The organism is Actinomadura kijaniata (assembly GCF_014138665.1).
In the GTDB taxonomy this organism is placed as follows: Bacteria; Actinomycetota; Actinomycetes; order Streptosporangiales; family Streptosporangiaceae; genus Spirillospora; species Spirillospora kijaniata.
The window spans coordinates 1,066,705-1,179,386 of the sequence record NZ_JACJIA010000001.1; the positions used below are offsets into that span (position 1 = coordinate 1,066,705).

At 73.0% G+C, this 112,682-nt stretch carries 105 protein-coding genes and 2 pseudogenes (1 of these 107 running past the window's edge); 50 read left to right on the top strand and 57 right to left on the bottom strand.

What is annotated here, in order from left to right; genetic code table 11:
- Window positions 1-96 precede the first annotated feature (96 nt).
- On the top strand, window positions 97-1,374 hold the full coding sequence (locus HNR61_RS05140; RefSeq protein ID WP_182841861.1) for an erythromycin esterase family protein: 1,278 nt from the start codon (window positions 97-99) through the stop codon (window positions 1,372-1,374).
- A 66-nt stretch (window positions 1,375-1,440) separates the two neighbouring features.
- On the opposite strand, the gene HNR61_RS05145 is transcribed toward HNR61_RS05140, so the two are convergent.
- Entirely contained in the window at window positions 1,441-2,550 is a 1,110-nt protein-coding gene (locus HNR61_RS05145) for a carboxylate-amine ligase (protein ID WP_312897773.1), read from the bottom strand.
- Window positions 2,551-2,665: 115 nt separating this feature from the next.
- Between HNR61_RS05145 and HNR61_RS05150 the strand changes: the two genes are divergently transcribed.
- Entirely contained in the window at window positions 2,666-2,902 is a 237-nt protein-coding gene (locus tag HNR61_RS05150; protein WP_220508898.1) for a hypothetical protein, read from the top strand.
- 43 nt (window positions 2,903-2,945) lie between these two features.
- Here the strand turns inward: HNR61_RS05150 and HNR61_RS05155 are convergent, their stop codons facing one another.
- From HNR61_RS05155 to HNR61_RS05165, 3 genes are all read right to left on the bottom strand, one after another.
- Window positions 2,946-3,509 (bottom strand): Uma2 family endonuclease, encoded by a 564-nt coding sequence (locus tag HNR61_RS05155; RefSeq protein ID WP_182842307.1) that lies wholly within the window; start codon window positions 3,507-3,509, stop codon window positions 2,946-2,948.
- Between the two features lie 156 nt (window positions 3,510-3,665).
- Complete coding sequence (locus HNR61_RS05160; RefSeq protein ID WP_312897774.1) at window positions 3,666-4,451, bottom strand: GNAT family N-acetyltransferase; 786 nt, start codon at window positions 4,449-4,451, stop codon at window positions 3,666-3,668.
- On the bottom strand, window positions 4,442-5,356 hold the full coding sequence (locus tag HNR61_RS05165; protein ID WP_182841863.1) for an aminoglycoside phosphotransferase family protein: 915 nt from the start codon (window positions 5,354-5,356) through the stop codon (window positions 4,442-4,444). Before HNR61_RS05165 ends, HNR61_RS05160 begins: the two co-directional genes overlap by 10 nt.
- Window positions 5,357-5,517: 161 nt before the next feature.
- On the opposite strand from HNR61_RS05165, the gene HNR61_RS05170 reads away from it, so the two are divergent.
- Window positions 5,518-6,957 carry an NAD(P)-binding protein gene (locus tag HNR61_RS05170; protein ID WP_182841864.1) on the top strand — a complete coding sequence of 480 codons (1,440 nt, stop codon included), beginning with the start codon at window positions 5,518-5,520 and terminating at the stop codon, window positions 6,955-6,957.
- A 9-nt stretch (window positions 6,958-6,966) separates the two neighbouring features.
- Here the strand turns inward: HNR61_RS05170 and HNR61_RS05175 are convergent, their stop codons facing one another.
- On the bottom strand, window positions 6,967-8,583 hold the full coding sequence (locus HNR61_RS05175; protein ID WP_182841865.1) for a PucR family transcriptional regulator: 1,617 nt from the start codon (window positions 8,581-8,583) through the stop codon (window positions 6,967-6,969).
- Between the two features lie 218 nt (window positions 8,584-8,801).
- Here HNR61_RS05175 and HNR61_RS05180 point away from each other — a divergent pair, with 218 nt between their 5' ends.
- Both HNR61_RS05180 and HNR61_RS05185 read left to right on the top strand, forming a co-directional pair.
- Window positions 8,802-10,109 (top strand): aspartate aminotransferase family protein, encoded by a 1,308-nt coding sequence (locus HNR61_RS05180; protein ID WP_182841866.1) that lies wholly within the window; start codon window positions 8,802-8,804, stop codon window positions 10,107-10,109.
- The gene (locus HNR61_RS05185) at window positions 10,106-11,608 is read left to right on the top strand and encodes a CoA-acylating methylmalonate-semialdehyde dehydrogenase (RefSeq protein WP_182841867.1); all 1,503 of its coding nucleotides are present in this window, start codon (window positions 10,106-10,108) and stop codon (window positions 11,606-11,608) included. The genes HNR61_RS05180 and HNR61_RS05185 overlap by 4 nt, the downstream gene beginning before the upstream one ends.
- On the opposite strand, the gene HNR61_RS05190 is transcribed toward HNR61_RS05185, so the two are convergent.
- Window positions 11,544-13,031 carry a phospholipid carrier-dependent glycosyltransferase gene (locus HNR61_RS05190; protein WP_182841868.1) on the bottom strand — a complete coding sequence of 496 codons (1,488 nt, stop codon included), beginning with the start codon at window positions 13,029-13,031 and terminating at the stop codon, window positions 11,544-11,546. The two genes, HNR61_RS05185 and HNR61_RS05190, sit on opposite strands and share 65 nt — an antisense overlap.
- 487 nt (window positions 13,032-13,518) lie before the next feature.
- On the opposite strand from HNR61_RS05190, the gene HNR61_RS05195 reads away from it, so the two are divergent.
- From HNR61_RS05195 to HNR61_RS05205, 3 genes are all read left to right on the top strand, one after another.
- Window positions 13,519-13,869, top strand: coding sequence for a hypothetical protein (locus tag HNR61_RS05195; protein WP_182841869.1), 351 nt, complete (start codon window positions 13,519-13,521; stop codon window positions 13,867-13,869).
- Between the two features lie 319 nt (window positions 13,870-14,188).
- Entirely contained in the window at window positions 14,189-15,424 is a 1,236-nt protein-coding gene (locus HNR61_RS05200) for an extracellular solute-binding protein (RefSeq protein ID WP_182841870.1), read from the top strand.
- 641 nt (window positions 15,425-16,065) lie between these two features.
- Window positions 16,066-17,472, top strand: a complete 1,407-nt coding sequence (locus HNR61_RS05205) for a sensor histidine kinase (RefSeq protein ID WP_182841871.1) — start codon at window positions 16,066-16,068, stop codon at window positions 17,470-17,472.
- Window positions 17,473-17,556: 84 nt separating this feature from the next.
- On the opposite strand, the gene HNR61_RS05210 is transcribed toward HNR61_RS05205, so the two are convergent.
- From HNR61_RS05210 to HNR61_RS05230, 5 genes and pseudogenes are all read right to left on the bottom strand, one after another.
- On the bottom strand, window positions 17,557-18,756 hold the full coding sequence (locus tag HNR61_RS05210) for a serine hydrolase domain-containing protein (RefSeq protein WP_182841872.1): 1,200 nt from the start codon (window positions 18,754-18,756) through the stop codon (window positions 17,557-17,559).
- 317 nt (window positions 18,757-19,073) lie between these two features.
- Entirely contained in the window at window positions 19,074-20,159 is a 1,086-nt protein-coding gene (locus HNR61_RS05215) for a sensor histidine kinase (RefSeq protein ID WP_246442249.1), read from the bottom strand.
- Window positions 20,160-20,220: 61 nt separating this feature from the next.
- Window positions 20,221-20,304 (bottom strand): annotated as a pseudogene (locus tag HNR61_RS49830) (response regulator transcription factor); the annotation flags it as partial.
- A 105-nt stretch (window positions 20,305-20,409) separates the two neighbouring features.
- The gene (locus HNR61_RS05225) at window positions 20,410-21,321 is read right to left on the bottom strand and encodes a trypsin-like serine peptidase (RefSeq protein ID WP_182841874.1); all 912 of its coding nucleotides are present in this window, start codon (window positions 21,319-21,321) and stop codon (window positions 20,410-20,412) included.
- 53 nt (window positions 21,322-21,374) lie between these two features.
- On the bottom strand, window positions 21,375-22,361 hold the full coding sequence (locus tag HNR61_RS05230) for a trypsin-like serine peptidase (RefSeq protein ID WP_182841875.1): 987 nt from the start codon (window positions 22,359-22,361) through the stop codon (window positions 21,375-21,377).
- A 190-nt stretch (window positions 22,362-22,551) separates the two neighbouring features.
- Between HNR61_RS05230 and dxr the strand changes: the two genes are divergently transcribed.
- From dxr to HNR61_RS05280, 10 genes and pseudogenes are all read left to right on the top strand, one after another.
- The gene (gene dxr, locus HNR61_RS05235; protein ID WP_312897775.1) at window positions 22,552-23,796 is read left to right on the top strand and encodes a 1-deoxy-D-xylulose-5-phosphate reductoisomerase; all 1,245 of its coding nucleotides are present in this window, start codon (window positions 22,552-22,554) and stop codon (window positions 23,794-23,796) included.
- Window positions 23,797-23,833: 37 nt separating this feature from the next.
- The gene (locus HNR61_RS05240; protein ID WP_182841877.1) at window positions 23,834-25,030 is read left to right on the top strand and encodes a M50 family metallopeptidase; all 1,197 of its coding nucleotides are present in this window, start codon (window positions 23,834-23,836) and stop codon (window positions 25,028-25,030) included.
- A 110-nt stretch (window positions 25,031-25,140) separates the two neighbouring features.
- A complete protein-coding gene (gene ispG / locus HNR61_RS05245; protein ID WP_182841878.1) occupies window positions 25,141-26,334 on the top strand; it encodes a flavodoxin-dependent (E)-4-hydroxy-3-methylbut-2-enyl-diphosphate synthase in 1,194 nt (397 codons plus the stop codon).
- A 308-nt stretch (window positions 26,335-26,642) separates the two neighbouring features.
- Window positions 26,643-28,223, top strand: a complete 1,581-nt coding sequence (locus HNR61_RS05250; RefSeq protein ID WP_312897776.1) for an alpha/beta hydrolase — start codon at window positions 26,643-26,645, stop codon at window positions 28,221-28,223.
- A gap of 153 nt (window positions 28,224-28,376) precedes the next feature.
- Complete coding sequence (locus tag HNR61_RS05255; protein ID WP_182841879.1) at window positions 28,377-30,017, top strand: alpha/beta hydrolase; 1,641 nt, start codon at window positions 28,377-28,379, stop codon at window positions 30,015-30,017.
- A 75-nt stretch (window positions 30,018-30,092) separates the two neighbouring features.
- A complete protein-coding gene (locus HNR61_RS05260; protein WP_182842310.1) occupies window positions 30,093-30,938 on the top strand; it encodes a GNAT family N-acetyltransferase in 846 nt (281 codons plus the stop codon).
- Window positions 30,939-31,005: 67 nt separating this feature from the next.
- Window positions 31,006-31,839 carry a helix-turn-helix domain-containing protein gene (locus HNR61_RS05265; RefSeq protein ID WP_182841880.1) on the top strand — a complete coding sequence of 278 codons (834 nt, stop codon included), beginning with the start codon at window positions 31,006-31,008 and terminating at the stop codon, window positions 31,837-31,839.
- 102 nt (window positions 31,840-31,941) lie between these two features.
- Window positions 31,942-33,105 (top strand): S8 family peptidase, encoded by a 1,164-nt coding sequence (locus HNR61_RS05270; RefSeq protein WP_182841881.1) that lies wholly within the window; start codon window positions 31,942-31,944, stop codon window positions 33,103-33,105.
- Window positions 33,106-33,310: 205 nt separating this feature from the next.
- Complete coding sequence (locus tag HNR61_RS05275; RefSeq protein WP_182841882.1) at window positions 33,311-34,186, top strand: hypothetical protein; 876 nt, start codon at window positions 33,311-33,313, stop codon at window positions 34,184-34,186.
- A gap of 75 nt (window positions 34,187-34,261) precedes the next feature.
- Window positions 34,262-34,591: pseudogene (locus HNR61_RS05280) on the top strand (OmpA family protein); the annotation flags it as partial.
- 654 nt (window positions 34,592-35,245) lie between these two features.
- On the opposite strand, the gene HNR61_RS05285 reads toward HNR61_RS05280, so the two are convergent.
- Both HNR61_RS05285 and HNR61_RS05290 read right to left on the bottom strand, forming a co-directional pair.
- Complete coding sequence (locus tag HNR61_RS05285; protein WP_182841883.1) at window positions 35,246-35,653, bottom strand: DUF3037 domain-containing protein; 408 nt, start codon at window positions 35,651-35,653, stop codon at window positions 35,246-35,248.
- Window positions 35,650-36,477 (bottom strand): HipA family kinase, encoded by an 828-nt coding sequence (locus HNR61_RS05290; protein WP_182841884.1) that lies wholly within the window; start codon window positions 36,475-36,477, stop codon window positions 35,650-35,652. Before HNR61_RS05290 ends, HNR61_RS05285 begins: the two co-directional genes overlap by 4 nt.
- A gap of 42 nt (window positions 36,478-36,519) precedes the next feature.
- Here HNR61_RS05290 and HNR61_RS05295 point away from each other — a divergent pair, with 42 nt between their 5' ends.
- Window positions 36,520-37,167: a cyclase family protein gene (locus tag HNR61_RS05295; protein ID WP_182841885.1), complete on the top strand. Its 648-nt coding sequence runs from the start codon at window positions 36,520-36,522 to the stop codon at window positions 37,165-37,167.
- Window positions 37,168-37,182: 15 nt separating this feature from the next.
- On the opposite strand, the gene HNR61_RS05300 is transcribed toward HNR61_RS05295, so the two are convergent.
- From HNR61_RS05300 to HNR61_RS05315, 4 genes are all read right to left on the bottom strand, one after another.
- Window positions 37,183-38,187: an adenosine deaminase gene (locus HNR61_RS05300; protein ID WP_182841886.1), complete on the bottom strand. Its 1,005-nt coding sequence runs from the start codon at window positions 38,185-38,187 to the stop codon at window positions 37,183-37,185.
- Between the two features lie 105 nt (window positions 38,188-38,292).
- Window positions 38,293-39,177: a TIGR03619 family F420-dependent LLM class oxidoreductase gene (locus HNR61_RS05305; protein WP_182841887.1), complete on the bottom strand. Its 885-nt coding sequence runs from the start codon at window positions 39,175-39,177 to the stop codon at window positions 38,293-38,295.
- Window positions 39,178-39,181: 4 nt separating this feature from the next.
- Window positions 39,182-40,432, bottom strand: coding sequence for an LLM class flavin-dependent oxidoreductase (locus HNR61_RS05310; RefSeq protein WP_182841888.1), 1,251 nt, complete (start codon window positions 40,430-40,432; stop codon window positions 39,182-39,184).
- Complete coding sequence (locus HNR61_RS05315; RefSeq protein ID WP_182841889.1) at window positions 40,429-41,259, bottom strand: alpha/beta fold hydrolase; 831 nt, start codon at window positions 41,257-41,259, stop codon at window positions 40,429-40,431. The genes HNR61_RS05310 and HNR61_RS05315 overlap by 4 nt, the downstream gene beginning before the upstream one ends.
- Before the next feature lie 122 nt (window positions 41,260-41,381).
- On the opposite strand from HNR61_RS05315, the gene HNR61_RS05320 reads away from it, so the two are divergent.
- The gene (locus HNR61_RS05320; protein ID WP_182841890.1) at window positions 41,382-42,206 is read left to right on the top strand and encodes an LLM class F420-dependent oxidoreductase; all 825 of its coding nucleotides are present in this window, start codon (window positions 41,382-41,384) and stop codon (window positions 42,204-42,206) included.
- A gap of 3 nt (window positions 42,207-42,209) precedes the next feature.
- Here the strand turns inward: HNR61_RS05320 and HNR61_RS49835 are convergent, their stop codons facing one another.
- Complete coding sequence (locus HNR61_RS49835) at window positions 42,210-42,794, bottom strand: DUF4870 domain-containing protein (protein WP_312897777.1); 585 nt, start codon at window positions 42,792-42,794, stop codon at window positions 42,210-42,212.
- A 177-nt stretch (window positions 42,795-42,971) separates the two neighbouring features.
- Between HNR61_RS49835 and HNR61_RS05330 the strand changes: the two genes are divergently transcribed.
- The gene (locus HNR61_RS05330) at window positions 42,972-44,294 is read left to right on the top strand and encodes a serine/threonine-protein kinase (RefSeq protein ID WP_182841891.1); all 1,323 of its coding nucleotides are present in this window, start codon (window positions 42,972-42,974) and stop codon (window positions 44,292-44,294) included.
- Here the strand turns inward: HNR61_RS05330 and HNR61_RS05335 are convergent.
- On the bottom strand, window positions 44,278-45,375 hold the full coding sequence (locus tag HNR61_RS05335) for a zinc-binding dehydrogenase (RefSeq protein ID WP_182842312.1): 1,098 nt from the start codon (window positions 45,373-45,375) through the stop codon (window positions 44,278-44,280). The two genes, HNR61_RS05330 and HNR61_RS05335, sit on opposite strands and share 17 nt — an antisense overlap.
- Window positions 45,376-45,567: 192 nt before the next feature.
- Here HNR61_RS05335 and HNR61_RS05340 point away from each other — a divergent pair, with 192 nt between their 5' ends.
- From HNR61_RS05340 to HNR61_RS05370, 7 genes are all read left to right on the top strand, one after another.
- A complete protein-coding gene (locus HNR61_RS05340; RefSeq protein WP_182841892.1) occupies window positions 45,568-46,830 on the top strand; it encodes an ABC transporter substrate-binding protein in 1,263 nt (420 codons plus the stop codon).
- Between the two features lie 250 nt (window positions 46,831-47,080).
- A complete protein-coding gene (locus HNR61_RS05345; protein WP_182841893.1) occupies window positions 47,081-49,762 on the top strand; it encodes an ABC transporter permease subunit in 2,682 nt (893 codons plus the stop codon).
- Entirely contained in the window at window positions 49,759-50,499 is a 741-nt protein-coding gene (locus HNR61_RS05350) for an ABC transporter ATP-binding protein (protein ID WP_182841894.1), read from the top strand. Before HNR61_RS05345 ends, HNR61_RS05350 begins: the two co-directional genes overlap by 4 nt.
- A 111-nt stretch (window positions 50,500-50,610) precedes the next feature.
- Window positions 50,611-52,719 carry an ATP-binding protein gene (locus tag HNR61_RS05355; RefSeq protein WP_182841895.1) on the top strand — a complete coding sequence of 703 codons (2,109 nt, stop codon included), beginning with the start codon at window positions 50,611-50,613 and terminating at the stop codon, window positions 52,717-52,719.
- Window positions 52,720-52,767: 48 nt separating this feature from the next.
- Window positions 52,768-53,640, top strand: coding sequence for a DUF6891 domain-containing protein (locus HNR61_RS05360; RefSeq protein ID WP_182841896.1), 873 nt, complete (start codon window positions 52,768-52,770; stop codon window positions 53,638-53,640).
- Window positions 53,641-53,684: 44 nt separating this feature from the next.
- Window positions 53,685-54,347 (top strand): PaaI family thioesterase, encoded by a 663-nt coding sequence (locus tag HNR61_RS05365; protein WP_182841897.1) that lies wholly within the window; start codon window positions 53,685-53,687, stop codon window positions 54,345-54,347.
- Window positions 54,348-54,413: 66 nt separating this feature from the next.
- A complete protein-coding gene (locus tag HNR61_RS05370) occupies window positions 54,414-54,893 on the top strand; it encodes a GtrA family protein (RefSeq protein ID WP_067829640.1) in 480 nt (159 codons plus the stop codon).
- 80 nt (window positions 54,894-54,973) lie between these two features.
- Here the strand turns inward: HNR61_RS05370 and HNR61_RS05375 are convergent, their stop codons facing one another.
- Both HNR61_RS05375 and HNR61_RS05380 read right to left on the bottom strand, forming a co-directional pair.
- Entirely contained in the window at window positions 54,974-56,578 is a 1,605-nt protein-coding gene (locus HNR61_RS05375) for an alkaline phosphatase D family protein (protein WP_182841898.1), read from the bottom strand.
- Between the two features lie 129 nt (window positions 56,579-56,707).
- Entirely contained in the window at window positions 56,708-57,082 is a 375-nt protein-coding gene (locus HNR61_RS05380; RefSeq protein ID WP_182841899.1) for a winged helix-turn-helix transcriptional regulator, read from the bottom strand.
- A 115-nt stretch (window positions 57,083-57,197) separates the two neighbouring features.
- Between HNR61_RS05380 and HNR61_RS05385 the strand changes: the two genes are divergently transcribed.
- The gene (locus HNR61_RS05385; RefSeq protein ID WP_182841900.1) at window positions 57,198-57,665 is read left to right on the top strand and encodes a luciferase domain-containing protein; all 468 of its coding nucleotides are present in this window, start codon (window positions 57,198-57,200) and stop codon (window positions 57,663-57,665) included.
- Here the strand turns inward: HNR61_RS05385 and HNR61_RS05390 are convergent.
- Window positions 57,662-58,450, bottom strand: a complete 789-nt coding sequence (locus tag HNR61_RS05390; protein ID WP_182841901.1) for an SDR family oxidoreductase — start codon at window positions 58,448-58,450, stop codon at window positions 57,662-57,664. The two genes, HNR61_RS05385 and HNR61_RS05390, sit on opposite strands and share 4 nt — an antisense overlap.
- A gap of 50 nt (window positions 58,451-58,500) precedes the next feature.
- On the opposite strand from HNR61_RS05390, the gene HNR61_RS05395 reads away from it, so the two are divergent.
- From HNR61_RS05395 to HNR61_RS05415, 5 genes are all read left to right on the top strand, one after another.
- The gene (locus HNR61_RS05395; protein ID WP_182841902.1) at window positions 58,501-60,627 is read left to right on the top strand and encodes a hydantoinase/oxoprolinase family protein; all 2,127 of its coding nucleotides are present in this window, start codon (window positions 58,501-58,503) and stop codon (window positions 60,625-60,627) included.
- Entirely contained in the window at window positions 60,612-62,159 is a 1,548-nt protein-coding gene (locus HNR61_RS05400) for a hydantoinase B/oxoprolinase family protein (RefSeq protein WP_182841903.1), read from the top strand. Before HNR61_RS05395 ends, HNR61_RS05400 begins: the two co-directional genes overlap by 16 nt.
- On the top strand, window positions 62,156-62,998 hold the full coding sequence (locus HNR61_RS05405; RefSeq protein ID WP_182841904.1) for a TIGR03619 family F420-dependent LLM class oxidoreductase: 843 nt from the start codon (window positions 62,156-62,158) through the stop codon (window positions 62,996-62,998). Before HNR61_RS05400 ends, HNR61_RS05405 begins: the two co-directional genes overlap by 4 nt.
- Before the next feature lie 64 nt (window positions 62,999-63,062).
- Window positions 63,063-63,743, top strand: coding sequence for a response regulator transcription factor (locus HNR61_RS05410; RefSeq protein WP_182841905.1), 681 nt, complete (start codon window positions 63,063-63,065; stop codon window positions 63,741-63,743).
- Window positions 63,740-65,083 carry an ATP-binding protein gene (locus tag HNR61_RS05415; protein ID WP_182841906.1) on the top strand — a complete coding sequence of 448 codons (1,344 nt, stop codon included), beginning with the start codon at window positions 63,740-63,742 and terminating at the stop codon, window positions 65,081-65,083. Before HNR61_RS05410 ends, HNR61_RS05415 begins: the two co-directional genes overlap by 4 nt.
- Window positions 65,084-65,089: 6 nt before the next feature.
- Here HNR61_RS05415 and HNR61_RS05420 read toward each other — a convergent pair whose 3' ends face one another.
- The 3 genes from HNR61_RS05420 to HNR61_RS05430 form a co-directional block, all read right to left on the bottom strand.
- Window positions 65,090-65,596, bottom strand: a complete 507-nt coding sequence (locus HNR61_RS05420; RefSeq protein WP_182841907.1) for a GNAT family N-acetyltransferase — start codon at window positions 65,594-65,596, stop codon at window positions 65,090-65,092.
- A 158-nt stretch (window positions 65,597-65,754) separates the two neighbouring features.
- Window positions 65,755-66,006 (bottom strand): hypothetical protein, encoded by a 252-nt coding sequence (locus HNR61_RS05425; RefSeq protein WP_182841908.1) that lies wholly within the window; start codon window positions 66,004-66,006, stop codon window positions 65,755-65,757.
- Window positions 66,007-66,107: 101 nt separating this feature from the next.
- Window positions 66,108-66,383, bottom strand: a complete 276-nt coding sequence (locus HNR61_RS05430) for a hypothetical protein (protein WP_182841909.1) — start codon at window positions 66,381-66,383, stop codon at window positions 66,108-66,110.
- A 383-nt stretch (window positions 66,384-66,766) separates the two neighbouring features.
- Between HNR61_RS05430 and HNR61_RS05435 the strand changes: the two genes are divergently transcribed.
- On the top strand, window positions 66,767-67,525 hold the full coding sequence (locus HNR61_RS05435) for a hypothetical protein (RefSeq protein WP_182841910.1): 759 nt from the start codon (window positions 66,767-66,769) through the stop codon (window positions 67,523-67,525).
- Window positions 67,526-67,774: 249 nt separating this feature from the next.
- On the opposite strand, the gene HNR61_RS05440 is transcribed toward HNR61_RS05435, so the two are convergent.
- The 8 genes from HNR61_RS05440 to HNR61_RS05475 form a co-directional block, all read right to left on the bottom strand.
- A complete protein-coding gene (locus tag HNR61_RS05440; protein WP_182841911.1) occupies window positions 67,775-68,920 on the bottom strand; it encodes a site-specific integrase in 1,146 nt (381 codons plus the stop codon).
- The gene (locus tag HNR61_RS05445; protein ID WP_182841912.1) at window positions 68,898-69,074 is read right to left on the bottom strand and encodes a CopG family ribbon-helix-helix protein; all 177 of its coding nucleotides are present in this window, start codon (window positions 69,072-69,074) and stop codon (window positions 68,898-68,900) included. Before HNR61_RS05445 ends, HNR61_RS05440 begins: the two co-directional genes overlap by 23 nt.
- A gap of 156 nt (window positions 69,075-69,230) precedes the next feature.
- Complete coding sequence (locus tag HNR61_RS05450; protein WP_182842313.1) at window positions 69,231-69,401, bottom strand: helix-turn-helix domain-containing protein; 171 nt, start codon at window positions 69,399-69,401, stop codon at window positions 69,231-69,233.
- Between the two features lie 151 nt (window positions 69,402-69,552).
- Entirely contained in the window at window positions 69,553-71,295 is a 1,743-nt protein-coding gene (locus tag HNR61_RS05455) for an FtsK/SpoIIIE domain-containing protein (protein WP_246441960.1), read from the bottom strand.
- Between the two features lie 59 nt (window positions 71,296-71,354).
- Window positions 71,355-71,657, bottom strand: a complete 303-nt coding sequence (locus tag HNR61_RS05460) for a hypothetical protein (RefSeq protein ID WP_182841914.1) — start codon at window positions 71,655-71,657, stop codon at window positions 71,355-71,357.
- A 68-nt stretch (window positions 71,658-71,725) separates the two neighbouring features.
- A complete protein-coding gene (locus HNR61_RS05465; RefSeq protein WP_182841915.1) occupies window positions 71,726-71,914 on the bottom strand; it encodes a hypothetical protein in 189 nt (62 codons plus the stop codon).
- A 31-nt stretch (window positions 71,915-71,945) separates the two neighbouring features.
- Window positions 71,946-72,098, bottom strand: coding sequence for a hypothetical protein (locus HNR61_RS05470; RefSeq protein ID WP_182841916.1), 153 nt, complete (start codon window positions 72,096-72,098; stop codon window positions 71,946-71,948).
- Window positions 72,095-72,304 (bottom strand): hypothetical protein, encoded by a 210-nt coding sequence (locus HNR61_RS05475; RefSeq protein ID WP_182841917.1) that lies wholly within the window; start codon window positions 72,302-72,304, stop codon window positions 72,095-72,097. Before HNR61_RS05475 ends, HNR61_RS05470 begins: the two co-directional genes overlap by 4 nt.
- Window positions 72,305-72,486: 182 nt before the next feature.
- Between HNR61_RS05475 and HNR61_RS05480 the strand changes: the two genes are divergently transcribed.
- From HNR61_RS05480 to HNR61_RS05490, 3 genes are all read left to right on the top strand, one after another.
- Window positions 72,487-73,233 (top strand): helix-turn-helix domain-containing protein, encoded by a 747-nt coding sequence (locus tag HNR61_RS05480; RefSeq protein ID WP_182841918.1) that lies wholly within the window; start codon window positions 72,487-72,489, stop codon window positions 73,231-73,233.
- Between the two features lie 4 nt (window positions 73,234-73,237).
- On the top strand, window positions 73,238-73,714 hold the full coding sequence (locus HNR61_RS05485; protein WP_182841919.1) for an NUDIX domain-containing protein: 477 nt from the start codon (window positions 73,238-73,240) through the stop codon (window positions 73,712-73,714).
- Window positions 73,715-73,988: 274 nt separating this feature from the next.
- Complete coding sequence (locus HNR61_RS05490) at window positions 73,989-74,864, top strand: hypothetical protein (protein ID WP_182841920.1); 876 nt, start codon at window positions 73,989-73,991, stop codon at window positions 74,862-74,864.
- Window positions 74,865-74,904: 40 nt separating this feature from the next.
- Here HNR61_RS05490 and HNR61_RS05495 read toward each other — a convergent pair whose 3' ends face one another.
- The 3 genes from HNR61_RS05495 to HNR61_RS05505 form a co-directional block, all read right to left on the bottom strand.
- The gene (locus HNR61_RS05495) at window positions 74,905-75,465 is read right to left on the bottom strand and encodes an HD domain-containing protein (RefSeq protein ID WP_182841921.1); all 561 of its coding nucleotides are present in this window, start codon (window positions 75,463-75,465) and stop codon (window positions 74,905-74,907) included.
- A gap of 53 nt (window positions 75,466-75,518) precedes the next feature.
- Window positions 75,519-75,980, bottom strand: a complete 462-nt coding sequence (locus tag HNR61_RS05500; protein WP_182841922.1) for a GntR family transcriptional regulator — start codon at window positions 75,978-75,980, stop codon at window positions 75,519-75,521.
- Between the two features lie 307 nt (window positions 75,981-76,287).
- Complete coding sequence (locus HNR61_RS05505) at window positions 76,288-76,635, bottom strand: hypothetical protein (RefSeq protein WP_182841923.1); 348 nt, start codon at window positions 76,633-76,635, stop codon at window positions 76,288-76,290.
- 183 nt (window positions 76,636-76,818) lie between these two features.
- Here HNR61_RS05505 and HNR61_RS05510 point away from each other — a divergent pair, with 183 nt between their 5' ends.
- Window positions 76,819-77,556 carry a helix-turn-helix domain-containing protein gene (locus HNR61_RS05510; RefSeq protein ID WP_182841924.1) on the top strand — a complete coding sequence of 246 codons (738 nt, stop codon included), beginning with the start codon at window positions 76,819-76,821 and terminating at the stop codon, window positions 77,554-77,556.
- Between the two features lie 256 nt (window positions 77,557-77,812).
- A complete protein-coding gene (locus HNR61_RS05515) occupies window positions 77,813-79,228 on the top strand; it encodes an ApeA N-terminal domain 1-containing protein (RefSeq protein ID WP_182841925.1) in 1,416 nt (471 codons plus the stop codon).
- Between the two features lie 78 nt (window positions 79,229-79,306).
- Here HNR61_RS05515 and HNR61_RS05520 read toward each other — a convergent pair whose 3' ends face one another.
- Both HNR61_RS05520 and HNR61_RS05525 read right to left on the bottom strand, forming a co-directional pair.
- Entirely contained in the window at window positions 79,307-79,525 is a 219-nt protein-coding gene (locus HNR61_RS05520) for a hypothetical protein (RefSeq protein WP_182841926.1), read from the bottom strand.
- 382 nt (window positions 79,526-79,907) lie between these two features.
- Window positions 79,908-80,483, bottom strand: a complete 576-nt coding sequence (locus tag HNR61_RS05525) for a TetR/AcrR family transcriptional regulator (protein ID WP_312897778.1) — start codon at window positions 80,481-80,483, stop codon at window positions 79,908-79,910.
- Between the two features lie 76 nt (window positions 80,484-80,559).
- Here HNR61_RS05525 and HNR61_RS05530 point away from each other — a divergent pair, with 76 nt between their 5' ends.
- Window positions 80,560-81,942: an amidase gene (locus tag HNR61_RS05530; RefSeq protein WP_182841928.1), complete on the top strand. Its 1,383-nt coding sequence runs from the start codon at window positions 80,560-80,562 to the stop codon at window positions 81,940-81,942.
- A 169-nt stretch (window positions 81,943-82,111) separates the two neighbouring features.
- On the opposite strand, the gene HNR61_RS05535 is transcribed toward HNR61_RS05530, so the two are convergent.
- The 6 genes from HNR61_RS05535 to nfi all read right to left on the bottom strand — a co-directional run bounded on the left by HNR61_RS05535 (window position 82,112) and on the right by nfi (window position 88,221).
- Window positions 82,112-82,873 carry a glucose 1-dehydrogenase gene (locus HNR61_RS05535; RefSeq protein WP_182841929.1) on the bottom strand — a complete coding sequence of 254 codons (762 nt, stop codon included), beginning with the start codon at window positions 82,871-82,873 and terminating at the stop codon, window positions 82,112-82,114.
- Complete coding sequence (locus HNR61_RS05540) at window positions 82,860-84,959, bottom strand: acetate--CoA ligase family protein (protein ID WP_182841930.1); 2,100 nt, start codon at window positions 84,957-84,959, stop codon at window positions 82,860-82,862. Before HNR61_RS05540 ends, HNR61_RS05535 begins: the two co-directional genes overlap by 14 nt.
- Before the next feature lie 8 nt (window positions 84,960-84,967).
- A complete protein-coding gene (locus tag HNR61_RS05545; protein WP_182841931.1) occupies window positions 84,968-86,539 on the bottom strand; it encodes a class I adenylate-forming enzyme family protein in 1,572 nt (523 codons plus the stop codon).
- 49 nt (window positions 86,540-86,588) lie between these two features.
- Entirely contained in the window at window positions 86,589-86,933 is a 345-nt protein-coding gene (locus HNR61_RS05550) for a VOC family protein (RefSeq protein ID WP_182841932.1), read from the bottom strand.
- 127 nt (window positions 86,934-87,060) lie between these two features.
- The gene (locus HNR61_RS05555) at window positions 87,061-87,462 is read right to left on the bottom strand and encodes a Zn-ribbon domain-containing OB-fold protein (RefSeq protein WP_182841933.1); all 402 of its coding nucleotides are present in this window, start codon (window positions 87,460-87,462) and stop codon (window positions 87,061-87,063) included.
- Between the two features lie 66 nt (window positions 87,463-87,528).
- Window positions 87,529-88,221, bottom strand: coding sequence for a deoxyribonuclease V (nfi, locus tag HNR61_RS05560; RefSeq protein ID WP_182841934.1), 693 nt, complete (start codon window positions 88,219-88,221; stop codon window positions 87,529-87,531).
- 106 nt (window positions 88,222-88,327) lie between these two features.
- Here nfi and HNR61_RS05565 point away from each other — a divergent pair, with 106 nt between their 5' ends.
- The 3 genes from HNR61_RS05565 to HNR61_RS05575 are packed head-to-tail and all read left to right on the top strand — an operon-like array spanning window position 88,328 to window position 90,864.
- Entirely contained in the window at window positions 88,328-89,500 is a 1,173-nt protein-coding gene (locus HNR61_RS05565) for an MFS transporter (protein ID WP_182841935.1), read from the top strand.
- A gap of 18 nt (window positions 89,501-89,518) precedes the next feature.
- Complete coding sequence (locus HNR61_RS05570; protein WP_182841936.1) at window positions 89,519-90,142, top strand: isochorismatase family protein; 624 nt, start codon at window positions 89,519-89,521, stop codon at window positions 90,140-90,142.
- The gene (locus HNR61_RS05575) at window positions 90,130-90,864 is read left to right on the top strand and encodes an SDR family NAD(P)-dependent oxidoreductase (protein WP_182841937.1); all 735 of its coding nucleotides are present in this window, start codon (window positions 90,130-90,132) and stop codon (window positions 90,862-90,864) included. The genes HNR61_RS05570 and HNR61_RS05575 overlap by 13 nt, the downstream gene beginning before the upstream one ends.
- Before the next feature lie 2 nt (window positions 90,865-90,866).
- On the opposite strand, the gene HNR61_RS05580 is transcribed toward HNR61_RS05575, so the two are convergent.
- Window positions 90,867-92,054, bottom strand: coding sequence for a serine hydrolase domain-containing protein (locus tag HNR61_RS05580; protein WP_182841938.1), 1,188 nt, complete (start codon window positions 92,052-92,054; stop codon window positions 90,867-90,869).
- Between the two features lie 35 nt (window positions 92,055-92,089).
- Between HNR61_RS05580 and HNR61_RS05585 the strand changes: the two genes are divergently transcribed.
- Window positions 92,090-93,001 (top strand): cyclase family protein, encoded by a 912-nt coding sequence (locus tag HNR61_RS05585; protein ID WP_182841939.1) that lies wholly within the window; start codon window positions 92,090-92,092, stop codon window positions 92,999-93,001.
- Window positions 93,002-93,044: 43 nt separating this feature from the next.
- On the opposite strand, the gene HNR61_RS05590 is transcribed toward HNR61_RS05585, so the two are convergent.
- The 3 genes from HNR61_RS05590 to HNR61_RS05600 all read right to left on the bottom strand — a co-directional run bounded on the left by HNR61_RS05590 (window position 93,045) and on the right by HNR61_RS05600 (window position 97,431).
- Complete coding sequence (locus HNR61_RS05590) at window positions 93,045-94,547, bottom strand: AMP-binding protein (RefSeq protein ID WP_182841940.1); 1,503 nt, start codon at window positions 94,545-94,547, stop codon at window positions 93,045-93,047.
- Between the two features lie 25 nt (window positions 94,548-94,572).
- Window positions 94,573-95,631, bottom strand: a complete 1,059-nt coding sequence (locus HNR61_RS05595; RefSeq protein WP_182842314.1) for an LLM class flavin-dependent oxidoreductase — start codon at window positions 95,629-95,631, stop codon at window positions 94,573-94,575.
- A gap of 162 nt (window positions 95,632-95,793) precedes the next feature.
- Window positions 95,794-97,431, bottom strand: a complete 1,638-nt coding sequence (locus HNR61_RS05600) for an MprF family protein (protein WP_182841941.1) — start codon at window positions 97,429-97,431, stop codon at window positions 95,794-95,796.
- A gap of 110 nt (window positions 97,432-97,541) precedes the next feature.
- Between HNR61_RS05600 and HNR61_RS05605 the strand changes: the two genes are divergently transcribed.
- Together HNR61_RS05605 and HNR61_RS05610 are read left to right on the top strand one after the other, a co-directional pair.
- Window positions 97,542-97,997 carry a flavodoxin family protein gene (locus HNR61_RS05605; RefSeq protein ID WP_182841942.1) on the top strand — a complete coding sequence of 152 codons (456 nt, stop codon included), beginning with the start codon at window positions 97,542-97,544 and terminating at the stop codon, window positions 97,995-97,997.
- 31 nt (window positions 97,998-98,028) lie between these two features.
- A complete protein-coding gene (locus tag HNR61_RS05610; RefSeq protein WP_182841943.1) occupies window positions 98,029-98,328 on the top strand; it encodes a Dabb family protein in 300 nt (99 codons plus the stop codon).
- 7 nt (window positions 98,329-98,335) lie between these two features.
- Here the strand turns inward: HNR61_RS05610 and HNR61_RS05615 are convergent, their stop codons facing one another.
- Together HNR61_RS05615 and HNR61_RS05620 are read right to left on the bottom strand one after the other, a co-directional pair.
- A complete protein-coding gene (locus HNR61_RS05615) occupies window positions 98,336-99,013 on the bottom strand; it encodes an ankyrin repeat domain-containing protein (protein ID WP_182841944.1) in 678 nt (225 codons plus the stop codon).
- Window positions 99,014-99,073: 60 nt separating this feature from the next.
- Window positions 99,074-99,634, bottom strand: a complete 561-nt coding sequence (locus HNR61_RS05620) for a GlcG/HbpS family heme-binding protein (protein WP_220508903.1) — start codon at window positions 99,632-99,634, stop codon at window positions 99,074-99,076.
- 159 nt (window positions 99,635-99,793) lie between these two features.
- On the opposite strand from HNR61_RS05620, the gene HNR61_RS05625 reads away from it, so the two are divergent.
- The 3 genes from HNR61_RS05625 (at window position 99,794) to HNR61_RS05635 (ending at window position 102,885) form a co-directional block, all read left to right on the top strand.
- Complete coding sequence (locus HNR61_RS05625; RefSeq protein ID WP_182841945.1) at window positions 99,794-100,912, top strand: sensor histidine kinase; 1,119 nt, start codon at window positions 99,794-99,796, stop codon at window positions 100,910-100,912.
- Complete coding sequence (locus HNR61_RS05630) at window positions 100,909-101,571, top strand: response regulator (RefSeq protein ID WP_312897779.1); 663 nt, start codon at window positions 100,909-100,911, stop codon at window positions 101,569-101,571. The genes HNR61_RS05625 and HNR61_RS05630 overlap by 4 nt, the downstream gene beginning before the upstream one ends.
- A gap of 225 nt (window positions 101,572-101,796) precedes the next feature.
- Complete coding sequence (locus HNR61_RS05635; protein ID WP_182842317.1) at window positions 101,797-102,885, top strand: thiolase C-terminal domain-containing protein; 1,089 nt, start codon at window positions 101,797-101,799, stop codon at window positions 102,883-102,885.
- Here the strand turns inward: HNR61_RS05635 and HNR61_RS05640 are convergent.
- The 7 genes in view from HNR61_RS05640 to HNR61_RS05670 are tightly spaced (each overlapping or abutting the next) and all read right to left on the bottom strand, a layout consistent with a single transcriptional unit that may run on beyond the window.
- Window positions 102,872-104,773, bottom strand: coding sequence for an arabinofuranosyltransferase (locus HNR61_RS05640; RefSeq protein ID WP_182841946.1), 1,902 nt, complete (start codon window positions 104,771-104,773; stop codon window positions 102,872-102,874). The two genes, HNR61_RS05635 and HNR61_RS05640, sit on opposite strands and share 14 nt — an antisense overlap.
- Window positions 104,770-107,121 (bottom strand): glycosyltransferase, encoded by a 2,352-nt coding sequence (locus tag HNR61_RS05645; RefSeq protein ID WP_182841947.1) that lies wholly within the window; start codon window positions 107,119-107,121, stop codon window positions 104,770-104,772. Before HNR61_RS05645 ends, HNR61_RS05640 begins: the two co-directional genes overlap by 4 nt.
- Window positions 107,118-108,032, bottom strand: a complete 915-nt coding sequence (locus HNR61_RS05650; protein WP_182841948.1) for a glycosyltransferase family 2 protein — start codon at window positions 108,030-108,032, stop codon at window positions 107,118-107,120. Before HNR61_RS05650 ends, HNR61_RS05645 begins: the two co-directional genes overlap by 4 nt.
- The gene (locus HNR61_RS05655; RefSeq protein ID WP_182841949.1) at window positions 108,029-110,359 is read right to left on the bottom strand and encodes a hypothetical protein; all 2,331 of its coding nucleotides are present in this window, start codon (window positions 110,357-110,359) and stop codon (window positions 108,029-108,031) included. The genes HNR61_RS05650 and HNR61_RS05655 overlap by 4 nt, the downstream gene beginning before the upstream one ends.
- Window positions 110,356-111,402 carry a glycosyltransferase family 2 protein gene (locus HNR61_RS05660; RefSeq protein WP_182841950.1) on the bottom strand — a complete coding sequence of 349 codons (1,047 nt, stop codon included), beginning with the start codon at window positions 111,400-111,402 and terminating at the stop codon, window positions 110,356-110,358. The genes HNR61_RS05655 and HNR61_RS05660 overlap by 4 nt, the downstream gene beginning before the upstream one ends.
- Complete coding sequence (locus HNR61_RS05665) at window positions 111,392-112,600, bottom strand: glycosyltransferase (protein WP_182841951.1); 1,209 nt, start codon at window positions 112,598-112,600, stop codon at window positions 111,392-111,394. The genes HNR61_RS05660 and HNR61_RS05665 overlap by 11 nt, the downstream gene beginning before the upstream one ends.
- Window positions 112,597-112,682 carry the end of a glycosyltransferase gene (locus HNR61_RS05670; protein WP_182841952.1) on the bottom strand. The gene runs 1,057 nt beyond the window's last position, so only the last 86 of its 1,143 coding nucleotides appear in the window; its start codon lies beyond the right edge, outside the window — the gene reads right to left on this strand; the stop codon is at window positions 112,597-112,599. Before HNR61_RS05670 ends, HNR61_RS05665 begins: the two co-directional genes overlap by 4 nt.

Genomic DNA, 112,682 nt, shown 5'->3' on the forward strand with positions numbered 1-112,682 from the left:
TTCCATGATGAAAACCCGCTGTTTTCGCGTCTAAGTCTCAACGGATTATCCAAGGATACGGTCGAAGGGACGATCCGATTTCGGGAGAGGTGTGCCATGTCCCTTCGACTGTCGGTCCACGATGCCGCCCTGCCCTTCGGCGACGACCCCGCGCGGCTCGGCGCGGCCGCGGACCGGTTCCTCGCGGCGCTCGACCGGCGGCCCGCCCTGCTGGGCCTCGGCGAGCCGACCCACGGCGTCGAGGCCTTCCCGCGGCTGCGCAACGAGCTGCTGGCCCACCTGGTGGAGCGCCACGGGTTCCGGTCCCTCGCCATCGAGAGCGACTGCCTGGCGGGGGCCGTCGTGAACGACCACGTCACGACCGGGGCGGGGGACCTCGACGAGGTCCTCGCCACCGGTTTCAGCCACGGCTTCGGGGCCTCGCCCGCCAACCGCGCGCTCGTCGTCTGGCTGCGCGAGCACAACGCGGGCCGCGACCCCGGCGAGCAGGTGCGGTTCCACGGGTTCGACGCCCCGATGGAGACGGTCGCCGCGCAGAGCCCGCGCGCCTCCCTGCTGGCCGCGCGGTCGTACCTGGCCGCGCACCTGGGCGAGGACCGCGTCCCCCACGACGCCGGGACGCTGACCGGGCTGCTCGGCGACGACGCGGACTGGAGCGAACCCGAGGCGATCATGAACCCCGCCCGGTCCGTGGGGAACACGCCCCGCGCCCGCGAACTGCGCCTGGCCGCCGACGACCTGGTCGCGCTGTTCGAGGCGCAGGCCCCGGGACTGCGGCACGCCGACTCCGACGCCGGGTTCGAGCGCGCGTACACGTCGGCCCGGACCGCCCGGGGGCTGCTGCGCTACCACGCGGCGATGGCCTCCGCCGCGCCCGACCGCGTCGCGGCCCTGGGGCAGCTACGCGACGCGATGATGGCCGACAACCTGCTGGCCGTCGCCCGCGCCGAGGCCGACCGGGGCCCCTGCCTGGTCTTCGCCCACAACGCCCACCTGCAACGGTGCTCGGCCCGGCTGCGGTTCGGGGAGATCGACGCGCGCTGGTGGAGCGCGGGGGCCATCGTCGCGTCCGCCGTCCGGGACCGGTACGCCTTCATCGCCGCGGACTTCGGCGACCTGGAGGGGGGCGGGCCGTCCCCGCAGGAGGACACCCTCCAGGCGGTGCTGTCGGAGGCCACCGCCGACCGCGCGCTGTTCCCCGGCAAGGAGCTGGCCGCCGCGCTCGAAACGCACCCGGGCCTGCGCGAGCGCGTCACCGACGACCCCCGGTACGTCCCCTTCGACCCGGGCCGGCTCGACGCGGCCGACGCCGTCGCGTTCATCAGGTCGGTGCCCGGCTGGAAGGGCACCATCTTCGCGAACGCGCCGGGATAGCCCCGCATCGCCCAGGGCGGCTCCGATCGGCGTTCGCGCCGGCCGGAACCGCCCTGGACGGAAGGCCTAACGGGGGGCGGAGGCGCGGATGGCGTCGGTGACCACGTCGTGGACGTTCTCGGCGCGTTCGTAGGAGGCGCGCTGGCGGGTGGCCCCGTTGCCGCGCTCCCACAGCGCGTCCAGCAGGCGGAGCACCGTGTCGAGGTCGCCGCTGCGCTCCAGCGCGGGGCGCACGTGCTCCAGCAGCGCCTCGACCACCGTCCGGGCGGGCGCGGCGTGCCTGGTCACCGGGTGGACCAGCTCCTCGCGCATCCCCGACCGGCTGGCCCGCCACATCGCCAGCCGCAGCAGCTCCGTGCGCACCGGGTCGGGCGGCAGCCCCGCCCGCCACTCGTCGGCCGCCGTGTCGACCAGCGCCCGGACCAGCGCCGCCATCAGCGCCGTGTCGTCGGCGTCCAGGCACACGTCGGCGACCCGGATCTCCACCGTCGGGTAGTGCCGCGACAGCCGCGCGTCGAAGTAGATCATGCCCTCGTCCAGCAGCACGCCGGTCTCCAGCAGCGCGTCCACGGTGGCGCGGTAGGTCTTGGCGTCCTCGAACGGCTCGGTCGGCCCGCTGGACGGCCAGCGGTCCCACACCCGCTGCCGCCAGGAGTCGTAACCGGTGTCGCGGCCCTGCCAGAACGGGGAGTTGGCGCTGAGCGCCAGCAGCGGCGGCAGCCACGGCCGGATCCGGTCCAGCACGCCCACGCCCTCGTCGGGGGAGGAGATGTTCACATGGACGTGGCAGCCGCAGGTGAGCTGCTCGTCGGCGGTCACGCCGTAGGCGTCGGCCATCATCCGGTAGCGGCGTTTGGGGGTCAACGACGGCCGCACCTCGACCGGCGAGGTGGCCAGCGCCACGACCGCCGCGTCCACCCCGGCGGCGGCCTGTGCGGCGGCGGCGCGGCCCGCGCGGATCTGCTCGGCCAGTTCGTCCAGGGAGGTACAGGGGCGGGTACCGGTCTCCAGCTGCTCGCGCTGCATCTCGGTCTCGAACGTGTCCTTACCGTTGGGCACGGGAACCTGCTCACCGTGCTCACGGGCATACCGGATCACCGCGCCGGAGACGGCCTGGGGCACACCCGTCTCGGGATCGACGAGCAGCAGCTCCTCTTCCACCCCGAAAGTCCGCACTTGGTTGGTCTCGTAAGGTTTCACACTCCGTACCTGCCCCCGTACGTCGGATGTACTTCTCGTCATCCGGACCCGATCATGCCTACAATGCGCCTGACTGAGCTAGCGCTTGGTCATGGGAGGGGACGCGATGGCGTACCGGGTCGGGCAGTGGGCCACCGGCAATGTCGGCAGGCAGGCGCTGCGCGCGATCATCGAACACCCCGACCTGGAACTGGCCGGGCTGGTGGTCTCCGACCCCGCCAAGGTCGGCCGGGACGCCGGTGAGCTGTCCGGAGTCGGCCGCCGCACCGGCGTCCGCGCCACCCCCGACCCCGCCGCGCTGATCGCCGCCCGCTACCTCCTCCGGTGACCCTCCGGGCCCACGGCCGTCCCCCGCCTCGCCGTTCTCGATGTCAGAACTTGTCGATCTCCTTGAGATCGAGCTCGATGTCGAACGGAACGCTCACCCTGAGCGAGTCACGGTGGACACCCGTGGCGACGTACTGCCCGGTGGACGGGTCGAGTTCGTAGACGTAGACCACCGGGTAGCCGTTCTGCTCCTCCACCCGCCAGAAATGGGGGATCCCGGCCTTGGCGTAGAGCTGGGGCTTGCGCATCCGGTCCCGCTCCTCGGACTCGGGGGAGACGACCTCGACGGCCAGGACCACGTCCTCGGCCCGGTAGCTGGTCTCCCGCCGGTCCTCCGCCGTGCCGGCGCGCAGAACGAGGAGATCCGGCTCCGGACGTTGACGCTTGGCCAACCTCACAGTGATCTCGCGTCGCACGCGCACCGTCTTCGGGGACGCCTGACGCAGTGCGTGCTCCAGGAAGGAGAGCACCAGTGTGTGGAAGATGGCCCGGGGACTCGCGAGAACGAGAGCGCCATCGATGAGCTCTGTGCGAGGGGGCAATTGCGGAAGGCGATCGAGGTCCTCCGCCGTGAACCCCTCGGGCGGCGGGATCAGCCAATCCGGCACGGTGTTCGAGGATTGTCGTGGCGCAGGCTCGGGCTCGGCTTCCGCCGCCAAGAGTCGTCCTCCAGGGATGGCAACCGCCCAGGGCGCTTCGCCCTGAACGACTTCAGGCTATCAACCGGCCACGGTCCGCGACGGGGATCGCCAGGGGGCATCTGGTCACCGGCCGCCACCTGCTCCGGTGATGGCGAACTCGGTGAACGTTCCCGCCGTCCGGAAGCCCAGGCGCCGGTACACCGGCTCGCCCTCGGCCGACGCCTGGAGCACCGCGGTCCGGTGGCCCTCCGCCAGGGCCGTGCGCAGGGTGGCCAGCGTCATCGCGCCCCCGTAGCCCCGGCGGCGGTGCGCGGCCAGCGTGGCGATGTTGTAGATCCCGGCGACCCCGCCGTGGAGGAACACCTCGCCCGTGCACACCGGCTCGCCCCCGACGTACCCGACCAGGTAGCGGGCCGCGCTCCGCAGCGCCGGAGCGGCCGTCAGCCGGTAGAACCGCGGAACGGTCACCGACGGCGGCTCCCACAGCGCGGCCAGCGTCACGGCGTAGTCGGCGAGCTCCGGCTCGGTGGTGACCCGCCGGATCTCCAGCCCGTCCGGCCGCGGGACCGCGGGGAGGTCGTCCAGCTCGGCCCACATGGCGGCCTCGCGCTCGGACGGCTCCAGGCCCGCGTCGGCCAGGCGTTCGCCCAGGTCCCCGGCCTCCGGCCCGACCCACCAGGAGAAGGGCCGCCCGGTCGCGCGGACCGCCGCGACCGTCTCGGCGATCCGCGCCGCGGCCGTCGCGGGCGCGAACCGCGCGGCGGCCACGATGTTGAAGGTGTCGTCGTCCAGCCCGCTGTCGGCGACCAGCACGTCCCCCGGCTCGGCCACCGTCATGCCCGGCGTCCCCCGGTGCAGGTGGCAGGCGTGCTCGGCGAGGTTGCGGTCCATCCGGTCGGTCAGGTCCACAGTGGCTCCAGGCACTCGGCGACGACGCGCTGCGCGTCGTCCATGTGCTCCTCCTCGTCCTCCAGGTCCCACAGGACGTTCTGGAGCACGCGCCCCAGCGTCCATCCCGCCGCGCGCCGCCGGTCCAGCCCCAGTACCTCGGTCATGTGGTCGAACCGCCACCGCAGCGCCCGCGTCACGTCCCCGGCGGCGACCAGGTCGTCCCAGCGGTTGCGGAGCGCGGGCAGCAGGTCGAACCCCGGGTCGCCGGCCAGCGGCTTGGGATCGATCGCCAGCCACGGCTCCCGGTCGGCCGACAGCACGTTCCCGTAGTGCAGGTCCCAGTGCAGCAGCCGGTCCCCGGCCTCGTCGGCCAGCTCCCGGACCGCCCCCACGCAGACGTCGGCCAGCCGCCGGTCCGCGCCGCGCAGCGCCGGCAGCAGCTCGGGAGCGTCCGCCAGCATCGCGCGGGCGACGTCGGCCAGCGTCCGCATCCCCGGCGGCGCGGGCGCCGCCACCAGCCGCGCCAGCAGCCCGGTCAGGACCGCCAGCGCCTCCCGGTCGTCGGGCAGGTCCGCCAGCGAACGCGCGGCGTCCAGGCGTTCCAGCAGCAGCGCGCCCCGCCCGGCGTCCTCCGCCAGCAGCCGGACCGCGCCCCGGCCGTCCCAGGCCCGCAGCGCCGCGGCCTCGCCCGCGTTCTCCTCGTCCACGAGCTGGAGTTTCAGCACCGCCGCGCCGCCGCCGGCCCGCCGCACGGGGACCACCAGCGAGGCCCAGCCGTGCCGGGGCTCCCCGTCGGGGCGCAGCTCCCAGCGTTCCAGCAGGTCGGCCGCCAGCCCCGGCAGCCCGGCGACCCACCGCCGGCCGGCGTCCCCGTTGGTCTCCGCCTGGACCTCCGCCAGCCTCTCCGGCACCTCGATCCGCATGATCAGCACGATAGGCGACCCGCGCCCGCGGGGACCTTCCCTTTTCCGGTGGCCGTTTCCGGCGCGGCCCCGGGTGGAAGATCTTTTGAGGGCGTGCGGTCGGGGGATCGATGTCGGGGGACAACTCGTACCAGCCCGTCCATTCCGACCGGGAGCTCGGGATGGACCGGAAGATCAGCCGTCGGGACCTCCTGGACGGCATGGCCGTGACCGTGGGGGCCGCGGCCACCGGCGGGCTGCTGTCGGGATGCGCCGCCGGGGAGTGGGGCGGCATCCACGACAAGGTCGTGAACCCGCCCGACGGCTGGGACCAGGCGGGCCGGGGCAGCCCCGGCCACCCGCCCGCGATGACCGGGCTGCGCGGTTCGACCAACCCGGCGATGCGCATCCCGCACGAGCTGCGCGACGGCGTCTTCTGGGCGGGGGAGAAACCCGTCCACCGCACCGGCGAGCACTACGACCTGGTCGTGGTCGGCGCGGGCATCAGCAGGCTCAGCGCGGCCTACTTCTACCGGAGGAAGCACCCGAACGCCACGGTCCTCATCCTGGACAACCACGACGACTTCGGCGGCCACGCACGGCGCAACGAGTTCACCGTGAACGGCAGGCTCATCGTCGGCTACGGCGGTTCGCAGTCCATCGAGGCCCCGTCGGTGTGGAGCAAGGAGGCCCGGGGCCTGCTGGACGAGCTGGGCATCGACCACTTCCCCGACGGCAACAACGGCGTCTGCCGCCTGCTGGTCGGCAGGCTGATCCCGGGCACCGGCGCGCCCCGCGCGATGGGCGGGGAGACCTCCGCCCGCATCGACTACTCCCGGCTGGACGTGGCGGGCGACGCCGTCCGGCTGCGCCTCAACACCCCGTGCGTGCGCGTCCACCACACCGGAGGGAACCCCGGCGCCAAGACCGTCGAGGTGGACTTCCACCGGGACGGGAAGGTCCACCGCTGCACGGCGGGCGGCGTGGTCATGGCCTGCTGCAACACCATGATCCCGTACCTGATGCAGGACCTGCCCACCTCCCGGAGGGAGGCCCTGTTCTACGGCACCAAGCTGCCGATCGTGTACGCGATGGTCCTGCTGCGCGACTGGCGGGCGTGGCGCCGGCTCGGGATCTACCACACGCGCTTCACCAGCGGCGACTGGGTGGTGGCCGAGCTGGACTACCCGGTCAGCATGGGCGGCTACCGGTTCTCCCACGACCCCGGCCAGCCGGTGCTGGTCCACATGATCCGGATGGCGACGGCGCCGGCTTACCGCAACCCGCGCGGCGGCATCGGCCCCGGCCGCCGCGAGCTGTTCGGCCGGCCCTACGAGCGGTACGAGCGCAGCATCCGCGACCAGCTCACCCGGCTGCTCAAGGGCGGCGGCTTCGATCCGGCCCGCGACATCCCCGGCATCACCGTCAACCGCTGGGGCCACGGCTACGCGCTGGAGTACGGCCGCCCGTGGGCCGACTTCTGGCCCGACGGCCCGCTGCCGTCGGTGCGGGGGCGCCGCCCGTTCGGCCGGGTCACCATCGCCGACTCCGACTCCCAGAACCGCGCCTACGCCGACGCCGCCATCGACGCGGCCTGGCGCGCCGTCGAGGAGCTGGGGTGAGGGGCCCGGTCAGGGGCGTTCCCAGCGGACCGAGCTGAGGGCCAGCAGGGCGACGTGGAGGGAGACGCACGACTCCACGTCGTCGAGGTCGGCGTTCAGGACGCGTTCGATGCGGCGCAGCCTCTCGTAGAACGCCGGGCGCGACAGGTGCGCCTGCTGGGCGGCGACGGCCTTGTTGCGGCCCGCCTCCAGGTACAGCTCCAGGATGCGGGTCAGGTCGCTGCCGCGCTGGGCGTCGTACTCCAGCAGCGGGCCCAGCTCGCGTTCCACGAACGTCTGGAGCCGGGCGTCGTCGCGCAGCAGGTGCAGCAGACCGCGCAGCCGCAGGTCCGGCAGCCGGTAGAACAGGCGCCCGCCGGCGCTGCGGCACGCCACGTCCGCGACCTGCTCGGCCTCCTGGAACGACCGCCGCACGTCCCGGATCGACTCCACCACCGAGCCGGTCGCCATCACCACCTCGCCGCCGGACTGCTTGCGGACCCGCGTGGCGACCTCGCTCAGCGCGGTCTCCACGTCGGTGCGGGCGGGCAGCGACGCCAGCACGCCGACCCGGGCGTGCGGGCCGCCCTCGTCCAGCACGCCGACCAGCGCGGCCAGCCGGGCGTCCTTGCAGGCCGTCGCGGCGACCTCGGCCAGCTCGGCCAGCTCGGCGGCCGAGCCCGCCGCCGTCGCGGTGCGGGGGCGCAGCACCACGCCCAGCAGGCGGCGGCCCGACAGCGGGACGCCGAGCGCGCGGGCGCGGGCGGCGGCCTCCTGCGGGTCGGAGTAGGAGTGCTCCAGGATGCGGGCGATGATCGTGCCGTGGGCCTGGCGCTCGGCGCTCTCGGCGTGCCGGTCCAGCAGCCGTCCCAGGGCCAGCGTGGTGGCGGCGCGTTCCACCAGCACCGTCTCGCGGGGCGACGGCGGCGCGCCCAGCACCAGGATCAGGCGGCCCCAGTCCTCGCCGCGCGCCCCGACCGTGGTGACCAGCCATCCCGACGCCTCGTCGTAGGCGGTGCGCTGGTCGGGCCGCACGGCGCGGGAGCGGGTCTCCCACGCCGACAGCAGCTCGGCCGGGTCGCCGCCGTCGGCGTCGGCGGCCAGCACCTGGTGCGCCAGGTTCTCCAGCACGACCGGGTGGCCGCCGAGGGCCGCGACCTGGCGGACCACCTCGTCGGTGGAGGCGCCCTCGACCGACAGCCGGGTGAAGATCTCGTGCAGCTGCTCCGAGGCCCGCAGCTCGGCGAACTGGTCCTGCACGATCCGGGCGTGCACGGCCTCGGTGATGTCGACGAACGCCGGCTCGTGCGCCAGCACCACCACCGGCAGCCCGTGGTCCTCGGCGGCGGCGACCAGCGCGGGCGGCAGCGCGCTGGAGTACCGCCGCCCCAGCTCCACCATCAGCCCGCTCACCCCGACCTCGGCCAGCTCGCCGATGTAGACGCGCAGCCGCGCGGGCTCGTCGGGCAGTGCGATCCCGGTGGTCAGCACCAGCTCGCCGCCGTGCAGCAGGTGGGCGATGTCGGTGACCTCGGCGACGTGGACCCAGCGCACGCGGTTGGACAGCCGGTCGCCGCCGGCCACCACGCGCGGCTGGCCGCGGCGGACGGCGTCGAGCTGGAGGACGTCGGCGACGGTGGGAAGCATCGCGCCGATCGTAACCCGACACTCTGTCAAGTCCGGACCCGGGAAATGTTACATTTTGAAAACCCTGGGGTCGGTGTGACCAGTGCGAATTCGGTGGCGGCGGCCGGGTACCAGCACGGATACCGTAGCGCCACACCCTGTCAGAGCGTCAATCGTTCCGCCCCGGTGCTGACACTCTGCCGCTGGCAGGCCGCGCGGCGGACCGCGAGACTGGGCCCATGGCGGAACACGCGACCCTTCTCCAGCGCCACCGGGCGGTCATGCCCGGCTGGCTGGCTCTCAACTACAGCAACCCCATCGAGCTCGTCGCCGGCAAGGGAAGCCGCGTGACCGACGCCGAGGGCAACACCTACCTCGACTTCTTCGTCGGCATCCTCACCAACATGATCGGGTACGACGTGCCCGAGGTGCGCGAGGCCGTCGAACGCCAGCTCGCGACCGGCGTCGTGCACACCTCCACCGCGTACCTGCTGCGCGGCCAGGTCGAGCTGGCCGAGAAGATCGCCCGGCTGTCCGGCATCCCCGACGCCAAGGTGTTCTTCACCAACTCCGGCACCGAGGCCAACGAGACCGCGCTGCTGCTGGCGACCTACGCGCGCAGGACCGACCAGGTCCTGGCGATGCGGCAGAGCTACCACGGCCGCTCGTTCGGCGCGATCGGCGTCACCTCCAACCGCGCCTGGAAGAACAACTCCTACTCGCCGCTGAACGTGCACTTCCTGCACGGCGCGGACCGGCACCTGCCGCAGTTCCGCAACCTGACCGACGCCGAGTACGTCGACGTGTGCGTGGAGGACCTGCGGCACGTGCTGGCGACCGCGACCGGCGGCGACGTCGCCGCGCTGATCGCCGAGCCGATCCAGGGCGTCGGCGGCTTCACCGCCGCCCCCGACGGGCTGTTCGCGGCCTACAAGGAGGTCCTGGACGAGCAGGGCATCCTGTTCATCTCCGACGAGGTGCAGACCGGCTGGGGCCGCACCGGCGAGACGTTCTTCGGCATCCAGGCCCACGGGATCACCCCGGACGCGATGACGTTCGCCAAGGGCCTCGGCAACGGCTTCGCCATCGGCGGCGTCGTGGCGCGCGGCGACCTGATGGACGCGCTGCACGCGGTCGGCCTGGCCACCTTCGGCGGCAACCCGATCTCCACCGCCGCCGCCAACGCCACCCTCGACTACGTTCTGGACCACGACCTCCAGGCCAACGCCGCCAAGCAGGGCGCGACGATCATCAACGGGCTGCGCGACGCCGCGACCCGGCTGCCGATCGTCAGGCAGGTCCGCGGCAAGGGCCTGATGTTCGCCGTCGAGCTGGTCGACCCCGGCACCGGCGAGCCCAGCACCGCGCTGGCCGCCGCCCTGATGGAGGCGACCCGCGAACGCGGCCTGCTGGTCGGCAAGGGCGGCCTGTACGGCAACACCGTGCGGATGGCCCCGCCGCTGACCCTGTCCGACGCCGAGGCCGCCGAGGGCCTGGGCATCCTGATCGACTCCCTTGAGACCGTGAACGAGGCCGCGACCGCATGAGCACCAAGCACCTCACCCACTGGATCGGCGGCAAGCCCCACACCGGCACGGCCGAACGCCAGGGCGACGTCTTCAACCCCGCGACCGGCCGCGTCGCCGGGAAGGTCGACCTCGCCTCCCCGGCCGAGGTGGACGCCGCCGTCGCCGCCGCGAAGGCCGCCTTCCCCGGCTGGCGCGACACCCCTCTCAGCCGCCGCGTGAAGATCCTGTTCCGGTTCCGCGAGCTGCTGGAGGCCCACAAGCTGGAGCTGGCCGAGCTGATCTCGGCCGAGCACGGCAAGGTCGTCTCCGACGCGCTCGGCGAGGTCGCGCGCGGCCTGGAGGTCGTGGAGTTCGCCTGCGGCATCCCGCACCTGCTCAAGGGCGGCTTCTCCGAGAACGTCTCCTCGAAGGTGGACGCCTACTCGATCCTCCAGCCGCTCGGCGTGGTCGCCGGGATCACCCCGTTCAACTTCCCGGCCATGGTGCCGATGTGGATGTTCCCGGTGGCGATCGCGTGCGGCAACACGTTCGTGCTCAAGCCGTCGGAGAAGGACCCGTCGGCGTCGGTGCGGATCGCCGAGCTGTGGGCCGAGGCCGGGCTGCCCGACGGCGTGTTCAACGTCCTGCAGGGCGACAAGGTCGCCGTCGACGGGCTGCTGGAGCACCCCGACGTCAAGGCCGTGTCGTTCGTCGGCTCCACCCCGATCGCGCAGTACATCTACGAGACCGCCGCCCGCACCGGCAAGCGCGTGCAGGCCCTCGGCGGCGCCAAGAACCACATGGTCGTGCTGCCCGACGCCGACCTGGACCTGGCCGCCGACGCGGCGGTGTCGGCGGGCTTCGGCTCGGCCGGCGAGCGCTGCATGGCGATCTCGGTGCTGGTCGCGGTGGAGCCGGTCGCCGACGAGCTGCTGGAGAAGATCAGGGAGCGGGTCGCCCGGCTGAAGGTCGGCCCCGGCGACGACCCCGAGTCCGAGATGGGTCCGCTGGTCACCCGCGAGCACCGCGACAAGGTCGCCTCCTACCTCGACAGCGGCGTCGCCCAGGGCGCGACCCTGGCCATCGACGGCCGCGAGACCGAGATCCTGGGCGGCGGCGAGGACGGCTTCTGGCTCGGCCCGACCGTCCTGGACCACGTCACGCCCGAGATGGACGCCTACCGGGACGAGATCTTCGGCCCCGTCCTGTCGGTGGTGCGGGTCGCCACCTACGACGAGGCGATGAGGCTGATCGGCGACAACCCCTACGGCAACGGCACCGCGATCTTCACCAACGACGGCGGGGCCGCGCGCCGCTTCCAGAACGAGGTCGAGGTCGGCATGGTCGGCATCAACGTGCCGATCCCGGTGCCGATGGCCTACTACTCGTTCGGCGGCTGGAAGGCGTCGCTGTTCGGCGACAGCCACGCCCACGGCATGGAGGGCGTCCACTTCTACACCCGCACCAAGGCCGTCACGGCGCGCTGGCTCGACCCGAGCCACGGCGGGGTGAACCTGGGCTTCCCCACCAACGGCTGAGCCCGCCGGGCCGTGCCCACCGCCCCGCACGGACGGAGTCCCCACCGGTTCCGGAGTCCCCGTCCGTGCGGGGCGTGAGCGCGAGCCCCACCGCCAGGCAGGCGAACGGCATCGCCGGGACCACGTACCGGTAGTCGAAGTCGGCGCTGGCGATGGGGAACACCAGCAGCGTCACCGCCGTGCCCCACATCAGCAGCACCGCGCGCCGCCGCCGGCCCAGCGCGATACCGAGGCCGCCCGCGGCGAAGACCACCCCCAGCAGCGGGCCCGGCAGCGTCACCGCGCGCTCGTAGGCGCGCGTCCGCCCGGCGTACGGCTCGACGACCCGGCTCGGCCGCCACGTCCGCCCGTACCGCATCGCGTCGGTGAGCGCCGTCGACGGCCGCTCCGGGTCGGCGCCCCAGCTCCGCCCGCCGGGGAACACCTGCGGGCGTTCGGGGAAGTGGTACAGCGACTCGGTCGCCGCCGTCGGCACCGGGAACCGGTGCGGGCTGAACGCCTTGCCGATCCCGTCGGCGACCACGCGCAGGTAGTCGCCCGGCTGGGCGAGGATCGCCCGGATCGCGAAGTCGCGCATGGTCGCGTTGGCGAACGGGGAGGTGACGTTCTCGTACAGCACCCGGGGCGGGGCCTCGCTCCGCCAGATCAGGTGGCCGGGATGGTGCCCGGCCGCCCTCAGCTCCGGCCGCAGGCACAGCGGTTCCTGGTGCGACGGCGGCCGGATCTTCGCGCAGTCGGCGAACACCGCCGTCCGCCCCCACAGGTACAGCCCGTCGCTGCTGGTCAGCCCGAAGGCGCCGTTGGTCGAGCGGAACCAGAGCCCGTAGGAGGCCAGCGGCAGGGCCGCCGCCAGCCCGAACGCCGTCGCGGCCCGCCAGCCGCCCCGCCACAGCAGCAGCCCGGCCAGCACCAGCGGCACCAGCGGCGCGCCCGCCGACCGCACCAGCACCGCGAACCCCAGCAGCAGGCCCGCCGCCGTCGCCGCGGGCCAGCCGGGGACGGCCGAGGGCTCGCGCACCCGCCACAGCAGCAGCACCAGCGCGGCGGCGATCAGGAACGTGAACAGCGCCTCCGACATCAGCAGGTGCTCCAGCTGCACCTGCCGGGCGTCGAACAGGACCGGCAGCACCACGACCGTCGCCGGGACCTGCCCGAGGCCGCACCGCCGCAGCAGCGCGTACCCCAGCACGGCGACGGCGAGCCCCATCAGGTGCTGCGCGACCGCGACGGCGGTCAGGTCGTGCAGCGGCTCCATCACCCGCAGCAGCAGCGAGTACCCGATCGACTTGCTGGGGGAGGGCGACGGCCGCAGGGCGCGTCCCAGATAGAAGTAGGAGTCGCCGGTGAACCACAGCACCCCGGGATAACCGCGCACCGCCGTCCACCGGACGAGAACGGCGCCCGCCAGCGCGATCGCGAACACCGCGTGCCGTTGGATCCGGCGAACCGTGCAAAAGGCATGAAAAGTGATGAATGTTCGACCGGGGATGCCGGGCCGGTCCGTCCTGTCCTGGCTCACAAGAAAGGCGACTCTAACCTTCGCGGATGACCCGGAGGTGAACGCAGCGTAGCGTCTCGGGCTTGGCGCGTGACGTCCCCGCCGGTATCCGGTGGCACGCCCCGCGCCCCGGCCCGCACCGGGCTCCACGCCCCCGTCGCCAACGGCGACCGATCGTCACGCCGCGTGAGAACGGGCAGGTGGAAGGTCCTCGATAATTTCTACCGCCCGCACATTTCCGTCGTCAATTTCCGTCTTCTCGGCTGTGACAAATAATAGCTACAAGTATTGACTGGCCCTGTGGCGGGCGACACAATCTGACTGTCTCAATTAATTGAGGCGAAATTGCAAAAGGGTCAGGTTCTCCGGCCGGAAGGCCGCAGAACGGGGTCGGTGCGCAGGGAGCCGCGCTATGACTGCTGACGACCACGCCGCGGAGGTCGAGGCGCTCGCCAGACGCTATCCGGGTTGGACCATCTGGTTCGGTCTGTTCACCGGGCACTGGTGGGCCCTGCCGCCCCGCGACCGCGACGTCGGCCGGTTCATCGAGGCTCCGACACCGCAACGGCTCATCGCACGGATCGAGGTGGTCCTCCACGACGGGTACGGGCAGGAACTGATCGACGGCGACCCTGGCAGGTCGTCTCCCAGCACCCGGACGGACGCGCGGCGTCCCTCGAATCTCCTCCGTATCGAGGGCGTCACACCGCCGCCGTTCCGCCGGGTCCCGGTGGTCGCGTGGCCAGGCAGCACTGCAAGGTGATCCGCTGTTCCCCAACCTCGCCACGTCCACCGGTGCCGCCGCGGTCCCGGGAAGGGCAGTAGCCCGCGCCATATCCCTCTCCAGCAACCTCCGTGTATGGCGCGGACGCCAGCACCCGCTGCCCCCCGGACCGCGGCGGTTTCATTTCCGCCGGTCCCGTCCGGAAAAGGACGCCGCAATACCCGGTTAATAGTCGTTCGGCTTGCAGGTAAACCCGTCTGAAAACCCTTTCGTCCGGCGCGCCCCCTCCGGCCGCCGCCGGGACACCGCCGCCGAGACGCTACGCTGCGCTGACGGATTCGGACGGGAGCGGAGTGAGATGCGGCTGACGGCCGGGCGGCTGGGCGACGGGACGCGGACCCTGGTCCGCGGGGCGGTGCTGGGAACGGTTCTGGTCACGGCGGCGGGAACGCTGGCGGCGTGCAGCGGCCAGGAGGAACGGCCCGCCGGGGCGGTGCGGGCCGCCGCCAGCCTGGGACCCGGCGAGGGCGCGATCGACCTGGTGACGCTGCCGGGCTACGTCGAGAACGGCGGCACCGACTCCCGCGTGAACTGGGTGACCCCGTTCGAGGAGCGCACCGGCTGCAAGGTCGGCTGGCGGAGCGCGCGCACCCCGGAGGAGATGACCTCCCTGCTGAGCGACCCCAACCGCCGCTACGACGGCGCGGTCGCCCCGCCGGAGGTCACCGGCCGGCTGATCGAGGGCGGGCACCTCGCCCCGGTCAACCCCGACCTGGTCGACGGCTACAAGAAGCTCGAACCCCGGCTGCGCGGGCTGCTCAAGCGCGGCGCCGACGTCTACGGCGTCCCCGCGACCTGGGGCTCCAACCTGGTCATGTACGACACGCAGGCGGTGCAGCCCGCCCCGTCGGGCTGGGCGTCGCTGCTGGACCCCGCGCAGGCCCGCCGGTACTCCGGCAAGATCGTGATGCGGGACAGCCCGCTGGCGATCGCCGAGGCCGCGCTGTACCTGCGGTCCCGCGACCGCAAGCTCAAGATCAAGGACCCGTACTCGCTGACCGCGCCGCAGCTGGCGGCGGCGGCCCGGGTCCTGGCCGAGCAGCGGCCGCACGTCCAGCGGTACTGGGAGCAGCCCGCCGACGCGGTCGCGGCGTTCGCGGGCGGCGGCGCGGTGCTCGGGCAGACCTGGCCCTACCAGCCGGACGTGCTGGGCCGGGCGGGCCGCCAGGTGCAGGCCGTCACCCCGGCCGAGGGCGTGACCGGCTGGATGAACGCCTGGGTCATGGGCGCGCGGGCCGCGCACCCCAACTGCGTGTACCAGTGGCTGCGGTGGACCGCCTCGCCCGACGTGCAGCGGCAGATCGCCGAGTGGAACGGCGTCGCCCCCGCCAACCCGCAGGCATGCTCGGGCGACCGGCTGCGCGGCGCGTTCTGCTCGGCCCACCGCGTCGGCGACCGCGCCCACCTGGACAAGGTGATCTTCGCCTACGCGCCGTCGAAGGTGTGCGGCGGCGCGACCGCGACCAACGGCGAACGCGACTGCGCCGACTACGAGGCGTGGGTGCGGGCCTGGCACGACGCGACGAGGAAGTGACGTGACCAGGACGTGAGGCGGGGCGCGGGGCGGGGCGGAGACCTCTCCGGCGCGCCCGACCGCCCCCAGCCGGGCGCGCCTCCTGCGGGGTGGTCCCGGGTCTCCCCCCGAATACCCGGGTCACCCTCCTCCTGGAGAGATCTCCAGGGCGGACGGTCTAGGTGACGACCGCCGCCCGCGCCGACGCCGGTGTCGCCACCGGTCGTGCGACGCCCGTAGCCGGCGGCGCGTGACGAGCGCCGAGAGTCGGCAGGGCCGGTGCGCAGTCGGCGCACGCGAACACCCCGCTCCCGTCGGGGACACGGCCGACCCGGACGCGCGGGCGAGGCCACCTCTTGCGGCAGGCGACGCAGGCGTCGCCCTGCCGCTGCGCACGGGTCAGCGCGCGCGGGTCGAACCTCGGCTCGTCCGTCGGTCCCATGTCACCTCCCCGGTGTTCATCCGGCTACTTCCCGTGTTCTTTTATAGGTCGAGACCGGTGTGCTCTACCTCAGGGGGTGTCCAAGGGCTGGCAAAGGCCGGGAACGGGGATCACCCGGAACCGCGTGTCGGTCCGCCGCCCGGAGTCCCCCGGCGCTCTCGCGGCGGAGCGCGAAACTCTCTTTGCTCTCCGTTGGAGGACGGGTGCGTACAAATGAGACATGCGCGCCGGGAACGCCGTACACCGCGTGCGGCCCGGCGGGCCGCGCTCCTCCCGTGCCCGCGTCACCCTGGTCGCGACGCTGGTGGTCGGCGCGCTGCTGGGGGCGGCCCTGGTGGCCACCGCCGTGGCCCTGCGCGCCGCGACCGAGGGCCACTTCACCGAGACGGCCGCGCGCGTCGCCCGGCACGTGGCGGTGTCGGCCTCCAAGGGCAGGCTGCCCGACCCCCTGCCCGCCGACGACGGGGTGCTGCTGATCCAGGTGGTGTCCGACCCGGGCGGCGAGGTGGTGGCGGCCACCGCCCCGTTGCGGGGCAAGGCGCCGATCTCCCGGCTGCGCTCCGGCGACGAGGACAACCGGGTCGACAGCCGCGTGTGCCGGGACGACGACGTGCTGTCCGGCTGCGCGATCATCGTCGGGTTCGAGGTCGTCACCGAGACCTACGGGGACGTGACCGTCTACGCCGCGGTGCCCGAGCCGTGGCTGCTGAGCAGCGGCCTGCTGCCGGGCGCGCTGGCCGCGCTGGGCTCGGTGCTGCTGGCGCTGGTGGCGTGGGGGATCTGGCGGACGGTGGGCCGCACGCTGGCGCCGGTCGCCCGGATCGAGGCGGAGATGGCCGACATCACCGCCTCCGACCTGGCCCGCCGCGTCCCGGTGCCCGACACCGGCGACGAGATCGAACGCCTCGCCCGCACCATCAACGCGACCCTGGACCGGCTGGAGCGCTCGGTCGACCAGCAGCGCGGCTTCGTCGCCGACGCCTCGCACGAGCTGCGCACCCCCATCACCGGGCTGCGCACCCGGCTGGAACTGGCCCTGGACGACCCCGAGGACGGCGACCTGCTGGAGACGGTGCGGTACGCGCTGAGCGACACCGACCGGCTGCACCGCGTCGTGGAGGACCTGCTGGCGCTGGCCCGGCTGGACTCCGGCGTGGAGCCGGGGCGCGTCCCGCTGGACCTGGCCGAGCTGGTGGAGGGCGAGCTGGCGCGCCGCGAGCCGCGCGTTCCGGTGCGCACCGACCTGGAGCCCGGCGTGCGGGTGGTCGGCAACCGGCTCCAGCTGGCGCGGGCCCTGGTGAACCTGCTGACCAACGCCGACCGGCACGCGGGCGCCAAGGTCGGGGTGACCGTGCGCGCCGACCGGGTGGCGGGCGAGGCGGTGCTGGAGGTCCGCGACGACGGTCCCGGCGTCCCCGACGGCGACCGGGAGCGGATCTTCGAGCGCTTCACCCGGCTGGACGCCGCGCGCAGCCGCGACGCGGGGGGTTCGGGGCTGGGCCTGCCGATCGCCCGGGAGATCGTCGCCCGGCACGGCGGGCTGCTGTACGTCGCCGCGGGCGACCAGCCCGGCGCCCGCTTCGTGCTGCGCCTCCCGCTGGAACCCGACCCCCCGCAGGACCGTTAGGCCGTGTCGTCGGAGTTCATGGCCACATCAGCACGGCGGTCCTGCCACAGCGGGTGGCGCCCCCGGAACCGGACGCCCTCGCTTTCAGCCTTCACCGCGGGCCGAGGAGCCCGAAGCCGCCGCCGAGGTGGACGGGCAGAAGACGGCCTCCACGGCCTTGTTCACGTCGAGCGCCACGGCGCTGGGCTTGACGCTCAGGGTGAACGACATCGCGAGCTGGCGACGGCCGTCTGCCGAGTAGGAGGTCAGCGCGAGGGAGCCGGGGGCCGACCCGCCGGTGATGTAGAAATCGTCGCTGCAACCGCCGCGGCCGCCGCTCTGGGGCCGCGAAGCACCGGGCAGCCGGTCGGTCAGGACCCGCTGGAGCTCCGGCGGCAGCAGCTTGCCCTGGGTGAACGCCCGGTTGAAGGCGCTCACGTCGTGCGCGGTGGAGACCACCCCTCCGGCCGCCCCGGTGTAGCTGGCGTTGAACCGGTCCACGTCGCGCGGCCTGCCGTCGGCGCCGGGGTAGTAGCCGTGGCCGTGCGGCCCCTTGACGCCCTCCGGCGGCTTGACCATGAGGTAGGACTTGGTCATCCCCAGCGGGCCGAACAGGCGCCTGCGCAGCTCGGTGGCCAGGTCATGACCGGTCGACCTCTCGATGACCATGCCGAGGAGGGTGTAGTTGGTGTTGGAGTAGGACCACCTCTCGCCCGGCTCCCCGGTCCGGGGGCGGCCGCGGCTCCACCCCACCAGGTCCAGCGGCCGGTGGTGGGTCGTGAAGTCGAACACGTCGAACGAGGGGTCGTCTCCCTCGCTCCCGTCCGGTTTCGGCTTGCCGGCGTACCAGTCGGGGATGCCGGAGGTGTGCCGGAGCATCTGCCGCACCGTGATCTCGTCGGCCCGCTCCACCAGATCCCGCGAAGCCACCTCCGGCAGGACCTCGCCGAGCTTGTCGTCCACGCCCAGCCTGCCCTCCTCGACCAGTTGCAGCACCACGGTGGCCACCATCTGCTTGGTCTGCGACCAGATCCGGAAGCGGGCGTTCGCGGGGATCCTCCCGCCCTGCCCGTCCAGCAGCCGGGAGCCCGCGCTCCCCAGCCCGACGGGGCGGCCGTCGAGGTACGCCCCGCCGACGACCCCCACGACCCCAGGGGTCCCGGCCAGCTCCTCCATCGCCCTCTGCACGTTCCCGACCTGCTCCGGGGCGGCGGTGGCAGGCCCGGCCTGGGCCATCGCCAGCATGGCGGCGCCGGCGGCCAGACCGGCCCTCCGCAGCGGCGGACGAACGTTCCCGTATGCCACGACGTGCTCCTTCTCGTGATCACTTTCCGGATCCGGGGCGCCCTGCCCCGGCACGGACCGCTGTGGGCCCATGCCTCCACAGAAGACGAAGTGCTGTCGCGGTGGCGTATGCGTTTTTCGATACGCCCGCGATACCCCCGGTCCTCGGCCTCAGGAACCTGGCGCACGCGGGCGGGGAGACGGTCCCGGGCACCGCGGGGGAGGGGCGGTCACAGAACCCGTCGCTGGTGGAGCCGACGGACCGCGGGCCGCCTTCTGCGAACCCTTGGCCATGGTCGCCGCGTTCGAGGTGACCAGCCCGAACTCCCCGAACGCTGCTACGCCGCCCGCGATGCTCCGGGAAGCCGGATCGTGACGATGAGGCCGCCGGTGGGGCGGGGCGTGAGGTCGAGGGTCCCGTCGTGGGCGCGGACGATGCTGTGCACGATGGCCAGACCGAGGCCGACGCCGGCGTGTGCGTCGGTGTGCGTGCGCTGGGTTCCGCGTTGGAAGGGTTCGGTGAGGGTCGGCACCAGTTCCGGCGGGAGCCGATGGCCGGTGTTCTCGACCTGTAGCACGCTGACGTCGTGCCGCGCCTCGGTGTGGACCGTCACGGTGCCTCCCGTGGGGAGGTTGTGGACGATGGCGTTCTGGACCAGGTTGGTCACCACCTGCAACAGGAGCGCCGCCGAGCCGGCGGTCGATGCAGGCCGGCCGGTGACGTCCAGCGTGACCCGGCGCTGTTCGGCCAAGGGGAGCAGCGTCTCGACGGCCTCCTCGGCGAGGAGGGACAGGTCGACGCTCTCGCGGGTGAAGCTTCCGCGGTCGGCGCGGCTGAGCAGCAGCAGGGCCTCGGTGAGGCCGATCGCCCGCGTGTTGACGGTGTGGAGGCGTTCGACGAGTTCGTCCTGGTCCCGCGCGGGGTCGTTGCGGGCCACATCCAGGAGCGCCTGCGAGATCGCCAGCGGGGTGCGCAGCTCGTGGGAGGCGTTGGCGGCGAACCGCTGCTGCTCGGCGACATGGGATTCGAGTTGTTCGAGCATGGCGTCGAACACGTCGGAGAGCTCGCGGAACTCGTCCCTGGGGCCGTCCAGGCGGATCCGGTGGGACAGCGATCCGCCCGCGGCCGTCCGCGCCGCGTCCGCGATCCGGGTGAGGGGGGCGAGCATCCGTCCGGCGAGGATCCACCCTCCCAGCAGGCCGAACACCAGCAGGAACGCCAGCACCACGGCCGCCGCCGGGACGAAGGCGGCCGGGCCGCGGTTGGTCGGGTCGAAGGCGCGCGGGAGTTCGGAGAGGCGGGGAACGAGAGTGCGGGCGGGCGCGTCCCGCAGGAGGAACACCCACGCGGCGGCGAGCAGCAGGGCACCCGCGAGCATGAGGAAGCCGGCGTAGCTGAGGGTGAGTTTGAGGCGAACGCTCAACCCGGGGGTCCTATCCACGGTCTCCTCCCCCGGACCCGGTGCCCGGTCGAGTGTCGATCCGGTCGGCGGCGATCGCCTCCGGCCGCAGACCGTCACGCACGGCTTCGGCCGGATACGGCTCGTCCCCCACGATCAGCACGCGCATACCCGAACCCTAAGCAGCACGACATATCGTCGACGTATGCAACCGTGGCCCGCGGCCTCGGGCCCGCAGGCCAGGTAGCGCGCTCGCGTGCGTGGCCACAGGTGCTCAGGACACCGAAGCCCGCGCGTACAGGTCGCGCACGGCCTTCCCGAACGGTGGCCCGTACAGCGTGCCGGGGTCGTCGCTGAACCGGAAGCTGCTGACCGACACGACCGTTCCGGCCCCGGTCCCCCGGTCGAGGCCGGTCAGCCACGGCCCGCCGCTGACCCCGCGGGGCAGCCCGCAGCGCAGGCCCCGGCCGGCGGTGAGGCCGCGCCGGTCGGGGACGGGCCGCCCGGAGCAGTAGGCGAGCCGTTCGCCGTCGAAGCGCCCCGCCGCCGGGTAGCCGAACACGTGGGTGGGGCGCCCGCCCGGCCCGCCGAACGCCAGCCGCTGCGCCCCCGCCACGTCGGCGACGTGCCGCCCGCCCGCCGTGGCCAGCGCGACGAACGCCACGTCGTGGTCGCCGTCGCCGTCGCGGGCCCAGGCGTCGGGGACGAACATGCGGCGCGCGGTGAACCCGCCGTGGGGACCGGCGCCGTCCCGGTACCCCGGAACGAAGATCCAGTTGTCGGCCCAGCCGCCCCCGGCCGGGCGCACGCAGTGCGCGGCGGTGACCACCAGGTCGCGGTTGACGGCGCGCACCACGGCGGCCGAGCAGACCTGCTCGCGGCCCGCCCAGGTGGCGAAGACCCTGCCGGTGCTCCGGGCGACCGGCCCGCCGCGCGTCCAGGGCGCCCCCGCGCTCTCGTCGCGGCGCTCCGCCTCGGGAGGGGCGGCGGCGCGCATGCGGCGGGGCGTCCAGTACGCGCGGGCCCGCCGGTCCAGGTCCGGGGCCACCCGGTGGACGGCGGGAACGGCGGCGGGGCCGGCGTCCGAGGCGGACGCCGGCCCCGCGGGGACCGCCACGCTCAGGGCGGCCGCGGTCACGGCGGCCAGGGCGGGCGCGGCGGGGATGCGGAACGGGCGCGGGTCCATGCCCCGCAGTGTCCGTCACCCGCCGCGCCGAGCCGTGGCATGTGGAGAAACGGTTAGGAGTTCTGTGCCTGGTTGTAGACGTTCTGGGCGTCGGTGCCGAAGTACGGGCCGAACATGTAGGCGTTCAGGAACGGCAGGTTGTACTTGAAGCTGTTGACCGAGTTCTGGACGCCCGTGCCGGTGCCCTCGTTGAAGTTGAGGAACCAGGGGCCGCCGCTGGAGCCGCCGGTCATGTTGCAGCGCAGCCCCATCGCCTGGCTGCCGAGGAAGTCGTTGATGGTCCGGCCGCTGCAGTAGATCAGCCTGGAGCCGTCGTAGGGCGCGGCGGCCGGGTAGCCGAACGCGTACATGTTCTGCCCGCGCGGCTGGTTGAACGCGATGCCCTGCGCGCCGACCACGTCGGTGAGGCGCTGCCCGTTCAGCGGGTTCACCACGGCCGCGCCGACGTCGTAGTTGATGTCCTCGGTGGCGGTCCACTGCGGCGTGGCCAGGGTCCGGGCGGCGGTCCAGGTGCCGTGGGGGCGGTTGCCGTTGTCGTAGCCGGGGACGAACACCCAGTTGGTGTGCCAGGAGCCCTCCAGCTTCACGCAGTGCCCGGCGGTCATGACGGTGCTCTTGTTGGCGCTGGTGACCGCGTCGCCGGAGCAGGACGCGGTGCGCCCCTGGTAGGTGAAGAACACCCGTCCGGCGGTCGTGACGACCCTGCCGCCGCCGGTCCACTGGCTGCCGCCGTTGGGGATCGAGCGGACCGACACGGGCGGGACGACCTTCGCGAGGCCGCGCCGCACTTCCGAGCGGGTGACGTTCCGGGGCTTGAACAGCTTCTCCATCGGGGTGGCCGACCGCATCCGCTCGGCCGTCCAGAACCTCAGGACGCGGCGCTGCTCGGCGGCGTCGGTGGCCTGCGCGCGGGCCGAGGGGGTGGGGGAGGGGGCGGGGGCGGCGTGGGCGGGGGCGGTGAACAGCGGGGCCGCGAGGGCGGCGCCGCCCAGGACCGCCAGGGCCAGCGTGCGGGTGGGGCGTGCCAGAGAGCGTGTCATGTGGTCTCCGCGAGGTCGAGGGGGAGACGGTCTGCGGGAGGCGCCCGCGAGCGGAACTTACGTTCGGTAGTGATGTCACGACTAGTGGCACATTTGGACAAACAGGGTCATACGGTTGCACACCTTTCCGTATTCGCCCATGTGACCGCCCGGTACGGCCGGGGCCGCGGAATGGCCGACAATGGAAGGCGTGACTTCCTCCAGCGCCAGCAGCACGCCCCCCGCCGCGGTTCCGGGCCCGGGGCCCCGGGACGTGGTCGTCCTCGGCTCCACCGGCTCGATCGGCACCCAGGCCCTCGACGTGATCCGCCGCAACCCCGGCCGGTTCCGGGTGACCGGGCTGGCCGCCGGGGGAGCCCGGGTGGACCTGCTGGCGCGGCAGGCGCTGGAGTTCCGCCCCGAGGTCGTCGCGGTCGCCCGGGCGTCGGTGGCGCAGGACCTCCAGCTCGCCTTCTACGCCGAGGCGCAGCGGCGCGGCTACGCGGCCGGCGAGTACGCCATCCCCAAGATCGTCGCCGGGCCGGAGGCGGTCGCCGAGGTCGCCGCCTGGCCGTGCGACGTGGTGCTCAACGGCGTCACCGGCGCGCTCGGCCTGTCCTCCACGCTGGCCGCCCTGGACGCGGGCCGCACCCTGGCGCTGGCCAACAAGGAGTCCCTGATCGTCGGCGGCCCGCTGGTGAAGGAGCGCGCCCGCCCCGGCCAGATCGTCCCGGTCGACTCCGAGCACTCGGCGCTGGCGCAGTGCCTGCGCGGCGGCCGGCCCGAGGAGGTCCGGCGGCTGGTGCTGACCGCCAGCGGCGGCCCGTTCCGCGGCCGGACCCGCGCCGAGCTGGAGGGCGTCACCCCCGAGCAGGCCATGGACCACCCGACCTGGGACATGGGCCCGGTCATCACGATCAACTCGGCCACCCTGGTCAACAAGGGCCTGGAGGTGATCGAGGCGCACCTGCTGTTCGACGTGCCGATGGACCGGATCGAGGTGATGGTCCACCCGCAGTCGGTGGTCCACTCGATGGTCGAGTTCGTCGACGGCTCCACCCTCGCCCAGGCCAGCCCGCCCGACATGCGGCTGCCGATCGCCCTGGGGATGGAGTGGCCCGACCGGGTGCCGGACGCCGCGCCCGGCGTGGACTGGACCCGGGCGCACACCTGGGAGTTCTTCCCGCTGGACGACGAGGCGTTCCCGGCGGTGGCGCTCGCCCGCGGGGTCGGCGACCTCGGCGGCACGTTCCCGGCGGTCTACAACGCCGCCAACGAGGAGTGCGTCGAGGCGTTCCGCGAAGGACGCCTGCCCTTCCCGGGGATAGTCGACACGATCGCGCGGGTAGTGGAGGAGCACGGCGACGGAACTCCGGGCACGCCCACGCTCGACGACGTCCTCGCGGCCGACGGCTGGGCCCGGGTCCGCGCCCGGGAACTGACCGCTACCGACTGACCGGGGGCCCGGCCCCCGTCGCACGAGGGGGCCGCGGGTGGCCTTTCTGCTCGGCGCGCTCGCGTTCGTCGCCGCCCTGCTGGTCTCGGTGATGCTGCACGAGGCCGGGCACCTGCTGACCGCCCAGCGGTTCGGCATGAAGGCCAGCCAGTTCTTCGTGGGGTTCGGTCCCACGCTGTGGTCGCGGCGGCGCGGCGAGACCGAGTACGGCGTCAAGGCGATCCCGCTCGGCGGTTTCGTCCGGATCGTCGGCTACACGCCGCTGGAGGAGGTCGCGCCCGCCGACCGCGACCGCGCGTTCCACCGGCAGCCCGCCGGGAGGCGCGCGATCGTGATCGCCGGGGGCGTCGTCGCCAACTTCCTGGTGGCGTTCCTGCTGCTCGTGATGGTCGCGATGGCGCTCGGGCTGAAGGTGGAGGGCACCCCGACCACCACCGTGCGGACCGTCAGCGAGTGCGTTCCCGCCGGGCCCGGCGCCGGCTGCGGCGCGGACGCCCCCCGGTCGCCCGCCGCGGCGGCCGGGCTGCGGGCGGGGGACCGGGTGGTGACGTTCGGCGGCGTCCCCGTCCGCGACTGGGACGAGCTGCGCCGCGCCATCGAAGGGACCGCGCCCGGCCGGGCCGTCCCCGTCGTTGTGGAGCGCGGCGGGACGCGGGTCGCCCTCCAGGTCCGCACGGCCGCGTCCGGCGACGGCAGGACCTTCTTCGGCATGTCCCCGCGCGTCGTCGGCGAACGCTACGAACGCGCCGGCCCGGTCGAGGCCGCCGCGTTCGCGGGCCGCACCGTCGGCGCCATGCTCGGCGGCGTCGCCACCGCGCTGCGGGACCTGCCCGCCGCGCTGCCGAGGCTGTTCTCGCCGGACCGGGGCAGCATCCCCGGCGGGCAGGTCGGCAGCGTCGTCGGCGCGACCGACGTCACCGGGCAGATCTTCTCCTCCGACCAGTCCTTCCGCGACAAGCTGTCGGGGTATCTGGCGATGGTCGTGATGGTGAACGTCTTCCTGGGCGCGCTCAACGTCCTGCCTCTGCTGCCGCTCGACGGCGGGCACCTGGCGGTCCTGGTCTACGAACGCGCCCGCGCCCGGATCGCCCTCGCGCGCGGCCGGCCCGATCCCGGGAACGTGGACATGACCAGGCTCATGCCCGTCACCTACGTCGCCACCCTGCTGCTGGTCGGCCTCGGCCTGCTGCTGATCCTCGCCGACGTGCTCAACCCGTTGCGTATCCCACGGTGACGATGCGACTACTTTCGGTCGCGGAACAGTCACCATACATCCACACCGTCGGCGCCATCCCATTCCCCTTCACCACATAAGGTTGTGGGGGGCGTAGCAAAGGGAGAGGCATGAGCGTTTCACTGGGAATTCCGACGGTCCGCGGCGCGGGTCAGGGGCAGGGGGCTCCCCGTCCGGTGGCGGAGCGCCGCAAGTCCCGGCAGATCATGGTCGGCGCTGTTCCGGTCGGGGGCGACGCCCCGATCTCGGTGCAGTCCATGACCACCACGCTGACCGCCGACGTCAACAGCACCCTGCAGCAGATCGCCGAGCTGAACGCCGCGGGCTGCCAGATCGTGCGGGTGGCCTGCCCCTCGCAGGACGACGCCGACGCGCTGCCCGCGATCGCCCGCAAGTCGCCGATCCCGGTGATCGCCGACATCCACTTCCAGCCCAAGTACGTCTTCGCCGCGATCGACGCGGGCTGCGCGGCGGTGCGGGTCAACCCCGGCAACATCAAGAGGTTCGACGACAAGGTCGGCGAGATCGCCCGTGCGGCCAAGGACGCGGGCGTGCCGATCCGCATCGGCGTCAACGCCGGGTCCCTGGACAAGCGGCTGCTGGAGAAGTACGGCAAGGCCACCCCCGAGGCGCTGGTGGAGTCGGCGCTGTGGGAGTGCTCGCTGTTCGAGGAGCACGACTTCCGCGACATCAAGATCTCGGTCAAGCACAACGACCCGGTCGTGATGATCGAGGCGTACCGGCAGCTGGCCGCGCGGTGCGACTACCCGCTGCACCTCGGCGTGACCGAGGCCGGCCCGGCGTTCCAGGGCACCATCAAGTCGGCGGTGGCGTTCGGCGCGCTGCTGAGCCAGGGCATCGGCGACACCATCCGGGTGTCGCTGTCGGCCCCTCCGGTGGAGGAGGTCAAGGTCGGCAACCAGATCCTGGAGTCGCTCGGCCTGCGCGAGCGCGGCCTGGAGATCGTGTCGTGCCCCTCCTGCGGTCGCGCGCAGGTCGATGTCTACACCCTGGCCGAGGAGGTCACCGCCGGGCTGAAGGACTTCCCGGTGCCGCTGCGGGTGGCCGTGATGGGCTGCGTCGTCAACGGTCCCGGCGAGGCCCGCGAGGCCGACCTGGGCGTGGCGTCGGGCAACGGCAAGGGCCAGATCTTCGTCAAGGGCGAGGTCATCAAGACCGTCCCCGAGTCGCAGATCGTCGAGACCCTGATCGAGGAGGCGATGCGGATCGCCGAGGAGATGGGCGTGGAGATCGACGAGGACGGCGCGGCGGACGGACCCGGCGTGCAGGTCACCGTGAAGTGACCTGACCCTCGCCGCCAAGGCCCCCGGAGGACCCCTCCGGGGGCCTTCGCATCGCCGGGCCCCGGGACGCGCGCGGCGCGCGCTCCGGGGCCCGGGCGCGTTCCGGGGAAGGCCCGCGTGGGCGATACGCACGGGTGGAACGTGAAGTTCCCACCGATAGATCACGATCGTGTATCCGTCCCGATCACCCCCTGCCGCAAATTCCTCCACAACCGCAACAATCGCCACTTAACCCACGTAATGGCGATGCACCGGCGAACGTCCCGTTCCGTGATCCGGGCGTGGACCCGCCGGTCCAAGGGGGTCAAGTGAAGAAGATCGTTCTCGTCACGGCCGCGGCGGCCGTGGCGGTGTCCGGCGGGACGGCCGTGGCCGCCGCCGCGACGACCGGCGGCCGCGCCGCGAGCGCGGTGTCGGCCGTGACCGGAGTCAAGTGGGGCGAGTGCGCCGGCAGCCTGAAGGGCCAGGCCGAGTGCGCCCAGGTCCAGGTGCCGCTGGACCACCGCAAGCCGAACGGCCGCAAGATCTCGATCGCGGTGTCGCGGGTCAAGGCCACCGACCGCAAGAACTACCAGGGCGTCCTGCTGGTCAACCCGGGCGGTCCCGGCGGCAGCGGCCTGGCGTACTCGGCCGGGCTCAAGCGCTGGCTGACCGGCGTCGGCCACGGGGCCGTCGCCGCCAAGTACGACATCATCGGCTTCGACCCGCGCGGCGTCGGCTCCAGCAAGCCCGCGCTGAGCTGCGACCCGAACTTCCAGAACCCGATCCGCCCGGACTACGTCCCCTCCTCGCGCAAGGAGGAGGAGGCGTGGAAGGCCAAGTCCCGCGCCTACGCGCGCGCCTGCGCCCAGAAGTTCGGCTGGCTGCTGCCGCACATGCGGACCACCGACGTCGCCCGTGACGTCGACGCGATCCGCGCCGCCCTCGGCCAGAAGAAGATCAACTACTACGGCTTCTCCTACGGCACCTACCTCGGCGCGACCTACGCCACGCTGTTCCCGCAGCGCGTGCGCCGCATGGTCTGGGACGGCAACGTCAACCCCAAGACCGTCTGGTACGACGCCCAGCTGGAGCAGGACAAGGCGTTCGAGCGCAACATCAAGCTGTGGTTCGCCTGGGTCGCCAAGTACGACTCGCTCTACAAGCTCGGCAAGACGGGCAAGGCCGTGGAGGCGAAGTACTACGCCCTGCGCGCGGCGGCGAAGAAGAGCCCGATCGGCGGCAAGATCGGCCCGTCCGAGCTCGACGACATCGTGCTGAACGCCGGGTACAACACCGGCTACTACATCCCGTTCGCCCAGGCGCTGTCGGCGTGGGCGAACAAGAAGGACCCCGCGGCGCTGCTGGAGTTCCTCAACCCCGGCGGTGACGACAACGGCTTCGCCGTCTACAACGCGGTCCAGGCCGCCGACGCCCGCTGGCCGCGGAACTGGAAGGTCTGGCACAACGACGCGGTCAAGCTCTACAAGCAGGGCTACCGCTTCAACACCTGGTCCAACGTCTGGTTCAACGCCCCGGTCGCGTACTGGCCGTTCCAGGGCGGCCCGGCGCTGAAGCTGGGCGCCAAGAAGCTGCCCGGGCTGCTGCTGGTGCAGTCCACGCTGGACGCCGCGACCCCGGTCGCGGGCGGCTACGAGATGCACAAGACGTTCCCGTCGTCGCGTCTGGTCGCCGAGCTGGGCGGCAAGACCCACTCCAACACCCTCAACGGCAACAAGTGCCTCGACGACAAGGTGGCCGCCTACCTCGACAGCGGGAGGCTGCCCGCGGGCCGTCGTGGCGCGGACGCCCTGTGCAAGGCGGTTCCGGCCCTGAACGACCCGAACCCGACGGCGGTCAAGTCCGCCTCGGCGAAGGCCGGCAAGGACCTCCCGGTCGGCCGCCCGTAGCGCGCCGACCTCCGGTGACGGCCGCGGCCCCGGTTCCGGGACCGCGGCCGTTCGCCGGTAATGGGCGGGAAACGCGGGACTCGTGCGTTCCGGCGCCACGCCGGGGCGCGCCGGTAGAACACCGGAGTGTCGAACGCCCCAGCAAAGAGCCTCATGGCGGCCGCCGTCGCCGCGGTGACCCTCGGGTACCTCGCCGTCCCGACGCACGCCGCCGTCCCCGCCGCCCCGCCCGTGGCCCCGCCCGCGACCCCGTCCGCGGCGCTGCCGGCGGCCCCGTCCGCCGTCCAGGCCGCCCCCAGGGTCAGGTGGAAGCCCTGCCCCAAGAAGGACCCCGTGGAGAAGGGCGTCCTCGCCGGGCTGGAGTGCGGGACCCTGCGCGTCCCCCTCGACCACGCCGCCCCCTCCGGAAAGAAGATCACCCTCGCGCTCACCCGCGCCCGGGCCACCGACCGCAAGCGCTACAAGGGCGTCGTGCTGCTCAACCGCGGCGGACCCGGCGCGCACGGCCGCGACCTGCCGCGGCTGTTCCGGGCCGGGCTGCCGCGGCAGGTCGCCGCCGCCTACGACTGGATCGGCTACGACCCGCGCGGCGTCGGCGCCAGCAGGCCCGCCATCGTCTGCGACCGGACCTACCAGGACCCGGGACGGCCCCGGCCCGACACCGTGCCGGCCGACGAGGGAGCGGAGGCCGCCTGGACCGAGCGGGCCCGGAGGTTCGCCGCCGACTGCGCCGCCCGGCACCGGTCCCTGCTGCCGCACATGGGCACCGCCGCCTGGGCGCGGGACCTGGAGGCGATCCGGATCGCGCTCCGCCAGAAGAAGATCAACTACTTCGGGTACTCCTACGGCAGCTACCTCGGCGCGGTGTACGCCGCGATGTACCCCCGCCGGGTCGGCAGGATGGTCCTGGACAGCGTCGTGCGGCCGAGCGGCGTCTGGTACGACAACAACCTCGACCAGAACGTGGCGTTCGAGAAGCGCATCCAGGCGTTCTTCGAGTGGATCGCCCGCCACCACGCGACCTACCGGCTCGGCGAGACCCGCCGGGAGGTCGCCGCCTCCTACACCAGGGCCCGCCGGGCCCTCGCCGACCAGCCGGTCAACGACCGGATCGGCCCGGTCGAGCTGGACGACCTGTTCCTGGCCGACGGGTACGGCGACCACACCTGGGCCGCCCACGCCCGCGCCCTGTCGGCCTACCTGGTCGAGAACGACCCGCGCCCGCTCGCCGCGGCGTGGCGGCCGCCGACGTGGCTGGACCACAACAACTACGCCGTCTACACCGCCGTGGAGTGCCGCGACGCCGCCTGGCCGCGCGACTGGAACCGCTGGCACGCCGACAACTGGCGGCTCCACCGCTCCGGGTACCGCTTCGAGACCTGGGGCAACGCCTGGTACAACGCCCCCTGCGCGTTCTGGGCCGTGCCGGGCGGACCGCCGCCGCGCGTCCGGGGGCGCGCCGGCCTGCCGCCGATCCTGCTGGTGCAGGGCACCGAGGACGCCGCCACCCCCTACGCCGGGGCGGTCGAGACGCACCGGCTGCTGCCCGGCTCCCGGCTGCTGGAGCAGCGGGGCGGGGGCAACCACGGCGTCGCGCTGAGCGGCGACCGGTGCGTGGACGAGGCGGTCGCCGACTACCTGGCGGGGCGGCGGCTGCCCCGCGACCGGCCGGGCGCCGACATGGTCTGCACCGCTCCGCCGCCGCCCGGTCCGGGCGTGGGGCACCGCGGGGCACCCGATGGTGACCGGCGGGTAATGGAGCCGGTGAACGCCACCGGATCGCGGACGACATAGGCTTATGGGTGTGGTGCTGACTGTCGTGGCGTCCGGCCGGGCCCGACCCGCCTCCGGAGGCCGGTAGAGATGCGGATGCTCGGGTCGTCGCTGCCGGTGCGGGTCCTGGACGACCGGCACCGCGAGGAGGTCCTCGCCATCCTCGACTCCGACCCGGTCACCAACGTCTTCGTGTCCTCCCGCGTGCACGCCGCCGGGCTCGACCCCCGGCGGCTCGGCGCCCAGATGTGGGGCTACCAGCGCGACGGGCGGCTGACCGCGCTGTGCTACTCGGGGGCCAACCTGATCCCGGTCAACGCCGGGTCCGACGCGGTGCGCGCGTTCGCCGAGCGCGCCCAGGCGCAGGGCCGCCGCTGCTCCTCGATCGTCGGCCCGGTCGACGCGGTCGGCGAGCTGTGGGACTTCCTGGCCCCCTACTGGGGGCCGCCGCGCGCGATCCGCTCGGCGCAGCCGGTGATGGCGACCACCATGCCGCCGCTGGAGCCGCCGGACCCGGACGTGCGGCGGGTCACGATGGCGGAGTTCGACCTGCTGTACCCGGCGTGCGTGGCGATGTTCACCGAGGAGGTCGGGGTGTCGCCGAACGCCGGGGACGGCGGCACGCTGTACCGGGCCCGCGTCGCCGAGCTGATCCGGGCGGGCCGCGCGTTCGCCCGGATCGAGGACGGGCGGGTCATGTTCAAGGCCGAGGTCGGCGCGGTCACCCCGCACGCCTGCCAGGTGCAGGGCGTGTGGGTGCCGCCCGACCTGCGCGGCAAGGGCCTGTCGGTGACGGGCATGGCGGCGCTGGTCGCCGAGTCGCTGCGGTCGATCGCGCCGACGGTGTCGCTGTACGTCAACGACTTCAACGTCCGGGCCCGCGCGACCTACCGGCGCGTCGGTTTCGTGGAGACCGGCGCGTTCATGTCCGTCCTCTTCTGATCTGTAGCGGTCTGTTGAGATCTGTGTAGATCTCTGCAGAACTGCGGAGATCCATTACGATCCGGGCGTGGACTTCGCAGCCGCGCTTCGCGAGGCCCTCCAGGGCAGCGGCCTGACCCTGGAACGGGTCCGGCACCGTCTGGCCCAGCGCGGCCTGACCGTCAGCGTCGCGACCCTCAGCTACTGGCAGCGGGGCCGCAGCAGGCCCCGGTCCCGCACGGTCGTCGCCGCGCTGGAGGAGATCCTCCAGGTGCCGCCGGGCGCGCTGGTCGCGCTGCTGGACGGCCGCGCGCCCGAGGCCGCCGAGCTGTGGCCGGACCCGGTCGCCTACGCCGGGGCGGTGGGCGAGCTGGACCGCTCCGGCGAGCACCGGCTGGAGCGGATCAGCGCCCACGACCTGCACCTGCTCGGCCCCGACCGGCGGCCCCGCGCGCTGCGCGTCCGGGAGGTGCTGCGCGCCACCGGCGACGACGTGGACCGGGTGGTGTGCGTGCACCCGGCGGGCGGCGACACGACCGCCGCCCGGCTGACCGAGCTGCGGTTCTGCCGGGCCGGGCGGATCCGGTCCGGGGGCGGGCTGGTGGCGTTCGAGCTGGTCTTCGACCGGGTGCTGGGCGCCGGGCACACCGCCGTGGTCGAGTACACGCTGACGCTGCCCGGGGACGCGCCGCCCGCCGGGCACTACGAGCGGCGTTTCCCGCGCCCGGTCCGGGACTACCTGGCGGTCGTGCAGTTCGATCCGGGAGCCCTTCCGGCCCGCTGCTACGCCTACTCCGCCGAGACCGGGATCGCGGCCCGGGAGCGGATCGGCGAGCTGTGGGTCGGCGCGTCCGGCGGCGCCCACCTGGTGATGCCGGACGTGCGGCGCGGGATCGTCGGGCTGGAGTGGGAGTGGGAATGAAGTTCAACTTTGATTTCAGAACCCCCAGAAAGCGTTGATTTCGCCCATACTTCGCAACCAAGATCGCATCGTCGCTCGTCCCCCGCATCCCCAGGAGCAACGATGAGACGCCCGCTTCGCCTCGCCCTCCCCGTCGGCGCCGTCGCCCTGTCGGCCGCCCTCGGCGGCACCGCCCTCGCGGCCGAACCCCCCGCCCCCGGCGTCAAGGTCACCCACGCGGCCCCCGGCCAGGGTGTCGACGGCCAGTACATCGTCACGCTCAAGCCGGGCGTGTCGGTCGGCTCGACCGTCTCCAGGACCAAGGTGCGGACCCTGCACCGCTACGGCAAGGCGCTCAACGGCTTCGCCGCCCGCCTGACCTCCGCCCAGCTCGCCAGGCTCCGCACCACCCCCGGGGTCGCCGCCATCGAGCAGGACGGCGTCGTACGGGCCTCCGAGACCCAGAGCAACCCCCCGTCGTGGGGCCTGGACCGCATCGACCAGGCGCGGCTGCCCCTGTCGAGCAGCTACACCTACAACAGCCGGGGCGCGGGCGTGAACGCCTACGTCATCGACACCGGCATCGCCGCGAGCCACTCCGACTTCGGCGGGCGGGCCAGCAACGTCTACGACGCGCTCGGCGGCAACGGCAACGACTGCAACGGCCACGGCACCCACGTCGCCGGAACGGTCGGCGGCGCCCGCCACGGCGTCGCCAAGTCGGTGAACCTGCGCGGCGTCCGCGTCCTGGACTGCAACGGCTCGGGCAGCTGGTCGCAGGTCATCGCGGGCATGGACTGGGTCGCCCGCAACCACGTCAAGCCCGCCGTCGCGAACCTGTCGCTGGGCGGCGGCTACTCCAGCTCCGTCAACGCCGCCGCCGACCGGCTGGCCAACGCCGGCGTGTCCGTCGCGGTCGCCGCGGGCAACGAGAACACCAACGCCTGCAACCGCTCGCCCGCCAGCGCCGCCAACGTCATCACCGTCGCCGCCAGCACCCGCACCGACGCCAAGGCGTCCTACAGCAACTACGGCTCCTGCGTCGAGCTGTACGCGCCCGGCAGCGCCATCACCTCCACCTGGCTGAACGGCGGCACCAACACCATCAACGGCACCTCCATGGCCAGCCCGCACGTCGCGGGCGTCGCCGCCCTCTACAAGGCCACCAACGGGGACGCGTCCTACGGCACGATCCGCTCCTGGATCGTCTCCCGCGCCTCCTCGGGCGTCATCACCGGCAACCCGAGCGGTACCCCCAACCTCCTGCTGAACACCGGCGGCCTGTAACCCCGGGGAAACGAGGGTCCCACGCGCCTTTCCCGAGGTCGCGTGGGACCTTTGTCACTGTTCGCGGGCTCTTGGAATTGTGGGCCATTGGCCTTACAGTGAGCGCTGAGATCGCAAGAGTGTCTGTCAGGGCCGCTGCGGGGGTCGGCCGGAGTCGGATCCGGAGGCCGCTTTGCAAAGCGTCACGGAGGAGGACCTCCTCCAGATGCTGCAGTACGGTCCGTTCAACGTCGCACTGCACGCGGCGATCCAGGCCCGCGGATTCAGCCTGGAGACCCTGCGCCGCCGCCTGGAGGAGCAGGGCATCACGGTCAGCCTCTCCACGCTCAGCTACTGGCAGCGCGGGCGCACCCGTCCCGAACGCGCCGACTCGCTGCGCGCGGTGCGCGGCCTGGAGGTCATCCTCGAACTGCCGCGCCACTCCCTGCTGACCCTGCTGCGCCCCTCGGCCGAACGCGCGGCGGGCCCGTGGCTGCCGCTGGAGGAGCTGGTCCCCGAGCCGAGCGTCCGCGACCTGCTGGACGAGATCGGCGACCCCGGCGACCGCCAGCTCACCGGCCTCAGCCTCCACGACCAGTACATCATCGGCCCGACCCGGGCCCTCACCGAGATCCGCACCCGCACGGTGTTCCAGGCCCAGCAGCGCGGTGTGGACCGCTGGGTGGCGGTCTACCACCACCCGCTCGGCCTGCTGCCCCGCTCGCGCACCGCGCGCGGCTGCCGGTTCGGCCGGGTCCGGATGGACGAGTCCAGCGGGCTGATCGCCGCCGAGCTGCTGTTCGACCGCGCCCTGTCCCGGGGCGAGACCTACCTGCTCGAATACGGCTTCGCCTTCGACGAGAACGGCCCGGCGGTCAACGAGGAGGGGCGCGGCTTCCACACCCCGCAGCACGAGTACCTGATCGAGGTGCTCTTCGACCCGGCGGCGCTGCCCGCCCGCTGCTACCGCACGTGGCGGCCGGACGCCCAGACGGCGCTGAAGGACTCCGCCGACCTGCGCCTGTCCAGCTACCACAGCGTGCACTTCATCGAGTTCGGCATGGCCGCCGGATATCACGGCATCCGCTGGGAGTGGGACTGAGGAGCACGACGATCGTCGATCGTCCGATGTGCTGGTTTTTCCGCGCGTCAGGTGGTGCTTGACGGTCTCGGGGTGATGCGGGTGGCCTCCGGAGCCAACGGACGGCGGCACGCCGGCCCGGCCGCCGAGGACGACGGGGGCGGCGAGCTGAGCATCCGCCTGGCCTCCGACGTGCTGTTCGCCACCGACCGGGCCGACCTCAACGCCACCGCCCGGCAGACCCTGGCCGCGGTCGCCAGGAAGATCGACGCGTCGCCGGGCGGCACCGTCCGGATCGACGGGCACACCGACGGCACCGGGAACGACGCCGTCAACGACCCGCTGTCCCGGCGCCGCGCCGACGCCGTCCGCGGCGCGCTCGGCGGGCTGGTGACCCGCGGGGGCGTGACGTTCCGGGCACGGGGCCACGGCTCGGACGCGCCCGTCGCCTCCAACGGGACCGAGGCCGGGCGCGCCAAGAACCGCCGGGTCACCGTCACCTTCGCCCGCCCCGCCGCGCGGCCCACCGCCCCCGAACCCGCCGCGACGCCCGCCGCCCTGCGGGAGCCGTGGCCGCTCCCGGTGCTGGGACGCGCGCCGATCGACGCCGCGCCGATCGACGCCGCGCCGATCGACGCCGCGCCGCCCGGCACCGGCACCGGGCCGGGCACCGCCTGGCCCAAGCGGGGCCAGGTCGAGATCAACCGCCTGGAACGCGACGCGTCCGGCTACGCGACCCTCGTCTGGACGGTCGACAACGCCGACCCCGGCACCACCCTGGATCCGTCCTTCATGTCCGACCGGAACGGCGTCTACCGGGGATCGAGCACCAGCGGCGTCGTGCTGGCGGCGGGCGACCGCCGGATCCGGGCGGTCCGCGACGCGACCGGCCGCACCGTCGGGGCCCCCGACCTCGACTCCTACGGACCGGCCGGGCACTTCAGGGTGGAGGGCGGGGACACCCGGCCGTTCTGGGCGATGTTCAAGGCCCCCGCCGACGTCACGTCCGTCACGGTCGAGATCCCCGGCTACCGCGCCGTCCCGAACGTCCCCGTCGGCCGAGGCGCCCGGCCGCGGCGGCTACCGGACCAGCAGTCCCAGCAGGCGTTCCAGGTCGGCGGCGGGATCGTCGGTGAGGCCCGCGTGGACCGGGCCCGGCTGGACGATCGTGCTGCGCGGCGCGGTCAGCCAGCGGAACCGCGAGCCCTGGGACTCCGTCGCCGCCTGGCCCGCCCGCTCGCCGCCGCAGCACACCCCGGCGACGCCGCGCAGCGCGGCGCGCACGCCGTCCAGGTCCAGCGTCGGGTCGAGGGCGCGCAGGCGCTCCTCGTCCAGGTGGGTGCGGCAGTCCAGGTACTCCAGGGCGCGGCAGTAGACGACCACGCCGACGTTCATGCACTCGCCGCGCTCCAGCCGGGGGACGACCCGCAGCGCCGCGTACTCGAACACCTTCCGCTCGGCGTCCGGAAGAATGTTGGTCCTGCTCATGCGGGGCCTCCGAGCCATCCCGGCCGCTTCTCGCCGCGCCGCGAGGCGGTGTCGGGCCTGCGCCCGCTGACGTCGAGTTCGGGCAGCCAGTCGCGGGGCGCGCCGACGCGTTCGGTGAGGATCTCCACGTACGCCTCGCGGACGGCGTCCGGGCCGTCGAAGCCCGGCTCGTCCGCCAGCCACCGGTCGGGCACGTCCGCGACGATCTCCCGCAGCAGCCCTTCGGTGATCTGCGGGGCGAACTCGGCCTCGGCGGCCTCCAGCTCGGTGGCCCACGGCGTCAGCACGTGGTCGTCCACGTCGTAGGGGCCCGCGAACAGCTTCCGGGCGTTGGCCCACGCGTGGTGGAAGATCAGGCTGGCGCCGTGGTCGATGAGCCAGACGTCCCGGTGCCACACGAGCATGTTCGGGTTGCGCCAGCTGCGGTCGACGTTGCCGACGAACGCGTCGAACCACAGCACGCGCGAGGCGAACGCCGCGTCGGTCCGCCATCCGAGGGGGTCGAAGCCGAGCGCGCCGGGCAGGAAGTCCACGCCGAGGTTCCAGCCGGTGCTGGCCTTGAGCAGGTCCTGCACGTCGGGGTCGGGCTCGTGCCGCCCGATGACCGGGTCCAGCTCCAGCAGCACCAGGTCGGGGGTGCGGAACCCCAGCCGCCGCGCCAGGCCGCCCGCGACGATCTCGGCGACCAGCGCCTTGCGGCCCTGCCCGGCCCCGGTGAACTTCATGACGTAGGTGCCCAGGTCGTCGGCCTCGACGACGCCCGGCAGCGACCCGCCCTCACGCAGCGGGGTCACGTACCGGATGGCGGTGACTAGCGGTAGCACCCGATCACGCTACCGGACCCCGCGCCGGGACATGATGGGGGCATGGACCTGGTGGACCTGACGCATCCGATCACGACGGGCATGCCCGTGTACCCGGGGGACCCGGAGGTGGAGATCGCGCCCGCGCTGAGCGCCCCGGCGGACGGGGTGAACGTCCGGGCGGTGCACATGGGCTCGCAGACGGGGACGCACGTGGACGCGCCGTTCCACATCGACGACGGCCTGCCGCGCCTGGACGAGCTGCCGCTGACGCGGTTCCTCGGGCGGGCCGTGCTGCTGGACGCCCGCGACGCCGCGCCGCGCACGCCGCTCGGGCCCGAGCGGCTGCCCGGCGGGCTGGGGCCGGGGACGGTCCTGCTGATCGCCACCGGCTGGTCCCGGCACTGGGGGACCGACGGGTACCCGGCCCACCCCTACCCGTCCCCGGAGCTGGCCGAGGCGGCCCTCGCGGCCGGGGTCCGCACGGTCGGCCTGGACACGCTGAGCGCCGACCGCACCCCGCCGCCGGGGGACGCGGACTTCTCCCTGGACACCCACCGGGTCCTGCTCACCGCCCACGCCGTGATCGTCGAGAACCTCACGAACCTGGAGACCCTGCTGGACGCCGGCGGGGAGGCCGAGGTCTCGCTGTTCCCGATGCGGCTCCGGGACGACGGCGCCCCCGTCCGCGCCGTGGCGCGCGTGCGCTGAGGGCCCCGCCCCGGCTCAGTGGCCCGCGGTGTACGCGTCGAGTTCGGCCAGGTAGGCGTCCTTGACCGGCCGCGGCAGCCAGGCGATCTCGAACGCGTTGCGCTGGAGCCGCGCGACCTCGTCGCGGGTCAGGTCCAGCTCCCGCTGGACGGCCCGCACGTTCTCGGTCACATAGCCCCCGAAGTAGGCCGGGTCGTCGGAGTTGACGGTCACCCGCAGGCCGAGGTCGAGCATCCGCCGGACCGCGCCGGCCTTCAGGTCGCCGGCGACGAAGCCGTTGGAGATCGGGCACACGGTGAACCCGAGCCCGCGCCGCGCGATCTCGGCGGTCAGCGCCTCGTCCTCCAGCGCGTTCGTCCCGTGGTCGATCCGGTCCACCCCGATCACCTCCAGGCACTGCCGGATGTGCTCGTGGGTGCCCGGCTGGTCCACGTCGCAGTGCGCGGTGATCATGTAGCCCTCCCGGCGGGCCCGCGCGAAGACCTCCGCGAACTTCACCGGCGGGTTGCCGCGCTCGTCGGAGTCCAGCCCGACGCCCACGATCCACTCCCGGTACGGCAGCGACTCCATCAGGGTGGCCATGGCGTACTCGGCGGAGAAGTCGCGCAGGAAGCACATGATGAGCTGGGCGCGGACCCCCAGCAGGCGTTCGGCGTCCATGACCGCCCGCCGCAGGCCCCGGATCACGATGTCGAACGGCACGCCCCGCGACGTGTGCGCCTGCGGGTCGAAGAAGATCTCCGCGTACCGCACGTTCTGCTCGGCGGCCCTGGTCAGGTAGGCATGGGCCAGGTCGTGGAAGTCCGGTTCGGTCCGGAGCACCCGCATGCTCTCGTAGTAGCCGACCAGGAACGACGAGAGGCTGTCGAAGGTGTAGGCGTCGCGGGCCTCCGCCACGGTCCGGTACGGCATCTCGACGCCGTTGCGCTCGGCCAGCGCCATCTTCAGCTCCGGTTCGAGCGTGCCCTCGATGTGCAGGTGCAGCTCGCACTTGGGCATCCCCGCGATGAAGTCGTCCACGACCCCGCCCCCGTCCTCGTCCGCGCCGGTCGCCGCATCCGGTTCCTCTCCGCGCCCGGAACCGCCGAAACGCCGCGTCCGGGCGGCCGCCCGGACGCGGCGCCGTCACATCTTCGCGATGACCTCGTCGGCGAAGCGCTCCATCGTGGCCAGCTTCAGCGGCAGGGTCCGGTGGCCGTGCCGCTCCTTCTCCGCGGGCGTCGCCAGCCACCAGGGGGCCGCCATGGTCGCGGTCACGCCCCGGTCCGCCCACTTCCGGTAGAGATCGGCGGACGGCATCGCCGCGATGGGGGCGACGACGTCCAGGTCCTCCAGGATCCGGCCGTGCTCGGCCAGGAAACCGGACAGGCGGCGCAGCAGCGCCTCCAGCTCGTCCTCGGGATAGACGCGGTTGCCGATCCAGCCGTCACCGACGCGCGCCGCCCGGCGCAGGGCCGCGTCGCTGTCGCCGCCGACATAGACCGGGATCGGCCGGGCGGGCACCGGGGCGATGGACAGGGGCGGGAAGTCGTAGTGCTCCCCGTGGTGCTCCACCGGTCCGCCCCGCCACAGCGCGCGCAGGGCCGGGATCATCTCGTCCAGGCGCCTGCCGCGCGTGCGGAAGTCCTGGCCGGTCTGCCGGAACTCGTCCTCGCACCAGCCCACGCCCACGCCGAACGTCACCCGGTCGCCCGACAGCGCCGCCGCCGTGGACACCGCCTTGGCCACCGTGAACAGGTCGCGGGCCGGGGCGACGTAGACGTTGGTGGCGAAGCGGACCCGCTCGGTGGACGCCGCCATCGCGCCGATCGTCACCCAGGCGTCCGGCCAGTGCGTGTCCGGCTTGTACGGGGGCGCGCCCGTGTCGCTGTAGGGGTAGGGCGCCTGGTAGTCGGTGTAGAAGATGTGGTCCGACACCGCGACGGTGTCGTAGCCGAGACGGTCGGCCGCACGGGCGAGCGGAACGAACTCGCCCGTGGGCACGAACGCGGCGCCGAGCCAGAACCGCACCGGATCAGTCCTGGAACTCGGGGATGACCTTGGTGGCGAACAGCTCCAGGTTGCGCTTGACCGTGTCGAGCGGCAGCACCCCCTGCTGTCCCTGCATGAACAGGCCGAACCACTCCAGGTCGGGCATCCGGTCCAGCATCCGCTGGATGCCGCGCTTGACGTCGTCCGGGCCGCCGATCAGCGCCATCTCCACCTCGGACATGCGCTTGAAGTCGCCCTTCTCCGGGGAGATCGGCTTGTGCCGGTCGTCCTCCTTGGTGCGCAGCACCTCCAGGTAGCCGAACGGCCCGAAGAACGACGCGAAGTCCTTCTGCATGCCCTGGCCGTAGGTGGCGATGGCCTCCTCCTTGGTGTCGGCCATCCCCACGATCTTCAGGATGCCGGTGTGCTCGCCGAGCCTGTAGTCCCGGCCCTGCTTGGCGCACTCCTCCTGGTAGAGCTTGGCCTTGGCCGCGTGGTCGTCGGGGTTGGGGGTGAACATCCAGGGCATGATGCCCTCCTGCGCCGCCCGGATCACCGAGCGGTCCGACACCGTGAACGGCTGCCACAGCTCCGGGTGCGGCGACTGGTAGGGCTTGGGGCACACCGAGACCGACCGGATCACGCCGTCGTCGTCGATCTCGCCGGGCGCCCCGAACGTCCTGGTCCACTCCTGCGCGGGCCAGCCCTCGATCCCGTCGAACGGCGCGGGGATCTCGTAGTCCAGCACGTCGCTCCTGTAGCGCAGGGTGTCCTGCTCCCACGCCATCTTCATGATCTTCAGCACCTCGCCGAAGACGTCGAAGTTGCGGTCGTCGGACTTGGAGCCGTCGGACCGGGCGGCGGCGGCGTGCCAGCGCTGGCCGAGCACGTTGGCCCAGCGCGCCTGGTAGCCGCGCGCCACGCCGAGGCGCAGCCGCCCCTGGGAGAAGTGGTCCAGCAGCGCCACGTCCTCGGCGGCGCGGATCGGGTCCCAGGTCGGCAGCACCAGGCCGAGGGGGGCCAGCAGGATGCGCTCGGTGCGGGCGGCCAGGTCGGTGAGGAACATCAGCGGGTTGACCGAGAACTCGAAGCCCTCGGAGTGGAAGTGGTGCTCGGTCATCATGAGCGCGTCGAAGCCGATGCGGTCGGCGTGCACGGCGATCTCGCGCACCTCGTGCAGCAGCTTCTGGTACGACTCGACGTCGCGGCCGATGGGCCGTCGGGTCCTGGCGTTCTCCTCGGCCGCCCAGCCGGAGCCGGGGATCTGCGGATTGAGGAAGATGGCGAACTTCACGCGGAGATCTCCTTGTCGACTTCGTCGAGCCACTGGGTGACGACGAGCAGGAACTCGGCCGGCCGCTCGGCGTGCAGCCGGTGCCCGCCGCCCGGCCACGCTTCGGCGCGGGAGGCGGGATGCTTGAACAGGCCGTTCTCCCACGCGGCGGAGGCCGCCTGGACGGCCGACCAGCACGACAGCACGGGGCAGTCGCGGCGGGCCAGGTAGGCGTCGGAGGCGGGGCGCGCGCCGAACTGGCCGTCGCCCTCGTACATGCCCGCGAACGCCTGCGCGAGCGCCCGCGGGGACGTGGCCAGGATCTTGCGGCGGTGCCACTCGCGCAGCCAGCCGGGGGAGGCCGGGGTGTAGCACCAGCGGTCGTTGGCGAGCGCGACCGGGTACGGGTCGCCGCTGCGCAGCCCCTCGATCATCCGCGGGAACAGGGCGGCGACCTCCGGCGGCTGCCCGTAGCCGGGGTCCACGCAGACCAGGGCCGCCACGCGGCCGGGGTGCTCGACGGCCAGCGCGCTGACCACCAGCGCGCCCATCGAGTGGCCGAACGCGACCACCCGCTCCACGCCCAGGTGGTCCAGCAGCGCCGCCAGGTCGTTCGCCAGGTCGCGGGGCCGGTAGCCGCGCTCGGGGGCCGAGGAGTGGCCGTGCCCGCGCAGGTCGGGGGCGATGACGCGGTGGCCGCGCGCGACCAGGTCGGGGATGTGGAACGCCCAGTCGTGCGAGTCGGCCCCGAACCCGTGGACCAGCAGCAGCGGCGTGCGCGTGGCGCCCTCCCGCGGCGCGTCGTCGGTGTGGAACAGGCGCACCTCACCCAGGTCGGCGAACGCCATGGGGTGGCCTCCCTCCGGCCGCCGGACTTGCTGAACAAGCGCACGCTACATCAATGCGCGCTTACCGAGCAATCGCTTGGTAGTCTCGCGGGGCGGGAGTTCGCGGAGGAAGGGGCGGCCGGATGCGGCTCGGGATCACGATGTTCACCACCGACCGGACGATGCCGGTGCACGACCTGGCCAGAGAGGCCGAGGACCGGGGGTTCGCCTCGCTCTACATCCCCGAGCACACCCACATCCCGGTCTCCCGGCGGACGCCCCCGCCGACGGGTGTCGAGGTGCTGCCGGAGGAGTACGGGCGCACGCCCGACCCGTTCGTCGCGCTCGCGGCCGCCGCCGCGCTCACCGGCACGATCCGCCTGGGGACCGGCGTGTGCCTGCCCGCCCAGCGCGACCCGATCGTCACCGCCAAGGCCGTCGCCACCCTCGACCGGGTCTCCGGCGGGCGGTTCACGCTGGGGGTCGGCTACGGCTGGAACGCCGAGGAGGCCGCCGACCACGGCGTCCCCTGGAAGCGGCGGCGCGCGATGACCCGCGAGCACGTGCTGGCCATGCGCGAGCTGTGGGAGCGCGAGGAGGCGTCGTTCGCGGGGGAGTTCGTGGCGTTCGAGGCGTGCTGGTCGTGGCCCAAGCCGGCCGGGCGCGTGCCGGTCCTGCTCGGCGGCGCGGCCGGGCCGACGCTGTTCTCCCACATCGCCGAGTACGGGGACGGGTGGATGCCGATCGGCGGCGCGGGCCTCCGCGAGGCGCTGCCCGCGCTGCGCGAGGCGTGCGCGGCGGCGGGCCGGGAGGGGGTGGAGGTGGTCCCGTTCGGGACGCTGCCGACCCCGGGCAAGCTGGACCACTACGCCGGGCTCGGCGTCACGGAGGTGGTGCTGCGCGTGCCCGCCGGGGACCGGGAGGCGGTGCTGCCCGTCCTCGACGACTACGCGGGAGCCTACCTGTGACCGCTAGCGGACCATCCGGAAGCAGAAGAACGTGGGGAAGCGGTAGAACTGCCCCTTCCCCGACCTCAGCGCGCCGAGCACGATGAACACCCACTGCCCGATGACCGCGTTCAGGTAGGCGGGCGCGATGAGGACGAACCACGCCGGGTGCTCGGTGACCGCGAACGGCACCAGCGCCACCGCGAGCGACGCCAGCAACTGGATCAGCATGGTGAGCTGGTAGTTCACCATCTGGGCCGCGTGGAAGCGGATGAACGACGACTCGTGCCTCTTGACGAAGTAGATGACCAGCGCGGGGATGAAGCCCGCGAGGATCGCGCCGAGGTAGGCGAACATCGCCCAGGTGAGGTCGTTGGGGTTGACCGGTCCCTGGGGGCCGTACGGCCCGTTCGGCACGCCGGGCGGACCGTAACCCCACCTCGGGTCGTAGCCCCCGCCGGGCGGCGGCCCGTATCCGGGGGGAGGCCCGTACCCGGGCGGCGGTCCGTCTCCGGGAGGCGGCGGCGTGCCGGGCGCCTGCCCGTAGGGCGAGTGGTGGGGCGGCGGCTGGTCGGCGGGACCGGGCGGCGGGGGAGGCGTGTCGGTCACAGGGGTTCCTATCGCTCCGGTGGGAGAACACGCAGGAATCTACTGGAAGGGGCGGACACCGCGCGCGACCCGCCGTGGCGGCGGCTGGTGTTCGACGTTGCGATACCGCAAGATTCCGGATGTCCCTACCATGATCGGGATATCGCCGGTCCGGTCCTCGTCAGTCGGGAGAAGCCCATGACACTGGTCGACGCGCTGCGCGCCGGGGACCCCGAGCGGCTGGGCGCCTACCGGCTGACCGGACGGCTCGGCGAGGGCGGGCAGGGCACCGTGTATCTGGGCGAGTCCCCCGAGGGCGCGCCGGTGGCGGTGAAGCTGCTGCGCGCCGGGCTCGGGCACGACCCCGTGGTGCGCGGCCGGTTCCTGCGGGAACTGGAGACCGCCAAGCGGGTCGCGCGGTTCTGCACGGCGGCGGTGCTGGACGCCGAGGTGGAGGGCGACCGCCCGTTCATCGTCAGCGAGTACGTGCCGGGCCCGTCGCTGAGCCGGGTGGTGCGGGAGCGGGGGCCGCTGCGCGACGGCGCGCTGGAACGCCTGGCCGTCGGCACCGCGACCGCGCTGACCACCATCCACCAGGCCGGGATCGTGCACCGCGACCTCAAGCCGCACAACGTCCTGATGGGCCCCGACGGGCCGCGCGTCATCGACTTCGGCATCGCCCGCGCCCTGGACAGCGCCACGCTCACCTCCTCCGGTGCGGTCGGCACCCCCGCCTACATGGCCCCCGAGCAGGTGCGGGGCGAGGCGGCGGGCCCGGCGTCCGACGTGTTCGCCTGGGCCTCGACGCTGGTGTTCGCCTCCTGCGGGCGGCCGCCGTTCGGGTCCGACGCCCTGCACGTCGTGATGTTCCGGATCACCGACGGGGAGCCCGACCTGGGCACGCTCACCGGGACGCTGCGCGCCCTGGCGGCGCGCTGCCTGGACAAGGACCCGGCGCGGCGGCCCACAGCCGCGGAGGTGCTGCGGACCCTGATGGGCGACACCGAGGCCACGCGTCCGGCGGCTCCCCCCGAGCCCGTCGCCGCACCGGTGCGGCGACGGCGTTCGCGGCGGCCCCTCGCGGTGGCGGCGGCCCTGCTGGTCGCGGCGGGCGCCGCCACCGCCGCCACGGTGGCCCTCACCCAGCGGGACGACACGAGGCCCGACCGGTCCGCCGCGAACGGCGGCCCGCTCACCGTCCCGACCGCGTTCACGGGCGAGTGGAGCGGGACCGGACGGCAGAGCGACGGCAAGCCCATTCGGGTGATCCTGCACCTGACCGCCGGGGACGGGCCCGGGAGGATCACCTATCCCGACCAGAACTGCTCGGGCGAGGTCCGGCTGCTCGGGACGGGCCAGGCGCTGACGTTGCGCGAGCACATCACCCAGGGCGCCGAACGGTGTGTCGACCAGGGCACGATCACCCTGACCCCGGACCGGGAACGGCTGCGCTTCCAGTACAACGGCAGCGAGAAGGGCCAGACCTGGGCGGTGGTCGGCTCGCTCAGTCGAACACGATGACCGAGCGGGCCACCGCGCCCGAGCGCACGTGCCGGACCGCGTCGTTGACCTCGTCGAGGGGGACGCGCTCGGAGACCAGCCCCTCCAGGTTGAGGCGGCCGGTGCGGTACAGCTCCACCAGCGTCGGCAGGTCGCGGGCGGGGTGGGCGTCGCCGCCCTGGGTGCCCATCAGGCGGCGCGACCCGAACAGCAGCCCCGGCGGGATCTCCAGGTTCCGCCCGGCGGCGGGGCTGCCCACCATGACGGTCGTGCCGCCCGGCTGGGTCGCCGCGAACGCCTTCGTCAGCACCTCCGGGACGCCGGTCACGTCGAACGCGTAGTCCACGCCGCCCCGCACGATCCCGCCCACCTGCTTCGGCAGGTCGTCGGCCGGCAGCGTGTGGGTGGCGCCGAACTCCTCGGCCAGCTTCAGCTTCGACTCCACCAGGTCGGCGGCGATGATCGTGGTGGCCCCGGCCAGCACCGCGCCCTGGACGACGTTGAGGCCGACGCCGCCGCAGCCCACCACCAGCACGCTGGAGCCGGGCTCGACGCGCGCGGTGTTGAGGACCGCGCCGACACCGGTCACCACGCCGCAGGCGGTCAGCGCGAGCAGGTCCAGCGGCGCGTTCGGCGCGACCCGGACGCACATGGCCTCGGCGACCACCGCCTTCTCGGCGAACGCGCCGATCCCGATGTAGGGCCGCACCACCTCGTCCCCGGCCGACAGCCGGGTGGTGCCGTCGGCCATCAACCCCATGATCGCCGCCATCCGGGCCCGGTCGCCGCACAGGTGGGAGCGGCCGCGCGCGCAGTTGCGGCAGCGTCCGCAGGGGCCGTTCATGGCGATGATGACGTGGTCGCCGGGCCGGACGGAGACCACGCCGGGCCCGGTCCGCTCCACCACCCCCGCGCTCTCGTGGCCGAGCACGCACGGCAGGTGCGTCACCACCGGGCTCTTGCCGTCGATGGCCTTCAGGTCCGAGCCGCACACGCCGGAGGCGGCCACCCTCACCAGCACCTCGCCGGGCCCGGGGTCCTGGACCGCCACCTCGGCGACCCGGAGGGGCGCCCCGTACTCCCGCAGCAGCGCCGCCCGCATCGTCGTGCCCGTCACGTCGCACCCTCCCGTCGCCCGGAACACGGCCACGCTAGCACCAAGCAATTGCTTGGTATAGGGGGTCACCGGGGGGTTCGGGCCGTTGACACCGTCTCGGCGGCGAACTTACGCTCACGCCCAAGCGAGCGCTAGGTCACCTCGGGGCCTGCCCCCTCACCCTGCCGGAGGCGCGACATGCATCCATCCCCCATCCGTTCCCGGCTGTCGGGGGCGGCGTCCCTCGGCCTCGCCGTGAGCCTGACCGCCGGGCTCGTGTCCGCCTGCGCCACCGGCAACGAGGCCGGTGGAGGCGGCGGGACCGCCGGGGTGACCGGGACGACGGTCAGGGTCGGCGGGGTGCTCACCGTCACCAGCGCCACCGGCTACTCCACCGGCGGCGCGCGCCTCGGCGCCAAGGCCCGCTTCGACCGCGCCAACGCCGAGGGCGGCGTGCACGGCCGCACCATCGAGTTCATCGGCGTCGAGGACGACGGCATGACCCCCGACAAGGGCGCGGCGGCCGCCAGGAAGCTGGTGCAGAAGGAGAAGGTCTTCGCGGTGCTGCCGGTCAGCGCCCCGCAGTTCGGCGGCGCGGAGTTCCTGGAACAGCAGAAGGTGCCGTGGCTGGGCTGGGCGACCGGGCCGTTCTGGTGCGGCAAGCAGAGCGCGTTCGGGTTCAACGGCTGCCTGGCACCCAAGCCCGGCCAGGGCACCCAGACCTGGTGGGGCCACCAGGTCGCCGCCCAGCTCGGCGGGGCCAAGGGCCGGACGGCCTGGGTCCAGGCCACCGACTCCACCGCCAGCAAGTACGCGTTGCAGACGATCGGGAAGTCGTTCACCGCCGCCGGGTTCGCCCTGGCGGGCACCTCGGCCGCGCTGCCCGCCCAGGCCCCGCCGCAGGACTGGTCGCCCTATGTCAACAAGATCATGAAGAGCGCGGGCGGGAAGGCCCCCGACGTCGTGGTCTCGGTCATGGCGGGCGGCAAGTTCAACTCCGGCCTGTACGCGGCGCTGAAGAAGGCCGGGTACAAGGGCCTCATCACCGACGCGACCTCCTACGACCCCAAGGTGCTGGCCGACCCGCAGACCCGCGAGGCCCTCGACGGCGTGTACGCCGCCCCGCAGTTCGAGCCCTACGAGTCCGACGCCCCCGACGTCACGCGGATGAAGGACGACCTGCGCAGGGCGGGCGTCACCCAGTTCGACCAGCACGCCGCCACCGGCTACTGGTCGGCCGACGTGTTCCTCAAGATGCTGGAGAAGACCGGCAAGGACCTCACCCGTGAGAAGTTCTTCGCCGCGACACAGGACTTCGGCTACGAGAACAAGGGCTTCGGCCGCATCCGCTTCCCCTCCGGCAAGACCGAGTCCAACGGCTGCGGCGCGCTCGTGAGGCTCCAGGGCGACAGGTTCACCATCGCCCAGAACCTCAAGTGCTTCGCCAACACCCCGCTGTGAGCACAGACCATGACGTGCTCATTGCCACGCCTCCGGCACGCCGGGTCTTCCCTCGTCGCTTTCACGATCGCTCGCGGGCTCCCGATCGTGACGTTCCTCAGTCCAGATCGGGCGGCGCCATGACAGCACCCATTGCCGCGCCTCCGCGCGGCCGGTCCTGGCGCTTTGACGCCGGGTCTTCCCTCGTCGCTTACACGATCGCTCGCGGGCTCCCGATCGTGACGCTCCTCTGTCCAGACCGGGCGGCGCCATGACCGAACTGATCGGCTACGTTCTCAGCGGGCTCGTCACCGGTGCGGTGTTCGCGCTGCTGGCGTCCGGGCTGACGCTGTCGTACGCGGCGACCGGGGTGTTCAACTTCGCCCACGGCGCCGTCGGGTTCCTCACCGCGCTGGTGTTCTTCGAGCTGACCGCCGGGCTCGGCTGGCCGGTGTGGGCCGCCGGGCCGTTCACGATCGTCGTGTTCGCGCCGCTGCTGGGCTACCTGCTGCACCGGCTGATGTTCCGGGGCCTGGCGTCGGCGGGCGAGACCGCGCAGATCGTCGCGACCATCGGCCTGACGATCGCGCTGCCCGCCCTCGGGCTGTGGACCGTGGACGTGCTGGTGGAGACGGCCGGCGCGGACCTGCCGAAGGTCACCGAGGGCGCGGCGGCGCGCGGCCTCGGCCCCCGGCCGGTGGAGCACTGGAGCCCGCTGGGCGGGGTGACGCTCGACTCCGACCAGGTCACCACGTTCGCGCTGGCGCTGCTGGCGGCCGTCGCGCTGTGGGCGGTCATGCGGCACACCCCGCTCGGCCTGCGGATGCGCGCCACCGTCGACCGGCGGCGGCTGGCGACCATGCGCGGCGTGGACGCCGACGCCGCCTCCGCCCAGGCGTGGATGCTGTCGTCCACGCTGGCCGGGCTGGCGGGTGTGCTGGCGGTGCCGACGCTCGGGCTGGACTCCAACGCGTTCACGGTGCTGCTGTTCGCCTCGGCGACAGCGGCGGTGTTCGGGCGGCTCCAGTCGATCCCGGTCACGTTCGCCGCCGGGCTCGCGCTCGGCGTCGTGCAGAACCTGGTCGCCGGGTACGCCGACTTCGCCGAGAAGGTCACCGGGTTCCGCACGGCCGTCCCGGCGATCCTGCTGTTCGCCGGGCTGCTGGTGCTGGGCCGGTCGCGGGCGCGCGTCGCCGGGTCGATCGCCGAGGACGCGCCGCCGCCCGACTACCTGGCCGACCTGCCGCGCTGGCGGCGCGCCCTGCCGTGGACGCTGTCGGTGGCGGCGCTGCTGGCGTGGACGCTGACGGTCGGCGACGACTACTGGGTGGGGCTGGTCGCGCAGGGCCTGGTGCTCGCGCTGATCTTCTGCTCGTTCGTGGTGGTCACCGGCATCGGCGGCATGGTGAACCTGGCGCAGGCGTCGTTCGCGGCGCTGGCGGCGCTGACGGCGGGGCTGGCGTTCGGCGAGGGCCTGCCGTTCCCGGTCGCGGTCCTGCTCGGCGTGCTCGCGGCGGTCGCGGCGGGCGTGCTGGTCGCGCTGCCCGCGCTGCGGCTGGGCGGGCGCGTGCTGGCGCTGGCGACGCTCGCGCTGGCGCTGCTGGCCGACCAGGTGCTCTTCCAGATCGACGCGTTCTCCAACGGCACCGTCGGCTGGAAGCTGCCCGCCGTGTCGTTCGGGATCGGCGACACCAACGACCCGCGCGTGCGCGTGGTGCTGCTGCTGGTCCTGCTCGGCCTGGTCGGGCTGCTGATCCGCAACCTGGAACGGTCGGCCTCCGGCCGCGCCGTGCTCGCCGTCCGCTCCGCGCCCACCGCCGCCGCCGCGGTCGGCGTCTCGGCCGTCCGCGCCAAGATCACCCTGTTCGCGCTGGCGTCCGGGATCGCCGGGCTCGGCGGGGTGCTGCACGCCACGTTCAACGGCCAGATCACCGCCACCGACCTGCCCGCCCTCACCGGCTTCGTGTGGCTGGCCGTGGTGGTCCTGCAAGGGGTGCGGCGCGTCGGCGGCGCGGTCCTCGGCGGCCTGATCATGGCGCTGTTCCCCGAGGTGCTCGACAACGTCACCGACTCCCAGTACGTCGGCATGATCCTGTTCGGGCTCGGCGGGATGATCCTGGCCAGGCACCCCGACGGCGTGCTCGCCCAGTTCGCCGAGCAGCGCTACCGCCGCCGCAGGCGCCACGACCGCAGGGCCGAGGCGCGGGCCGTCGCCGCGGCGGCCGCGGCGCCCGAGCCCGCCCCGCACGGCGGGGACGCGGTGCTGCGGCTGGAGGGGATCGTCGCGGGCTACGGCGACGCGACCGTGCTGCGCGGCGTGGACCTGGCCGTGTCGGCGGGCAGCGTCGTCGCGCTGCTCGGCGCCAACGGCGCGGGCAAGTCCACCGCCTGCGCCGTCGCCGCCGGAACGCTCGCCCCCACCGCCGGGCGCGTCCTGCTCGACGGCCGGGACGTCACCTCCCGGCCCGCGCACCGCCGCGCCCGCGACGGCGTCTACCTGGCCCCCGAGGGGCGCGGCGTGTTCCCCGCGCTGACGGTGGAGGAGAACCTGACGCTCTGGCTGCCGTCGGCCGCCGACCGCGCGGAGGTCTACGCGCGCCTGCCGCGCCTGGCCGAACGCCGCGACGTCGCCGCCGGGGCGCTGTCGGGCGGCGAGCAGCAGATCCTCGCGCTCGCCCCCGCCCTGGTCCGCCCGCCGCGCGTGCTGATCGCCGACGAGCCGTCGCTGGGCCTCGCGCCGCTGGTGGTGGAGCAGGTCTTCGCGCTGTTCGGGGAGCTGCGGGACCGGGGCGTGGCACTGCTGATCGTGGAGGAGAAGGCCAGCGAGGCGCTGGCCCTGGCCGACACCGTCGCGTTCATGAGCCTGGGCCGGGTGTCCTGGGCCGGGCCGCGCGAACAGGTGGACCAGGACCGGCTGACCTCGGCGTACCTGGGGATCGGGGGAGCACGATGATCGAGGTCAGGGACGTCGGCGTCCGGTTCGGCGGCGTGCGCGCGCTGTCGGACGTCGGCCTCGCCGTTCCCCGGGGCCAGACCTGCGGGGTGATCGGCCCCAACGGCGCGGGCAAGACCACGCTGTTCGACGTGGTCACCGGCCTGCGCCGCCCCACCACCGGGACCGTCCTGCTCGACGGGCGGGACGTGACCGGCCTCAGCGCCGTGCGGCGGTCGCGGATGGGGCTGCGCCGCACCTTCCAGCGCCCGCAGGTGTTCGGGCGCCTGACCGTGCTCGACAACGTCCTCACCGCCCTGGAGTGGCGCGGCGGCGGGGGAGGGCTGGCCGCCGACCTGGTGGGCTGGCGCGGCCGCCGCCGCGTCGAGCGCGAACGCCGCGACCGCGCCCGCGCCGTCCTGGACCGCTGCGGCATCGTCGACCTGGCCGGCTCCTACGCCGCCGACCTGCCGATCGGCCGCCGCCGCATGGTGGAGCTGGCCCGCGCCCTCGCCGACGACCCGGCGGTGCTGCTGCTGGACGAGCCCACCTCCGGCCTGGACGAGGAGCAGGCCGCGCTGTTCGCCTCGGTCGTGGCGTCCCTGGACGCGACGGTCCTGCTGGTCGAGCACGACGTCGGGTTCGTGATGGCGGCGTGCGAACGCGTCGTCGTCCTCGACCTCGGCAAGGTCATCGCCGACGGGCCGCCCGACCGCGTCCGCGAGGATCCGGTCGTCCGCGCCGCCTATCTCGGCTGACCCCGGCCCTCCCGGACGGAGCCGGATACGGACATCGCCGCGAAGGGCTCGTTACGGCGCGCGACGCGTTCCATACTGGGAGCGGTTCCCCGGCGGGCGGGAGGAGGCGCGATGGACGGATCGTGGCGTCCGCACGGCGGCCTCCCGCCGGAGCCCAGCACCTTCGTCGGCCGCGAGCGGGAGCTGCGGCGGGTCCGCGACGCCCTCGCCGCCGCGCGGCTGGTCACCCTCACCGGGCCCGGCGGCGTCGGCAAGACCCGCGTCGCGCTGCGCGCCGCCCGCGACGCCGCCGCGGCGTTCCCCGACGGCGTCCGCCTGGTGGAGCTGTCGGGCCTGCGCGACCCCGGGCTGCTGGCCGACACCGTCGCCGCCTGCCTGGGGGTGCGCGACGGCCTGGCCCCCATCCCGGTCGACCTGCTCGCCGGCGGCCTGCGCGAGCGGCGGCTGCTGCTGGTGCTGGACACCTGCGAGCACCTGGTGGGGGCCGCGGCGGACCTGGCGCGCGCCCTGCTCGCCGGCTGCCCGGAGGTGCGCGTGCTGGCCACCAGCCGCCAGCCGCTCGACGTGCTCGGCGAACGCGTCCTTCCGGTGCCGCCGCTGGCCGTACCCGTCTCCGGACCCGCCGGCGACGACGCCCCGGCGGGAAGCGGCGACGCGGTCGCGCTGTTCGCCGCCCGCGCCGCCGAGGCCGTGCCCGGCTTCGCCGTCACCCGCGCCAACCGCGCCGACGTGGAGCTGCTGTGCCGCCGCCTGGACGGCATCCCGCTCGCCATCGAGCTGGCGGCGGTGCGGCTGCGGACCCTCAGCCTGGAGCAGCTGATGCGGCGGCTGGACCTGCTGTTCTGGACGCTGGGCGACGGACCCTCCGAGGAGGCCCGCCACCAGACGCTGCGCACCACCGTCGGCTGGAGCCACGAGCTGTGCGCACCGCACGAGCGGCTGCTGTGGGCGCGGCTGTCGGTGTTCGCGGGCGGGTTCGACCTGACGATGGCCGAGGACGTGTGCGCCGACGACCGCCTGGACCGCGTCAGCGTCGTCGCCCGGCTGGTCGGCCTGGTGGACAAGTCGATCGTGCAGCGGGCCGGTCCCGACCGGTACGTCATGCTCGACACGGTCCGCGAGTACGGCGCGGCGTGGCTGGAGCTGGTGGAGGACGTGCGGCCGCTGCGCCGCCGCCACCGCGACTGCGTGCTGCGCCTGGCCGAGGCCGCCGCCGGCCGCTGGCTGACCGGCGACTACCTGGACTGGGTGCGGCGGCTGGAGGCCGAGCGCGACAACGTGCGCGCCGCCCTGGACCACAGCCTGTCGGTGCCCGGCGAGCGCGCCACCGGCGTGCGCCTGCTCAACGCCCTGTGGCACGTGTGGATCGGCCGGTCCCGCTTCGCCGAGGGCCGCCACTGGATGGACCGCGCGCTGGCGGTCACCGGCGAGGCGACGCCCGGCCGCGTCGGGCTGCTGTGGCGCAACGCGGTCTTCCGCGTCTCCCAGGGCGACCGGGAGGCCGCGCACGCGCTGCTGGCCGAGGGCCTCAAGCTCGCCGAACGCGCCGGCGACCGCCCCGGGTACGCGCGGGTCCAGCGCACGCTGGGGATGGCGGCCACGTTCCTGGGCGACCGGGCCGGGGCCGAACGCGCCTTCGCCGAGGCGCTGCCGATCTTCGAGGCGGCCGGGCTCACCCGGGACCTGGTCGTCCACCGGTTGCTGCGCGCGTTCCTGCACATCCGCGACGGCGAGCCCGGCCCCGGGGCCGCCGAGTGCGCGGCCGGCCTGGCCCTGCTGGCCGACCAGCCCGGCGAGCCGTGGGCGCGCGGCTGGTTCTCCTACATGAACGCCCTGGCGCACTGGTTCGCGGGCGACGTCGAGTCCTGCGCCGCGCACCTGATGCCCGCGCTGGAGATGTTCCACCGGATGCGGGACCCGGTCGGCGTCACCCACTGCTTCGAGGTGCTGGGATGGGTGCTGGCGCGGCGGCGGCGCTACGCCGAGGGCGCGATCCTGCTCGGGGCGGCGTCCCGGTACCCGGCGCGGACCGGCGTCCCGCACCTGGGCGACCGGGCGCTGGCCGCCCAGCACCGGCGGCTGGAGGAGCAGGCCCGCGCGGCGCTGGGGGCCGAGGCGTTCGAACGCCACCACCGGCGCGGCCGGACGCTGACCCCGGAGGAGGCCGTGCGTTTCGCCCACCGCGGCGGGTTCGGCGCGGGTGACCGGTACCGGGCGTAACGCACCGACCGCGCCCGCGGCGTCACGCCCGGTGGACATAATCCCGGCGTGACCGATGACCTGCTGGAAGCCGAAGTGCGCGTCGCGCTGGCGCTGGGCGAGGACGACCACGACACCCTGGTGGCCGGGCTGGCGGGGGAGCACCCGGCCGCCGCGCGGGCCGTGGCGGCGGGCTTCGCGGCCTACCGGCGGGAACAGCGCGGCTGGGGCGACCGCATGACCGACACCGAACGGTTCCTGGCCGCCTGCCGCGACCTCGACGCCGCCGGGATCGCCGCGCGCGCCGACTACACCTGCTGCCGGGAGTGCGGCCTGCGGGGCGTCGCGGTGGAGGCGCAGGACGTGCGCGGCTACGTCTTCTGCCACCGGCGGGGCGTGCGGGCCGCCGCGCGCGGCGAGGGGCTGGCGCTGGTGTACGGCACGCTCGCCGGGGACCCGGCCGCGATCGCCGGGGAGGTGGCGGCGGCGCTGACCGGGCGCGGGCTGGCGGCCCCGGTGCCGCGCGACGGCGACCTGTGGCTGCCGCTGACCTGGCGGCGGCGCCGCTACGGGCGGCTGGACCGGTGGCCCGGCGCGCCGGAGGCGGAGCGCGGCCCGCTCACGGTGTCGTTCCACGACGAGGCGCGGGAACGTTCCGAGGAGGAGCAGCCGATGTCGTTCGCGGCGTGCCGGGGCGTGCTGTACGACCTGGTCCCGGTGCCGGGCAGCTTCCTGGTGTGCGCCGGGGCGTCGGGCGCGGTGGCGCAGGCGGTCTGGGAGCCGGGCCCGCGGCTGTGGATGGAGGCCCCCGACGGGGCCGCGCGCCGCTCCCACGGCCGCCACGTCACCCCCGACGAGGCGGTGTCGGTGATCCGCGCGCTGGCCGAGCGGGACCGCGTCACCCTCGGCGAGCTGGGCCCCCTGGAGGTCGTCCACTGGTGACCGGCACTGCTTAGAATCGGGTTCGGTCAACTGCGGGAGGGCACATGAGCGAGGCCGGGACGGCGGATCCGACGCGGCGCAACCGGATCCACGAGGTGTGGGACCGGCGGATCCTGGCCGAACGCACCCTGGCGGACGACCAGGTCGCCGCGCTCGCCGACCTCGCCGGCCGGGTCCGGGCGCTGACCGACGCGGTGGTGCACACCCGCGTTCCGGCCGACGAGATCGCCGCCGTGTCCGCCGAGGTCGCCGCGCTGACCGACCGGCTGTCGGCCGTCCGGGGCGAGGCGCCCCCGATCGGCTCCCACGACGGCACCGGCCGCGCGCTGGCCAGCCCGGTCAGCGGCCCCCTCAACCCGATCGCCCCGCCGGTGGACATCGAGCCGCTGCCCGGCGGCGGGGCCCGCGCGGCGTTCACGCTCGGCGGCGTGTACGAGGGGCCGCCGACGTTCGTGCACGGCGGCGTGTCGGCGATGATCCTCGACCAGCTGCTCGGCGTGGCGGCCGCCGCCAACGGCACCCCCGGCATGACCGCCACCCTCGACCTGCGCTACCGCCGCCCCACCCCCTACGGCGTCCGGCTGACCGCCGAGGCCCGCGTCGCGCGCGTCGAGGGCCGCAAGACCTGGGTGGACGCCTCGATCGCCGCCCCCGACGGGAGGACGACGGTGGAGGCGACGGCGATGTTCGTCATGCCCGCCCGCTGAACGCCCCGCCGGGGCGGAATGCCGGACTTGGACCTTTCATAGCAAGATCACGGGTAGGGTTCCGGCATGCCGACCGCCGCCCAAGCCGTCCTTGACAAGGTCCCCGAACCCGTCCGCCCGATTCTGGTGAAGAACCGGGTGCTGGTGAAGTTCGGGCTCACCGGCGGCCTGTGCTTCGTCGTGACGATGGCGATCAACTACGCGCTGAAGTTCACCGTGCTGGAACACAAGCCGGTCACCGCGTTCCTGATCGCCACCGCGTTCGCGACCGTGCTGTCCTACCTGATGCAGCGCCGCTGGGCGTTCCGGGTGAAGACCGAGCGGCGCCGGGGCGAGTTCTCGGTGTTCGTGCTGGTCAACGCGGTGTCGATGGGCATCAACGCCGTCCCGCTGTGGATCTCGCGCTACGTGCTGGGGCTGGAGCACCCGGCGGTGGGCCATCTGGTCCAGGAGTTGGCGGACTTCGTCAGCAGCATGCTGCTGGGCACGTTGCTGGCGATGCTGTTCCGCTGGTGGGCCTACCGGCGCTTCGTCTTCTCCGGCTGAGCGCACGACCTCACGAGGCGTGCCGGTGACCGGGGCCTCCCGGGGGATCGGGCGCCTCCCACCTGCGCCGGGCCCGGGGGTCAGAGCCAGGAGCGGGTGAGGCGCTGCGAGCCCGACGCCGTGGTGAACGTCGCCGCCCGCGCGGCGGTGGCGTCGCGGCGGGTGCGGTCCGACAGGAAGAACCAGTCCATCCGGGCCCGCTCGCGGCGCAGGTCGAGCACGCCGAAGCCGTGGGAGTCCAGTTCCGACCAGCGGACGTGCCGGTTGGTCGCGGACAGGACGGCCTCGGCGGCCAGCGAGACGGTGCGCGGCGGGACCTTCAGGAAGTCGTCGATGTTGTCGCTGGTCACCGACGGGACGACGAACTCGGTGGCGACCGACGGGACGCCGGGGTAGCGGGCGGCGTGCAGCGGGACGTCGTTGGCCCAGCTCGTGTGGATGTCGCCGGTCAGGAACACCGTGTTGGTGATCCTGTTGTCGTGCAGGTGGCCGAGCAGCTCCCGGCGGTCGGCGGTGTAGCCGTCCCACTGGTCGGCGTTCACGGCGATGCCGCCGGAGGGGATGCCCAGCAGCCGGGCCAGCGGGCCGAGCACGTCGGCGGCGACCGCGCCGATCGCGACCGGGCTGATCATCACGGAGTTGCCGACCAGCCGCCAGCGGGCGCGGCTCCCCGACAGCTCGTCCTTCAGCCACACCATCTGCGCGTCGCCGGTGATGGTGCGCGCCGGGTCGTCCACGGCGATCCCGGTGACCTGCTTGGACCGGTAGCTGCGCAGGTCGAGCAGGACCAGGTCGGCCAGCCGCCCGAACCGCAGCGCGCGGTAGATGCGCTCGTCCGGGCCGAACCGGACCGGCATCCACTCGGCGTAGGCGCGGTGCGCGGCGGCCCGGCGGGCGGCGTAGGGGCCCTCGGTCGCCGGGTCGTGGTTCTCCGCGCCGGTCGACCACTGGTCGTTGGCGACCTCGTGGTCGTCCCAGATGACCATCCACGGGCGGGCGGCGTGCAGCGCCTGGAGGTCGGGGTCGGTCTTGTAGAGCGCGTGCCGCCGCCGGTAGTCGGCGAGCGTCAGGATCTCGTGCGCGGGCGCGTGCTGGCGCACCACCCCGCCGTCGCCGGGGAACCCGCCGGTGCCGTACTCGTAGAGGTAGTCGCCCAGGTGGATGACGCCGAACAGGTCGTCGCGCGCCGCCAGGTGGCGGTAGGAGGCGAAGTAGCCGGCCTCCCAGTTCGAGCACGACACGACGCCGAACCTCAACGACGTCACGTCGGCGTCGGGGGCGGGCGCGGTGCGGGTGCGGCCGGCGGGGGAGGCGACGCCGTCCAGCACGAACCGGTAGTGGTAGGCGGTGCCCGGGGCGAGGCCGCGCACGTCCACCTTGACGGTGTGGTCGCGTTCGGGGCCCGTGGCCGACGACCCCGAGCGCACGATCCGGCGGAAGTCCGCGTCGGTGGCGACCTGCCAGGTCACCGAGGTGCGGGGGCCGTTGCCGGAGCCGGGGAGCGAGTCGGCGGTCGGTGTCACCCGCGTCCACAGGACGACCCCGTCGGGGAGCGGGTCGCCGGAGGCGACGCCGTGCCGGAAGAAGGGGGAGGGGGCGGCGTGCGCGACGCCGGGGAGGGCGGCGGCCGTCACCAGCCCCGCGCCGCCGATCTTCAGTGCGTCACGGCGATTCAGTTGGGTCACAAGCGCCGAAGGTAATTCACGTTCCGCGATTGACAACAGGTCCGGCCGCTAGAGGTCACGCACTGTTCACCGGCTTGACGGGCGGACCGGGAGGGTGTTCGCGGACGCCGGAGGCGTGCCGCCGGCGCCTCAGCGGGCGGGCCGGTCGGCCCCGTCATAGGCGCGGCGGGCCGCCTCCACGTTCGCCAGGTGGGCGTCGGACCACTCGGTCAGCACGGAGAAGACCGGGCCGAGGGTGCGTCCCAGATCGCTGATCTCGTACTCCACGCGGGGCGGGATCTCCGCGTGGTACGAGCGGATGACGAGGCCGTCGCGCTCCAGCTGCCGCAGCCGCTGGGTGAGCACCTTCGGCGTGATGCCGGACAGGCGCCGCTGGATCTCCACGAACCGCTGGCGGCCGTGCTCCTTGAGCACCCACAGGATCGGCGTCGTCCACCGGCTGAACACCACGTCCACCACCGGGCTGATCGGGCACGCCTCGACGGCCTCCACCGGCTCGCGCATCGCGCCGCCTCCCCTTCGGTTCCTGTTGGAGAGCCACTATCTTCTAGGAACTTAATATACGCAGGATGTTAGCTTCCCTTTCGTCAGGACCGCCCATCGAAAGGGAGACGACGGCATGACCGCGCTCACACTTCCCGTCCGCGCCGGGGAACGCCCCCGGACCGGCCCGTCGGTGCCCCACGTCCAGCTCAGCCAGAACAGCCCGGACGAGGTGCGGGAACGGCTCAAGCGGTGGATGACCGAGAACCTGCGCGAAGCCGTGATCCGCCCCAGCGAGATCTCCGAGCCGGGGGCGCTGGCCTTCTTCCTGGACGGCGCGGCGCCCCCGGCGGGCGCGGTGCTGCTGCCGCCGCGGCTGAACGCCGAGTTCGCGCACGTCCACGCCGACGGCAGCCTGCACATGGCCCTGTCCGAGGAGGACCAGCGCGAACTCGTCGACAAGGGCTGGGGCGAGCGCCATCCGCTGTACTCGCCCACCGTCAACGTGGTGATGCTCTACGGCCCCCGCACCGACGGGGAACTGCGGGTCGCCGAGGCCGTGATCGGCGCGTCGTACCGCTACGCCACCGGCCACGACCTCTAGGTGAACAGCTGCCCGCCGTTCACGTCGAGGGTCGCGCCCGTCGTCGCCCGCGCGTGGTCGGAGGCCAGGAAGACGACGGCGCGGGCGACGTCCTCCTCGGTCGCGATCCGGCGCAGCGCCATCGCCGCCACGTCCCGGGCGCGGACCTCCTCGAACGTCACCCCCTCCGCCGCCGCGCGGGCCCGCATCCAGTCGTCGAGGACGTCGCTGGCGATCCAGCCGGGCGCGACGCAGTTGACGCGGACGCCGGACGGGCCGAGCTCGTCGGCCAGGCAGTGGGACAGCAGGTGGACGGCGGCCTTCCCGGCGGCGTAGTCGGAGCGGCCCGCGTAGCCGGTGCGCGACGACATCGAGGTGATGTTGACGATGGAGCCGCCACCCGCCGCGACCATGTGCGGGGCGAGGTGGCGGCAGCACAGCAGCGTCCCGTAGGCGGCGACCTCGACGGCCCCGCGCCACCGCTCCAGGCAGGCGTCGTCCATGTCGAGGACGTTCCTGCGGTGCGTGCCGGGGAACGCCGCGTTGACCAGCACGTCCACCCGGCCGAAGCGGCCGATCACCGCGTCGGCGAGGCGCCGCACCTGGGCGGGGTCGGCCACGTCGGTGGGCACGGCCAGCGCCGCGCGGCCCTCCGTCCCCACCTCGGCGGCGATCCGCTCCAGCGTCTCCGCGCCGCGCGCCGCCACCGCCACGTCCGCGCCCTCGCGCGCCATCAGCACGGCGAGGGTGCGGCCGAGCCCGGGACCCGCACCGGTGATCACCGCGACCTTGCCCTGGAGCATCATGCGCACTACCGTACCAAGCGGCCGCTAGGTTGGTTTCGTTCGGAGGGCGCGTGGACCCCACCTGCACCGACCCCGCCTGCACTGTCGCCACCGACGTCGGCGGCACGTTCACCGACGTGGTCCTGATCGACGGCACCGGGCGCGTCACCGTCGCCAAGACCCTCACCACCCCCGGCGACCCGACCGAGGGGCTGCTGCGCGGCGTCCGGGAGGTCCTCGCGGAGGCGCGCGTCGCGCCGGGGGACGTCGGCCGGTTCACGCACGCCACCACGCTGGCCACCAACGTGATCCTGGAGCGCACCGGCGTGCCCGTCGCGTTCGTGACCACCGAGGGCTTCACCTCGATGCTGGAGCTCGGGCGGCGGGCGCGCGTGGAGGAGGAGCGCTACGACCTCGCCTACGCGCAGCCCGAGCCGCCGGTGCCGCCGTCGCATACCTTCGGCGTCCCCGAGCGGATCTCCGCCGGCGGCGAGGTGCTGCGGCCCCTCGACGAGGAGGCCGCCGCCCGGACCGCCGACGCGATCGCCGCGCTCGGCGTCGCGGCCGTCGCGATCTGCCTGCTGCACTCCTACGCCAACCCCGTCCACGAGGAACGCCTCGCCGCGCTCCTGCGGGCCCGGCTCCCGGACGGCGTCCCCGTCGTCGCGTCCTCGGCGGTCTGGCCCGAGATGGGGGAGTACGAACGCGCCACCACCACCCTGATGTCCGCCTACGTCGGCCCCGTCATGGCCTCCTACCTGGAGCGCCTCGGCGGGCGCCTGCGCGGCCTCGGGATCACCGCGCCCGTCCACGTCATGGAGTCGGCGGGCGGGGTGCTGCCCGCCGCGCTGGCCGCCGCCCGCGCCGTCTACACCATCGAGTCCGGCCCGGCCGCCGGGGTGATCGCGGCGGCCCGGCTGGGGGCGCGGCGCGGGCTGGCCGACCTGATCTCCTTCGACATGGGCGGCACCACCGCCAAGGCGGGCCTGGTGCGCGGCGGGCGCCCCGGCATCACCCACGAGTTCCAGGTGGGCGGCAAGGGCAGCTTCGGCGGGCGGCGGCCCGGCACCGGCGTCCCCATCAAGGTGCCCGCGATCGACCTGGCCGAGGTCGGGTCCGGCGGCGGGTCGATCGCGTGGGTGGACGCCGGGACGCTGCGCGTGGGACCGCGCTCGGCCGGCGCCGACCCCGGACCGGCCTGCTACGGGCGCGGCGGCGCGCTCCCCACCGTCACCGACGCCGACCTCGTCCTCGGCTACCTGGACCCCGGCGGGTTCGGGGGGTTCCGGCTGTCGCCGGAGCGGGCGCGCGAGGCGATCCGCGCGCACGTCGCCGAACCGCTGGGCGTGGACGTCGTGCGGGCCGCCGCCGCCGTCCACGACATCGCCGACGCGCAGATGGGCGCGGCCGTCCACGTCGTCACCGTGCGGCGCGGCATCGACCCGCGCGGCTTCACCCTCGTCGCGCTCGGCGGGGCCGCCCCCACCCACGCCGTGCGCCTGGCCGAGCGCTTCGGGATCGGCCGGGTGCTCGTCCCGCCGCACGCCGGGGTCGGATCGGCGGTCGGGCTGCTGCACGCCGACCTGGCGATCGAACGCGCCCGCACGTTCCTGGCGCCGGTGTCGTCGCTGGTGTCCTGCTCGGCCGGCCGCGAGAACCTGGGCGCGCTGGCCGAGGCGTTCGCCGGGCTGGAACGCGCCGCGCTCGCCGACCTCGCCGCCGACCCGGCGGACGTGGAGGTCACGCGGTCGGTGGGGATGCGGTTCGTCGGGCAGTCGCACGCGTTCACCGTGGACCTGCCCGCCGGGCCGGTCACGCCGGGGACGGTGCGGCACGCCGCCGAGGAGTTCTACAAGCGGTACCACGAGACCTACGGCATCGACCTGCGCGACCCCGCCGAGGTCACCACGGCGCGGGTGCGGGCGGTGCTGCCGTCGGGCTCCCGCGACCTGCCGCGCGCCGAACCGGGGCCCGGCACGGCCGGTGCGCGGCGGGTGTGGCTGGACGGGGCGTTCCACGAGGTGCCGGTGCGGTCCCGCGCGGGCCTGGCGCCGGGGGAGACCGTCACCGGGCCGTGCGTCGTCACCGAACCCCAGTGCTCCCTGCTGGTGCCGCCCGGCTGGCGCGGCGCCCCCGACGACACCGGCGCGCTGCTGCTGGAGGCGGCGCGAGGGGAGGGCCCATGGCCGACGCGCTGACCGCCGAGATCCTCCGCAACGCCCTGCGCGTGGCCGCCGAGGAGGCCAGCATCGTGGTGGTGCGGTCGGCGTACTCGACGTTCATCGTGGAGGGCGCCGACGCCGCCGCCGCGATCCTGGACGCGCGCGGGCGCCTGGTCGCGCACTCGCTGTCCACGGCGCTGATCCAGTGCGCGAGCCTGCGCAGCGCGCTGCCGTTCGTGCGGAGGGCGTACCCGGAGATGCGGCCGGGCGACGTGTTCGTGCTGAACGACGTCTACCAGGGCGGCATCCACGCCAACGACCTGCTCGTCTTCCGGCCCGTCTTCGTCGGCGGCGAACCCGCCTACTTCACCGGGACGCTCATCCACGTCGCGGACCTGTCGGGCCTGTCGGCGGGCGGCATGGCCTCCGACGCCACCGACGTCTACCTGGAGGGGCTCCAGCTCCCGCCGGTCCGGATCGCCACCGCCGACGGGCCGGTGGACGACCTGGTCCGCGTGCTGGCCGCCAACAGCCGCACGCCCGGCAAGCTGGTCGGCGACCTGCGCGCGCTGATCGCCGGGGCGAACGTCGCCGCCCGCCGCCTGGAGGAGATCATCGCCGGGTCCACGCCGTCCGGGCTGGCCGCCGGGATCGAGGACTACCTCGCCGACACCGAACGCCGCATGCGCGAGGGCCTGGCCGCCATCCCCGCCGGAACGCACCGCGGCGAGTACGCCCTCGACGACGGCCACACCGTGCGCGTCGCGGTCGTCTCCGACGGGGCCGGGGCGCTCACCGTGGACTTCGACGGCACCGACGAGCAGGTCCCGCTGCCCGTCAACGCGGGCTTCTCCCAGACCCACGGCGGCGTGATGTACGCGGTCCGCTGCTTCGTCGACCCGGCGCTGCCGATGAACGAGGGCTGCTTCGCGCCGGTCGAGGTGCGGACGCCGCGCGGGACGCTCGTGCACTGCACGCCGCCGTTCCCGGGCGGGGGCCGGTTCGGGACGGTCGCCGCCGCCGAGGAGGCGATCCTGTCGGCGATCACCGGGGCGCTGGAGCACGGCGGCGTGGCGGCGTCGGGGATCCTCCAGGCGTTCAGCCTCAGCGGGGCGCGGCGGCCGTGGCTGCACATGTCGTTCGACCTCGGCGGGTCGGGCGCGCGCGAGGACCACGACGGCGCGGACGCGACCGGCGCGCTGTTCGGCGGCGGCCGCAACATCATCCCGCAGGCCGAGCCGATCGAGGCGCGGCTGCCGGTCCGCGTCGAGGAGGTCTCGCTGATCCCCGGCTCCGGCGGCGAGGGCCGCCACCGGGGCGGCCGCGGCACCCGCACGGTGATCCTGATGCTGGAGGACGCCCGCGTCGACACGCGCGGCGACCGGCTGCTGTGCCCCCCGCCGGGCGCGGCGGGCGGCGGCCCGGGACGCGCGGGCGGCTACTACCGCCGCCGCGCCGACGGGACCCTGGAACCCCTCGGCACCAAGGCGACCCGCCAGCCCCTCGCCGCCGGGGAGGCCCTGGTCGTGGAGACGTCCGGAGGCGGCGGCTACGGGAGGCCGCAGTGAAGTTCGGAGTGCCCCTCGGCCTGGTCCACCCGGCCGCCTGGCGGGAACTGGCCGTCACCGCCGACCGCCTGGGCTTCGAGTCGGTGTGGCTGGCCGAGCACCTGGTGTTCGCCACCGACCTGTCCACGGCCCGCTACCCCGGCACCGACAAGCCCGGCATCCGTCCCGGGACGCCGCTGTTCGACGCGCCCGCCTACCTGTGCGCCCTCGCCGCCGTCACCGAACGGGTCCGCCTCGGCACCGCCGTGTACCTGTACGGGCTGCGGCACCCGTTCGTGGCGGCCCGCGCGTTCGCGACCCTCGACCAGGTCTCCGGCGGCCGGGCGATCGTCGGCGTCGGCGCGGGCTGGTACGAGGGCGAGTGGATCGCCGCCGGGGTCGACTTCGCGACCCGCGGCCCCCGCCTGGACGAGGCGATCGGCGTCTCCCGCCGCCTGTGGACCGAACCGGCCGTCGAGCACCACGGCGAGTTCTTCGACTTTCCCGAGGTGGCCTTCGAGCCCAAGCCCGTCCAGCCCCGGCTGCCGGTCCTGGTCGGCGGGGAGTCGAAGGCGGCGCTGCGGCGCGCGGCGACGCTGGGCGACGGCTGGATCAGCATGCCGCACACCCTGGAGTCGGTCCGCCCCCGGCTGGAGCTGCTGCATTCCTACCGGGTGGAGGCGGACCGCGAGTACCGTCCGTTCGAGATAACGGTCCACGCCTACTCACTTTCCGGCCCAGAAGAAATTGCGGAATGGGAGCGGCTCGGCGTGCACCGCCTCATCGTCCGCCCCTGGGAGCGCAGCCGCGAGGCCGCCGACCGGCTGGCCGACTTCGCGCGAACTTTCGTCCTATCCTGATCTTTCCAGGGCGAGATGCGACAATTGACGACGCCTGCGACGTCCCATGGCATACGGTGCCGACATGGCGAGTGTTCTGGTGGTGGAGGACGACGCGAACGTCCGCACCGCCCTGATCCGGGAGCTGAGCGCGCGCTCCCACGTGGTGCGCAGCGTCGGTACCGCGATGGACGCCCTGCGCGAGGTCACCCAGGACCCCCCCGACGCGGTCGTGCTCGACCTCGGCCTGCCCGACCTGGACGGCGGCGAGATGCTGAAGATGCTGCGCGGCGTCTCCGACGTCCCCGTCATCATCGCCACCGCCCGCGACGACGAACCCGAGATCGTCCGGCTGCTCAACGCCGGGGCCGACGACTACCTCATCAAGCCGTTCTCGGCCGAGCACCTCAGCGCCCGCCTGTCGGCCGTGCTGCGCCGCGCGTCGCGGTCCGGCCCCACCGCCGAACTGCGCGTCGGCGGCCTGCACATCGACCTCGACCGCCGCACCGCCGGGCTCGACGGCAAGCCCCTGGAGCTGACCCGCCGCGAGTTCGACCTGCTGGCCTACCTGGCCGCCCGCCCCGGCCACGTCGTCCCCCGGCGCGAGCTGCTCGCCGAGGTGTGGCGGCAGGCCTACGGCGACGACCAGACGATCGACGTCCACCTGTCCTGGCTGCGCCGCAAGCTGGGCGAGACCGCGGCCAAGCCCCGCTACCTGCACACCGTCCGCGGCGTGGGGGTACGGCTGGCCGACCCGCACGCATGAGGCGCACCCTGGTCCTGGTCTCCCTGGCGGTCACCTCGATGGTGGCGCTGGCGTTCCTGATCCCCCTGGCGCTGACGGTCCGCGAGATCGCCCGCGACCGGGCGGTGTCGGCCGCCGAACGCCAGGCGGGCGCCCTGGGCCCCGTCCTGGTGGTCACCGACGACCCGGCCGCCCTGGAGAGGGCCATCGCCGCCACCCAGGCCGGCGCCCAGCGCCGCATGGCGGTCCACCTGCCCGACGGCGAGGTGGTGCCGCCCCCGCCCAACGGCTCGCGCGCCGTGCCGGGCCAGCTCGACGACGCCGTCCAGCGGGGCCGCTCCATCACCGCGCGGGTCCGGGGAGGCTTCGCCCTCCTGCAACCGGTGGCCCTGGAGGGCGGCCGCAACGCCGTGGTGGAGGTCCACCTGCCCGCCGCCGACCTGACCCGGGGCGTCTGGAAGGCCTGGCTGGTGATGACGGCGGTGGCCGCGGCCCTGGTGGCGGGCTCGGTGGCGGTGGCCGACCGGCTGGGCGCCCGCATGATCCGCTCGACCCGCCGCCTGGCCGAGGCGGCGACCTCGTTCGGCGACGGCGACCTGAGCGCCCGCATCGAACCCGACGGCCCCCCCGAGCTGGTGGAGGCCGCCATGGCCTTCAACGGGATGGCCGACCACGTGGTCCAGTTGCTGGCGGCCGAACGGGAGATGGCCGCCGACCTGTCCCACCGCCTGCGCACCCCCCTGGCGTCCCTGCGCCTGAACGCCGAGGCCCTCGGCGGCGGCCCGGTGGCGGACCAGACCCGGGAGGCGGTGGACCGCCTGGAGCAGGAGGTGGACCAGATCATCCGCACGGTGCGCCGCCCCACCGGCCGGGGGAGCTGCGACGCCGCCAAGGTCCTGCGCGACCGCGTGTCGTTCTGGTCGGTGCTGGCCGAGGACGAGGGCCGCGGCTGCGAGCTCATCGGGGCGGACCGGCCCGCCCCCCTGCCGCTGCCCGCCACGGAACTGGCGGCGGCGGTGGACGCCCTGCTGGGCAACGTCTTCCGCCACACGGCCGAGGGGACCGACTTCGCGGTCACCCTCCACCAGGGCCAGGGCGTCACGGGGATCCTCGTGGCGGACGCGGGCCCCGGCATCGACGACCCGAGGGCGGCCCTGCAACGGGGCCGCAGCGGAGGCGGCTCGACGGGCCTGGGCCTGGACATCGCCCGCCGGGCCGCGGAGTCGACCGGTGGCCACCTGCGGATCCACCGCTCGGTGCTGGGCGGGGCCCAGATCCAGATGTGGTTCCGGACCAAGTGGCTGCCCCCGACCCGCCGCCGCCCCCGCCGCCTGGTCCGCCGCCGCCACTCCAGGACGTGAGGCCCCTCAGCCGGTGACGCGCCGCGCGAGCAACTGGCCGGGCCATTCCCCGACCCGGAACCGCCGGACGGGCTCGAACCCGTGGCGCCGGTAGTACTCCACCAGCCGCCCGTCACCTCCGGCGTAGCAGTCGACGCGCACCAGCGAGACGTCCCGCTCCCCGGCCCGTCGCGCCGCATGCCGCAGCAGGGCGCCCCCGACCCCGCGCCCCTTGAAGGCCCGGTCGGTGACCAGCAGCGTCACGTACACCTCGGGCTCCCCGGCGGGCTCCACGTAGTCGTGCGGCCCCGCGGCCAGCGCGACGACGCCCGCCGCGCGCCCCTCGACCTCGGCGACCCAGACCTCGTCCCGCCCGACCAGCGCGGTGATGCGTTCGACCTTCGTCGGGTCCTCCGACCAGGGGCGCTCCCCCCACTGCCCGCTCCGCCCGTCGGCGACCAGCCACTCCACGGCCCCGTCGAGCATCCCGAGCACCACCGCCGCGTCCGCGTCCCCGCCCCGCCGGATCTCCATCTGACCACCCCTTCCCGGACCTCACGGTACGGCCCCGGGAACGGGAAACGCCCAGCGGCCGTGCCCCGGCGACAAACCGAAGGGACTTTCCGCTGGGCGGGTTATTCGGTTTCACCCGGCCACGATTCCGCGCGGCCGGGTTCCGTGCGAAGAGGCCGTCAGCGCGCCCTGCTGTAAACGTGGCGGACGCTGGCGCCGTTGGGGCCCGCGCTGTAGTAGGAGTCCCTGAACACGACGGCGCCGTCCTCGTCGACATAGGCCTGGCGAATGTGCAGACGGCTGCCGCCCGCGTCGGCCTTCATCCAGGAACGGCTGTATTCGGCGCCGGCGTGGGCCGCGGCGGGCACCGCGACGACGAGTCCGGCGGCGAGGCACGCGGTGAGGGCGGCGCGCCCGGGCTTGAAGCTCATGGAGGTCTCTTTCAGGAGGAGTGAACGGCTCACGTCATAGAGCGGTTCCGCCCCGCGAAGGGCGGAACCGCCTAAGGGTCATCCGGGAACGTCCGGGTGGGTCAGTCCGCGGCGCTGGTCACGCCCGACGACGTGGCCCCGTACGGGCCGGCGGTCTTGACCTTCTTGCTGTAGAAGACGCCGTCGTCCTTGTGGTGCTTGCCCTTGTGCTTGCCGTCGACGGCGCGGGAGACGACGGCGGCGGAGGTGGCGCCACCCGGCCCGGCCGCCTTGGTGCCCTGGCTGTGGTAGGTGTCGCCGGCCATGGCGGCGGGAGCGGTCATCGCCAGGCCGGCCGTGGCGAACCCGACGATGGCGAGCTTGTGCAGCGTTTTCATGTACCTGTTTCCCTCTCGTCCGCGTTAGACAGCGCGCAACGCGGTTGCGGTATCTGCATCGGACCGGCTCTCGGTGCTGCCGGACCGAAGTCGGCTTGCACGAACTTCATTACCCATCGGAGTCAAGTCAACACGGTGAGCGAGTAATAGTGACTTTGAATGATCATGGCCTTGAGCGGAGAAAGCATCCGCCGCGCTCTGGGCAGGTACTCCGCTCGCCCCCGCAATCGACCGATCGGCACTCTCCGTGCGCGTTTAACCGCACCGAGTGCCGGTCAGGGTAGGAACGTCGCCTCTCACCGGCACAGACCCATTCCACAGATAGGCAGAACATGCACCAGGCAAGTGACGACCCGAAGACGAGAGCGCCCCGGCCGCGCCCGGTGGCACGCACCGCGGCGACGGCCGCCGCGCTGGCGCTGGCCGCGACGCTGATGCCGAGCGCGTCGGCCGAACAGTCGGGCGCGCCCGGCGTCAAGCAGGTGGCCTGCGGCGACCTCGTGGGCGACGTCACGGCCCTGGCCAGGGCCTACCGCGCCGGCGGACACCACCGCCTGGGCGGCCGGTGCGCCTACACGCTCACCAAGCGCATGGGAAGGAACTCCGCCCTGCCCACCGTCACCAGGAACACCACCATCGAGGGGAACGGCGCCTCCATCACCTGGGCGGGCGACGAGGCCGTCAGGGCGATGTTCGACGTGGCCCCGGGCGCCCGCCTGACCATGTCCAACCTGAGGATCTCCCCGGGCGCGAACGGCGCGGCCCCCGCGGTGAACCTCGGCCGGGGCGCCGTGCTCTCCCTCACCGACAGCAGCGTCTCGGTCAGGATCACCTCCGCCGACCCCGCCCTGTCGTCCTCCCAGGCGGCGGTCACCGCCGCCGACGGCTCCTGCACCGCGAAGAGCACCTCGTTCGACTCCGGTCCCACCGACACGATCCTCTTCACGGGCCCGGAGGGGGCCGAGGTACCGGCACCGGCCGCCGTCAACCCGTTCATCGCCCCCTCGGACGACGACCCGACGGCCCCGTCCGGCGACACCTCGTGCGAGACCGCCAAGGGCAAGTCCGTCACCCTCATCACCAACTCGAAGGGCGCGACCAACACCACCACGACGAAGTGCTGCGCCACATCCGGCAACTGACCCCACCGGCACAAGACAGCTTGGTCCACCTCACTTCGACCTTTTCGGGCGTCTCCAGTGGTCCTCTCCCTTGCTCCCGCAGGTGGGAGAGGCATCGGCCACTCCACCCGAACGACGCGCACAACACCCGAAATAAGCCGTCCTCAGCGGTTCCCTAAGTGAGGGGTAGGGAGTGATCTTGTGGGGATCGAGGTGAGGAGGCTGACCTGCGACGTTCGTTGATCAGGGGAGCCAATCGGGGAGCCACGCCTACGCGGACCTGTCGGCCTTGCTCCCGAAGATGACGTTCATGTGCTCCGCACCTTCGCGGATCTCGGGGCGGAGTTGGTGACGGTAGATCGTCTCCGTGGTCTTGGTGTCACGGTGTCCGACGAGGACGCTGATCTTCTCGATCGGAACGCCCTGGTCGCTCATGATGGACACGAAGGTGTGCCGCAACTCGCGCGGACACCACTCCGCAGCGTTCAGGCCCGCCGCCGTCAGCACATGGCGGAAGCGGCGGCGGACCTGATGAGCGGCGTACGGACGGCCGTCCTCCTGGCAGAAGACGAGATCGTTGTCCTGGTACGCCTCTCCGGCCTTGAGCTTCTCCGCAGCCTGCCGAGTCCTGTGGGCGCGGAGAGCCTCAACGGCCATGTCGGCGACACCGAGCCCTCGGCGGCTCAGCCTCGTCTTGGTCTCGCCCTTGTGCCGGTCGGCACGCAGGACGTAGACGGTCGCCTTGTCGAGGTCGAGGGCGCTCCACCGCAGCGTGCGGAGTTCCTCGGTGCGCAGACCCGAGACGATCGCGAGGATCACGTACGCCCCGAGCCGGTGCGTGGGCTTGGCGGCCTCGGCGAGAACCGCTTTCGCCTGTTCGAGGCTGAGTGAGCGTGACGGGCGGCCGGGTTTGCCCTCTGGCGTGTCCACCAGTTCGGCGACGTTCCGGCCGACTTTGTCACGGCGCGCGGCACGGCGGATGGATCGCTTGAGGATGCTGTGAGCGATGCCCAGTGAGGACGTGGTCAGGTGCTCTGACCTCCCGTTGAGCCAGGTCTCGACGTCGTCCGCCGTGAGGTCTTCCAGGCGGATGCCGCCGATGAACGGGATGATCTGGTTGTCGATGAGGGAGCGATAGGTCTCGATCGTGTTCGGTGCCTTGCCGCTCTTGGAGAAGGCGGTGAGGAAGTCGGTGACGGCGTTCCGCAGGTAGTAGTGCGGATCGGGCTTCACACCTTCCTCAAGGTCCTTGACCGCCTTCTTGAGCTTGTCGGTGACTGCGGTCTTGGTGCGGCCCTTCCTCTTGAGCCGGTTGCGCTTGCCGTTGGGGCCGATGCCGAGTTCGAGGGCTCCGGTGTAGCCGTTGCCCTCCTTGTAGATCGACCCCTCGTACTTACCGATCAGGATCTTCGCCAAGGGATGGCTCCTCGTGCCGGTCGAGGTACTCCTTGATCGCTTTCCTGATGACCCATGACACGTCGCGTTCCTGCGAGGCGGCGTACGCGGTGAGGCGTTCCTTGAACGCCTTGTCCACGCGAACCGGGGGCAGGGTCGTCCTGTCGTCGGCCATGTGTGCGTCTCCTCTCGGTCGGTGCTGTGGTGAGTCTGCCGAGTCGAGAGCGCGCTCGCGTCGATGGAGTTATCAAGAAGCGCAGCCTCGGGGCCTTCCCCTGCGGGGCGCGCCCCGAGGCATCTGTAGAACAGCGTAGAACACTGTGCTACGCCGTCAAGGCTTCTCTTCGAGGGACGCGATAAACTCGGCCAGGTGCCGGTCGGTGATGCGGCGCAGCTTCCCGATCTTGATGCTGCGGAGACGGCCGGTGCGGATCAGCGAGTAGACCTTGTCGCGGCCGATCTGGAGGATCTCGGCGACCTGTTCGACGGTGTACGCCTGCATGATCACCTCCTTCTCCCGAGCGCGCTCGGGCGTGGCGTGGGGCGTGGCGATCATCTCCGTTCGTGACAGATCGTGATTGTCTACGTCTTCGTCTACGGTTCGTCTATCCGCCATACGTGCAGGCGCGCGCGTAGACGTAGACGTAGACAAGTCACCGAACGTGTTCGTGTGCGGCGCGCCAGCGGCCTCGCGAGACCTGGGTGACGCGGTCGGCGTCGGCGAGTTCGCGAAGCCGTTGGTAGATCCACGGACGGCTCATGCCGGTCGCCTTGACGAGGTGTGCGACGGGGATGCCCTCGTCCGGCGCGCCGGTCAGCAGCGTCCATAGAAGGTCTTCGGGAATGCTGTGCTGCTCTGCGTTGGATGGCGCGGTGGTCGGCTCATCGGAGGGCAGGGAGAGCCCCGCTTGTGCCTCCTCGATCGCCGTGCGCGAGACGTCATCCAGACAGGGCCGCATCTGCGCGTGCCGTTCGGCGGTGCGCGTCACGGTCTCGTCGGTGAGCAGGTAGGCGCGGGCACGGCGGGGCATGTCGTGCTCGGGTGCCGACAGCAGGAACTTGCCCGGGGCGTTGAGGATGTGAGCGTGCCACCCGGCGTTGAGCATGCCCTGCCCGAGGATGAGATCGACGTCCCGACGCTCCCGGACGCGGAAGCTGACCCGAACATCCATCTGCGAGCGGACCGCACCCTTGCCCATGGCCTTCTGCGTGGGCCGCTGCGTTGCGGCGATGAGGGTGACGGCGACGGCGCGTCCGCGTCGAGCAATGGAGTCGGCGTCCCCGATGCTGTCGGGAGCCTCCTCGGCGAGTTCGGCGTACTCGTCGATGACGACAACGAGTGCGGGCATGTCGGGGGTCGGTTCCCACACGCGCCGTCCCCGTGCGGCCAGGAAGGACGCACGCGCCTCCAGAACGGCCACAGCGTCGCGCAGCAGAACGCGCGCCTGTTCGGGGGTGGTGGCCAGACGGTCGATGCAGGACGCCCACGGCTGGAGTTCCATGCCGCGTTTGAGGTCGATCGCCCAGACCACCACGTCACGGCAGGCGGTGAGGTTGCCCATCAGGACGTTGATGCCGCCGCTCTTGCCCGAACCCGCCACGCCACCGATGAGGCCGTGACGGCGCAGGAGCAGCACACGCGCGGCCGTGGCGTCCTCGAACGGCCCCAGGTCGATCGGCTCGTTGATGGAGGATACCGACGGTCCGGGCCATGGGATGGCGTCGGCGTGCGGGTCGGTGTCCAGTACCCGTAGCTCGAAGCGGTTGGCCTTGTCGTCGCGCGTGGGGGAGACGCGCACCGCGCCCCGGAACGTCCCCAACGCTGACTCGATCGCGGGCACCTTCGCGATGACGTCGGCGATGGTCTGTCCACGTGCCAGCGCGAAGCGGGCGCGCCATCCCCACACGTCCACCACGGCCGACTGCACGTGCGAACCGGGCAGCCCGATCGCGTGGGCGATCTCTGGCCATGCCGAGAGCTGCCGATCGACGCGGACCTTGGCGCGTCGCCTGCGGTGCGCCCACCACGGCACGGCCAGTACGACCGTGCCGCCGATGAGCAGTTGCGGAAGCGGCTGGTAACCGATGCCGAGAGCGGTCACAGCAGCGAGCCAGCATCCCGCGCCCATGGCCACCGTGGCGGCGTAGAGGCGTTCGGCACGGCGGACGAAGCCGATGCGCTCACCGAACAGCGCGAGCGCCCACGCGGTGACCGTCGTAGCCGTCAGAAGGTACGGCCACCATTCGGCGTACGCGAGGTGCAGCGTCACGCCCACGGAGGCGAGCACGGCGGCCAGGTAGAAGGGCGCGACCTCGGACCGGTACCGCCACAGCACGCGGCCGATGAGCACCACGACCAGGTCGGGAAGCTGCTCGTTGCCGTTGATGACGATCATCGGCTGGAGCCCTTGGCGGCGCATCTTGCGGGCATGCCGCCGCATCTGCCGGGAGCGGGTCACGAGCGCCCCCACGGGTCCGGCGGAAGATGTCCCTGCGTGCGCAACTCGTCGCGCAGGTAGTACAGCGGGTCAGACTCGGCGTCACGGGCCGCGCCGAGCGTGGCGCGGCCCGCTGCGACGAGGTCGGCGTACCGGCGGCGCAGAGCGGCCGACTCGGCGCGTGACCGGCTGATCTCGGTGGTCAGGCGAGGGACGACGGCGAGCGCGTCGTAGACACGTGCCCAGAGGTGAGCGATGGACGGCATCGCCTCCGACAGCGCCGACACGATCTCGCGTGCGGCGAGGCTGTTGGCTCGCACCTCCCGAAGGTCAACGTTGGTGTACCGGGGGACGTCGGTCACTAGGCATCCCTCCTTCCGGTCGGGGTTCAGCGGCTCGACAGGTAGCCGACGACGGCGGCCACCAGGTGGCGGATCTCCGGGGCCACGCTGGTGGCGGCCAGGAAGAACCCGAACAGCAGGCAGACGAGGATGTGCCAGGCGCGCAGCCCCATGTAGCGCCAGGCGATCAGGACGATCGCGCCGAGGATCACCACCAGGGGCACGGAGACGGTCACGGGCGGGCTCACCTCCTTCGTTGGCGGGCGATCAGTTCCACAGGTCGGGGTGGCGGGAACCGGCGCGGCGGCGCTGCCAGCGGGCGCGGGCGCGGCACTTGCGGCAGCGGCGACCGGGGCGGTCGGTGCGGGCACCGCAGGCGCAGGAACAGGCGGTGATGACGACGGGCATGCGCATGGTCATCGCCCCGCCTTCACGCGCTCGGTGCGGGCGTTGGCGCTCTGCGTGCTCAGCATGCGGCGCGAGGCCGAACCGGCGAGGGAGGACGAGGAGCCGGGGCGGGAGTGGCGACGCTCCTCGGCGTGGATGCCGATGACCAACATCGCGAAGATGCCGCAGACGGAACCGGCGAGGAAGACGGCGATGAGGGCGGCCAGGACCAGGATCATGGGGTGATCCCTCCTCTCGTAAGGCCCGTGTCCGGCGGGGGCGGCTCGGGCGGTCGGTGTGCCTTACGAGATCGAGAATGCGCCTGGCTTACAGGACGGGATCACTACATGACTGGACCTGTTCAGGACGTCCCTCGTAGGGTGGGACGTCCCTGAGACGTCCCCAGGTCCCGGACGGGTGAATGCCGAACGAACGCCTGCGCGCTGCGCTGTACACCAAAGGGCTCACCGTGCATGCGCTCGCCGAGAAGGTGGGCGTCGATCCCAAGACCGTCGAACGCTGGATCACCCAGGACCGCCAGCCCTACCGGCGTACGCGTCTAGCGGTGGCTTCGGCGCTGGACACCGACGAGACGTACCTGTGGCCGGAAGCCCTGACCAAGGAACAGGTCGTCTCAGCGTCCAGTAGCGAGATCGTCACGATCTACCCGCACCGCTGGGCCGTCCCAAGGGACGCATGGGGACGTCTGTTCGCCGAGGCGCAGAATGAGATCGGCATCCTGGTCTACAGCGGTCTGTTCCTCGCCGAGGACAACGGCGTTCAACGCCTCCTCGCCGACAAGGCCCGCGCAGGGGTCAAGGTGCGCATCCTCCTCGGCGACCCGGACTCGTCCCAGGTGGCCGAACGCGGGGTTGACGAGGGCATCGGCGAGTCGATGGCGGCCAAGGTCCGAGGCGTGATCGCGCTCTACAAGCCGCTTCGCGCGGTCGAAGGCGTCGAGTTCCGCCTGCACAGCACCGTGCTCTACAACTCGATCTACTTCGCCGATGACGAGGTGTTCGTCAACACCCATGTCTACGGCGTTCCGGCGTCCAACGCGCCGTTCTGGCACCTACGGAAGATTCCGGGTGGCGAGATCGTCACCACGTACTTGGACAGCTTCGAACGTGTCTGGGAATCAGCCAAGCCACTACCACGGGGGGAATGAACGCATGGGACGCAGGATCGACTACTACGACGACCCGGACGCGCCCAAGGCCAACAGCCTCGTCCCGTCCGTCAATGTCGTCGTCACCAACGACAACGGTGAGATCCTCATGATCCGCCGCACCGACAACGACAACTGGGCCGTCCCTGGAGGAGCGATCGATCTCGGCGAGTCGATCGCAGAGGCAGGCATCCGGGAGACCAAGGAAGAGACCGGGATCGATATTGAGATCACGGGCTTGATCGGCCTGTACAGCGATCCCAAACACGTCATCCACTACACCAGCAACGACGAGGTGCGGCAGGAGTTCTCGATCCTGTTGACAGCTCGCCCAGTTGGCGGGACACCGCGCCTTAGCGACGAGTCACGCGAAGTCACTTGGGTTCCAGCGGAAGAGGCAATCAAAAGACACATGGATCGCTCAATGCGTCTTCGCATCGAGCATTTCGTGGAAGGGTGCGAGAAGCCTATCATTTCCTAGCTTTTTAATGCCGTACAAAAGTTGTCGTCTGCAATATAGAAGCGATGTCCGAAATTCAAGTTTCGGATGTTCCGTAAAAGCTAAAGTAGTGAATTGGGTTGCGTAGGGCAGGGGTGGGCGGCATTCTTCGACCATGCCTCCTTCCCGTGGCCCCTCCTATGAAGGGCCAGAGCGAGACCGTCACCTTTCACCTGATGAGCCCTCTCCTTCGCCTGGGCCCGAAGTGCAGTCAACTCAAGGGCGGATCGCTCCATCGAACAGCAGTCCACGCGAAATGCCCGAAGACGCCTCCGGCAAGGAATCTCACTTTAAATTTTGGCTGGGCATAGCCATTGTGCCGTCATTGATTGCTGCTGCCGCTATCATCGCGCAATTTGTAATTGCCCCACTGCAAGAGGTGCGTGGCGAGAAGGAGAAGCAAGCAGAAGAGGCGCGGCAGCTCTCCAAAAAAGGGGCACTTCATGTAAAAGTTGAAGAGTCATGGAATAATGACACTGATATTACGTGGCTCTTTTATAAGCCTTTGTCTAGAGAAGGTGTGGAGGAATTCAATAAGCTCCCGGTAAGTTCTTTTGAGGGTATTAAGAAGTTTGCAGAGTCACACTCTGGGCAGAGGGTTGGGTTTCATTGCACTGGAGCTACTTGTGACGCATCCAAGACTCGATTCAAGCTCCGGCTGACGGGACATCGTCAGCGTCCAGTCCAAATAACTCAAATGAGCGCTCGAATTATTAAGAAGAGTGAGCCTCCCAGGGGGGCCCGTATAGACGGGCCCTCTGCCGGTCTGGAGGATGTGCAAGCAGGGATAGTCTTCCTGGACTCGGAGGACCTGCGCTTGAAGGCGCTACGCGAAGATGGGACTATCGGGCGGCCCCTTTTTGACGAGAAGTTTGTTTATGTCGAGCGTGGGGAGCCGGTAGTGTTTGAAATATTTGCGGCGAGTAGAAGTAGTGCTTTTGAATGGGAGATTCAATTGGATCTACTTGTGGAGGGGAAGGCAGAAAGGCTGACTGTGCGCAGTGATGGCACTCCTAATGGCAAGCCCTTTCGGACGCCGGGGCGCATACACTCTCCCTCCAGGTATGGCGTATATGGCAGCTGTGAAATAACTTCGCCTGTGGCGACTTGCAAAGCAGCAAAGGTGGGCTAGGCTTAAGAAATTGCCAAACGCTTTCCGCTTGAATATTTCTTTAAAATGGCTCAGCTGATAGCAGCTTTTTATAAACGATATTTGTACTCTTCGTCAGGTAGTTGCTTGATTTCTTGATGGAGCGTGTCACAAGATGATCGTCCCCATAGCGAGAGAAGATCTCAGCAAGGCGTTCCTCTACAGGAAGCCGTTCCCCGCCTGGGCTGGTGGTCATATCGCAGTAGATCAGCGACTCGATCAGTTCTGGCGGAGCGTCACCGAACTCGGATGTTAGGACGTCGGCAAGGCCGCGTTCGCGGGCCTCAACTACGGCGCATGAGTGGTGGGCGACGAGACGGCACAGGTGTTCGTCGGCATGGTGAACGTCACGTAGGTAGCGGGCTCCGTCGAGGGGGTGGAAGCCCGTGACGGCCAAGTCGGGGGCGTAGCCGACATCGTGTAGCCATGCGGCGGCCTCAAGGAGGTCGGCGCGGTCACCGAGGATGGGGGCGAGGGTGCGGGCTTGGCGTGCGACGCCTTGTGTGTGCGCCCACCTGCGGGGGAGCGGCGTTTCGAGGTGCTGTCGTGCGATCTCGCGTGCCCACTTGGCGATGTTGTCCATGTCCTCGACGCTACGGGCACGGTGGCGAACATCCACGGACGTTAGAGGATCATCTAGGGACGTCTTGGCAGGACGAACCGTCCCTTGCCTTGGATGGTCTCCACCAAGCCCTCGGCTTCCAGGTTCGCGAACGCCTGGCGTGCGGTGAAGCGAGTCACGCCGTAGCGCTTGCTGACACGCGTTTCGCTGGGGAGCCGGTCACCAGGTGCAAGCGTTCCCTCTTCGATCTGTGCACGTAGCTCCGCCGCTATGCGCGCATGCGCGGGGCGTGGGATGTCTTGGGCTGAGGCTCCGGGGGTGTTCACGAAGCGGCCGACGCCGTTGATTGTGGTGATCAGTTGTTCGGCTTCGAGGGCTGCCAAGGCGCGTCGCAGCGTGTTGCGGCTGACCTTGAACTCGTCGCAGAGGGCAGCCTCGGAGGGGAAGCGAGCACCGGGGGTGTAGGTGCCCCTAGTGAGGCGTTCTTGCAGGATGGCGGTGATGCGCAGGTGCACGCCCCACGTCTTGTGGGTCATTGGTCCCCTCGGGAAACGTGAGCGGGGCTCGGAACGGAGGTTCCGAGCCCCGTGTGTCGGTAGGACTTGGATCAGTCGAGGTCCACGAAGAACCTGATGAGCCGCTTCGTGAGTCCGCGCTTGTGCCTGCCGCAGGGGGCGCGCAGGAGCGGTGTGGGGGGCACGGTGGGGCAGGATGTGATCTCTGCGGGGGGTTCCGGAAGATCGGTCAACCACCCCATCGCACCGGTCTGGGGATGCCACTCCGTTTGACGGGGTGGACGGGACGGCCAGCGCTGGCGACGGTGTTGTCCGGGCGGGCGAGGCATCAGCGGTCCGCTTGCTGCTTGGGCGTCAGGCTGTCCTTGATGCGCACGACGGCGTCAGCGATCCGGTCGGCCTCAATGATCGGGTCGCCGGACGAGGTGAAGAACCACAGGTGTCCGCCGTCCCGATCGAACGGACGGCACGTGATCGTGTCGGACAGCACGGGGTTGTCCTCGCAGCAGCCGGGCGCTTCGATGTTGCGGACGGTCAGGCCGTTGCGCCTCAAGCTGGTGCTGAGGTGCTGGCCCCGGAGCTGTGCGGCGAGCGTCGCCAGTCGGGCATGCGCGGGATCGGTGGTCGCGACGGTGGCGGGCCTGGCGTCGGTCTCGCTGGGGCGGTCGATGGACATGACGCCTCCTTGGCGACGAGGTCATGGGCAGGGGACTTGGCGGGACGGGCCTGGCGGGAAGTCGCGCCTTGGCCGTGTGCTTCGAGCCTCGTCTCACCTGCGGGACCTCTCCAGCGGCACCTAGGGACGTCTAGGGACGTCTTCTGTTAACGTCGCGGGTGACACAGACTCCGGGAGGTCCGGGTGAACGACCTGTTGCGCCGTGCTCTCGCCGATGCCGACCTGACCGAGGAGGACGTGGCCGCTCGCATCGGCATTGACCTCAAGACCGTGCGTCGGTGGGTAGCTGGTCGCATGCCCTATCCCCGGAACCGTCGGGCGCTTGCTGGTCTCCTCGGTGCCGATGAGGCTGATCTGTGGCCGCAAGCCGCGTTGCCCCGTGTCCCGCTTCCCGAGCCTCCCGCACTGGAAATCCTCGCGACCTACCCGCACCGCTGGGCCGTTCCCCGAAGCGTCTGGCAACAGCACTTCGAGAGCGCTGGACGCGAGATCGGCATCCTGGCGTATGCGGGACTCTTCCTCGCAGAGGACACCGGGCTTCTCCGTGTCCTCCTGGACAAGGCACGTGAGGGTGTCGGCGTTCGCGTTCTTCTTGGTGACCCGGAGGGTTCCCACGTCTCCGTGCGTGGAGCTGACGAGGGCGTAGGCGAGTCGCTTGCCGCCAAGATCCGTAATGCCCTCGTGCTCTACCGGCCACTCTGCGACGTCGAGTCTGTCGAGATCCGCCTTCACGACACGGTGCTCTACAACTCGATCTACCTCGCCGACGAGGACCTTCTCGTCAACCCGCATGCCTACGGCGTCACGGCATCTCACGCGCCCGTCATGCGCCTACGGCACGTTCGGGATAGTGACATGGCCAGCGTCTATCTCGACAGCTTCGAGCGTGTCTGGACTGGCGCAAATCCCTTGTGTGGCTGATAGATATTTCGGTGGGATTCTGTCGAACTTTGATGGCGGCCTTCCTGGATTTAGTTAGCGAAGTGACTAAGGCGAGCCTTGGCTGTGCAGTAGGGGTTGCTCTGAGCTCCCCAGCTGTCATCCAGTGGCTCTAGCAGTTGCCGCTTGAAAACGACTAGAGCCGTCAGCGGATTGCGCGTACCATCATGGTGGGCGCACAGAAGACCTACGGGCACCTCGACCTGTCGTCATCTTCTCATGAGAATTGGAGTATCTGATGCGAGAACTCGATTCAGCTGGCTTCTTCTGGTTGCCCAGTCATGACGACGACCGTTTGGCTGGCAGATTGACATACAGTCCCAATGGTGTTCTTAGTCTGACTTTGATTGGCTCTTTTGAAAATTCACTACCAGTAGGTGACACTAGGATTTTTGGCGTTATCGAATCCGGCGAAGTAACTCTGCTTGATTGCTTCTCTACAAGAGAGTGGCACGGATCTCACGGCATTAGTGAGAGTGTTTTTCGTGCCAATTCAATGCTGCTTGGTCTCCTCTCTAGTCCTGAGCCAGAATTCCTCTCCGTCACTGTTAGGTTTAGTGATCTCGATAGCTGGATCGGGCGCACACCCTTTGACGATCATGACTTGCGCGATCTGGGTGCATGGGAAAGGGAAGCTGTGGTTAAGGTCCGCCCCCTGGATGATGTCACAAGTTCCTTTTCTCGTGGCGATGTTACAGTTAGGGGCGTTTGGAATTATCGCGACAGAAGCATCTCCGGCATCACCTTGTATCAGCAGCATTGCATCATCATCGCCTATGAGTCACTGACTCCCTTGGCAGAGATAATCAAAGATGTCGGGCGTCTGGAGAGTTTTATTACTCTTTGTGTCGATTTTTCGATTGACCTTGATGAATTTATTGTCCGGCGTCCGGACGTCAAAGTTCAAATGCTGTCCGGCGAAGACGTCTCAGCTCAACGTAAGATCGAATATCGAGCTCCTCGCCTGAAGTATCGTCCCCAGTCTGAGCGTAAAGAGCGAAACTCTTTTGAGTTTCTACTTTCGTTTGACGAGGCCGGCGGTGCGACGGCTTTGGCGCGCTGGCTAGACGCCTCTGTTCGGTTCCAGCGGGCACTGGACTCGTGTATGAGTACTCGCTATGCAGAAAGAATGTATGCGGAGAATAGATTTCTGAACATCACGTACGCCGCAGAGGCGTTTCATAGAATCACCCAAGGTGGAACCTATATGGACCAGGAAGAATACGATAGGCTGATGGCTGCCTATCTGGAGATGACTCCTGATGACCGAAAACCATGGTTCCTGGGCCGCATGGGATATGGAAATGATGCGCCGTTGCCCAAGCGTCTAAGGTCACTGGCTGTCATCTCCAAAGAGGTCACCAGACCCCTTATTGGCCGAGAGGGCCGCTGGGCTCAAACCATTGCTCAAGTTCGAAATGAACTCACCCATCTTGGAGAAGGGCCGTCCAAAATCGGCGGCAGTGATCTCTATTATTTGTCAGAATCTGTTTTTGCAGTCCTGCGTGTTTGCATGCTGGTGGAATCTGGAATATCTACTTCTGTGCTAGCCGTAAAGGGTTCCACTTATCCAGTGGCCTGGCATTCTGAAAAGATTAAAGAATCGGTGCAGAGTGTGAGAGAAAAGCTCGGCCTGGCGAGTGATAGGAAGTAGTGACTGTGCTTGCTTGATAGCCCCAGGAAGCGAGAGGCCCCGCCGAACCTTCGGGTTCGGCGGGGCCTCTGTTCAGGGCTACTCGGTGAGTTCCTCGCGCCAGACTCGAACGAGCGGGTCGTCCCCGTCGTGGTCGGTGGCGAGGCGTTCGGCGAGCATCATGGCGGTGATCGCCTGGTTATAGGTCAACGGAGTCGGCCACGTGGTGGCGTGCCAGGCTCCATCGACGCGAACGGCTACGGCGATGACCAGGCCCTTGGCCGTGGCCTTCATGTGGTCTTCGTTGATTTCGATCATGGGGGTCTCCCTCCTGCGGGAGGGGAGCCAGGGAGCCGAAACGGGGAGCCAACGCCAGTCGGCCTAGTCCGACTGAGGTCGACTGTCCCGGACGGCTCCGCTGGCCCTCTCCCTGTGTTTGTGCAGGTGAGTGGCCCACCGATCGACTCTCCCGGACGGTCGCGGACGTTGCCGGAATAAGCCGTCCTCAGCGCTTCCCTAAGTGAGGGTTAAAGGGCTTCTCGGGGGTGGGGTGGCGGCTTAGCGTTCTTGGTGTCAGCAACGCAGAGCTACGGCGGAGGTACTGGCTGGAGAGTTGAGCGAACGTCGGCTGAGGGTCCGACTGAGGTTCCTGATTGAGACAGGTGACCGGCCCGCATGGCTCCGCTACCCCGCTCTGGAGCTATGCGGGCCGGTCGCTGTGCAGGGCGCCGTGCAGGAGGGTGCGGAACGCGTCGGCCGTGCCCGCCGCCGAGGCGTCGCCGGTGGCCAGGCGGCGGACCGCCAGGCCGTAGAGCATCGCCACCACGGCGGGGGCGTGCCGGTCGGGGTCGGGGATGTCCAGGGCCGTGAGGATGGTCGTCGCCAGGCGGTCGTAGGCGTCCACCGAGCGGATCGCGGTGGGCTGGACGTCGGGGTCGCGGGCCGCGTGGAGGTGGAGCTCCAGGTTCGCGATCTGCTCGGGGCCGTAGGCGAACTCGATGATCGCCTTCTCCACCTCGTCGGCGGCCCGGTCGGGGGTGATGCCGGCGTCGGTCAGGCGCGTGATGTGCGACCGGATGCGCTCGATCTCGGTGTCCACGAACGCCTGGAGGGCCTCGCGGAGCAGGTCGGTCTGGCTGGGGAAGTGGTAGGTCAGCGAGCCCAGCGAGACCTCGGCGGCCTTCGCCACGGCGCGGTTGGTCACGGCGCCGATGCCCTGCTCGCCGATGAGGCGCAGGGTGGCCTGGAGGATGCGGTCGCGGGGTGCGGTGCTCACCGGATCCAGTCTTCCCCATCGCGGCCGGGATCGGTATCGTTCGTTCGAACGAACGATACCGTGGCGGTGGGATCTCATGGACGATCTGGGACTTGCGGGGCAGGCGGCGGGGCTGGCCGAGGGGGCGTTCTCCAGCCGGGAGCTGGTGGAGCACTCGTTGCGGAGGATCGAGGAACGCGAGGACCTCGGCGCCTTCCGGGTGGTGCTGGCCGAGGCCGCGCTGGCCGAGGCGGAGCGGGCGGACCGGCGGCTGGCGGCGGGGGACCGGCTGCCCCTGCTGGGCGTGCCGGTCGCGATCAAGGACGACACCGACCTGGCGGGGGAGACCACGCCGTTCGCGGTGCGGGGACGGCATCGGCCGGCGGCGGAGGACGCCGAGCAGGTGCGGCGGCTGCGGGCGGCCGGGGCGGTCATCGTGGGGAAGACCACGACGTGCGAGATCGGGCTGTGGCCGTTCAGCGAGTCGGTGGGGTTCGGGTGCGCCCGCAACCCGTGGAACCCCGAGTACACGCCCGGCGGCTCCAGCGGGGGGTCGGCCGCCGCCGTGGCGGCGGGGATGGTCGCGGCCGCCGTCGGGTCGGACGGGGCCGGGTCGATCCGGATCCCCTCGGCCTGGACGGGGCTGGTCGGGATCAAGCCGCAGCGGGGCAGGGTCTCGGGCTTCCCCCGGCGGGACCCGTTCCACGGGCTGACGGTCTGGGGGCCCATCGCGCGCAGCGTGGAGGACGCGGCGCTGCTCCTGGACGTGCTCAGCGGGAGCCATCCCGAGGACGCCCACCGGCTCGACCCGGCGCGGACGCCGTTCGCCGCGGCGGCCGGGAGGGAGCCCGGGCGGCTGCGGATCGCGGTGTCGTTCCGGACCGCGTTCGGGGTCAGCGGGCGGCTCGACCCGGAGATCCGGGCGGCCGTGGAACGGCTCGCCCGGCGGCTCACCGAGCTGGGGCACAAGGTCTTCCCGGCCGACCCGGACTACGGGCCCATCGTGCTGGGGCTCGTGCCGCGGGGGACGGCCGGCGTCGCCGAGTGGCTGGACTCCATGCCCGAGGCCGAGCCCGAGCCCCGGACCGAGGCCGAGGCGATGATCGGACGGGTCGTCGGGCGGCGGCTGCTGCCGCTGGCCAGGAGGATGGACCCCTACCTGCGCGGAAGGGTCGGCAGGATCTTCCGGTACGCCGACGTCGTGCTGACGCCCACGACGGCCCGGCTTCCGCTGAGGGTCGGCGCGTTCGACGGGGCCGGGTACCAGAGGACCCAGTCGGGGGTGGCCGCCGCCTGCCCGTACGCGTGGACCTGGAACGTGCTCGGCTGGCCCGGCGTGAACGTCCCCGCCGGGCTCAGCGAGAGCGGGCTGCCCATCGGCGCGCAGCTGCTCGGGCACGACTCGGACGAGGCCACGCTCATCTCGCTGGCCGCGCAGCTGGAGGCCGCCGAGGGCTGGACCGAACGCCGCGCGTTCTAGGCGGTGTTCCAGAGCCCTGGCCTACGGCGCTCGCCCTGGGGCTCGCTTCTTACCAGGTCTCGGCGAGCGCGGCATCGCTTCGCGATCTGACCTGCGGGCCCTCGCCTTCGGCTGCGGGCCCGCAGGTCAGGTGACGCGCTCGCGTGGCGGGGTCCACTTCACGCAGGCTCTAGTACCCCGAGCCGGTGACCAGTCCTCCGTCGACCAGGACCTCGCTGCCCGTGCAGTAGGAGGACTCGTCGGAGGCCAGGTACACCACCAGGCCCGTCACCTCCTCGGTCCTGCCGAGGCGGCGGAGCGGGAGGCCCTCGATCAGCGCCTCGGCGCGGGACGCCGTCGCCTCGATCACGTCCTGCTGCATGGACATCGAGGTGATGATCCCGCCGGGGTGGATCGAGTTGACGCGGATGGCGTGCTGGCCGAGTTCGCGGGCGGCGGCCTTGGTGAGGCCCCGCACGCCGAACTTGCTGGCGCTGTAGGCGGCCAGGCCGGACGCGCCGATGAAGCCCTCGGTGGAGGAGACGTTGACGATCGAGCCGCCGCCCGCCTCGCGCATGGCGCCGGTCACCGACTTGACGCCCAGCCACTGGCCGACGAGGTTCACCTCGATGATCTGGCGGCACTCGTCGAGGGTCATCTCCTCGATGGTCCTGTGGCGCAGGATGCCGGCGTTGTTGACCAGGACGTGCAGCGCGCCGTAGGTACCGGTCGCCGTGTCGACGGCGCGCCGCCAGTCGTCCGGGTCGGTGACGTCCATCCGCACGAAGCGCGCGGCGTCGCCGAGGTCGGCCGCCAGCTTGGCCCCCTCCTCCTCCAGGACGTCCCCGAAGACGACCCTGGCCCCCTCGGCGACGAAGCGCCGGACATGGGCCTTGCCCATGCCCCGCGCGCCGCCGGTGATCAACGCCACCTTGCCGTCAAGCCGACCCATGAACGCTCCTCACGTGCCTCTTCGCGGCGGCCACCGCCACCGCGGCGGCCTCCATGCCCCGGTAGACCGGCACCCCGGCCTCCCGGGCGGTCTCCCGCACGGCGTCCTCCACGCCGGGTGGCGCGCACTCGGCGTTGCGGACCACCAGCGTGACGCGGGTGCCGGGCCGGGAGCGCTGGAGTTCGCCGACGCTGCGGGCGTAGGCCAGCAGCGGGTCGGCGCTGTCGCCGAACGTGAAGAAGCTCTGCACGTTGACGTGCGCGACGACGTCGGCGAACGGCCGTTCGGCGAGGATCGCCGCGACCGCGTTCCGGACCAGGTCGGGATCGCCCCGGGGACCGACCGGGATCTCCAGGGGGTTGGCCAGGGAGCTGCCGGCCCCCAGCCCCATCGCGCGCAGCGCCTCGCGGGCGGCGTCCGGCAGGGGCGCCAGCTCCAGCCCGGCGTCGTCGAACGCGTCGGCCGCCAGCACGCTGGCCCCGCCGCTCGGGCCGATCACCAGCACGTCGCCGGTGCCGGGCGCGGGGCGTCCCCCGTGCAGGTCGAACAGGTCCAGCACGCCGATCAGGTCGTCCTGGGAGGTGACCAGGGAGATCCCGGCCTGGGCCGCCAGCGCCGACCAGACGCGGGCGTCACTGATCATCCCGCCGGTGTGCGAGGCCGCGGCCCTCCGGCCCTGGCCGCTGCGCCCGCCGACCAGCGCCACCACCGGCTTGTCCACCGCGCGCAGCGCCTCGTACAGGCCCCGGCCGTCGCGCGGGTCCTCCAGGTAGAGGCCGATCGCGCTGGTGCCGGGGTCGGCGGCCAGGTGGCGCACCAGCTCGGCCGGGGTGACGTCGGCGCTGTTGCCGACCGTCGCGACCCTGGAGAACGCCAGCCCGCGCCGCTCCCCGACCTTGATGACCTCCCCGGCCAGGCCGCCGCTCTGCGACACCACGGCGACGCGGCCGGGCCGTCCCGGGGTCCCGCCGATGAACGTCTGGCCGCCCGCCGGGGAGTACACGCCCATGCAGTTGGGCCCGAGGAGGCGCACGCCCGCCGAGCGCGCGGCGTCCAGCAGGTCCGCTTCCCGTTCGGGGTGGCCCATCTCCCGGAAGCCGCCGCTCATGACCTGGACGAACGGGATCCCCCGCGCCTCCCGCACCACGTCGGCGCAGCGTTCGGCGGGGACGGCGACCAGCGCGTAGTCGACGTCCGGGCCCGCCTCGGCCAGCGACGGCACGCACGGCACCCCGTCGATCTCCGGGGCGGTCGGGTGCACCGCGACCAGGCGGCCCTTGAAACCGGCGGCCCGGTAGAAGCCGAGGAACATGTTCCCGAAGTTGGGCTTCCTGGTGGACGCGCCCACCACCGCGACGCCGCGCGGCGCGAACAGCCGCGTGAAGTCGGTGACCGGGGCGGGCGCGGACGGGACGGGGGCGGGCGGCTCCAGGCCGGTCGCGCCGACCAGCCGCGCGTCCACCGCGACCGCGCCGTCCGGGCCGCAGATCACCGGGTTCAGCTCGAACTCGGTGAACCCGTCCCCCAGGGCGGTGACCATGTCGCTCACCGCCAGCAGCACCTTGACCAGCGCGCCCTTGTCGACCGGGGGCCGGCCGCGGAGCCCGTCCAGCAGCGCCCCGCCGCGCAGCTCCTCCAGCATCGCCCACGCGTCGGCCTCGGTGATCGGCGCGAGCCGCAGCGCGGTGTCGCGCAGCACCTCGGTGAACACGCCGCCGAGCCCGACCAGCAGCACCGGCCCGAACGCCGGGTCGCGCACCGCCCCGACGATCACCTCGACGCCCGCCGGGGCCTGCTCCTCGACCAGGAACCCGTCGGGGACGATGCCGCGCGCGGCCAGGGAGTCCAGCATCCCGGCGGCCGCGGCGGCGGCGGCCGCGGCGGAGCCGAGCCCGAGGCGCACGGCCCCGGCGTCGCTCTTGTGGAGCAGCCCGGGACCGTACGCCTTGACCACCAGCGGCGGGGCCAGGCCGGCGGCGGCCGCCTCCAGCTCGGCGTGGGCGGTGGCGGTCGCGCCGCGCGGCACGGCCACCCCGAACCCGGCGATCCACGCCTTGACGGCGTGCTCGGGGAGGGGAGTGCTCATCGGGTCCCTCAGACCTGGTCGGCGTAGGCGTCGCGGATGCCGCGCCGCAGCAGCTTGCCGGGGCCGCCGGAGGCGTCCTGGGTGTGCGGCAGCTCGTCGGCGACCACGACCGCGTCGGGGACCTGGTGCGCGGGCAGCCGCCGCGCCAGCGCCGCCCTGACCGCCTCGGCGTCCAGCGCCGCGCCGGACCTCGGCACCACGGCCAGCAGGATCCTCTGCTCGACGGCGTCCTGCCCCTCGGGGTGCGCCGGAACGCCGACCGCGCCCGCCTCCGCGACGCCCTCGACCTCGATCGCCGCCTCCTCGATCTGGACCGGCTGCGACCACTGCCCGCCCTTGAGGATGGCGTCCTCGCGGCGGCCCAGCACGTACAGGAAGCCGTTCTCGTCCATGCGGCCGAGGTCGCCGCCCACGTACCAGCCGTCGCGCAGCACGTCGGCGGTCCTGTCGGGCAGCCGGTCGTACCCGGCCATGACGTTGGGGCCGGTCAGGTTGATCTCACCGACCTCGCCCACGACGCGCTCGCCGTTCGGGTCGGTGACGCGGACCGCGCACGACATGCGGGCGCGGCCGACCGAGGAGATGTCCTGGCTGCCGTCGTCCTGGCGGCCGAAGCAGGTGTAGGGGGCCTCGGTCTGCCCGTAGTAGCTGTAGATCGCCGCGCCGGGCAGCCGCTTCATGATGCGTTCGCGCAGGCCGGGCAGCAGGGGCTCGCCGCCCAGCACGATCGCCCTGAGCGACGACAGGTCGGCGTCGGCGTGGTCGTCGCCGCCGAGCAGCGCCGAGAAGAAGCTCGGGATCAGGCTGACGTGGGTGACCCTCTCGCGCGGCACGACCTTCAGGAAGTTGGCCGGGCCCCAGTCCTGCTCCAGCACCAGCGTCATGCCCGCGTAGAACGCCGGGCCGACCAGCGCCGGGAACCCGATGCCCCAGATGATCGCGCCGGTGCCCATGACGGAGTCGGCGTCGCGGTCCACGTCCAGCCAGATCTGCGCGGTGGCCAGCGAGGAGAGGTGGGTGTGCATGACGGCCTTGGGCAGGCCGGTGGTGCCGGAGGTGTAGAACAGCGCGAGCAGGTCGTCGCCGTGGCCGCCGAGCGGCGGCTCGGCCTCGCCCGCGCCCTCGGCCAGCGCGTCCAGGTCGACGGCGTCGGGGGCCGCGCCGCCGACGCGCAGCCACAGCTTGACGCTGGGCAGGTGCGGGCGGATCTCGTCGACCAGGCCCGCCACCGTCGCGTCGTACACGAACGCGGTGCACTCGGAGTGCTCGACGACCTGCCGCAGCGTGTCGGCGGGCCAGTAGGGGTTGAGCGCGGCGACGATCGAGCCGATCTTCATCTGGGCGAGGTAGACCTGCGCGACGTGCAGGGTCTCGTTCATCAGCGACGCCACCCGCGTGCCCGGCGCGACCCCGGCCGCCAGCAGCGCGTGCGCGACGCGGTTGACCTTCCGGTTGAGCTGGTCGTAGGTGAAGCTCTGCTCGCCGCAGTAGGTCAGCGCCACCTTGTCGGGGGTGCGCAGCGCGTTCGCGGTGAGGATGGCGTAGGCGTAGTTGCTGAAGGGGGAGTTGTCTCGCGCCACGGCTCGGCTCCTTCGTCTGACCGGCTGGGTGGTGGTGGCGGGGGGGGGGCTACTTGCGGCGGGCGTAGAGCACGAACGGGTTGCCCGCCGGGTCGCGCAGCACCGCGCGGACCTCGTGCGGTCCCTCCTCGGGGCCGCGCACCAGCGTCGCCCCGGCGCCGGTCAGCCGGGCGACGGCCGCGGCGACGTCCTCGACCCGGAACGACGCGGCGGGCGCGCCCCCGGTCACGTCCTCCTCCGGCCCGGCCAGCGCGAACGTCACCCCGCCGCCGTCCAGGGCCGCGAACCGGCCCCCGTCCTGGAACTTCACGGTCAGGCCGAGCCCGTCGCGATAGAAGCGCACGGCCTGCTCGATGTCTTCGACGGGATACAGGATGTTGCCTACATCGGTCATGGCGCCGCCTGGTCTGGACTGGGGAGTGTGAAGATCGGGAGCTTGCGAGCGATCGTGTGAGCGACGAGGGAAGACCCGGCGTCCCAGCGCCGGGGCCAGCCGCGCGGAGGCGCGGCGATGGACAGGGTCATGACGCGGGCCTCCAGTGGGGGAGCGGGCCGAAGCCTTCCAGGTCGGTGAAGTGGACCTCCACCGGCATGCCGATCCGCACGCGTTCGGGCGGGCAGCCGGTGACGTCGCCGAAGACCCGGGCCCCTTCGGGGAGGTCGATCCAGGCCACGGTGTAGGGGGTCGCGAAACCGGGCAGGAAGGACCGGTGCACGACGGTGAACGTGTGCACCGTCCCGCGCCCGCCGACCCGTTCGAACGCCAGCTCGGCGCTCTCGCAGAACGGGCAGGTCGGCTCGGGGAAGTGCACGAACCGTCCGCAACCGGCGCACCGCTGGAGCGCCAGTTCGCCGCGGCGGCACGCCTCCCAGTAGGGCGCGGTGAGCGGGGTGGGGACGGGGGCGGGGCTCGGGTGGTCCATCGCGAGCCAACCTAGCGCACGCTTGGTTTTGCGACAAGGTCCGGACCCGGCCCCCGCCGGGCGGCCCTACGGGGAGGCGGCCAGCGCGTCCCGCGACAGTCGGTCGGCGCGCCGCGTGGTCTCCGGCAGCCGGTAGTCGGGCGCGAGCGCCAGCACGTGGCGGCACGCGGTGTCCAGGTCGATCCGGTGCCCCACCGACACGAACACCGGCTTCACGCCGTCGCGGGTCCGCAGCACCCGCCCGACGACCTCACCGCCGTCCACCAGGGGGCCGGCGTCGCCGCGCCGCGCGCCGGGCGTCTCGTGGGAGCCGACGAACCCGGTCTTGGCGACCCCGATCGTCGGCAGCCCGGTCAGCACCCCCAGATGGCAGGCCAGCCCGAACCGGCGCGGGTGCGCCACCCCGTACCCGTCGCACACCAGCAGGTCGGGCGTGACCGTCAGCCGCCGCAGCGCCGCCACCAGCGTCGGCAGCTCCCGGAACGCGAACAGCCCCGGCACGTACGGGAACGCCGCCGTCCCCGTCACCACCGACTCCTCGACCACCTCCAGGGTGCGCGCGTCCAGCACGACCACCGCCGCCGCGAGCCGCGCGCCCGTCCCGCCGCCGTCGCCCGCGTACGAGACGTCGAGCCCCGCGACCGTCCGCAACGCCTGGGGCCCCGGCTCCTCCAGGTCCAGCGACGGCCGCAGCCGGTCCTGGATCGCCTCCGCCTCGGCCACCGTCGCGGGCCACTCGTGCAGGTCGCGTACCTCCATGGACCGGCACGTTACCGCCACGCGGGAAAACGACGTCATCCTCGTGCGCCACGGTGGTGTCCGAAACCTGCCGGACCGGGCCGGACGTGCTTGGTCGACTGGGGGCATGTCCACCGCCACGCTCCCTCCCGCCACGTCCCGCGCCCCGCTGACCGCCTGGCTCGCGGTCCTGGCGGTCACGCTGGGGCTCTTCTCGATCGTCACCACCGAGATCCTGCCGATCGGGCTGCTCGCGCCGATCGCCGCCGACTTCGGCGTCTCCGCCGGGACCGCCGGATGGACGATGACCCTGCCCGGCCTGGTCGCCGCCGTCGCCGCCCCGGCCGTGACCGTCGCGTCCGGGCGGATCGACCGGCGGGTGACGCTGTGCGCGCTGACGGGGCTGCTCGCCGCCGCCGACCTCCTGGCCGCCGCCGCGCCCGGATACTGGGCCGTGCTCGTGTCGCGGGTGATGGTCGGGCTGGTCATCGGCGGGTTCTGGTCGATCGGGGCCGGGCTCGCCGGACGCCTGGTGCCCGCGGCGTCGGTGCCCCGGGCGACCTCCGTCGTCTTCGCCGCCGTCCCGCTGGGGTCGGTGCTCGGCGTCCCGGCGGGCTCGTTCCTGGGGGAGCTGCTCGGATGGCGGGCCTCGTTCGCGGTGATGGGCGTGCTCACCGTCGGCGTGCTGGCCGCGCTGGCGGTGCTGCTGCCGCCGCTGCCGCCCGAACGGGCGACCGGCCCGCGGGTGCTGCGCGGGCTGCTGCGGCGGCCCGCGGTCCGCGCCGGGCTGGCGGCGACCCTGCTCATCGTGCTGGCGCACTTCGCGACCTACACGTACGTGACGCCGTTCCTGCTGGAGGTCACGGGTGTGAGCGCGCGGGCGGTCGGGGCGTTCCTGCTGGTGTACGGGGTCGCCGGGCTGGTGGGGAACTTCGCGGCCGGGCGGATGCCGCCGCGCGCCGCGTTCGTGACGGCGGTCGTCCTGCTGGCGGCGGCGACGCTGCTGATGCCGGTGGCGGGGCGCTGGGACGGCGGGGCGCTCGCGCTGCTGGTCGTGTGGGGCGTGGCGTACGGGGCCGTCCCGTTCTGCTCGCAGTCCTGGTTCGCGGCGGCGGCCCCCGACGCGCCGGAGGCGGCCACGGTCGTGTTCACCTCCTCGTTCCAGGCGACGCTGTCCCTGGGCGCGCTGGCGGGCGGCGTGGTGGTGGACGCCCTCTCCGTCACGGCGGTGATGGCGCTCGGCGGAGCGGTCGCGGCGGCGACCCTGGCCACCGTCCACCGCTACCCAAGCAAGTGCTAGGTCGATTATCGTGGGGCCGTGCCGATCGACCTCGCCGAACTGGCCGCTCCCCGGCACACCGCGCTGCTCGTCATGGAGATGCAGCGCGGTGTGGCCGGCGACCTGGCCACCTTCCCCGACCTCGCCAAGACCTGCGCCGAGCGCGGAGTGGTGGACAACGCCGCCCGCGCCGCCACCGCCGCCCGCGCCGCCGGGATCCCGGTCGTGCAGTGCACGGCCGCGTTCCGCGCCGACCGCAGGGGCAGCCACACCGGCAACACGCCGTTCCTCAAGGGCCTGCTCCGCGACCCCGCGCACATGCTGGAGGGCACCGGCGCGGTGGAGGTGCTGCCCGAGCTCGCCGACCCCTCCGACCTGGAGGCGCGGCGGTACCACGGGTTCTCGCCGTTCACCGGGACCTCCCTGGACATGACGCTGCGGTCGATGGGCGTGCGGACCGTCGTGGCGGCCGGGCTGTCGCTGAACCTCGGCGTCCCCGGCCTGTGCCTGGAGGCGGTCAACCTCGGCTACCGCGTCGCGGTCCTCACCGACGCCGTCGCCGGGACGCCCGCCGAGTACGGCGACGCCGTCCTCGCCCACACCGTCAGCCTGCTCGCCGCCCGCGTCACCACCGAGGAGGTCGTCCGCGCATGGACGGGATGAGCCTGACCGGCCGCACCGCCGTCGTCACCGGGGGAGCGGGCGGCATCGGCCGCGCGATCTGCGCCGACCTGGCGTCGCTGGGCGCGCGGGTCGTGGTCGCCGACCTGGACCTGCCCGCCGCCGAGAAGGTCGCCGGGGAACTGGGCGGCGCCGCGCGCCGCGTGGACCTGACCGACCCCGCCGACATCGACCGCTTCGCCGCCGGGGCCGGCCCGGTGGACGTGCTCGTCCACAACGCCGGGGTCAGCATCGTCGAGCCGTTCACCGACAGCGACCCCGCCCACTGGGACCTGATGTGGAAGGTCAACCTGCGGGCCCCGATGCAGCTCACCCGGGCCCTGCTGCCCGGCATGACCGAACGCGGCTGGGGCCGCCTGGTGTTCGTCTCCTCCGACGGGGCCCGCGCCGGGTCCGGCGGCGAGGGCGCCTACGCCGCGACCAAGGCGGGCCTGTTCGGGCTGGCCAAGACCCTCGCCCGGGAGGCCGCCCGCGGCGGCGTGACCAGCAACGTCGTGTGCCCCGGCCCCACCGACACCCCCATGGTCCGCGCGGTGTCGGACCAGCACCCCGGCCTGCTCGACAAGCTCGCCCGGCAGATCCCCCTGCGCCGCATCGGCCGCCCGGACGACGTCGCGGGCCTGGTCGCGTTCCTGTGCACCGACCGCGCCGGGTACATCACCGGCCAGACCGTCTCGGTCAGCGGCGGAATCACGATGCATTGAGATCACAGCGAGGCGTAGGCCGCCTCCGTCAGGCGGTAGGCGCGCAGGTCGCCGGAGAGCTGGTCGCCCATCCGGTTGGGCAGGTAGGCCAGGGCCAGGCCCGCGTCCGCGTCGCCGAGGCCGAGCGAGCCGCCCGCGCCGGTGTGGCCGAACGCCGACCCCCGCCCCGCCTCCGGCGTGAAGAACGTCATCGCCGGGAGCATGAAGCCCAGCCCGAACGCGGTGTCCACCTCCAGCGTGCGGTCGGGGCCGCTGACCCGCGGGCGGGTCGCCTCGCGCAGGGTCGCGGGGCTGATGATCCGGCCCGCGACCAGGTCCCGGTAGAACGCGCCGAACGCCCGCGCTGTCGCGATCATCCCGGCGGACGGCCAGCCCGCGCGCAGCACGACCGGGTTGTTGAAGCCGCCCTTGCCCGGGTGCGGGTTGTTGAGGGAGCGGTTCATGGGGCTCTCGGGGTCGAGGTAGGCCTGGGCGAGGCGGCCGAGGACGTTGTCGTCGACGGCGCGCGGCGTGTCCGGGCCGGTCTCATCGCGGCGGTCGCGTCCGGCGGTGAGCTTGGCGGCGCGTTCGATCACCTCGTCGGGCGCGCCGATCCACAGGTCGAGGTCCCCGGCGAACTCCCGCTTCACGAACTCCCCGACCGGCGTCCCGGCGTTGCGCCGCACGATCTCCCCGGCGAGCCAGCCGTAGGTCAGCGCGTGGTAGCCGTGCGCGGTGCCCGGTTCCCACTCCGGTTCCTGCGCGGCCAGCTCGGCGGCGCGCGCCTCGGTGCCGGCGGCCTCCTCGGCGGTCACCGGGCGCCGGAACGCGGGCAGCCCCGCCTGGTGGGACAGCAGGTGCGCGCCGGTCGCGCCCTCCTTGCCGCGCTGCCCGAACTCCGGCCACCAGCCGGTCACCGGGGCGTCGAGGTCGACGGCGCCGCGTTCGGCCAGCAGCAGGGCGGCGGTCGCCGTCACCGCCTTGGTGCAGGAGAACCCGAAGCAGGGGGTGTCGGCGGTCCACTCCCGACCGGTCCGCCGGTCGGCGGTCCCGCCCCACAGGTCGACCACCCTGCGGTCCCCGGCGTACACCGCGACCGCCGCGCCGAACTCCCGCCCCTCGGCGAAGTTCCGCTCGAACACCTCGCGGACCGCCGAGAAGGCGGGGTCGCAGTATCCCTGCACGGTGTCGTTCGGCACCGGGTCGCTCATGCGTCGTCCTCTCAACGGAAGGTCTGGACCGAATCATGCTCGACGAGTCGAACAACTGGGGACGGTGGGGTGCCGACGACGAGCGCGGGGCGCTCAACCTGCTCACCCCCGAGGCGGTCGTGGCCGCCGCCGGGTGCGTGCGCGAGGGCCGGGTGCTGGGGCTGTCGCTGCCGATCCGGGGCGCGACGTCCTCGCCCGCGCCGACGACCGTCCCGCACCTGCGGGGCAGGCCGCTGCCGCAGCACTTCATGTCGGTGGACGGCGGGGACTACGCGGCCGGGACGCGGGCGATCGGCGCGGGCCTGAAGATGGCCGACGACGCGCTGGTGGTCACGCCGCACGGGACGACGACGCACATGGACGCGCTGTGCCACATGTGGTCGGGGGACGCGCTCTACAACGGGCATCCGGCCGACCGGGTGCGGTCCTACGGGGCGGGGCGGTGCGGCATCGACAAGGCGGGGCCGGTCGTGGCGCGCGGCGTGCTGTTCGACATCCCGGGCGTCAGGGGCGTGGAGCGGCTGTCGGCCGAGGACCGGATCACCCCCGGCGACCTGGAGGCCTGCGACGTCGAGCTCCGCCCCGGCGACGCCGCGGTCGTCCGGACGGGATGGCCGCTGGCCTGGCGGGACGGCCCCGACGCGTACTGGAGGGGCCAGCCGGGGCTGAGCGCCGACGCGGGCCGCTGGCTCGCCGGGCGCGACGTGTGCCTGGTCGCCTCCGACAACGCCGCGATCGGCGGCCTCAACGAACGCCAGCTCGCCGACGAGGACCTGCCCGACGACCTCCACCTGATCCTGCTGTGGCGGCACGGCGTCCACCTGCTGGAGATGCTCTGGCTGGAGGAGCTGGCGGAGACCGGCCGCACCGACTTCCTGTTCGTGGCGGCGCCGCTGCGGATCGAGGGCGGCACGGCCAGCCCGGTCACCCCGGTCGCGGTGCTGTAGGGGCGCGGCGGGCCGCGGAACGCCCCGCGGCCCGCCGGGCGGCCTACATCCCGGGGTAGGCGCCGCCGCCGTGGGCGGCGTCCAGCGCGTCGTAGTCGGGTGTGTAGCCCCTCTTCGGGATCTGGTCCACGAACGCCACCCCGCGCGGCTTCTTGTAGGAGGCGATCTCACCGCGGACATGCTCGATGATCTCCTCGGCGGTCGCGTCCCGGCCGTCCTGCAGCACGACGATCGCCTTGGGGGACTGGCCGAACCGGTCGTCGGGGACGCCGATCACGGCGGCGTCGGCGACGGCCGGGTGCGACTTCAGGGCGCGCTCGACCTCGGCGGGGTAGATGTTCTCGTTCGCCGACTTGATCATGCGGAGCCGGGGACCGATGAACGTGATCGTCCCGTCGGGCTCGCGGCGGCCGAGGTCGCCGGTGTGGTGCCAGCCGCCCCGGGTCTTGGCCTCGTTCAGCTCGGGCCGGTTCCAGTAGCCGGAGAACAGGCTGTGGCCGCGCGCGCAGATCTCGCCGACCTCGCCCGCCGGGACCTCGGCGCCGTCGGCGTCCAGGATCCGCACGTGGACCAGCGGCGAGGGGCGTCCCGCGTGGCCCGCGCCGCCCATGCCGAGACCGAGGAACGTCAGCATCCCGGCGACCTCGGTCTGCCCGTAGCCGCCCATCCCGGAGCGGCACCACGGGCTGTCGTCCACGGTGATCATCTCGTCCCACTCGGGGGAGTGCGACACGAAGCGCAGCGAGGACAGGTCGTGGGCGCGGTCCCTGTTGGCCTCGACCAGCCCGTCGATCATGGGGCCGAACAGGAACGCCTGCGTGCACCGCTCGGCCTCGATCAGGCGGCAGACCTCCGCCGGCTCGTAGGCCGGGGTGACCACGACCTTCCCGCCGATCTGGAACGTGGCCAGCGTGAACATCATCGTGCCGACGTGGAACATCGGCCCGCACGCCAGGAACGCGAAGCCGTCCTCCATCTGCCGCATGTGCAGCAGCGACATGTTGTGCGCGATCAGCGCGGCGTGGCTGAGCAGCGCGGCGTTGGGGCGGCCGTCGAACGCGGCGGTGTAGAGCGCCAGCACCGGCGCGTCGTCCGGCACCTCCACCGGCGGCTCGCCGGTCCCGGCGGCCAGGTACGCCTCGTACTCGTCGCCGGACCCGACCCAGCGGGCGTCCGGCGACACCTGCCCCCGCGCCTTCTCGACGGCCTCCGACTCCTCCCACACCACGATCTTCGGCGTGAGGTCGTCGAGGATGTGAGCGAGTTCGTCGGCGGTCTGGCGCCAGTTGGCCGGGCAGCAGATCGCGCCCAGGCGTCCGGCGGCCAGCAGCAGCTCCAGCACCCGGAACGAGTTCTGCCCGAGCCACAGCACGCGGTCGCCGGGCCCGACCCCGTCCGCCGCCAGCGCGGCCGCCAGGCGGTTCACCCGCTCGTCGAGCTCGGGATAGGTCAGCCGGACGTCGCCGTCCACGACGGCGGTTCCCTGCGGCCGGGAGCGGCGGTGCTCGGCCAGCACGTCCCCGAGAGTGAGCCGGTGTACGGACATCGCGCCTCCTAGAGGGGGGTGGGGTTCAGCGGAAGGCGGGCATGACCTCCGCCGCGAAGAACTTCAGGACCTTCTTCATGTCCTCGATCGGCAGCGGCCGGGTCGAGCCGAAGTCGCACATCAGGTTGGTGAAGCCCATCTCCTGGATGGTCCTGATCTGGGAGACGACGCGCTCGGGGTCGCCGATCACCTCCAGCTGGTTCCAGCGGAACTCGTTGTCCACCGAGCCGCCCTTGAGGTAGCGGTCCTGGTAGTACTCGAAGCCCTTGGCGGCCTTGCCGGTGCTGGGGTCGATCGGCGCGCTCTGCACGTTGAAGATCCGGGAACGGTCGAACCCGGCCTCGAACCGCGCCTGGTCCTCGCGGGCCTGCTCCGTGGTCGGGGCGACGTACACCGAGCGGCTGGCGACCAGCTCCACGCCCTCGACGTCCACGCCGTGGGCCCGCGCGGTGGCGTACCAGGTCTCGGCCGCCCGGGCGATCTTCTTGAACGGGGCGGCCGGGTCGGCCAGGATCGGCAGCCCGCGCGCGGCGTACAGCTCCACCGTCTCGGGGCTGACGGCGGCCACGTGCAGCGGCGGGTGCGGGCGCTGCACCGGCTTGGGCATCAGCGTCAGCGGGCGGCGGGTCTCGTGGAAACGCCCCTTGTACTCGAAGTCGTCCTTCGTCCACAACCCGAGGATCACGTCCAGGCACTCGTTGAACCGGTCGCGCGCCTCGCTGAGGTCCAGGCCGAAGTTCTCGAACTCCACGCTCTGGTAGCCGCGGCCGATGCCGACCTCCAGCCGCCCGCCCGACAACAGGTCCACCATCGCGGCCTCCTCGGCCACGTGGACCGGGTTGTGCAACGGCAGCACGACGATGCCGGTGCCCAGCCGCAGCCGTTCGGTGCGGGCGGCCAGGTTCGACAGCAGGTTGAAGATGTTGGGGACGACACCGTAGTCCCGGAAGTGGTGCTCGGCGACCCACACGCCGTCGAAGCCGAGCTCCTCCAGGAGCTCGACGATCTCGATCTGGTAGTCGTACACCTCCCTCGCGGTCTGCCCCGCGAACTGGTGGAAGAGGTGGAAGGTCGAGAACTTCATCGGGCGGTCAGCCACGTGTACGGCTCCTTCTCCAACGGGCCTCGGCGGGTGCACGCCGGTGCCCTCGCCGTGTCATAACGCCTGCCCCATCATTACGTACCAAGCGCTCGCTTGGGAAGCCTAGCAAAGCGGGGCCCGGGGAGGGCGGGAGAGCGGGCGCCGCTAGGGGCCTCCGGGGCGGCCGACCGGCGCGGGGAGCGGGGCGCGGGGCGCGGCGGGCCGGGCGCGGCCGAACTCCAGCGTCAGCAGCGCCGCCGCCAGCCACCCGAGGTCCAGCCAGGACCGGAACACGATCGCGCGCGGCCGGTACCGGGGACGGAACTTGCGGTCGAACAGGTACAGCGACTCCACCGCGATCCACGGGTCCAGCAGGTGCAGCGCGCGGTGGCCCAGCCGTTCGGCGAACGTGCGCTCGGTCGTGTCCAGCAGCGCGCGGAACGCGGCGAAGTTCAGCGACACCACGTCCACGCCCTGCTTGGCCGCGTACCCGACCATCTCGACGATGAGGCGCTCGTTGACGCCGTTGGGGCCGCCGGGCAGCCGCCGCATCGCGTCCAGGCTGATCCCCTCGCCCGCGGTGACGTAGCGCTGGAACGCGATCGGCGCGCCCCCGGCGTCGTAGGCGACCGCGACCAGCGTTCCGGGGTGGTGACCGGTCAGGAGCTCGTCGAGGTTCATGGAGAAGCCGCGCTCGGCCGCGCCGTCGAGCGAGGCGGAGGCGACCTCCAGCAGGCGTGCGCGCAGGCCGGGGGAGAGCTCGCGTTCGGGCAGGACCTCGGTGGACACGCCCGCGTTGCGGGTGCGCTGCACGGCCTGCCGCACGTTGCGCATCCGCCGTCCCGACAGCGTGAACTCCGCGGGCCGCACCAGCACCTCGTCGCCGAACCCGAACGACCGCAGCGGCCCCCACTCGGGCAGCAGGTCCTCGCCCGCGCCCAGCACCGCCGGCCGCCAGCCCGTCCGGCGGCACAACGCCAGGAACTCCCGGACCGCCCCGCCGCGGGAGGCCGGGTCGCCGACCGGGTCGCCGCCCGCCACCGCGACCCCGAACAGCACCCGGTACCCGATCGCCGCGCCCCCGTCCGGGCCGAACACGTACGACTTGTCGCGGCGCAGCGCGAACGGCGCGAGCGTGTCGGAGCCGGGATGGGCGACCAGGCCCGCGACGCGCCGCCGCTCGGCCTCGTCGCCGGGCGGCGGCGGGGGATCGGCGGCCAGCAGCGTCACCACCATCACCAGCAGGCCCGCCCCGCCGACGACCGCCGGTACCCCGGGCAGCCAGGGCGCGCCGTCGACGGGCGCGCCGGTCGCGCCGAGCCCGGCCGCCACCTCGGGCACCGCCGACGGGAACGACACGCCGCCGGACAGCACCGACGCGAGCACCGTCGCCAGCACCACGAACGCGCCCGTGCGGACCGCGGCGCGCACCCGGTCCGGATGCGGGCCGACCCGGAACGCCGGGCGCAGCGCCCACAGCACCCCGAGCGCCGCCGCCAGCAGCGGCAGCCGCCACGGGGCGTCCTCGCCGGTCAGCACCGCCAGCACGCCCATGGCGACCAGCGCGCCCAGCCCGTACCAGGCGGCGCGCCGCCGCAGCAGCACGCCCCGCGCGACCAGCGCCAACGCCGGCGCCAGCACGAACGCGTGCGCGGGGGACAGCGGGCGGCCGGTCACCAGCAGGGACGTCCGCAGGGCCCAGCCGGGGGCCCCGGCGAGGGCGGGCACCGCCACCAGGACGGCCACGGCCGCCGTGCCGAGCGCGAGCGGCCACACCGGCGCCGCGGCTCTCGCTGCTGCCACGAGGGACACCTCCGTCGAGCGGTGACCTGGAGTGATCTCCCCGTAATCCTGCCCAGCACGCTACTCCCGACCCGCCGCGGCCAGGAGGCCGGGAGATAGGGTTCCCGGTGATGAAGCGGTTGCTGATCGTCCACCACACTCCGTCCCCCGCGCTACAGGCGATGTACGAGGCGGTGCGGTCCGGGGCGGGGACCGACGAGGTCGGCGGCGTGGAGGTGGTCTCCCGGCCCGCCCTCACCGCCTCGGCCGTGGACGCCCTGGAGGCCGACGCCTACCTGCTCGGCACGCCGGTGAACCTCGGCTACCTGTCCGGCGCGCTCAAGCACTTCTTCGACCAGGTCTACTACCCGTGCCTGGAGGAGACGGCGCGGCGGCCGTTCGGCGCGTACCTGCACGGCAACAACGACGCCACCGGGGCGCTGCGCGCGCTGGAGTCGATCACCACGGGCCTGCGGTGGCGCGCGGTCCGCCCGCCGGTCGTGGTGACGGGCGAGCCGGACCGCTCCGACCTGGAACGGTGCTGGGAACTCGGCGCGATGGCCGCCGCCGAGATCGGAGAGGTCTGAACCCGGCCCGTCCGCGCGCTACGGTTTGCCCATGAGCGGTTTCCGGCACGTCGTGATGTTCAGGTGGGCCGAGGGCACCACCACGTCCCAGCAGGAGGAGGCGCGGGTCCGGCTGGCCGAGCTGCCCGGCGTCATCCCCGAGATCCGCGGCTACAGCCTCGGGCACGACGCGGGCGTCAACGAGGGCAACTACGACTTCGTGGTGGTCGGCGACTTCGCCGACAGGGACGACTACCTGGCCTACCGCGACCACCCGGCGCACCGCGCGGTGATCGACGAGTACATCAAGCCGATCATGGACCAGCGCGCCGCCGTCCAGTACGAGCTCTAGCCGGCCGTCACCGGGCCCCGGCCGCGCGCAGCGTCGCGGCGATCCCGTCGTGGCCGCGGCCGACGGCGTGCCGCAGCGGGGAGACCCCGTCGCCGTCGGCCAGGTCCACATCCGCCCCCGCCGCGACGAGCAGCCGGACGATCTCCTGGTAGCGGCGCGACCCGTCGCCCAGGATGACCGCCTCCAGCAGGCCGGTCCAGCCCAGCCGGTTGACGTGGTCCACGTCGATCCCGGTCCTGACGACCTCGCGCACGTAGTCCACGTGCCCGCGTTCGCAGGCCGGGATCAGCGCGACGCCGCCGTACCGGTCGGTGAGGGTCAGGTCCGGTCCGGCGGGCAGCAGCGCGCGCAGCATCGCCACGCTGCCGGTGACGCCGGTGACCAGGAACGCGCTGTCGCGCTGGTGGTCCTGCGCGTCCGGGTCGGCCCCGGCGCGCACCAGCGCGGCCGCGGCCTCCACGTGGTCGCCCAGGGACGCCAGCAGCAGCGGGGTGCGTCCCCGCCCGTCGCGCGCCCCGACGTCCGCGCCCGCCCGCAGCGCCTCGCGCACCCCGGCGGCGTCGCCCTCGGCCGCCGCCCGCAGCAGGTCCCCGTCGCCCACGCGTCCACCCTTCCGGTCCGGCGCGGCGCACGCGGACAGGGCCAGCGCCACCGGCGCGCCGAGCACCGTTCGTCGGTCGATCATCACATCCGCCTCCGCGCGGACCGCGCGGGGGAGGCCCGGCCGGGCCTCCCCGTGCGGTCGTCAGCCGAGCTGTCCCTGCACGGCCTTCAGCCCGGCCTGGGCGATGGCCTCGTCGATCGCGCCGCTGGGCGCCCCGCCGACGCCGACGCCCGCGATCGGGGCGCCGCCCGAGGCCACCGGCACGCCCCCGGCCAGGAACAGCGTGCCCGGGATGTCCTTCACCGTCGGGCCGTTACCGGTGGCGTTGCCCGCCAGCCTGGAGGTCGGCTGGCCGAACGCCACGGCGGTGAACGCCTTGCGCCTGGCCGACTCGACGGTCTGCGGCCCGGCGCCGTCGCCCTTGACCACCAGGCGCAGGTCGCCCGAGCGGTCCACGATCGCGACCGCCACGCGCTGGTTCTGCTTGGCGGCCTCCTTCTGCACGGCGTCGGCGATCCTCATGGCGGCGTCGGTCCGCAACACGGTGACCTGCCGCACGGCCGAGGCGGCCTTGCCCGCGGCGGGGGCGGCGGGGGCCGCCTGCGCGGCCGACACGCCGACCACGCCGCCGACCAGCGCCAGCCCGGCGGTCATCCCGGCGACGGTGCGGGTCCGGGCGCTCATCTTCTGGATCTTCTGCATCGGTGCTCCTCAGGTCGTGTTCCGCTGCCATCGAGCCTGGCCGCCGCCGGCCCGGCGGTGATCGTGGAACCGGTGGAACCCCCTATCAACCGATCGGTTGATGTCCCGGTCCGGGCCGGTCGCGGACGCTGAAGTAGCGTGAGATCGAGGGAGGGGGACATGACGGGGGTGGAGCGGCGCATCCAGTGGGCGATGCACACCGGGTTCTTCCTGCTGCTGGCCGCCTCGGCGTCCCGGTTCGTGGTCCGGCACGGCCTGGACGGGGGGACGGCCGTGCGGCTCGCGCTGGCGGGCGCGCTGGCCGTGCTGTACGCCGCCGGGATGGTGTGGTGGGACGCGCTGGGGCGGCGCCGGCCGGTGTGGCTGGCGGCGGTGACCGCGTGCTGGCTGGCGCTGGCGCTGTCCGCGCCGAGCTTCGGGTGGTGCGCGATCCCGCTGTTCTTCGTGGCGCTGCGGCTGCTGCCGCCGCGCGCGGCGCTGGCGCTGGTGGCGGTGCTGACGGCCGCGTTCGTCGCCGGGCAGGTCCGGTTGTCGGACCGGTTCGACCCGAGCCTGGTGCTGGTGCCGGTCGCGGCGGCCGGGACGACCGCGACGATCTTCCTGGCGTTGCAGCGGATCGTCGACGACCTGGTCCGCACCCGCGACGAGCTGGCCGCCGCGCAGCGCGCCGCCGGGGTGCTGGCGGAGCGCCAGCGCCTGTCCCGCGAGATCCACGACACCCTCGCCCAGGGCCTGACCAGCATGGGGATGCTGCTCCAGGCCGCCGACCGCGAGTGGGACCACGACCCCGGGACCGCCCGCGCCCACGTGCGGCGCGCCGCCGACACCGCGACCGCCAACCTGGCCGAGGCGCGGCGGTTCGTGCGCGCCCTCGCCCCGCCCGACCTGGCCGCCGGGTCGCTGCCGGACGCGCTGCGCGCCCTCGCCGACCGCGAGAACGCCGCGTTCCGCGTGGACGGCGTCGAGTACCCCCTGGCCCCGGCGGCGCAGGAGACCCTGCTGCGGATCGCCCAGAGCGCCGTCGCCAACGCCCGCGAGCACGCCGCCGCCCCGAACGTGGTGATCACGTTGAGCTATCTCGACGACGCGGTGTCGCTGGACGTCGCCGACGACGGCGTGGGCTTCGACCCCGCCCGCGCCGACCCCCGGCCGGGGCGCGGCTACGGCCTGCGCGGCATGCGCGAGCGCGTCGCCGGGGCGGGCGGCGACCTGGCCGTCGAGAGCGCCCCCGGTGAGGGCACCGTCGTCGCCGCCACGATCCCGAGGAGCCTGCCGTGACCGACCCGACCGACCCGACCGGCGGCCCGGTGATCGGGGTGGTGATCGCCGACGACCATCCCGTGGTGCGGGCCGGGCTGCGGGCGCTGCTGGCGGGCGAGCCCGGCATCGCGGTGCTGGCCGAGGCCGGAACGGGCGAGGACGCCGTCCGGCAGGCCGGGCTGGCGCGGCCCGACCTGGTGCTGATGGACCTGCGGCTGGGCGAGGGCATCGACGGCGTGGAGGCGACCCGCCGCATCCTCGCGCTGCCCGACCCGCCGCGCGTGCTGGTGCTGACCACCTACGACTCCGACGCCGACATCGCGCGGGCCATCGACGTCGGCGCCTCGGGCTACCTGCTGAAGGCGGGGCCGCCGGAGGAGCTGTTCCAGGGCGTCCGCACCGCCGCGCGCGGCGAGACCGCGCTGTCGCCCCGGGTCGCGACCCGGCTGATGAACCGGATGCGCGACCCCGCGCCCGCGCTCAGCCCCCGCGAGATCGAGATCCTGGAGCTGCTGGCCACCGGATCGTCCAACCGGCAGATCGCCCGGCGGCTGTTCATCAGCGAGGCCACCGTGAAGACCCACCTGGTCCACGTCTTCGGCAAGCTCGGCGTCGACACCCGCACCGCCGCCGTCACCGCCGCGGTGGAGCGGCGGCTGATCCGGATCTCCGACTGAGGATACCGAGCAAGCGCTTGTCTAGAAGGCGGGTTTCGGGTTAGCGTCGCCTGCGAGGCACCGAGGCCGGACCGTTCCCCCGCGGATCCGGCCCCCAGTCGCCGCCCGTCGGGGTCGGATCGCGCCCCTTCTCCGGCGGGCGGCACCACCCGAGGGAGCGCGTTGGCAGGCGGGCACTCCGGCAGGCAGGGCTTCTCCGGCCGGGCGGCGGTCGCGGGCGTCGGCATGACCGCGCTCACCCGCGCCTCCGGGCGCACCGAGCTCCAGTTGGCCGTCGAGGCCGCCCGCGCCGCCCTCGACGACGCCGGGATCGACCGCCCCGACGCCATCCTCAGCTACCACCTCGGCGACTCCGCCCCCGTCCTCTACGTGGCCCGCGAGCTGCGCATGCCCGAGATCGGCTGGCACAACGAGATCTACGGCGGCGGCACCCAGTCCGCCTCGGTCCTCGCCGACGCCGCCATGCTCATCGACGCCGGGCTCGCCGGGAACGTCCTCGTCTACCGCGCGCTGAACGGCCGCTCCGGCAAACGCATGAACGCCCTCGGCCTCAAGCTCGGCGAGGGGACCGAGGAGCAGTTCACCCACCCCTACGGCATGGCGGGCCCGGTCCACCAGTTCGCCCTGGCCGCCCGGCGCTACCTGCACGACACCGGCCTGACCGAGGTCCACACCCACGCCGTCGTCGCCCAGTCGCGCGAGCACGCGTTCCGCAACGGCCGCGCGATCCGCCACGAACGCCTCGACCTGGACGCCTACCTGGCCGGCCCCATGGTCGCCGCGCCGCTGCGCCGCCTGGACTGCTGCCAGGAGACCGACGGCGCGTGCGCGCTGGTCGTCACCCGCGCCGAGCGCGCGCCCGACGCGCCCCGCATCCACGCCGTGGTGCGCGGCGGCGGGCCCGGCGCGTCCGCCATGGACCGGGCCGACGACGTCACCCGGATCTTCTCCGGCCATCTGGCCGCGCCGCTGTACGAGGCGGCCGGGATGAAGCCCGACCACATCGACGTCGCGCTCCTCTACGACGCCTACGGCTGGCTGGTCCCGCGCCAGCTGGAGGACTTCGGCCTGGTCGGCCGGGCCGACCTGGCCGCCGCGCTGGGCTCCCGCGAGATCGCCTGGAACGGCCGCGTCCCGGTCAACCCGCACGGCGGCCTGCTGTCGGAGGGGTACGTCCACGGCCTCAACAACGTCGCCGAGGCCGTCCGCCAGCTCCGCGGCACCGGCACCAACCAGGTCCCCGGCGCGGGCGTGGCCCTGTGCACCGGGTTCGGCGGCAGCTACGGCAGCGCCGCGATCCTCACCGCGCCCTGAGGCCCTTGCGGATCACCAGGACGTGGCCGTTCGGCAGCGGCGAGACCGTGAAGCGCGCCGGGTCGAACAGCCGCCGTTCGAACCGGACCTCGTGGCCCTGCTTGGAGCGCCAGACGAACGCCGTGCCCTCCCGGCGCAGCACGAACACGTCGATCGGCCCGAACCGGGTCCGGGCCGACCCGTCCGCGAGGTCGCGCGCGGCGGCGACGCGCCGCAGCTCGGCCAGCCGCAGGTCCCACAGTTGCAGCGCGCTGCCCGAGGCCCCCCGGTCCATGGACAGGTACCCGCGCCAGGGACGGAAGGCGAAGACCATCTCGTCGGACGCCAGGATGCGCGGCCGGGCGTCCCGGCCCAGCGCGCCGTCCACCCCTCGCAGCACCTCCGCCAGCGGGAACCCGAGCCGGTCGGCGTAGTGGGCGTCCGGCTCGAAGGCGCGGGCCGCCCGCGCGGCGAACCGCGGCCGGCCGCCGTCCGGCAGCGGCTGCATGTGCGCGTAGGCGAGGAACCCGCCGGGGGAGATCGACGGCTGGTTGCTCACGAAGTAGAGCCCCCCGCACACGGTGAGGCACCCGGCCAGGGCCCCGGCCACCAGCCGCGACCGCGGGGCGGGGCCGTACCGGCGGACCAGCCGCGGCGCCGCCTCGGTCGCCGCGAGGACCAGCGCGGCCAGCAGCACCGCGTTGATGACGAACCCCGCGTAGTAGAACAGCCCCGTGTGCCCGGAGAGGTGGTTGCGGACCACGTTCGCCCCGACGTAGACGTAGCAGCCGCCCAGGATCGCCCACATCGGCATCGCCCACCAGGTCCGGCGGTAGACCAGCAGACCCACCAGCCCGGCGAGCTCGGCCGCTCCGAGGAGGGTCGGCTGCAGGAAGGGGATCACGGCCTGGAGCGCGTAGACGGGCTGGTAGGTGTCGTTGACCTGCTCGGCGCCGTGCACCAGCGAGTTCCACAGGTACGGCGCGAGGTAGAGGGATCCGCAGGCGAGCGCGACGGCCACGACCCTGACCAGGTAGAGCAGGTAGCGCCCGGCGTCGCGCTCCGACCGCGCCACCAGCCACACCAGCACCGGCAGCCCGGCGGCGCAGAACACCACATAGGCGTAGTAGTCCAGCAGGAGGAAGCCGCCGACCAGCCCGGCGGGCAGCCAGTGCGGGCGGCCCCGCGGCGGGGCGCCCGCCACCAGCAGCAGCCAGGGGACCGTCACCGCCAGCGCGATGACCTCGTAGGCCTTGTTGGCCGCGCCCAGGGTGTTCGGGGTGCCGATCGCCAGCAGGGAGACCACCGCCAGCGCCGCCGCGGCCGGAGCCCGCACCAGCCGCAGCCACAGCGCGAACCCCGCCACCACCGAACCCGACACCGTCAGGATCTCGGCGGGCGCCAGCAGCCGCCAGGCCGGGACGCCCGACAGCGCCGACGCCTTGCCGACCAGCCAGGGGAACAGCGGCGGGTACTCGGTGCGCACCCCGGTGCCCGTCCCGTCCACCGCCGCCCACTCGGTGGTGTACCGGTTGGCCATCGCGGTGAGCCGCCCGGTGTCGCCGAGGACCCCCTCGTAGGCGTAGGGGGTGCCGTGCAGCGCGGCGCGCAGCACCAGCACGGTGAACGCCGCGAAGAGCCCCACCGCCAGCCCGCACATCCACGGCCTGCCCCGCCGCAGCGCGGGCACCGTGGCGAGGACGACCGCCACGGCCCCGACCGCCGCCGGGAGGAGACGCCCCGTCCCCGCGAACGGGTCCGGATCCAGCAGCGGCGGCACCGCCGCCGCCAGGGGACCGGCGACCAGCCAGGTGAGCAGGGCGACCGTGACCGGCGAGCCGGAGAGCCGCGACCCGCGGCCACCCGAGGCCGCGGGCGGCCGCGCCGCGGGGGCGGAGGTGGCGGTCACAGCCGCTCCAGGGGGCGGGGGGACGGCGCGGCGCGGCGCGGGCGGCGCAGGTCGAAGCTGGTGGCGAGCACCACCACGCCGATCACCAGCGAGACCGCCTGCGCGATGACCCAGCCCAGCGCCCCGGCGGTGAGCCCGGCGGGCAGCGTCAGCCCGCAGCAGGTCAGCACCAGCGCGGCGTTCACGCCGTTCATGAGGATGTAGGCGCCGGTGCGGTCCCGCGCGATGAGCGCGGCGTCCACCAGGTACGTGCCGGCGCTGAACAGCGCGGCCAGGGCCAGCAGCCGCAGGCAGGCGGTGGCGGACTCGGCGTAGCCGTCGCCGAACACCCGCAGCAGCCACGGCGCGGCCACCAGCATCACCAGCACGGCGGGCAGCAGCATCCCGTAGACGGCCTTGATCGCCTTGAGCAGCTGGCGGCGCAGCGCGCCCCGCTGCGCCTCGGCGAACGTCACCTGCGCGGCGGTGGAGGGGATGAAGTTGAGGAACCCCGCCAGCTGGAACGCCACCGCGAACCACGCGGTCTGCCGGCTGCCGGAGATCGCCAGCACCTGGAGCGGCACGACGGTGCTGGGCAGGATGCCGAACACGGTCCCCAGATAGCTGCCGCGCGAGAACGACAGGTGACGGCGCAGCGTCTGCCGCCGCGACCCCCGGTCGTCGGCGCGCGGCAGCCGCCGCGTCAGCGCGATCCCGCCCAGCAGCGCCGCCAGCACGGTGCCGGTCCCGTAGGCCACCATCAGCCCGGGCAGCCCGAACGGGGTGAGGACCAGCAGCGCCACGACCTTGCTGACGCTGCCGACCAGGTTCTTGGCCAGCAGCGCCCCGGTGGCGCGGGTGGCGATCAGCCCGGCGTCCAGGGCGCCGCCCGCCGCGGTGCACACCACCAGCAGCGCCACCAGCAGCACCGCCCGCAGGTCGCCGCCGAGGTGGGGGCCGCCGCCGGGCAGCAGCGGGCCGAGGAGGAGCAGCACGGCCAGGGCCAGCGTGCCGCCGATGACCGCCACCGCCGCCACCGCCGCCCGGATCAGCGTGCGCGGCTCGGGGGCGCGCGGCAGGTGCCGGATGACGGTGTTGGGCAGTCCCAGGGACGCCACCGTCGCCAGCAGGTTCACCCCGGCGGTCACCCCGGCCAGCCAGCCGACGGAGGCCGGCGGGTAGGAGCGCGCCGCCAGCGTCCAGAACAGGAACCCGAAGGCCGCCAGCGCCGCGGTGTTGGCCAGCAGCAGGACCGAGCCCCGGTACAGGGCGTCCTGCGACAGCCGCCGCAGCCGTCTCCGCAGCCCCTCCCGCAGGGGGGAGCGGCCGGCGGCCAGCAGTCCGGACAGGGCGCGCATCGTCGATTCCCCGATCTTCTCCCAGCCGTCCCCGCGCACGTGTGCCAGCGCGGCCCGGGCCATCGTCGTCAGCGTGGCCTCGTCGGCGCCGGCCAGCTCGGTCAGGGCCCGGACCAGGCCGGGGACGCTCCCGTCGTAGCGCCGCAGGGCCGCCGCGGGCAGCTCGGCCAGCTCGGGCAGGTCCGGGACCAGCAGCGGGCGCCCGTGCGACAGCGCCAGCAGCGCGCTGCCGCTGGTGGTGATCCGCCGGAACGGCAGCACCACGACGTCGGCGGCGGCGTACAGGTCCGCGAGTTCGGCGTCCGGGATCCGCTCCAGCCGCAGGGTCACCCGGCCGCCCGCGGCGGCCGCCGCCTCCCGCAGCCGCGCCGCCAGCGCGGGGTCCGCGCAGGAGCCCGCGACGACCAGCGACGCGGTCACGTCCCCGGGCAGCCGGGCGAACGCGGCCAGCAGGTCCTCCACGCCCTTGTACTCGGCCACCGCGCCGAGGAACAGGAAGCGTCCGCGAGCCCGGGGCGGCGGCACCGGCGGGGCGGGGTAGGGGCCGTGCGGGACGACCACCGCGCGGGCGGGCCCGGCGCCGATCGCCGCCAGGCCGTCCAGCGCGCTCGGCGAGTGCGCGATCACCAGGTCGCTGCGGCGGACCAGCAGCCGGCGGGCCGCGACGTCGTCGGCGAAGACCGGGGAGTGGGGCAGCACGTTGTGCGCCGTCCACACCAGGCGCAGCCGCAGCGCCCGCGACAGGAACAGCACCAGCGCGAACCACGTCTGGGCGAGCCGCCGCGTGCGGGGCCCGCCGGGCAGGGCGAAGGCGAACACCCAGTGCAGATGGACCAGCCGCCCTCCGGTGATCCGGTGCCGGAGCAGCTCCCACGGCAGCAGGAGCAGGTTGAGGGTGTGCGAGGGCGTCAGCTCACCCGCGTAACGGACGACGGCCCCACGCCGCCGCAGCTCGCCGTACAGCAGTTCCTGGTAGGGGTTGGCGTCACGGGGGATGACCAGGATCCTCACCGGCGGAACCGCCCGGCCGTCTCGGCGAGCACCCCGGCCCCGTAGACCAGGTGGTCGACGACCACGCGGACCGCGCCGTTGCGCCGGTTGCGCCAGGCGGGGACCAGCAGCAGCGCCAGGTAGCCGGGCAGCACCAGGGCCGACCACGGCGGGGCGGCGGCCGAGGCGGCCACCGCGACGGGAAGGCCGAGCAGGTACACCGGGTAGGCCACGACCATCGGTTCGGTCCTGGGCAGGCGCGGCAGCCGGGAGCGGTGCTTGAGGTACAGCCGCGCCCGCGCCTTGCCGTAGGCGTAGGAACGGCGCGCCTGCCGCCGCCGGTCGCCCCAGTCGTGCACCACCCGCGCCGCCGACGCGCTGCGGATGCGGTACCCGGCCGCGGTGACCCGCCAGGAGAAGTCCACGTCCGATCCGTACTCGAAGGACTCGTCGAAGCCGCCCACCGCGTCGAAGACCGAACGCCGGAACGCCAGGTTGATCGTGGGGCACTCCTCCAGGTACTCCGGAACGCGCAGCGCGTCGCGGTCGTAGAGCCCCGCGTGGCCGGCGGGCCCGGTGGCGACCCCGGCGACGACGTCCTCGCCGTCCTTGGCCAGCGGGGCGAGCAGCTCGCCGAGCCAGCCCTCGGCGGGCAGGCAGCCCGCGTCGGTGAACACCACCACGTCGCCGTCGGCGGCGCGCACCCCGGCGTTGCGCTGGTGCGGGATCGACACCCGCACGCCCGGCGGACGGTCGTAGCGCAGCCAGCGCACCCCGGGGTGCGCGGCGGCCAGGTGGTCCAGCCGGCCCTCGGAGGCGTCCACCACGACGATCTCGCAGGGCTCCGCGGAGCGCGCCGTCTCGGCGGCCACCCCCGACAGGGTGGCGTCCAGTTCGGGCTCGTCCTTGCTGATGACGACGATGGAGATCATCGGTGGTACACCTCGGAGGATCCGTTCGTATACACGAGGTCGTAGTGGCTTCTGACGAACTCGGCCGGGAAGGTGTAGGAGACCAGCTTGTTGTCGACGCTGGAGCGGGCGCGGCCCTGCACCACGTTGACGCGGCTGGCGTAGATCCAGGCGTTCTCGTTGAGGGCCTGCGGGGCCAGGTCGGTCATCATCCCGGGCCGCCACGCGCCCAGCTGGGTGAACAGCCGCACCTGCCCGTAGCGGTCGGAGTAGACCATGTCGCGGTTGTCGGCGATCTGCGCCGCCAGCCACTGCGCCCCGGCCAGCTCGGACCGGTGCTGGTAGAAGCGCTCGTGGTCCTCGCCGCGGGAGGTGAGGTTGGTGGCGGCGGGACCGCCGAGCACGACGGCGGACAGCCCGCTGGTCTTGACGAAGATGGTCAGGACGGCGGCGGCGAAGACGCTCCAGGCCAGCCGGTCCCGTCGCCCGGCCGAGGCGCGCGGCAGGATCCGGCGCAGCCGCGGCGCGGTCTGGTGCAGCATCCAGAACAGCGCCACCGACACCAGCGTCAGCGCCTGGATCTGGGCGCGCCCCTGGTTGTAGGTGCTGGACAGCGTCCCGGAGAGCCGGAACAGCACCAGCGCGCCCAGGGCGGGGAGGGCGAGCAGCCCGACCTGCCGGGTCAGTCCCGGCGACCGGCGCTGGAACGCCATCAGGGCGGCGGCCACCAGCGCCAGCAGGTTGCCGAGCTGGGCCAGCACCAGCACGCCGAGGTTCAGCATCATGCTGATCGGGACGATGCGCGAGGCGGGCTTGGGAACGGGCTTGTCCCGCAACGCGTAGCGCGGGTCGGCCGCCGCCCGGTGCGGTTTGACCCAGGGACGCTTGGCGGCGTAGGAGGCGGCGACCTGCTTCTGGTACTCGGCGGCGGAGATGACGGCGCCCTCGCCGCTGGACAGGTAGGCGGCCAGCAGCCCCTTGCCCTTGCCGTGCGGCAGCAGCTGCAGCCCGTCAGAGCTGATCGCGTTGCGGAGCTGCCCGACGTTGGAGGCCGACTGGGTGATGGGCCCGTACCAGAGCGCGGCGCTGCCCAGGGTGGTGACCAGCGCCGCCGCGACCGTCCAGCGGATCGCCGCGGTGCGTTTGACCAGGCCCAGCAGGATCTGCACGACCACCGCGCCGACCAGCATCATCAGCGCGAAGTACGCCGAGGAGTAGTGGGAGACGACCAGGGCGGGACCGAACATCACCACCAGCGCCAGCCGGGGCGGCCGGGGCATCCTGATCTCCAGCAGGGCCGCGCTCAGCGCCAGGAACAGCAGCAGCGCGACCTCCTGCCGGGCGAGCGCGGGGAGCTGCTGGGAGACGCCGCCCTGGGCCAGCACGTAGGCGGCGGTGACGGTGGCCCAGCGCAGCGGCAGGAAGCGGACCGCCAGGTTGAACACGCCCACCACGAACATCGCGAACGCCGCCGGGTAGGCCAGCTTGAGGATCAGCACCGGGTCGATCCCGGTCAGGGCGTGCAGCTGGGCGGGTAGCACGGTGATGCTCAGCATCGCGCCGTAGGCGTCCGGGTGGGGGTGCATCTGCCACACCCCGTCCTGGATCGTCTTGGTCACCACCGAGTACTCGATGGAGATGTCGAAGCCGTACACCAGGTCGCTGCGCAGCGAGTAGCCCCACATCATCGCCAGGGACACCGCGAACAGCAGCACCGAGATGCGGGTGACGTCGAGCCGGTCCGCGCGGATCGCCGTCCAGACCAGGACGGCCCCGCAGCAGGCCAGGGCCACGATCGCCGGCGCCGGGCCGTGGTCGTGGTTGAGCCGCAGGGCCCCCACCACGGCCAGCAGCGGCAGCATCAGCGCCAGCGCCAGCCACCGCGCCGACGGCAGCGCCGGGCGGGGGATGGCGGTGCTGAGCGGCGCGGTGGTCCCGGCCAGCAGCAGCACCAGGCAGGTGAGCTGCAACCCGATCAGCAGCGGCGCGGGCCGCAGCGGCTCGTCCACGCCGAGCCGCGCGCCGACCAGGTTGACGCCCAGCCCGGACGTCAGCAGCACGATCAGCGAGCACGCGGGGACGTACAGCGGGAACAGCGCGACCGACGTGCCGGGGACCCGCAGCGCGTTGAGCAGCAGCAGGCCCGGCACGGTCAGCAGCATCGGGACGAGGGCGAGCTGGGCGACCCACACGTCCCGCAGCAGCGACAGGACCGTCATGAGGGTCAGCGCCGCGCCGTAGTACACGACCCGGCGGAAGATCAGCCACTCGACCGTGCCGGGACGGTGCCGTGGCGGTGGTGCGGGGAGCGGGGCCGGTGTCCGCGCCGGGGGGCGAACGTCGATCACTCGGCCTTCCCCGGCTCGGAGCGGGGCTCGCGGGGCATGTCCCGGAACGCCCACGCGCCGCGCACGAACCCGACGTTCTCCGACGCCTCCTGCGCCAGGACCAGGTAGGGGTCGAGCAGCGCCTCGGGCGTCCGCCCGAGCACCGCCTCGCGCAGCCCGCGCGGGTACAGCACCAGCGGCAGCAGCGCGGCGACGGCGGCCAGCGGCCGGACCCGGAGCGACCCCGCCAGCAGCGTCAGCACGAGCACCGGCCAGGGGAACAGCGTCGGCCGCACCCCCGGCCACTTGCGGTACTGGACCGCGTTGCCCCTGCCGTAGGCGAGGCCGCGGCGCAGCAGGCCGCGCGGGGTCGGGGCGAAGCGGTGCGTCAGCGACGCCTCGGGGTCGAAGACCAGCCGCGTGTGGCCCGCGCGGCGCAGCCGCCGCGACAGGTCCTCCTCCTCCGAGCCGAACCGGAAGCGCTCGTCGAAGCCGCCGACCTCCAGCAGGGCGTCGCGGCGGAAGGACATGTTGCCGCCGGTGAAGGAGTAGACGTCGCGGCGCGGCCTGGGCCGCGGCGTCCGCCACTGGTCGCGCAGGTACAGCCAGAACCGGTACGGCAGGGCCTGGCTGGTGGTGAGCTCCAGCTCCAGGGGCTCGTGCCGGTTGTTGCGCTCGACGTAGCGCGCCAGGAACCCGGTACCGGCGACGACGGGCACGACGGGACCGCCGACGCCGGTGACGTCGTCGCCGTACCCGGCCAGCAGGAGCTCGGCCCACCGCGGACCCGGTTCGCAGTCGTCGTCGAGGAAGGCCACGACGGGGGCCTCGGCGGCGCGGGCGCCGGTGTTGCGGGCGGCCGACAGGCCCCGGTTGCGCTCGTGGCGGAGGACGGTCAGGCCGCGGGCGCGGGCGAGGTCGCCGGTCCCGTCGGCCGAGCCGTCGTCGACGACGATGATCTCCAGGTCGGCGCGGATCGTCTGCGCGTCCAGCGCGTCCAGCGTGCGGCCGATGCGGTCGGCGCCGTTGAGCGAGCAGAGGACGACGGTGAGGCTAGGGGGCATCGCGCTTTCTTCCTTGGCGGTGGCCGTGCACGGCTCGGTACAGCGCCGCGGTGGCGGCGGCGACCTCGCCGAGTTCCGTCCCCGGGGCCGCCGGGGGTGGGGCGGCCGGGCGGGACGGCTGAGCGGCAAGCGACTCAGAATAGGACGAAACCTCGACCCCGGCGGACAGGAACCGCCGAAGGACGTCGGCCAGGCGGTCCGGGGAGCGCGGCGGCGCGGTCCAGGGGGAGTCGGCGAACAGCTCCGCCAGCCCGCCCGCGGTGGTCGCGACGACCGGGACGCCGTAGGCCCGCGCCAGGTTGGCCACGCCGCTCTGCTCGGCCTTGCGGTAGGGGAGCACCACGCACTCGGCCGCGTCGAACCAGGCGGCGATGTCCCCGTCGGGGACGAACCCGGTGAACACCAGCCGGTCGGCGACGCCGCCGCGCGCCGCCAGGCGGCGGACCCGCCCCAGGTGCAGGCGGTCGCGCGCCTCGAACAGGCGGAACGGGCCGCTGCGGGGCCGGACCTGCCCCGCGACCACCAGCCGGACGCCGCGCAGCGCCGCCGGGGAGCGGCGGCGCAGCAGCGCCAGGGCCGCCACGAGGTCGTCCAGGCCCTTGTCGACATGGATGAACCCGAAGGCCAGCAGCACCCGGTCGCCGTCGAGGCCGAACCGTTCGCGCAGGTCGGCGGAGTCGCTGACGGCCCGCGGCGGCGGGGTGGAGAAATGGGGGACGATCCCGGCCCGGCCGGCGGGCGCGCCGACCGGCCCGGTGAGGCTGTCCAGCGCCCCGCGCGTGTGCACGACGATCCGGTCGCTGCGCTCGGCGATCCGCCGGTACAGCGCCCGTCCGGGGCCGCGCAGCAGCGCGGTGTCGCGGGTGACCTCGTGCATGGTGGTCACGACCGGCACCGGGCCGCGCGCCAGCTCCTCCAGCCAGCGCACCAGCGCGGGCGTGCGGGCCCCGAAGGCCGGGACCGCGAACTGGACGTGCAGCACGTCCGGCGCGAACCGGGCCACGGCGGCGCGCAGCCCGGCGTGCGCGCCGCCCGCGCCGAGCGCGCCGACGACCTCCGGCGGCGCCCCCGGCTGCGCGCGGGGCGTCACGACCGCGACCTCGTGCCCCTCCTCCCGCAGCGCCTCGCCCAGCAGCCGGGTGTAGGTGCCGATGCCGTCGCGGGCGGGCGGGTAGGGGCTGACGAACAGGACCCTCATGGCCAGAACCGTCCGGAGATCTGGGCGGCGATCGACTCCCACGAGTACTCGACCACCCACGGGTCGCCGGGCCAGGGGTCCG

Bases quoted from the DNA above. Each gene is read 5' to 3' on its own strand.
- HNR61_RS05275 (WP_182841882.1), top strand. From the start codon at position 33,311: ATGCTGCAGTACGGTCCGTTCAACGTCGCACTGCACGCGGCGATCCAG.
- HNR61_RS05320 (WP_182841890.1), top strand. From the start codon at position 41,382: ATGCGGCTCGGGATCACGATGTTCACCACCGACCGGACGATGCCGGTG.
- HNR61_RS05490 (WP_182841920.1), top strand. From the start codon at position 73,989: ATGCCCGAAGACGCCTCCGGCAAGGAATCTCACTTTAAATTTTGGCTG.
- HNR61_RS05175 (WP_182841865.1), bottom strand. From the start codon at position 8,583: ATGCTTCCCACCGTCGCCGACGTCCTCCAGCTCGACGCCGTCCGCCGC.
- HNR61_RS05615 (WP_182841944.1), bottom strand. From the start codon at position 99,013: ATGATCGACCGACGAACGGTGCTCGGCGCGCCGGTGGCGCTGGCCCTG.
- HNR61_RS05140 (WP_182841861.1), top strand. From the start codon at position 97: ATGTCCCTTCGACTGTCGGTCCACGATGCCGCCCTGCCCTTCGGCGAC.
- HNR61_RS05480 (WP_182841918.1), top strand. From the start codon at position 72,487: ATGCCGAACGAACGCCTGCGCGCTGCGCTGTACACCAAAGGGCTCACC.
- HNR61_RS05315 (WP_182841889.1), bottom strand. From the start codon at position 41,259: ATGGCGTTCGCCGACCTGGGTGAGGTGCGCCTGTTCCACACCGACGAC.
- HNR61_RS05535 (WP_182841929.1), bottom strand. From the start codon at position 82,873: ATGGGTCGGCTTGACGGCAAGGTGGCGTTGATCACCGGCGGCGCGCGG.
- HNR61_RS05340 (WP_182841892.1), top strand. From the start codon at position 45,568: ATGCATCCATCCCCCATCCGTTCCCGGCTGTCGGGGGCGGCGTCCCTC.
- HNR61_RS05590 (WP_182841940.1), bottom strand. From the start codon at position 94,547: ATGTCCGTACACCGGCTCACTCTCGGGGACGTGCTGGCCGAGCACCGC.
- HNR61_RS05555 (WP_182841933.1), bottom strand. From the start codon at position 87,462: ATGGACCACCCGAGCCCCGCCCCCGTCCCCACCCCGCTCACCGCGCCC.
- HNR61_RS05660 (WP_182841950.1), bottom strand. From the start codon at position 111,402: ATGCCCCCTAGCCTCACCGTCGTCCTCTGCTCGCTCAACGGCGCCGAC.
- HNR61_RS05385 (WP_182841900.1), top strand. From the start codon at position 57,198: ATGACCGCGCTCACACTTCCCGTCCGCGCCGGGGAACGCCCCCGGACC.
- HNR61_RS05185 (WP_182841867.1), top strand. From the start codon at position 10,106: ATGAGCACCAAGCACCTCACCCACTGGATCGGCGGCAAGCCCCACACC.
- HNR61_RS05165 (WP_182841863.1), bottom strand. From the start codon at position 5,356: ATGCGGATCGAGGTGCCGGAGAGGCTGGCGGAGGTCCAGGCGGAGACC.
- HNR61_RS05580 (WP_182841938.1), bottom strand. From the start codon at position 92,054: ATGAGCGACCCGGTGCCGAACGACACCGTGCAGGGATACTGCGACCCC.
- HNR61_RS05295 (WP_182841885.1), top strand. From the start codon at position 36,520: ATGGACCTGGTGGACCTGACGCATCCGATCACGACGGGCATGCCCGTG.
- HNR61_RS05605 (WP_182841942.1), top strand. From the start codon at position 97,542: ATGAAGCGGTTGCTGATCGTCCACCACACTCCGTCCCCCGCGCTACAG.
- HNR61_RS05410 (WP_182841905.1), top strand. From the start codon at position 63,063: ATGGCGAGTGTTCTGGTGGTGGAGGACGACGCGAACGTCCGCACCGCC.
- HNR61_RS05170 (WP_182841864.1), top strand. From the start codon at position 5,518: ATGGACCGGAAGATCAGCCGTCGGGACCTCCTGGACGGCATGGCCGTG.
- HNR61_RS05635 (WP_182842317.1), top strand. From the start codon at position 101,797: ATGACCGCGCTCACCCGCGCCTCCGGGCGCACCGAGCTCCAGTTGGCC.
- HNR61_RS05500 (WP_182841922.1), bottom strand. From the start codon at position 75,980: ATGACCCACAAGACGTGGGGCGTGCACCTGCGCATCACCGCCATCCTG.
- HNR61_RS05180 (WP_182841866.1), top strand. From the start codon at position 8,802: ATGGCGGAACACGCGACCCTTCTCCAGCGCCACCGGGCGGTCATGCCC.
- HNR61_RS05610 (WP_182841943.1), top strand. From the start codon at position 98,029: ATGAGCGGTTTCCGGCACGTCGTGATGTTCAGGTGGGCCGAGGGCACC.
- HNR61_RS05400 (WP_182841903.1), top strand. From the start codon at position 60,612: ATGGCCGACGCGCTGACCGCCGAGATCCTCCGCAACGCCCTGCGCGTG.
- HNR61_RS05665 (WP_182841951.1), bottom strand. From the start codon at position 112,600: ATGAGGGTCCTGTTCGTCAGCCCCTACCCGCCCGCCCGCGACGGCATC.
- HNR61_RS05270 (WP_182841881.1), top strand. From the start codon at position 31,942: ATGAGACGCCCGCTTCGCCTCGCCCTCCCCGTCGGCGCCGTCGCCCTG.
- HNR61_RS05450 (WP_182842313.1), bottom strand. From the start codon at position 69,401: ATGCAGGCGTACACCGTCGAACAGGTCGCCGAGATCCTCCAGATCGGC.
- HNR61_RS05495 (WP_182841921.1), bottom strand. From the start codon at position 75,465: ATGGACAACATCGCCAAGTGGGCACGCGAGATCGCACGACAGCACCTC.
- HNR61_RS05345 (WP_182841893.1), top strand. From the start codon at position 47,081: ATGACCGAACTGATCGGCTACGTTCTCAGCGGGCTCGTCACCGGTGCG.
- HNR61_RS05455 (WP_246441960.1), bottom strand. From the start codon at position 71,295: ATGATCGTCATCAACGGCAACGAGCAGCTTCCCGACCTGGTCGTGGTG.
- HNR61_RS05255 (WP_182841879.1), top strand. From the start codon at position 28,377: ATGGCGGCCGCCGTCGCCGCGGTGACCCTCGGGTACCTCGCCGTCCCG.
- HNR61_RS05370 (WP_067829640.1), top strand. From the start codon at position 54,414: ATGCCGACCGCCGCCCAAGCCGTCCTTGACAAGGTCCCCGAACCCGTC.
- HNR61_RS05355 (WP_182841895.1), top strand. From the start codon at position 50,611: ATGGACGGATCGTGGCGTCCGCACGGCGGCCTCCCGCCGGAGCCCAGC.
- HNR61_RS05330 (WP_182841891.1), top strand. From the start codon at position 42,972: ATGACACTGGTCGACGCGCTGCGCGCCGGGGACCCCGAGCGGCTGGGC.
- HNR61_RS05445 (WP_182841912.1), bottom strand. From the start codon at position 69,074: ATGGCCGACGACAGGACGACCCTGCCCCCGGTTCGCGTGGACAAGGCG.
- HNR61_RS05350 (WP_182841894.1), top strand. From the start codon at position 49,759: ATGATCGAGGTCAGGGACGTCGGCGTCCGGTTCGGCGGCGTGCGCGCG.
- HNR61_RS05515 (WP_182841925.1), top strand. From the start codon at position 77,813: ATGCGAGAACTCGATTCAGCTGGCTTCTTCTGGTTGCCCAGTCATGAC.
- HNR61_RS05230 (WP_182841875.1), bottom strand. From the start codon at position 22,361: ATGACACGCTCTCTGGCACGCCCCACCCGCACGCTGGCCCTGGCGGTC.
- HNR61_RS05415 (WP_182841906.1), top strand. From the start codon at position 63,740: ATGAGGCGCACCCTGGTCCTGGTCTCCCTGGCGGTCACCTCGATGGTG.
- HNR61_RS05505 (WP_182841923.1), bottom strand. From the start codon at position 76,635: ATGTCCATCGACCGCCCCAGCGAGACCGACGCCAGGCCCGCCACCGTC.
- HNR61_RS05575 (WP_182841937.1), top strand. From the start codon at position 90,130: ATGGACGGGATGAGCCTGACCGGCCGCACCGCCGTCGTCACCGGGGGA.
- HNR61_RS05390 (WP_182841901.1), bottom strand. From the start codon at position 58,450: ATGATGCTCCAGGGCAAGGTCGCGGTGATCACCGGTGCGGGTCCCGGG.
- HNR61_RS05380 (WP_182841899.1), bottom strand. From the start codon at position 57,082: ATGCGCGAGCCGGTGGAGGCCGTCGAGGCGTGCCCGATCAGCCCGGTG.
- HNR61_RS05365 (WP_182841897.1), top strand. From the start codon at position 53,685: ATGAGCGAGGCCGGGACGGCGGATCCGACGCGGCGCAACCGGATCCAC.
- HNR61_RS05425 (WP_182841908.1), bottom strand. From the start codon at position 66,006: ATGAGCTTCAAGCCCGGGCGCGCCGCCCTCACCGCGTGCCTCGCCGCC.
- HNR61_RS05205 (WP_182841871.1), top strand. From the start codon at position 16,066: ATGCGCGCCGGGAACGCCGTACACCGCGTGCGGCCCGGCGGGCCGCGC.
- HNR61_RS05650 (WP_182841948.1), bottom strand. From the start codon at position 108,032: ATGATCTCCATCGTCGTCATCAGCAAGGACGAGCCCGAACTGGACGCC.
- HNR61_RS05485 (WP_182841919.1), top strand. From the start codon at position 73,238: ATGGGACGCAGGATCGACTACTACGACGACCCGGACGCGCCCAAGGCC.
- HNR61_RS05475 (WP_182841917.1), bottom strand. From the start codon at position 72,304: ATGATCCTGGTCCTGGCCGCCCTCATCGCCGTCTTCCTCGCCGGTTCC.
- HNR61_RS05150 (WP_220508898.1), top strand. From the start codon at position 2,666: ATGGGAGGGGACGCGATGGCGTACCGGGTCGGGCAGTGGGCCACCGGC.
- HNR61_RS05285 (WP_182841883.1), bottom strand. From the start codon at position 35,653: ATGAGCAGGACCAACATTCTTCCGGACGCCGAGCGGAAGGTGTTCGAG.
- HNR61_RS05520 (WP_182841926.1), bottom strand. From the start codon at position 79,525: ATGATCGAAATCAACGAAGACCACATGAAGGCCACGGCCAAGGGCCTG.
- HNR61_RS05225 (WP_182841874.1), bottom strand. From the start codon at position 21,321: ATGGACCCGCGCCCGTTCCGCATCCCCGCCGCGCCCGCCCTGGCCGCC.
- HNR61_RS05530 (WP_182841928.1), top strand. From the start codon at position 80,560: ATGGACGATCTGGGACTTGCGGGGCAGGCGGCGGGGCTGGCCGAGGGG.
- HNR61_RS05540 (WP_182841930.1), bottom strand. From the start codon at position 84,959: ATGAGCACTCCCCTCCCCGAGCACGCCGTCAAGGCGTGGATCGCCGGG.
- ispG (WP_182841878.1), top strand. From the start codon at position 25,141: ATGAGCGTTTCACTGGGAATTCCGACGGTCCGCGGCGCGGGTCAGGGG.
- HNR61_RS05625 (WP_182841945.1), top strand. From the start codon at position 99,794: ATGACGGGGGTGGAGCGGCGCATCCAGTGGGCGATGCACACCGGGTTC.
- HNR61_RS05430 (WP_182841909.1), bottom strand. From the start codon at position 66,383: ATGAAAACGCTGCACAAGCTCGCCATCGTCGGGTTCGCCACGGCCGGC.
- HNR61_RS05620 (WP_220508903.1), bottom strand. From the start codon at position 99,634: ATGCAGAAGATCCAGAAGATGAGCGCCCGGACCCGCACCGTCGCCGGG.
- HNR61_RS05420 (WP_182841907.1), bottom strand. From the start codon at position 65,596: ATGGAGATCCGGCGGGGCGGGGACGCGGACGCGGCGGTGGTGCTCGGG.
- HNR61_RS05200 (WP_182841870.1), top strand. From the start codon at position 14,189: ATGCGGCTGACGGCCGGGCGGCTGGGCGACGGGACGCGGACCCTGGTC.
- HNR61_RS05260 (WP_182842310.1), top strand. From the start codon at position 30,093: ATGCTCGGGTCGTCGCTGCCGGTGCGGGTCCTGGACGACCGGCACCGC.
- nfi (WP_182841934.1), bottom strand. From the start codon at position 88,221: ATGGAGGTACGCGACCTGCACGAGTGGCCCGCGACGGTGGCCGAGGCG.
- HNR61_RS05195 (WP_182841869.1), top strand. From the start codon at position 13,519: ATGACTGCTGACGACCACGCCGCGGAGGTCGAGGCGCTCGCCAGACGC.
- HNR61_RS05585 (WP_182841939.1), top strand. From the start codon at position 92,090: ATGCTCGACGAGTCGAACAACTGGGGACGGTGGGGTGCCGACGACGAG.
- HNR61_RS05550 (WP_182841932.1), bottom strand. From the start codon at position 86,933: ATGACCGATGTAGGCAACATCCTGTATCCCGTCGAAGACATCGAGCAG.
- HNR61_RS05595 (WP_182842314.1), bottom strand. From the start codon at position 95,631: ATGAAGTTCTCGACCTTCCACCTCTTCCACCAGTTCGCGGGGCAGACC.
- HNR61_RS05470 (WP_182841916.1), bottom strand. From the start codon at position 72,098: ATGACCATGCGCATGCCCGTCGTCATCACCGCCTGTTCCTGCGCCTGC.
- HNR61_RS05335 (WP_182842312.1), bottom strand. From the start codon at position 45,375: ATGCGGGCGGCGCTGCTGCGGGAGTACGGGGCGCCCCTCCGGGTCGCC.
- HNR61_RS05565 (WP_182841935.1), top strand. From the start codon at position 88,328: ATGTCCACCGCCACGCTCCCTCCCGCCACGTCCCGCGCCCCGCTGACC.